The organism is Streptomyces sp. NPDC058985 (assembly GCF_042740985.1).
Taxonomy (GTDB): Bacteria; Actinomycetota; Actinomycetes; order Streptomycetales; family Streptomycetaceae; genus Streptomyces.
Genome location: NZ_JBHYJX010000024.1, coordinates 1 through 111921, shown reverse-complemented (window position 1 = coordinate 111921; position 111921 = coordinate 1). Strand labels below are relative to the sequence as shown.

Genomic DNA, 111921 nt, shown 5'->3' with positions numbered 1-111921 from the left:
CCTCGCTCAGCGCCTATTTCACCAAGAAGGACCACGTCGCGACGAGCCTGGACGGCCTTCCCGGGCTGCCGTTGCCGCTGCCCCCCTCTACCGTCTGACCCATGCGCCCCGGTGTCGTCGCCCTCCTCGTCTCCGCGTCCCTCCTCACGCTCGGTTCCGCGCCGCCCGGCGGGAGTGCCGCCCGGCCGCTGCCGGACCGGATGGCGGACACCGGCGGCGGCACCCAGCTGATCACCGCGGTCGCGCCGGGCACCGGCTCGACGACGGGCACGGTCACCTGGTGGGACCGCAGGGGCGCGGGGGACGGCCGGTGGGTGCGGGCCGGTTCCGCGCCCGCCCGCTTCGGGGCCGGGGGGCTGACCGACGGGGCGACGCGGGTGCAGGGCACGAACACCACCCCGACCGGGCTGTACGACCTGCCGTACGCCTTCGGCATCCGGGCGGCGCCGCGCGGGACGGCGTACCGGTACCGCCCGGTCCGTCAGGACTCCTGGTGGTGCCAGGACAACGCCTCGCGCGCCTACAACCGCTGGACCGAGCCGCGCCCCGCCGACTGCCGCGCCGCCGAGGCCGAGCACCTGGTCACCTACACGGCGCAGTACGCCCACGCCCTGGTGGTGGGCTTCAACTACCACCGCCCCGTGCGCGGCCGCGGCGCGGGCATCTTCCTGCACGTCAACGGGCGCGGGGCCACCGCCGGCTGCGTGTCGGTGCCGGCCGAGGCGATGCGGCGCATCCTGCGGTGGGCGGAGCCCGGCGAGCGCCCGCACCTCGCGATCGGCACCACCGGCGGCGCGACGGCGATCACGCGCTACTGACCGGCGACAGGAGTCCGGACCGGGCTGAACGCTCGGGCGGCGCGGCGCGTATCTGTGGGCCAAGGGTCAAGTCCCCACGGAGGAACCGTGACCACCACGCTCGCCGGCGGCCGTGCCGCCCGCCGTCAGACGATGCGGCGCATCCGTCCGCGCCGCTCCCCCGCCGTCCCCCTGCTGCTCGCCGTGTGGGCGGGCGCGGCGGGCGTGTTGTGGCTGTGGTGGCGCAACACGCCCGCCATCTCCGACCAGACCGGCATGATCCTCAACGCGGGCCGGATCACCGGCCTGCTCGCCGGGTACCTGATGGCGCTGGTGGTGCTCCAGATGGCGCGGGTGCCGGCGCTGGAGCGGCGGGTGGGCTCCGACCGGGTCGCCCGCTGGCACGCCATGACCGGCCGCTACACGCTCTGCCTGGTCCTCGCCCATGTCTTCCTGATCATGTGGGGCTACGCCGCGCAGGCAGGCAAGGGCCTCGGTGACATCGTCGCCCAGACGGTCGACTCCGTGACGCAGCTGCCCGACATGGGCAAGGCCGCCATCGGCACCGGACTGCTGGTCGTCATCGGGCTGATCTCGATCGGCCCGGTCCGCCGGCGGATCCCGTACGACCTCTGGTACCACGTGCACCTGCTGACGTACGCGGCCGTGTTCCTGACCTTCTGGCACCAGTTGAGCACCGGCAACGACTTCGCGGTCGAGCCGGTCGCCAAGACCGTCTGGTACGTGCTGTACGGGTCGGTGACGGCGCTCGTCCTGTGGTACCGCGTGCTGACGCCGCTCCGTCTCAACCTGCGGCACCGGATGCGGGTGGAGGCGGTGATCGAGGAGACGCCCGGCATCGTGTCGGTGCTGATCGGCGGCCGTCGGCTGCACCGGATGGGCGCGGAGGCCGGTCAGTTCTTCCGCTGGCGGTTCCTGGCGCCGGGGATGCGGTTCAGCTCCCACCCGTACTCCCTGTCGGCGGCGCCGCGCCCGGACATGCTGCGGATCACCGTGAAGGCGATCGGCGACCACAGCGCCCGGCTGCGCGAGCTGGAGCCCGGCACCCGGGTGTGGGCCGAGGGTCCGTACGGCGCGCTGACCGCCCAGCGCCGCAGCCGCGGCAAGGTGCTGCTGGTGGCGGGCGGGGTCGGGATCACGCCGATGCGGGCGCTGTTCGAGACGCTGCCCGGCGCGTCCGGCGACATCACGCTGCTCTACCGGGCCAACAGCACGCAGGAGCTGGCGCTGTGGGACGAGCTGGCCGGGATCGCCGAGGAGCGCGGCGCCCGGTTGATGTACGCGGTCAACAGCCCGGACGGGGAACGCCCGGACATCTCCGCGGAGACCCTGAGCCGCAAGATCCCGGAGGTCGAGCGCCACGACGTCTTCCTGTGCGGGCCCCCCGGTTTCGCCCAGTCGGTGTACGAGGCACTGCGCGGCGCGGGGGTTCCCGCCCGCCGTATCCACCACGAGTCGTTCGAGATGTGAGCGACGGACATCAGGAGTCCAGGACAGATGAGGAAAAGTCACCCCGTTCGGCGTGCCGTGCTCGCCGGCGCCGCGACCGTGTCCGGGATCGTGCTGCTGCTGTCGCTGAAACCGGCCTCGGACCCGGGCGCCGCCTCGGCGGCGGGCGGCGCCGCGCCGCCGGCGGCCGCGCAGTCGCCGCAGGGCGGCCGGGGCGCCGGGTCCGGCACGGTCACCGGAGACACGGCCGACACCCAGTACGGACCGGTGCAGGTCCGGCTCACGGTGAGCGGTGGGAAGATCACCGGGGCCGAGGCCGTGCAGGCGCCCAAGGGCGGGCAGAGCGACCAGGTCACCGCCGACGCGGTGCCCAAGCTCAACCAGGCCGCCGTCACCGCCGGCACCGCCGACATCGACGCCGTCTCCGGCGCCACCTACACCAGCGCCGGGTACAAGAAGTCCCTTCAGTCGGCGCTGGACAAGGCCGCGGCCGCCTCCGCGGGACAGGACTCGGGCGAGGGCTCGGGCTCGGGGCAGGGCTCCGGCGACGGGACGGGGCAGGGCTCCGGCGACGGCTCGGGCGAGGAGCAGGGCGGCGGTGGGCAGGGCACGCAGGTGCTCACCGGGGACGTCGCGCAGACCCAGTACGGGCCCGTCCAGGTGCGTGTCACCGTCAGCGGCGGGAGGATCACCGACGCCGAGACCCTCCAAGCGCCCAAGGGCGGGCAGAGCGACCGGGTCACCGCCGACGCGGTGCCCAAGCTCGACCAGGCCGCCGTCACCGCCGGCACCGCCGACATCGACGCCGTCTCCGGCGCCACCTACACCAGCGCCGGATACAAGCAGTCCCTGCAATCGGCACTGGACCGGGCCGGTGGCTGACGCCGTGGCCGGGTCCGCACAGGCTCCCGCCGCGGTGCGTCACGTGGAGGAGACGATGGGGACCGTCTTCTCCTTCGACGTCCGCGGCGGGGAACCCACGGCCGTACGGGCGGCGTTGGACGAGGCGGTCGCCGGGCTGCACCGGGCCGACGAGGTGTTCAGCACCTACCGCGACGACAGCGAGGTCTCCCGGCTGGCGCGGGACGAGGTGACCGTCGAGGCGTGCGCGCCCGAGGTCGCCGAGGTGCTGGAGCTGGCGGCCGAGGCGGAGCGGGTGAGCGACGGCTGGTTCAGCACGCGGTACCGGGGACGGCTCGATCCGACCGGGATCGTCAAGGGCTGGGCCGTGGAGCGCGCCGCCCGCCGGATCGCGGCGGCGGGCGCGACGGGGGTCAGCCTCAACGGCGGCGGGGACGTGCAGTTGCTCGGGTCGCCGGGGGCGCGGCGGCCCTGGCGGATCGGTGTGTCGGATCCGCTGCGGCCCGGCGGGCTCGCGGCCGTGGTCTCCGCGGCCGGGGCGGCCGAGCTGGCCGTGGCGACGTCCGGCAGCGCCGAGCGGGGCGCGCATGTCGTCGACCCGCGCACCGGGCGTTCGGCCGTCACCGACCTGGTCTCCGTGACCGTGGTGGCGCCGCGGCTGACCTGGGCGGACTGCTGGGCGACGGCGGCGTTCGCGATGGGGTCGCGGGAGGGGCTGCGGTGGCTGGAGTCGCTGCCCGGCGTCGAGGGGCTGCTGATCACGGCCGGGGACGAGGTGCGGTGTACTGGAGGACTGGCGGCCTGGCTGGGCTGAGCCCGGCCGACGGGTGACCGGCACGCCGCCGGGCAGGTGTCCGCACGCGCTGGAGGAGGCCGCATGGCAGGGGCGAGCGATGTCGAGGCCGTCGTGTTCGATGTGCTCGGCACGATGGTCGACGAACCGGGGGGACTGCGCGCGGCGTTGCGCGAGGCGGTGCCCGAGGCCGACGCGGCGTCGGTCGGCGACCTGCTCACGGTGTGGCAGGAGCACGTGGAGCATGAGATAGGACGCATCGGGGCGAAGGAGCGGCCGTACGCCGACTCCGGGGTCCTGGACCGCGAGGCGGCGGAGCGGGTCGCCGAACACGCCGGGCTCACCGACGTGGACGCCGTCGCGCGGCTGGCAGGCGCCGGCCGGCGCCTGGCGCCGTGGGACGACTCCGTCGCGGGGCTCGCGCGCCTGGCCGAACGGTTCCCGGTCCTGGGGCTCTCCAACGCGAGCCGCGCGTCGCTGCTCCGCCTCAACGCGTACGCGGGGCTGCGCTGGCACCAGGCCCTGTCGGCCGAGGACGCGGGGGCGTACAAACCCGCGCCGGAGGTCTACCGGCTCGCCCTCGGCGCGGCCGGCTGTCCGCCGGAGCGGGTGCTGATGGTCGCCGCCCACGCCTGGGACCTGCGCGGCGCCCAGGCCGTGGGCATGCGCACCGCCTACGTCCGGCGCCCGGTGGGAGACCCGCCGCGCGGCTCGGACGCCTTCGACTGGGCGGTGGACGGTCTGGCCGAGCTGGTCGCGGTGCTGACCCGGAGGTAGCCCTCGGGCACACCGGCCCCGCTCAGTGGCCGTTCTGCGCCAGCCGCAGCAGGTGGTCGGCGAGCGCCTGCCCGCCCGTCGGCTCCCGGCTGATCAGCATCAGCGTGTCGTCGCCGGCGATGGTGCCGAGGATGTCGTGCAGTTCGGCCTGGTCGATGGCCGAGGCGAGGAACTGCGCGGCACCCGGCGGGGTGCGCAGGACCACGAGGTTCGCCGAGGCCTCCGCGGAGATCAGCAGCTCCGCGGAGAGCCGCCGCATCCGCTCCTCCTTCGCCGACTCGCCGAGCGGCGCCCGCGGGGTGCGGAAACCGCCCTCGCTGGGCACCGCGTAGATGAGGTCGCCGTCGGTGTTGCGGATCTTCACCGCGTTCAGCTCGTCCAGGTCGCGGGAGAGCGTCGCCTGGGTGACGTTCAGCCCGTCGTCGGCGAGCAGCTTCGCGAGCTGGCTCTGCGAGCGCACCGCCTGCCGGTTGAGGATGTCCACGATCCGCCGGTGGCGTGCGGTGCGGGTCTGCGGCAGAGCGGGCCCCGCCGTCTGATCGTGCTCCTGCGCCTGGCTCATCGTCGTCTCATTCTCCGGATCGTCCGTCCCCGTGGGCCGCGTGGGCGGCCTGGTCAAGGATGCCGGGCAGCGCCCCGAGGAAGGCGTCCACCACGTCGTCGCCCAGGTTCAGCGCGGGCATCAGCCGTACGACGTCGGGGGCGGGCGCGTTCACCAGGATTCCGGCTTCCTGAGCCGCCTGCTGCACCTGGAGCGCGAGCGGCTCGGTGAGCACGATACCCAGGAGCAGTCCGGCGCCCCGGACGTGCCCGGCCAACGGGTGGCCGAGAGCCTCGACTCCGCCGCGGATCCTCTCGCCCTGCCGCTTCACGTTGTCCAGCAGACCCTCGTCCGCGATGGTGTCGAGGACGGCGAGTCCGGCGGCGCAGGCGACCGGATTGCCGCCGAAGGTCGTGCCGTGCTGGCCCGGCTGGAGGAGGTCGGCGGCGCGTCCGAAGGCGACCGTCGCGCCCAGCGGCAGCCCGCCGCCGAGGCCCTTGGCGAGGGTGACGACGTCCGGCAGGACGCCCTCGTGCGCCTGGTACTCGAACCAGTGGCCGGTGCGGCCGACGCCGGTCTGCACCTCGTCCAGGACCAGCAGCGCCCCGGTGGCGGCGGTGATGGCGCGGGCGGCCTTGAGATAGCCGGGCGGCGGGACGACGACGCCGTTCTCGCCCTGGATCGGCTCGATGACGACCAAGGCCGTCTCCTCGGTGACCGCCGCCGCCAGCGCCTGCGCGTCCCCGTAGGGCACGTGGGTGACGTCGCCGGGCAGCGGCCGGAACGGCTCCTGCTTGCCGGGCTGGCCGGTCAGCGCCAGGGCGCCCATGGTGCGGCCGTGGAAGCCGCCCTCGGTGGCGACCATGTGCGGCCGCCCGGTGAGCCGGCCGATCTTGAAGGCGCCCTCGTTGGCCTCGGCGCCGGAGTTGCAGAAGTAGACCCTGCCGTCCCGGCCGAAGCGCTGGAGCAGCCGTTCGGCGAGCGCGACCGGCGGTTCAGCGATGAACAGGTTGGAGACGTGGCCGAGGGAGGCGATCTGCCGGCTCACGGCCTCCACCACGGCGGGGTGCGCGTGGCCGAGCGCGTTGACCGCGATGCCGCCGACGAAGTCCAGGTACTCGGTGCCGTCGGCGTCCCACAGCCGGGAGCCCGCGCCGCGCACCAGGGGCAGGCGGGGCGTGCCGTAGTTGTTCATGAGCGTGCCCTGCCAGCGCTCGGTCAGCTCCGCGTTGCCCGCGGTGTCCCCGGTGTTGCTCACGACTCCCCCTGTTCGTCCGGCACGACCATCGTGCCGATGCCCTCGTCGGTGAAGATCTCCAGCAGGATCGAGTGCTGGACCCGGCCGTCGATGACGCGGGCGGTGGTGACGCCGTTGCGTACGGCGTGCAGGCAGCCCTCCATCTTCGGCACCATGCCGGAGGACAGGTCGGGCAGCAGTTTCTCCAGCTGGGTCGCGGTGAGGCGGCTGATCACCTCGTCGGAGTCCGGCCAGTCCTCGTAGAGGCCCTCGACGTCGGTGAGGACCATGAGAGTCTCGGCGCCGAGCGCCGCAGCGAGTGCCGCAGCCGCCGTATCAGCATTGACGTTGTAGACATGGTGGTCGTCCTGGGAGCGGGCGATCGAGGAGACGACCGGGATGCGGCCGTCGGCGAGCAGCGCCTCGATGGCGCCGGTGTCGATCTCGGTGATCTGTCCGACCCGCCCGATGTCGACGAGCTCGCCCTCGATCCGGGGCTGGTGCTTGGTGGCGGTGATGGTGTGGGCGTCCTCGCCGGTGAGGCCGACGGCGAGCGGTCCGTGCTGGTTGAGCAGGCCGACCAGTTCGCGCTGGACCTGTCCGGCCAGCACCATCCGTACGACGTCCATGGCGTCCTCGGTGGTGACGCGCAGGCCGGCCTTGAACTCGCTGACGATGCCGTGCCGGTCGAGCGCGGCGCTGATCTGCGGGCCGCCGCCGTGCACGACGACGGGCTTGAGGCCGGCGTGGCGCAGGAAGACGACGTCCTGGGCGAAGGCTGCCTTGAGGTCCTCGTCGACCATGGCGTTGCCGCCGAACTTGATGACGACGGTCTTGCCGTGGTGCCGGGTCAGCCAGGGCAGCGCCTCGATGAGGGTCTGGGCCTTGGGCAGCGCGGTGTGCTTGCGGGTGCTCATGAGGAGTACGCGCTGTTCTCGTGGACGTAGTCGGCGGTGAGGTCGTTGGTCCAGATGGTGGCCGTGGCGTCGCCGGCGGCGAGGTCGGCGACGATGTGGACCTCGCGGTAGCGCATGTCGACCAGCTCGCGGTCCTCGCCGACGCCTCCGTTCTTGCAGACCCGGACGCCGTTGATGGCGACGTTCAGCCGGTCGGGCTCGAAGGCGGCGGAGGTGGTGCCGATGGCGGAGAGCACGCGGCCCCAGTTGGGGTCCTCGCCGTGGATGGCGCACTTGAGGAGGTTGTTGCGGGCGATGGTGCGGCCGACCAGGACGGCGTCGTCCTCGGTCGCGGCGTTCACGACCTCGACCTTGATGTCCTTGCTGGCGCCCTCGGCGTCCCGGATGAGCTGCTGCCCGAGGTCGTCGCAGACGGTCCGCACGGCCTCGGCGAAGTCGTCGTGGGCCGGGGTGACGCCGGAGGCGCCCGAGGCCAGCAGCAGCACGGTGTCGTTGGTGGACATGCAGCCGTCGGAGTCGATGCGGTCGAAGGTGACGCGGGTGGCGGCGCGCAGCGCGGTGTCGAGCACGTCGGCGTCCAGGTCGGCGTCGGTGGTGAGAACGACGAGCATGGTGGCGAGGCCCGGCGCGAGCATCCCGGCGCCCTTGGCCATGCCGCCGACGGTCCAGCCGTCCTTGGTCACCACGGACGTCTTGTGCACGGTGTCGGTGGTCTTGATGGCGATGGCGGCCTTCTCGCCGCCGTGCTCGGACAGCTGCCCGGCGGCCGCCTCGACTCCCGGGAGCAGCTTGTCCATGGGCAGCAGTACGCCGATCAGTCCCGTCGAGCAGACGGCGACCTCGCCCGCGCCCGTCCCGAGCACCTCGGCGGCCTTCTCGGCGGTGGCGTGGGTGTCCTGGAAGCCCTTGGGGCCGGTACAGGCGTTGGCGCCACCGGAGTTGAGCACCACGGCCGAGACCTGGCCGCTCTTGAGCACCTGCTCGGACCAGAGGACCGGCGCGGCCTTGACGCGGTTGGAGGTGAAGACGCCCGCGGCGGCGCGGCGGGGCCCGGTGTTGACCACGAGGGCCAGGTCGGGGTTGCCGCTCTCCTTGATCCCGGCGGTGATACCGGCTGCCGTGAATCCCTTTGCTGCCGTCACGCTCACGGGGCGACTCCGATCGTCGTCAGTCCGGTGGTCTCGTCGAGACCCAGGGCGATGTTCATGCTCTGGACGGCACCGCCCGCGGTGCCCTTGGCCAGGTTGTCGATGGCCGCGATGGCGATGACGCGTCCCGCGGCGGCGTCGTACGCGACCTGGACCTGAACGGCGTTGGAACCGTAGACGGACGCGGTGGCGGGCCACTGTCCCTCGGGCAGCAGGTGCACGAAGGGCTCGTCGGCGAAGGCCTTCTCGTAGGCGGCGCGGACGGCTTCGGCGGTGACACCGGGCTTCGCCTTGGCGGTGCAGGTGGCGAGGATGCCGCGGGGCATCGGTGCGAGGGTCGGCGTGAAGGAGACGGTCACCGGCTCGCCGGCGACCGCGCCGAGGTTCTGGATCATCTCGGGGGTGTGCCGGTGCAGGCCCCCGACGCCGTACGGCGACATGGACCCCATGACCTCGCTGCCCAGCAGGTGCGGCTTGGCGGCCTTGCCCGCGCCGGACGTCCCCGAGGCGGCCACGATCACGGCCTCGGGCTCGGCGAGGCCGGCGGCGTAGGCCGGGAAGAGGGCCAGCGAGACGGCGGTCGGGTAGCAACCGGGCACCGCGACACGCTTGGACCCCTCCAGCGCGGCACGGGCACCCGGCAGTTCGGGGAGGCCGTAGGGCCAGGTGCCGGCGTGCGGGGAGTCGTAGAACCTCTCCCAGTCACCGGCGTCCTTCAGACGGAAGTCGGCGCCCATGTCCACGACCAGCACGTCCGGCCCGAGCTGCTCGGCGACGGCGGCGGACTGGCCGTGCGGCAGGGCGAGGAACACCACGTCGTGCCCGGCGAGCGCCTCGGGCGTGGTCGCCTCCAGGACCCGGTCGGCCAGCGGCAGCAGATGCGGCTGCAGCGCGCCGAGCCGCTGCCCCGCGTTGGAGTTGCCGGTCAGGGCGCCGATCTCGACCCCCGGGTGCGCGAGCAGCAGACGCAGCAGCTCACCGCCCGCATACCCACTCGCTCCGGCCACCGCCGCACGTACCGCCATGACGTCCTCCATCCTTGATGGCATGACTATACGTATCGCTGCACGTTTATGCAATCCAGGAAGCCGCGAGGCTGTCCGTCCCCGGCGGCCGCACCGCGCTCACCACGTCCTCCGGCAGCCCGGGCTCAGGCCGATCACTGTTCTCCAGCACGGTGCACATCATCCCGGACCGGACCGGAGGGAAAGGACTCGGCCGGCTTGTCGTCGGTGGCACCTGGCGACAAGTTGCCGGTACCCCGCGGCACTCACTGTTCGTTCGAGATATCAACCGTCGGTCAGCACTTCGAACGGCAAGATGGGGAGGTGACCGAAGTGCGTCAACGGGTCACGCAGCGACCAGTGGGCCGGGGCCGGAAAGCGAGTGGTAATGGGCGAGTTGTGGCCGGTGCCGGACGTGCTGGCGTATCTCGCGGGCCGGTGGCGCACCGAGCGGACGGTGCGGGACCTGGCGAGCGGCGCGGAGGGCCGCTTCGAGGGGACCACCGCGTTCGAGGCGCTGGCGGAGGGCGGGCTGCTGAGCCGGGAGTCCGGCACCTTCACCTGGCAGGGCGTGACCCGTCCCGCCGAGCGGACCCTGCGCTACGCGCCGGGGAGCGCTCCGGGCACCGCCGACGTGCGCTTCGCGGACGGCCGCCCCTTCCACGGCCTCGACCTGTCCTCGGGACGGCATGTGGCCGGCCATCCGTGCGCCGCCGACCTCTACCGCGGCGAGTTCACCGTCCAGGGCCCGGGCCGCTGGCGGACGGTGTGGCGGGTGGGCGGCCCGGCCAAGGACCTGCTGCTCACCACGGACTATCTTCGTGAAACGCCGGATGAGCGGCCCACTGCGGAGGCGTCCCCTCGAAGCGCAGACTCCAGCGGCCCGCCCGGCCCGTGAGCGTGGTCGCCGAGAGGGGCCGCACATCCAGGTTCCAGTACGTCGCCGGTGGCGCCCGCAGCGCGTAGACCAGCGCGGCCCGGATCACGGAGGGTTCGGCGACGGCGACGATGCGGTCGCCGTGCTCGCCCGGGCGGGTGTCGAGCCAGCCGCCGACCCGGCTGATGAAGACCAGCAGCGACTCCCCGCCGTGCGGGGCCGACCACGGGTCGGCGAGCCAGGCGTCCACCGCCGCGGGCTCGCGGGCCATGGCCTCGGCGAGGGTCAGTCCGCGCCAGCGGCCCATGTCGCACTCCCGCAGGGCGAGTTGGACCAGCGGCGCGCAGCCGAGAGCGTCCCCGGTGGCACGGCTGCGGGGCGTGGGCGAGCAGTAGCGCAGCTCGGCGGCCGCCAGCGGCAGGAGACCGCCCGCGGCACGGAGCACCTCGTCCCATCCGGCCTGGTCCAGCGGCCGGTCGTCGTCGAAGCGCTCGGCGAGCAGCGGTGAGCTGCGTGCGGAGGCGACGAACGTGACCCGGAGCGCCATGCCGTGATGGTGGAGGGCAGAGGTGACCAGGTCAAGGGGTGTTACTCGAAGCTACCCAGGATTCACGCCATTCACGACCCGAAGGTGAGCGCCATCCACTCGCCGGGCCGCGTCAGCCGCCCCACGTCTCCGTGCAGGCGGTGCGCAGCCGTCGTACGCCTTCGGCGATCTCGCCGGCGCCCGCCACCGCCGCGAAGCTCAGCCGGAGGTGGGCCGCGGGGGGTTCGGCGCTGAAGTAGGGGCGGCCCGGGGTGATCGCCACGCCCGCGCGCAGGGCGGCCGCGGTGAGCGCGACCTCGTCGGTGCCGTCGGGCAGGCGGAACCACAGGTGGTATCCGCCGGACGGGATGTGCGGCAGCGACACCTCGGGCAGGTGCAGCCGCAGCGCGGACGTCATCGCGTCGCGCCGGTCCTTCAGTTCGGCGGCGATCGCGCGCAGATGGCGCGGCCAGGCGGGTGACCCCACGAGTTCCAGCGCCGCCTCCTGGAGCGGCCGGGGCACGAAGAAGGTGTCGACGACCTGGATGGCCCGCAGCCGCTCCAGCACCGGCCCGCGCGCCGCCAGGGCGCTGACCCGGAAGCTGGGCGAGGTCGCCTTGGTCAGCGAGCAGACGTGGACCACGACGCCGTCCGGGTCGTCGGCGGCGAGCGGCTCGGGCAGCGGTCCGGCGTCCTCGTGCACCATCCGCCGTACGAAGTCGTCCTCCACCACGAAGGCGCCGGCCGCCCGCGCGATGCGCAGCACCTCACCGCGCCGCTCCGGGGCGAGCACGGCACCGGTCGGGTTCTGGAAGAGGGGCTGGCAGACCAGGACACGGGCGCCGGTGGCCCGGAAGGCGTCGGCGAGCAGGGAAGGACGGACACCGTCGGCATCCACGGGGACCGGCACCGGGCGCAGTCCGGCCGCCCGCGCGATGGCCAGCATGCCGGGGTACGTCGGGGACTCGACCAGCACCGGAGTGCCGGGCGGGGTGAGGGCGCGCAGGGCGGTGGTCAGCGCGGACTGTCCGCCCGCCGTGATCAGCACCTCGGCGGCCGTGATGGCTCCGCCGATCCCGCGCGCGAACCACTCCCGCAGCTCCGGCAGCCCCTCCATCGGCGGCCGCCCCCACGCACCGGGCCGCCGCCCGGCCCGCGCCAGGGCCGCTGCCATCGCGCGCTCGGGCTGGAGCGACGGATGCAGGTAGCCGCTGTTGAACTCCACGACGCCGGGCGGCGGTGCGGCCAGCGAGACCAGCACGCCCGAGGCGTCCACCGTGCGCGGTACCGGGTCGGCGGCGCCGTCCGCGCTGAGCGCGACCTCCTGCCAGGAGGTGTCCCCGGCGGGTGCGGCCGTGGGGCGCGGCCGGGCGCGGAAGGCGCCGGCGCCGGGCCGGGTGACCACCAGTCCCTCGGCCGCCAGTTGCGCCAGGGCCCGGGAGACGGTGACCGGGCTCACCCGGAACCGGTCGACGAGGGCCCTGCTCGACGGGAGCTTTCCGCCGGGTGAGTAGCGGTCCAGCTCTCCTCGCAACTCACTCACCAGTTCAGCGACACTGCTACGCTCTTGCATGAGAGCACAGAGTAGCGCTACCGCACCGTCCGGGATAGCAGTGGGCGGTTCGACCGCGAGCACCGGCGGCCGGTCCTCCGGCACGCTCCTGGCCGCGCTCGGCGTCCTCGCCTTCTCCCTCACCTTCCCGGCCACCGCGTGGGGCCTGGAGGGCTTCGGCCCCTGGTCCCTGATCGCGGTGCGCAGCATCCTGGCCGCGGTGATCGCCGGGGGCTGCCTGCTCGTCCTGCGCGTGGCCGTCCCCGAGCGGCGGCACTGGGCCGGTCTCGCGGTGGTCGGCGCCGGGGTGGTCCTGGGCTTTCCGCTCCTGACCACGCTCGCCCTCCAGACGTCGACGACCGCGCACGCCGCCGTCGTGGTCGGCCTGCTGCCGCTGACGACCGCGCTGTTCTCCGCCCTGCGCGTCGGCACCCGGCCCTCGCGCACCTTCTGGCTCGCCGCCCTGGCGGGTGCGGCGGCCGTGATCGCCTTCACGGTGCAGCAGAGCGGCGGGGCGCTGACCTCGGCCGACGCCTATCTCTTCGCGGCGCTGCTGGTGTGCGCGGCCGGCTACACCGAGGGCGGCCGGCTGGCCCGGGTGATGCCGGGCTGGCACGTGATCGGCTGGGCGCTGGTGCTGTGTCTGCCGCTGACGGTGCCGATGGCCGCGGTCGCCCTGTCGTTCGAGCCGGTGCACCTGACGGCGCACAGCGTGACCGGGCTGCTGTGGGTGGCGGCGGGCTCGCAGTTCCTCGGCCTGGTCGTCTGGTACCGGGGCATGGCGGCCATCGGGATCCCGAAGGCCAGCCAGTTGCAGCTGGCCCAGCCGCTGCTCACACTGGTGTGGTCGGTACTTCTCCTGGGCGAGCACCTGACGGTGGCCGCTCCGCTGACGGCCGCGGCGGTACTGGTGTGCATCGCGGTCACCCAGCGGGCCCGGGGCTGAGAGCGGCACACAGGCGAGGAGGCCCCACGCATGCACGCAATGAAGGGCGACCAGCTGGTGCAGCACGGCCGGGTGGTCGGCGAACACGACAAGGTCGGCGAGATCGTCGAGGTTCTGGGCGAGAAGGGCTCTCCCCCGTACCGGGTCCGGTTCGAGGACGGGCACGAGGGCGTGTGCTCGCCCGGCCCCGACACCGAGATCCGGCACCGGGAGATCCAGCTCTAGCCCGCGCGGATCCCGGGCAGCCGGCTCAGCGCGGGGCGGCGGCCGGCAGCGTGTAGTGGTCCGCCGCCACCCGCGCCATCGCGCCGCCCCGGTCCTCCGCCACGTCCTTGGCGGAGAAGAAGACGTGTCCGCGCACCTGCGGGTGGCGCGCGGCGAGCGCGAGGTGCCGGGACACCTCGGCCGGGTCCTGCCAGGCGGCGGGCTGTGCCGGGTCCCCGGCCTTGTACAGCGCCTCACCCACGTACAGCTTCGTCCGGCTGCCCTTGGCCACCTCGGCCCACCAGGGGAGCAGCTTCGCGTAGTCCGCACCGTTCTGGCCGATGCTCCAGTACAGCTGCGGCACGACGTAGTCGAGCCAGCCCTCGCGCACCCACTTGCGGGTGTCCGCGTACAGGTCGTCGTACGTCTGGACGCCCGCCCGGGTGTCCGAGCCGCGCTCGTCGGTGGCCGCGTTGCGCCACACCCCGAAGGGGCTCACCCCGAAGCGGGCGGACGGGCGGAGCTTCTTGACGCGTGCCGCGGTCTCGCGCACCAGCCGGTCGATGTTGTCCCGCCGCCAGTCGGCCCGGCTGCCGAAGCCGGCACCGAAGGTGCTGAAGGCCGCGCCGTCGTCGAAGCTCTCGCCGGTGACCGGATAGGGGTAGAAGTAGTCGTCGAAGTGGACGCCGTCCACGGCGTACTTCTCCACCGCGTCGAGCATCGCGTCCTGGACGAAGGCCCGGACCTCGGGCAGCCCGGGGTTGTAGTACAGCTTTCCGCCGTACGGCACCACCCACGCGGGGTGCTTGCGCGCGGGGTGGGCGGGGATCAGGTGGCTCGGGTCGTCGTGCAGGGCGACGCGGTACGGGTTGAACCAGGCGTGCAGCTCCAGGCCGCGGGCGTGGGCCTCGTCGACCGCCGTGCCCAGCGGGTCCCAGCCGGGGTCGCGGCCCTGGCTGCCGGACAGGTACTGCGACCACGGCTCGTACGGCGAGGGCCACAGCGCGTCGGCCGTCGGCCGCACCTGGAGGAACACCGTGTTCAGCCGGTGCCGGACCGCGTTGTCCAGGTGCTCGACCAGTTCGGCGCGCTGCTCCGCGGCGCCCAGGCCGGCGCGGGTGGGCCAGTCGCGGCCGGCCACCGTGGCGAGCCACATGCCCCGCATCCCGGCGGCGGCGCGGCGCACCGGCGGTTCCGGCGCGGAGACCGGCGCCGCCGACGCCGCGGGCGCCACGGTCAACGCCGACAACGCCGCCACCGCGAAGGCACGACGCGAGACACCGCCCATGGGGAGACCTCCTGAACGCTGTGGATCCGCACGCTCACGGATCGTGTACGGGGCCTCAGCATGCCCGACCCGGGAGACGGATCCGTGACCATTCGGGGGTAACGTGCTCGATCGGAGCAGGCGCCGGGGACCCCGGTGCGCCTGTTACCAGCCTTGAAGTCAGCGAAAGGGACGATGTGACCGGCATCTCGGGAGATATCGCACGCGTCGGCGTGGTGGGCTGCGGTCAGATGGGGGCGGGCATCGCCGAGGTGTGCGCCCGCTCCGGTCTGGAGGTGATGGTCGCCGAGACCACGGGCGAGGCTCTGGAGATCGGCCGCACCCGGCTGTACAACTCGCTGGCCAAGGCCGCCGAGCGCGGCAAGATCACCGAGGAGGAGCGGGACGCCACGCAGGCGCGGCTCAGCTTCACCACCGATCTCGGCGAGTTCGCCGACCGTGATCTGGTGATCGAGGCGGTCGTCGAGAACGAGCAGGTCAAGACCGAGATCTTCCAGGTGCTCGACCAGGTCGTGACCCGGCCGGACGCGATCCTGGCCTCCAACACCTCCTCGATCCCGCTGGTGAAGCTGGCGGTCGCCACCTCGCGGCCCGACCATGTCATCGGCATCCACTTCTTCAACCCGGCCCCGGTGCAGCAGCTGGTCGAGCTGATCCCGGCGCTCACCACCTCCGAGGGCACGCTGAGCCGGGCGCAGCTGTTCACCGAGAAGGTGCTCGGCAAGCACGCCATCCGCGCCCAGGACCGCTCCGGCTTCGTGGTGAACGCGCTGCTGATCCCGTACCTGCTCTCCGCGATCCGGATGTTCGAGTCGGGCATCGCGAGCCGCGAGGACATCGACAACGGCATGGAGATGGGCTGCGCCCACCCGATGGGCCCGCTGAAACTGGCGGACCTGATCGGCCTGGACACGGTCGCCTCGGTCGCGTACTCGATGTACGAGGAGTACAAGGAGCCGCTGTACGCCGCTCCCCCGCTGCTCCAGCGCATGGTCGACGCGGGCCGGCTCGGCCGCAAGAGCGGCTCGGGCTTCTACTCGTACGGCTGATTACTCCTACGGCTGATTACGCGCAGCTACGCGCACGGGCCCGGCACCTCAGGTGGTGCCGGGCCCGCGGCATTCACACGGCGTGTGCGCCCCGGGCACGCATATGCCGTCCGCACACTCTCCCCACGCGTCCACCAGGCGAGTTGACTCGACATGCACATGCAAGGGATGTGAGACGACTACGGAAAGGAGCGGTCCGTGACCGCCGATCCCGAGCACCCCGTCGTCCAGGGAGAACTCGCAGAGTTACGACGCCGGCTGGACGTGGCCTACGCCCGAGTCGAGGGCGGGCACGCCCTGCTCTCCCACCGCACCGAGGAGACCGCCAAGGAGCTGGCGGACCTCAGTACCCGGCTGACCGCGCTGGAGCACGCCCGCTGGCCTCTCCCCTCGGTGGCCGTCGTCACGGCCCTGGGCGCGCTGATCGTGGCGGTCTGGCAGGCCCTCGGACGCTAGCCGGCCCGGCGGCCGAGATCGGGCGGGGCGTCCTGCCCGAGCCTGAGGTGGTGCAGCAGGAGTAACGCGGCCGCCATGTTGGCGGCCGGGACCTCCCCGCGGGCGACCAGGTCGGGAACGAGCTTGAGCGGAATCCACTCCCGGCGGTCCGACTCGAAGTCGTCCACGGGGTGCCCGACGTACGCGCCCTCGTCGGCCCAGTAGACGTGGTGCCGGGCGTCGGTGAGCCCGTTGGACGGCTCCACGCTCATCAGGTGCCGCAGCGGTCCCGGCCGCCAGCCGGTCTCCTCCTCCAGTTCCCTCGCCGCCGCCACCGCGACGTCCTCGCCGTCCTCGACGACGCCGGCCGCCAGTTCCCAGCCCCAGCTGTCGGTGATGAAGCGGTGCCGCCACAGCAGGAGGACCTCGTTCGCCTCGTTCACGACCGTGGCCACAGCCACCGGGCGCATCCGTATGAGGAAGTGGTCGAGATGCCGACCGTCCGGTAGTTCGACATCGGCGAGATTGACGCTGAACCAGCGATTTGCGTACACATTTTGTTCGCTCTGTTTCGTCCACTGCACGGTTCTGCCACCTTTCTTGGAGTAGGTGGCAATATCGCAGCAGCAGCGTCCCGGCAGCAGGCGCACGGCGGCCGCTCACGGCGCAGTGGTGGGCGCAGTGTGCCCCGAGGGGCGGACGGATCACAGCGGTACGCGCAGTGCCCCGTCGATGAGTTCGGCGGCCTCGGTCGTGCCCGCGCAACCGCTGCGCACCAGGTGCTCGCGCACCGCGCGGAGTCGGTCGCGCAGGCGCTGGGACTCCATGCCCCGGGCCTGTTCGGCCATCTGCAAGGCGGTGGCCACCGCCTTGTCGGCGTTGCCCTGGCGCAGCTCGATGGTGCTGAGCATGGCGAGCCGGTGCACCCGGCCGCGGTCGTGCGCCGGGTTGTCGACGGCCGCGGCGGCGTGCTCCCCGGCCGCCGACAGTTCCCCGAGGCTCAACAGGGCCTCGGCGACCTGGACGTTGACCAGTCCGGGCTGGACATAGCCGGTCTCGTCGGGTTCGTAGCCGCGCCGGATGCGTTCGGCGGCCTGCTCGGCCCGGCGGATGCAGGACAGCGCGCCGCTGCCGTCGCCGAGGTGCGCGTACGCCTTCGCCTGCATCGCGTAGAGGTCGGAGGCGAGCGCCGGGGTGATGTGGCGGCCCGCGGCGCGCAGGGCGGCCTCGGCGAAGGCGACGGCCTGCCGGTGCTCCCGCATGAACAGCGCCTGGTTGACCAGCAGCGCGATGACGTAGGCACCGAGACCCTGGTCGCCGCTGGCCTTGGCGAGCCGCAGGGCCTGGTGGAAGTAGCGCTGCGCGAGTCCGTGCGCGTCGGAGTCGTACGCGCAGATCCCGGCGACCGCCACCAGGCCGCCGGTGGCCCGGTGCAGTTGGCGTCCGGTGGCGTCGGTGTAGCCGCCGCGCAGCAGCGGCGCGGCCTCGGAGTTGAGGAAGCCGACGATGCGGGCGCGGGTCGCCATGCCGCCGGCCTTGCGGTACATCTGCTCGTAGTGGGCCCGGGCGCAGCGCAGCATCTCCAGGTCGGCGGCGGTCACCCGGTGCCGCCCGCCGCGGGAGACGTCGACGTCCTCGGGCGGGTTCTCCCACTCCCAGACCGGCATCACCGCGGGCGTGCCGGTGAGCGCGGGGGCGCCGAGGATGTGCGGGCGCCGCTGCTGGTCGGAGCGCCACAGGGCGGTGGCGCGCTCCACGAACCCGGAGAGCGAGCCGGTGTGCGGGGCGGCCGGTTCGCCGGGCACCCCGAGGCCGATGTCGTCGAGCGTGACGGGGCGGTGCAGGCGGGAGGCGAGGACCTCGCAGATCAGGTCGGGCACCTGGCCGCGCGGGCGCTGGCCCTTCAACCACCGTGCGACGGCGGTGTGTTCGTACCTCAGCGCCAGCCCGCGGGCGCGTCCCGCCTGGTTGACGTGCGCGGCCAGTCCCGCGTGCGAGATCCCGGCCTCGTCCAGGATCGCGTCGAGCAGGGTGTTGGGCTGCATGGGTGCCCCCCGGTGCCGCGGTGACTCGGTGCCGACAGCGTAGTGTGCCGGGCTTCACACGGGGTGTGAACGGAGTACGCGCATCCACAGCGTGTGCGCACTGTCGCGGAGAGTTCCGGGCCGCTTGACTGAGGGACCTCGAAAGAGGCCGGCCGGGCCGCCGGCTCCCCCTCGTACAGTGCGGCGGCCCGTTTCCACGCCGTCCGCCCGGCTGCCTGCCCGACACTCCGTGGCGGGGCGGACGGCTCCGCCGGCCGTGCGGGGCGACTCGACGCCGTTCAGGGTGCGGGTGCGCTGTCGAGTGCGGGTGCGCTGTGGCTGGTCGCGCAGTTCCCCGCGCCCCTTGGCGGCGTTCAGGTTACGTCCCTGAAGGGGCGCGGGGAACTGCGCGAGCGACCACGACGTACCCGCGGCCGCCAACCGGCAGAAGCCCCCGCCCCTTGGGCGAACCCGAACCGCTAACTGCGCAGCACCGCTCCGACCCGCTCGCCCGCGAGGGCAACCGCCGCGTCCCGCGCGGCCGACGCCTCGTCGACGGTGAGCGTCCGGTCCCCCGCGCGGAAACGCAACGCGTACGCGAGGGACTTGCGCCCCTCACCCAGCTGCTCCGCGTTGTCGTAGACGTCGAACAGCCGGATGGACTCCAGCAGTTCACCGGCGCCGTCCCGCAGGGCGGCCTCGACCTCGGCCGCCGGGACGAACGCGTCGACGACCAGGGCGACGTCCTGCGTCGCCACCGGGAACGTGGAGATGCCCGGCGCCTGCGGGGTGTCGTTGCCCGCCCGCGCCACGACGTCGAGGTCCAGCTCCATCGCGCAGGTACGCGCGGGCAGACCGAGCGCCTTGAGCACCCGGGGGTGCAGCTCACCCGCGTGTCCGACGACCCGCTCCGTGCCGTCGACCGTGACGATCAGCTCGGCGCAGCGCCCGGGGTGCCACGGCCCGTACTGTCCCTTGCGGAGGATCAGCTCGGCGCCGGCCTCCCGGGCCACCAGGCGTGCCGCCTCGGCGGCGTCGGCCCAGTCGGCCGGACGGCCCTTGCCCCACCAGCCGGCCTGCTCCCGCGCGCCGGTCAGCACGACCGCGACGTGCCGCGGCTGGTCGGGCAGCGCGGCGTCCAGTGCGGCGAGGTCGTCGTCGCCGGGCCGCCGGTCGACCGGCAGGTTGGCGGCGACCCGCCGCTCGTCGCGCGGGTGGAAGACCAGGCCGGTCTCGAAGAGCGCCAGGTCGTGCGAGCCCCGGCCGTCGTTGCGGCGCAGGGCGCCGAGCAGGCCCGGCAGCAGCGTGGTCCGCAGCGCGGGCTCCTCGTCGCTGAGCGGGTTGACCAGCTTGACGACGCGGCGGGCCGGGTCGTCGGCGTCCAGCCCGAGCTGGTCGAAGACCTGCTCGCTGACGAACGGGTAGTTGAGCGCCTCGACGCAGCCCGCGCCGGCCAGCGCCCGGCCGACCCGGCGGTGCAGCCGCTGCCGGGAGGTCAGGCCACGGCCCGCGGAGGGCCTGGGCAGGGTGGAGGGCAGGTTCTCGTAGCCCTCCAGCCGGATGACCTCTTCGGCCAGGTCGTTCGGGTCGGTCAGGTCGGGCCGCCAGGACGGGACGGTGACGATCAGCTCGTCCTGCCCGTACACATCGCAGCCGACCTCCTGGAGGCGCCGTACGACGGTCTCGCGGCCGTAGGTGACGCCGGCGACCTGGTCGGGGTGGTCGGCGGGGACGCTGATGGTGTGCGGTGCGGAGGGGGCGCTGATCTCCGTGACGCCGGCCTCGGCGGTGCCGCCCGCGAGCAGCACCAGCAGGTCGACGGTGCGCTGCGCGGCAGCGGCGGCGGCCTGCGGGTCCACACCGCGCTCGAAGCGGCGGGAGGCCTCGGAGGACAGCTTGTGCCGGCGGGCGGTGCGCGCGATGGACACCTGGTCGAAGTGGGCGGCCTCGATGACCACGTCACTCGTCGCGTCGCCGCCGTTCTCCGCGGCGTCGTGGTCCGCGATCTCGGTGTTGGCGCCGCCCATGACGCCGGCGAGACCGATCGGGCCCCGGTCGTCGGTGATGACCAGGTCCTCGGCGTGCAGCTTCCGCTCGACGCCGTCGAGGGTGACGATCCTCTCGCCCTCCTCGGCCCGGCGCACGCCGATGGTGCCTTGGACGAGGCCCCGGTCGTAGGCGTGCAGGGGCTGGCCCAGCTCCATCATCACGTAGTTGGTGACGTCGACGGCCAGCGAGATCGGGCGCATGCCGACCTTCTGGAGGCGCCGCTGGAGCCAGATCGGGGAGCGCGCCTCGGCACTGAGTCCGGTCACCGTGCGGGCGGTGAAGCGGTCGCAGCCGGCGGGGTCGGCGATCTTGACGGGGTAGCCGTAGGCGTTGGGGCCCGGCACGTCGATGAGGGCCGGGTCGCGCAGCGGCAGGCCGTAGGCGACGGCGGCCTCGCGGGCCACGCCGCGGAGGGACAGGCAGTCGCCGCGGTTGGCGGTGACGGCGATGTCCAGCACCTCGTCGACCAGTTCCAGCAGCTCGATGGCGTCCTTGCCGACCTCGGTCTCGGGCGGCAGCACGATGATGCCGTGGCTGCCGTCGTCGCCCATGCCCAGCTCGTCGCCGGAGCAGATCATGCCGTGGGACGTCTTGCCGTAGGTCTTGCGGGCGGAGATCGAGAAGCCGCCGGGCAGGGTGGCGCCGGGGAGGACCACGACGACCTTGTCGCCGACGGCGAAGTTCCGGGCGCCGCAGACGATCTCCTGGGGCTCACCGGTGCCGTTGGCCTGTCCGACGTCGACGGTGCAGAAGCGGATCGGCTTCTTGAAGCCCTCCAGCTCCTCGATGGTCAGCACCTGGCCGACCACGAGCGGGCCCTTGAGGTCGGCGCCGAGGTGCTCGACGGTCTCGACCTCCAGACCGGCCGAAATCAGCTTGGCCTGCACGTCGCGGCCGGTCTCGGTGGCCGGCAGGTCGACGTACTCCCGCAGCCAGGAAAGCGGGACCCGCATCAGATCTCCATCCCGAACGGCCGGGTGAACCGGACGTCACCCTCGACCATGTCTCGCATGTCCTCGACGTTGTGGCGGAACATCAGCATCCGCTCGATGCCGAACCCGAAGGCGAAGCCGCTGTACTTCGCCGGGTCGATGCCGCAGGCGGTGAGCACCCGCGGGTTGACCATGCCGCAGCCGCCCAGCTCGATCCAGCCCTCGCTGGAGCAGGTGCGGCAGGGCCGGTCGGGGTTGCCGACGGACGCGCCCTTGCAGACGTAGCAGAGCATGTCCATCTCGGCGGACGGCTCGGTGAAGGGGAAGAAGTTCGGCCGCAGCCGGGTCTTCATCTCCGCGCCGAACAGCGACTGGACCATGTGGTCCAGGGTGCCCTTGAGGTCCGCCATGGTCAGGCCCTCGTCGATGGCGAGCAGCTCGACCTGGTGGAAGACGGGGGTGTGCGTGGCGTCCAGCTCGTCGGTGCGGTACACCCGGCCGGGGCAGATCACGTAGACCGGCAGCTCGCGGTCGAGCGCGGAGCGGATCTGCACGGGCGAGGTGTGGGTGCGCAGCACCACGCCGGACTCGGCGCCGCCGTCCGGCCCCTGCACGAAGAAGGTGTCGGCCTCGCCGCGGGCCGGGTGGTCCGGGCCGATGTTGAGGGCGTCGAAGTTGAACCACTCGGCCTCGGCCTCGGGGCCCTCGGCGACCTCGTAGCCCATGGCCACGAAGACGTCCTCGATGCGCTCGGAGAGCGTGGTGAGCGGGTGGCGGGCGCCGGCCGGCACGCGGTCGTGGGGCAGCGTGACGTCCACGGCCTCCTCGACGAGCACGCGCGCGTCGCGCTCGGCCTCCAGCTCCGCCTGGCGGGCGGCCAGCGCCTTGTTGACCGCGCCGCGGGCCATGCCGACGCGCTTGCCCGCGTCGGCCTTGGCCTGCGGGGGCAGGGCGCCGATCTCGCGGTTGGCGAGCGCCAGCGCAGAGGCCCCGCCGGTGTGGGCGACCTTGGCCTCCTGGAGCGCGTCGAGGGAGCTCGCTGCGGCGAAGGCGGCGAGCGCCTCGTCCCGCATGCGCTCGATCTCTTCCGGTTTCAACGCCTCGACCTCGACAGGGTCGTACGACTTATTCGGTGCCGACATCTCTTCCCGTGCTTCCGATTGGCTGGCTGGAACGCCCCGTCTACGGTCCGAGACGGGGCGGAGACGCTTCGTCGACGCTTCGTCTGCGGAACTGGACGCAAAGGTGCCAAAGACCGAGTCTAACGGGGCTGTGGAACGCGGATCACGCCCGTGGGGGTCGTCGGCCGTCTCAGATGCTGCTCAGGTGAGATACGCCGGTGCCGCCACGGGCAACGTAAATCGGAACTCGGCGCCGCCGCCGGGGGCGCGGCCGACCGTGATGGTGCCGCCGTGGGCCTCGACGATGCCCTTGACGATGTACAGCCCGAGGCCGGTGCCACCGCGCTTGCTGCCCCGCCAGAAGCGGGTGAAGACGCGGTTCATGGACTCCTCCGGGATGCCGGCCCCTTCGTCGCTCACCGTGACCGACGTGCCGGCGTCCTCCCCTTCGCGGGGGGACGCCGTGGGCGTGATGTCAATGGTGACGGTTCCCTCGCCGTGCCGCACCGCATTTTCCAGCAGGTTGCTCAGCACCTGGTCGACCTTGTCGGGGTCGGCCCACAGGTCGGGCAGCGGCCGACCGAGGCGGAGCAGGAAGCGGTCGGCCTCCTGGCCGGAGGCGACGTACGCCTGGATGTGCCGGCCGACGGCGGCGCCGATGTCGACGGGCTGGCGGCGGACCTCCAGCCGGCCCGAGTCGATCCGCGAGATGTCCAGCAGCTCGGCGATGAGCCGGGTGACCCGGTCCGCGTCGGCGTCGACGGTCTCCAGCATCAGCCGCTTCTGATCGTCGGTGAACCTCTCCCACTTGGCCAGCAGCGTCGCCGTGAAGCCCTTGACGGAGGTGAGGGGCGAGCGCAGTTCGTGGGCGACGGTGGCGATCAGCTCGGCGTGGCTGCGTTCGGTACGGCGCCGGGCCTCGGTGTCACGCAGGGTGACGACGATGCGGTGGACGGGGCCGAGCCGCTCGACGCGGACGTAGCGGGCGGAGACGAGGACTTCCCGGCCGCCGGGGAGCAGGAGGTTGCGCTCGGGCTGGCCGGCGCGGATGGCGAGGCCGCCGTAGGGGTCGGTGAGCTGCCACCAGCGGCGGCCCTCCAGGTCCTCCAGGGGCAGTGCCTTCTCCAGCGGCCGGCCGAGGGCTTCGGCGGCCGGGACGGCGGTGATGCGGGCGGCGGCGGCGTTGAAGCAGACGACGCGGCCACGCTCGTCGGCGACGACCAGGCCGTCGGGCAGCTCGTCCGGGTCCAGTCCGAGGCCGGCGAGATCACCGGGGGTGCGGGGCGCGGGCGGACGCGGCGCCCCCCGGGCTCCCGGCGCGCTGCTCGTGCCGACACTCATCCCCGTATCCCACCTCTCAGCCACGCGGGGGCCCTGGGCAGGTCACCCTACTAGGCGTTGGTGACGGAGCGGCACCCTCCGGCGGCGCGCTGTGCACGCGCCGACGCGTAGAGACATACGGCGGCGGCGGTCGCCAGGTTCAGGCTCTCGGCCTTCCCGTGGATCGGGACGCGCAGGACGGCGTCGGCGAGGCCGCGGGTCTCCTCGGGGAGCCCCCAGGCCTCGTTGCCGAACACCCAGGCGGTGGGGCCGCCCATGGTGCCGGCGTCCAGCTCGGCGTCGAGGTCCTGCTCCCCCGCGCCGTCGGCGGCGACCACCCGGACCCCGGCGTCCCGCAGCCCGGCCACGGCCCGCTCGACGGGGACGCCGACGGCGACCGGCAGGTGGAACAGGGAACCGACGGAGGCGCGTACGGCCTTGGGGTTGTACAGGTCGACGGAGGCGTCGGTGAGGACGACGGCCTCGGCGCCGGCGGCGTCGGCGCAGCGCAGCACCGTGCCCGCGTTGCCGGGGTCGCGGACGTGCGCGAGGACGGCGACGAGCCTGGGGCGGGCGGCGAGGATCTCGTCGAAGGGGGTGTCGATGAACCGGCAGACCCCGACCAGGCCCTGCGGGGTGACGGTGGTGGAGATGTCCTCGATCACCTGCTCGGCGGCGAGGTGCACGCGCACCCCGGCCTCGCGCGCGGCCCCGATGATGTCGGCGTACCGCTCGGCGGCCTCGACGGTGGCGAACAGCTCGACCAGCGTGTCCTCGTACCCGGCGGCCTCCCGCACGGCCTGCGGCCCCTCGGCCAGGAACAGCCGCTCCTTCCCCCGGAAGTTCCGCTTCCCCAGCCGCCGCGCGGCCAGGACACGGGGAGAACGGGGGGAGATCAGCTCGGGGCTGGCGGGTCGCATGCTCTTCCTAACGTTCACAGATATCTCGACGCGGGCTGCACGCGCCCTCCAGGGGCGCGGGGAACTGCGCGACCAGCCACGACGCACCCGCAGCAGACAACGAACCGGACAACGGCAATCGAAGGGACCCGCAGGCTGGAGCCTGCGGGTCCCTTCAACTACGGCTCAAGCCAGCGCAGCGTCACGCCGCCTTGGGCGCGTTCACGTCGCTCGGCAGCGCCTTCTGCGCCACCTCGACCAGCGCCGCGAAGGCACCGGCGTCGTTGACGGCCAGCTCGGCGAGGATCTTGCGGTCGACCTCGACGTTGGCGGCCTTCAGGCCCTGGATGAAGCGGTTGTACGTGATGCCGTTGGCGCGGGCAGCGGCGTTGATGCGCTGGATCCACAGCTGGCGGAAGTCACCCTTGCGCTTCTTGCGGTCGTTGTAGTTGTAGACCAGCGAGTGGGTGACCTGCTCCTTGGCCTTGCGGTACAGGCGCGAACGCTGACCGCGGTAGCCGGAGGCCTGCTCGAGGATCGCCCGGCGCTTCTTGTGGGCGTTGACTGCCCGCTTGACGCGTGCCACTTGTTAACTCCTTGTAGCGGGGCCGCGGTGATCCTCACGCGGCCCGGTATCGATGGGGTCCCGGTCCTGCCGTACGGCGCTCAGTGGCGCCCGTACGTCACTTGCCGAGAAGCTTCTTGATCTTCGCGGCGTCGCCCGGGGCCATCTCGGCGTTGCCGGTCAGGCGGCGCGTCACGCGGGACGACTTGTGCTCGAGCAGGTGGCGCTTGCCGGCGCGCTCACGGAGCACCTTGCCGGAGCCGGTGATCTTGAAGCGCTTGCTGGCACCGCTGTGCGACTTGTTCTTCGGCATAGCGCCGTTCTCTCCTCGTCGGTGGCGCTCCGGTGCCCGGTCGTGAAACCGGGCACGGTGGAGCGTCGCTTGTATCGGTTGGTCCTGGGGACTCGCGTCCCCCCGGGGTCACGCCTCGGCGGGTTCCTGGGCCGGAGCCTCGGCGCCCTCGGCGTCGGCCTCCGCGGCGTTCTGCGACTTACCGGGGTTGGCCTTCGCGTCCGCCTTGCGCGCTTCCTGCGCCTGACGGGCCTCGGCCATCGCCTCGGTCTTCTTCTTGTGCGGACCGAGAACCATGATCATGTTTCGGCCGTCCTGCTTCGGATTCGACTCCACGAAGCCGAGGTCCTGGACGTCCTCCGCGAGACGCTGCAGCAGTCGGTAGCCCAGCTCGGGGCGGGACTGCTCGCGGCCGCGGAACATGATCGTGATCTTGACCTTGTCGCCCTGCTTGAGGAACCGGACGACGTGACCCTTCTTGGTGTCATAGTCGTGCGGGTCGATCTTCGGCCGGAGCTTCATCTCCTTGATGACCGTGTGCGCCTGGTTCTTGCGCGCCTCACGGGCCTTCATGGCCGACTCGTACTTGAACTTCCCGTAGTCCATGAGCTTGCAGACAGGCGGACGGGCGTTCGCCGCGACCTCGACGAGGTCGAGGTCGTACTCCTGCGCAAGCTCCAGGGCCTTGGCAAGCGGAACAATCCCGACCTGCTCGCCGCTGGGACCGACAAGTCGCACCTCGGGAACGCGAATCCGGTCGTTGATGCGGGGCTCGGCGCTGATGGATCCTCCTCGGTAGCACCACGCGACGGTCTGGCAAACAGCCGCGTAACGTCTGTGTTCGATAGACCTAACCGCGCCGGCGCACAAAAAATGCCCCGGACGATCACAGGCGGGGCTCCTCGGACTACTACCGGAGCACCGCCGCGATGACCGCGGGGCGCGATTTCGGGCCGGTCGCCGCCGCTGGGACGGGACCGCCTGACCGGTGACCCGCCGTCCCGGAGGACGGCCAGGTGGGAGATCGGAGCCTCCACTTGTGGGCCGGATCCGCAGCCGTGGGCGTGCGTGTCCGACCGGTCGTTACACAAGGTTAGCAGCTCGGCGAGGGAAGGGCTAACCGAGACCGAGTGGGGGGTGGTCCGCCGCTGCGCCTATCGTGTGCGGCATGAGTGACACCCCGCCTGAGACGCCCGACTTCGACGCCATGACCCGCGACATCGCGGAGGTCCCCGCGGTCGAGGTGATCGTGACGGTCGCCGTCAACCTGATGAGCGCCGCCGCCGTGAAGCTGGGGCTGACCGAGGAGGGCGAGGCGCACAAGGACCTGGACGAGGCGCGCAAGCTGGTGCACGCGCTGGGCGGCCTGCTGGACGCGACGGCGACCGAGATCAGCTCCTTCCACGCGGCGCCGCTGCGGGACGGCCTGAAGTCGCTCCAACTGGCCTTCCGCGAGGCCTCGCTCGTCCCGGACGAGCCGGGTCAGGGTCCGGGCGAGAAGTACACGGGGCCCGTCTACCGCTGACCCCGCCCCTCCCGCACGTACAAGGGCTCGCCCGGCGGCGTCGCCCCGGCCGGCAGCAGTGCCAGGTCGAGGCCGCGCACCAGGCGGGCCCTCAGCGTCTCGTCGGCGGCCAGCCGTTCGGCGACGGCACGGGCCGCCTTCGCCGGGTCGTCCTCCCCCGGATCCAGGACCAGTGCCAGCGTGCCGTCGGCGCGGCCCCGTCCGAGATGCGCCCGGAGCACGGCCGGCTCCGCGGCCAGGACGGCGCGTACGGCACCGGTGACGGCCGGATCGGCGAGCGGGTCGGTCGTCGTGCGTCCCTCGGCCAGCGCCAGCAGCACCGCTCCGGTCAGCTCGAACGGGACCGGTCCGGCCAGATCGAGGACGACCGTGTCCGCCTTCTCGTGCGCGGCGGCCTGCAGCGCCTGGTGCACGGGTACGGCGACGGGGCGGGCCGCGGGATCCCAGCGGGCGAGCGACGCGGTGGACGTGAAGGCGGGCAGCGCGGTACGGCCGCCGGCCTTCAGCGTGGGCACCGCCATGTCACTGGTCTTCTCCCGGCGCAGCCCGCCCTCCCGTCGCCCACCACCACCCTTCCAAAGAGCTTCGCGCCCCTCTTGACTGTCCTCCTCCACCTCACCGAGGACGGCCACGACAGGCACCAGCAGCCGGGCACCCTTGAGCGCCTCCAGCACCGGCGCCAGAGCGGTCCGGTCCTCGGCCCAGGCGGCGAGCGCGGCATCGAGCCGGGGATCGGCGGAGCCGTCGTCGTCGGAGTAGCCGGAGTCGGGAATGTTCTTGTTCGCCACGGTCCCCGACCCTAGTTCAGGGTGTCCGCCGGCCGACGAGGGGGCGCGGCCGGGGACCGCAGGCCGAGCCACTGCTCGGCGTCCCAGGCCCGGAACCGCTCCACCTCGGCGAACCCCAGCCTTGCCGCGAGGCGCATGGAGCCCACGTTGGCGGTCTGGGTGGCCAGCGCCACCGGCTCGCCGGGAAGGACGCCGTCGAACCAGTCGAGGGCCGCCGCACACGACTCCTGGGCGTACCCGAGACCCCACGCCCGGGGCAGGAACAGGTATCCGAGGTCGGCCTTCCCCGACGCGGCCGGGCGATGGCGCTCCGACGCCCTCCGGAGCAGGATCTGGCCGATCATCGCCCCGTCGAGGTCGACGACGAAGCTCCCCGGCCACCGCTCGGGCACCGCGGGCAACTCGCGCTCCAGCTCATCACGCGGCCGGGGGCCTCCGAGATAGGTGTGCACCTCTGCCGAGGCCAGCAGTTCGACGAACACCGGACGGTCCCTGGCCTCGGGCGCACGGAGTACGAGCCGCTCGGTCCTGATGGGGGCGGGCGGCGGCCACGGGACGTCTCCGAGTCCGGTCATGCGGACAGCCAACCAGCGGGCCCGGTCGGTGATCAAGGCCGGCGTGGCGTCGTATCGTCGGCGGTGACGGTGCCGGTGTCGGTGCCGGTGACCGTGGGCGGGAGGGGTGGGCATGGAGCGGGACGCGTCGCTGGCCGGCCTCATGGCGTCGGTGCCTGTGGCGGACGGCGTCGAGGTCGCGGTGGCGGGGCTTGATCCGGAGACCGGGGTGGGGGCGGCCCACGGGGCGGGAGTCTTCGAGACGGCGAGCATCGTCAAGGTCGGCATTCTGGCGGCGCTGCTGCTCCGGGCGCGGGACGCGGGGCGCGCGCTGACCGTCGCGGAGCGGGCGCATGCCGTCGCGATGGTCGAGCGGAGTGACAACGACTCGGCCTCGGCGCTGTGGCGGGCGATCGGCGGGGCGCGGGGGCTGGACGCGGCGAACGAGCGGTTCGGGCTGACGGGGAGCGCGGGCGGCGAGGGGACGCTGTGGGGGCTGACCCGGACGACGGCCGTTGATCAGGTCGCGCTGCTGCGGCAGTTGTTCGTCGCGGAGGGTTCCCAGCTGAGCACGGACGCACGGGCGTACGTGACCGGGTTGATGGGGCGGATCACGGACGGTCAGCGGTGGGGGGTGTCGGCGGCGGCCGACGGTTCCGCGTGGGCGCTGAAGAACGGCTGGCTGCGGCGGAGCACCACCGGGTTGTGGGTGGTCAACAGCGTCGGGCGGGTCACCTCGGACGGTCACGACCGGCTGGTCGCGGTGGTGTCGCGGGGCAGCGCGACGCTGGCGGAGGGGATCGCGGTGGTCGAGGCGGCGGCCCGGGCCGCGGTGTCCGTCCTCGCCGAGGAGGGCGAGGGGAGTCGCCGGGCGGAGCGGACTCAGAAGTCGTCGTAGCGTTCGCGGCGGCCGCGCCACAGGACCACGGCGGCGACCACGAGGACGCCGCCCGCGCCGCCGGCCAGCGGGGCCGCCCAGGCTGAGGTGGAGTCGTCGGAGTCGGCGGTGTCGGGGCCTGAGCCGAAGTACTTGTCGCCGTAGGCCGCCGGGTTCAGGCCCTCCGGCTTCAGCCGTCCGGCCGCCTCGATCGCGGCGGCGGGGTCGACGAAGCCGAAGCCGCGGGAGTCGTCGCGGCCCTCGGCGGGGGCGTTGCGCGCGGTGTCCTCCAGCAGGGCCTTGACCTGGGCCGGGCCGAGGTCCGGATGGGCCGCCTTCACCAGGGCGGCGGCGCCGGAGACGAAGGCCGAGGCGGCGCTGGTGCCCCAGCCCTCGTAGTACCGGTGGTCGGGGTCGGCGATGATCACGTCGACGCCGGGCGCGCTGACCGTGGCGTACCAGCGGCGGGTGGAGAAGGAGGCGCGGGTGCCGTAGCGGTCGACGGCGGTGGCGGCGATGACGCCCGGATAAGCGGCCGGGTAGGAGACGTGGTCGCCCTTCTCGCCGCCGTTGCCGGCCGAGGCGACGACGATCACGCCCTTCTTCAGGGCGTACTGGATGGCCTCGTCCTCGGCGGGTTCGGGGTGCGCGGAGGCGGAGTCGTCGCCGAGGGAGAGGTTGATGATGTCGGCGCCGTTGTCCGCGGCCCAGCGGATGCCCTCGGCGAGGGCGTTGCCGCGGGTCTTGCGGGCCTTGGCACGGGAGGGGTCGCCGTCCTCCAGGATCACGCGCAGGGGCATGATCTTGGCCTCCGGGGCGATGCCCATGACACCCTCGGCGTTGCCGGCGCCGTGGCCGTGCCCGGCGATGATCCCGGCCATGGCGGTGCCGTGCCGGGCCCAGGCGCGGTCGCCCTCGCTCGCGCCGAAGCCGACCAGGTCCTTCCCGGTGATGACGTTGCCGGCCAGGTCGGGGTGGTCGGCCTCCACGCCCGTGTCCAGGACGGCGACGGTGACGCCCGCGCCCTTGGTGGTGCGCCAGGCGTCCTGGGTGTGCATGGCGTCCAGGGCCCACTGCTGGGCGCGGATGCCGTCGGCGTGGGCGGTGGGGGCGGGGACGAGCACGAGGGCGCCCGCCAGCAGGAGGCTCAGGGCGGCGCCTGCCCGGCGGGCGCGGCGGGTGTTCACCTGGGGTGCGTTCACGACGGGTGCTCCGTGGCCTGGCCCACGTTCTTGCGCAGGGCGCGTTCGACGCGGTCGGCGAGGCCCTTCGCCTCGTGGCCGAGGCCGGCCTGGGCGGGGGCGGACGTGGCGCCGGACTCCATGGCCTCCCCGGCGGGCTGGGGGTCGTCGACGGTGCGGGCGTCGGCCCAGCCGGAGACGGCGTAGACGACGACGGGGGCGTCGGTGAGGACGGAGACGGTCCAGGCGGCGCGCTGCGGGGCGCCGAACCCGGCGGCGACGGTGTCCTTCGCGGCGTACGGCAGCGGCATCAGGTCGTCGCGGCCGCCCAGGCCCTCCTTCTCGAACCGCTTCGCCAGTGAGGTCATGGCGGCGGCGTCGGCCTTGGTGAACAGCATGCCGACGGTGGTGACGTGGCTCCGGGTGGCGTCGGTGTACGTGGCGCGCAGCAGGCGCCGGCAGCCGACCGGGTCCAGCACCTTGGCGAGCAGCCGGTCGAAGGCGGCGGCGCACTCGCCGTCCGGGGCGACCGCGATCCGCGTCCAGGTGCGGTCGGCGCCGCCGGGGCCGGCGCCCTGGCCGCGCACGGTGGGCGGGAACAGCTGGTCGACCGGCACGCTGTGCCACAGGTCTCCGGCCTCGGTGAACGCGCTGCGCGCGCCCCCGTCCCCGGAGTCCCCGGCGAGCCAGCTGCCGGTGACCGCTCCGGTGAGGAGCCCCACGCCGAGCACGAGACAGACCGCGGCGGCGAGGGCCTGCGGCCGCAGCCGGCCGCCGAGCGGGCGGGGCCGGGCGAGCCCGTCGTACCCCTCGGGCCGCCCGAACGACACCCGGGGCCGCCCGTCGCCGGGCACCACCGGGGCGCTCCAGGAGAACGCGGGGTCGGGCCCGGAGTCGCGGCCCGCCACCGGCTCGGGCGGCACCGGCCGCAGCCGCCGGGTCGTCTCGGAGGGGGTCTCCTCGGGGACGCCGGTCCGCCGGGCCGCCGGCCGGGACGCCCCGGTTCCCCGGAGGTCCTCGCCCACACCGGCGCCGTGCGCCGTGGGCCCCACCGGGCGGCGAGGCGGGTCCTGGGCCGCGGGAACGTCACGCGGGGGCGAGCCCGGCGCGGCGCCCGGAGGGCGTGCGGCGGGCACGTCCGGGCGCGCGGTGGGCGCCGCCGAGCGCGTGCCGGGTGTTTCCGGGCGGGTGACGCCGGGAGCCGGGGCATCGCTGCCGACGGTGGGCGGGGCGTCGGGAAAGCGGGCGGAAGCGTGTGGTGCGGCGTCCCGCCCGACGGACGGCGGGGCATCCGGGAACCGCGCCGAAGCACGCGGCTCGGCGTCCCGCCCAACAGACGGCGGAGCATCCGGGAACCGCGCCGAAGCACGCGGCTCGGCGTCCCGCCCAACAGACGGCGGAGCATCCGGGAACCGCGCCGAAGAACGCGGCTCGGCGTCCCGCCCGACAGACGGCGGAGCATCCGGGAACCGGGCCGAAGCACGCGGTGGAGGTACGTCCTGTCCCTGTCCGCCGCGTGAGCGGTCGTCTGGGCGGAGGCGCGGGTACGGGGGCCGGGTCCTCGGGGGTGCCTCCGGGGACGACGAAGGCTCTCGGCCCGGGGTCTCGCCCCGCCCCGTGTCCCGGGACGGGGCCTGCGGGCGCTGCCCGGGGACGGGGTCCGACATGCCCGACGAACGCCGGCCGGCTCCCGCCGCGTCGGGGTCGTGCGACGCCGGCGCCTGGGCGGGGCGGGGCGGCGTGGTGGGGCGCGGGTGTGCCGCGGCGCCCGTGAGATCGGCGGTGCCGGAACCGGACGCGGTGACCGACGCGGCCGCGGCACCGCCCTCGACCGCTCCGGAAGCCGCCGGGGGCGACGCGGGGCGCGGGGGCGCGGCGGGACGGGAAGGAGCGCCGGGGTTCCGGGAGGCGTCGGCCGGAGCAGGCTCCGTCGCGGGACGCGGCGGGAACTGCGGCCGGGCCGGAGCGGCGGTGCCCGAGCCGGACGCGGTGGGCGACGGAGTCCAGGGGCGCCCCGCGGAGGCCTGGTCGTCGGGGCCCGGCGGTGGCGGGTGTTCCCCCGGTGGGGCGGTGGGGCGGGGCGGATGGGAGGCGCGGCGCGCTTCCGTGCTCATGCACCCCCCGTTTCTCGGGCCCGGGCCGTTCTCCGGCGCGGGCCGGTGATGTCTCCTGCCCCGGCCCGGCGCGGACCGATCCGTCCCGGGCACGCATACCCGCACGCGAGGACCGCCATCCCGGCGCGGGCCCGGGGGCCCGGCCGCCCGGGGTCGTTCGCCGTGCGTGCGCGTCACTCTACGGCGTGACCCCGCCCGGCGGGGAACCAGTCCGCACGCCCGTGGCATTGGCCCGGAACGTCCCCCTACCCTGCGGTAATCCTGTCTGGCAGGCTGCGGGCATGACTGCGCGCGCCGCCGACCGGGCCCGTTACGACCGGGCCACCTCCCATCTGGACGCCCCCGTGGCCATCGTGGACCTGGAGGCGTTCGACGCCAACGCGGACGACCTGGTCCGCCGGGCCGGCGGCAAGCCGGTCCGGGTGGCCAGCAAGTCCGTACGCTGCCGTGCCCTGCTGGAACGCGCCCTGGCCAGGGACGGTTTCGCCGGCCTCATGTCGTACACCCTGGCCGAGTCCCTGTGGCTGGCCCGCTCCGGCTTCGAGGACGTGCTGCTCGCCTACCCGTCGGCGGACCGCACCGGATACGCCGAGCTGACCGCCGACCCGAAGCTCGCCTCCGCGGTGACCGTGATGGTCGACGACCCGGCGCAGCTGGACCTCATCGACGGGGCCCGCGACGGCGGGCGCGAAGTCGTGCGGGTCTGCCTGGAGTTGGACACCTCGCTGCGGCTGCTCGGCGGCCGGGTACGGGTCGGCGCCCGCCGTTCCCCGCTGCACTCCCCCGCCGAGATGGCCGACCTGGCCCGGGCGGTGGCCCGCCGCAAGGGGTTCGAGGTCGTCGGTGTCATGGCGTACGAGGGTCATGTCGCCGGGGTCGGGGACGCGGTGGCCGGGCGCCCGCTGCGGTCGCGTGCGGTGCGGCTGATGCAGGCCGCCGCCCGCCGGGAACTCGCCGAGCGCCGCGCCGCCGTGGTGCGGGCCGTGCGGGCGGTGGTGCCGGGCCTGGAGTTCGTCAACGGCGGCGGCACGGGCAGCGTGCAGCACACGGCGGCCGAGGAGGCGGTCACGGAGATCGCCGCCGGGTCCGGCCTGTACGTGCCGCGCCTGTTCGACAACTACACCTCGTTCACCGGGCGTCCGGCGGCGCTGTTCGCGCTGCCCGTCGTACGGCGTCCCGGCGTCGGGGTCGTGACGGTGCTGGGCGGCGGCTATCCGGCCTCCGGCGCGGCCGGCGCCGACCGGCTGCCGGTGCCGTATCTGCCCGAGGGGCTGCGCTACGACCCCCAGGAGGGCCCCGGCGAGGTGCAGACGCCGCTGCTCGGCTCGCCCGCCGACGACCTGCTGATCGGCGGCAAGGTGTGGTTCCGGCACGCCAAGGCCGGTGAGCTGTGCGAGCGGTTCGACACGCTGCACCTGGTGGAGGGGGACGCGGTGACGGCGACGGTCCCGACGTACCGGGGCGAGGGGCACACCTTCCTCTAGGACCCGACGTGCCATCGCGCCGTCAGTCCGTCAGTCCGTCGGGCCGATACCGCTGCCCACGCCGCCGCCCGTGTCCGCGTCGCCGATGGGCCGGATGCCCTGGGTGATGGTGTCCATGTCGGCGAGCGGCGGCCCGTCCTCGCCCGCGTCGAAGACGTAGCGGACCAGGACCGGGGACTCGGTGCCGACGGTGGAGGGGAACACCAGCGACTGCACGTAGCCGCCGGGCCCCTTGGCCGTCTCCACCCGCCAGCGCACGTAGTAGCCCGCGCGTCCGGCGACCGCGACCTGCCCGGACGCCACCTCCTCGTGCGACTCGATGCCGCCGAACGGCTTGTTGCCGACCAGGTCGCGGTCGTACGCGTCGTCGGCGGCGTCCTCGATGTCCTGCCGGGCGAGGGTCTTCGGGGAGGACTCGGCGTTCGACGTGACGGTGCGGGAGACGACCATTCCGTGCCGGCACACGCCGCCGTCCGCCGGGCAGTCGTAGGTGCCGTCCGTGGTCATCATGACGTCGTCCTCGGCGACGTGCTCGGGCAGGACCCAGCCGTCGGGCAGCGGGAAGGTGACGCCGTTGAGCTGGTCCTCGACCACGGCGGGGTCGTCCGCGGAGGACCCGGAGGGGGTGGGCGACGGCTCCTCGGTCACCGGCGCGGGGTCGGTGGCGGTCGGTGTCACGGGCGGCGCCTGCGTATCGGGACCGTCTCCGTCGTCCTCGCCCAGGACGAACACACCGGTGACGATCGCGGCGACCAGCACGGCCGCGGCGCCGGTGAGGGCGACGGCCTTTCCCCGCCCGGTGCCGCCCTGCTGCCCCTGTCCACCGCCCGCGAACAGCGGCACGGTCGGCGGCTGGCCGGGCTGCGCCCGGGGCGCCGGGTGCTGGGCCGCGCCGTACCCGGTGGTCGCGGGTGCGCCGTATCCGGTGCTCGCGGATGCGCCGTACCCGGTGTCCCCGGGCGCCCCGTACCCGGTGGCTCCCGGTGCGCGCCGGTGCTCGGTCCAGGCGGTGCCGTCCCACCAGCGTTCCTGGTGGGCGGCCGACGGGTCGCGGTACCAGCCGGGCGGCGGCGTCATGCTCATTCCGGCACTGTAGGACGCCGCGCGCGGTGATCTACAGCGGTGTGACGTACGCCCCGGAGATCCCGCCGTCCACCAGGAAGTCGGTGGCGTTCACGAAGGAGGAGTCGTCGCTGGCCAGGAAGGCGACGGCGGCGGCGATCTCGTCGGCCTCGGCGAACCGCCCGACCGGAATGTGCACCAGGCGGCGGGCGGCCCGCTCGGGGTCCTTGGCGAACAGCTCCTGGAGGAGCGGGGTGTTGACCGGGCCCGGGCAGAGCGCGTTGACGCGGATGCCCTCCCGGGCGAACTGGACGCCCAGTTCGCGGGACATGGCGAGGACGCCGCCCTTGGACGCCGTGTACGAGATCTGGGAGGTGGCCGCGCCCATCCGCGCCACGAAGGACGCGGTGTTGATGATGGACCCCCGGCCCTGGCGCCGCATGTAGGGGATGGCGGCCTTGCAGCACAGGTAGACGGAGGTGAGATTGACCTCCTGGACGCGCTTCCACGCCTCCAGGCCGGTCTCCAGGATCGAGTCGTCGTCGGGCGGTGAGATGCCCGCGTTGTTGAACGCGACGTCGACGCTGCCGTAGGTGTCGTAGGCGGTACCGAACAGCGCCTCGACCTGCTCGGGGTCGGTGACGTCGACCATGACGAAGGTCCCGCCGACCTCCTCGGCCGCCGCCTTGCCCCGGGTCTCGTCGACGTCCCCGCAGACGACGTGCGCGCCCTCGGACGCCAGCCGGCGGACGGTCGCGAGGCCGATGCCGCTGCCGGCTCCGGTGACGACGGCGGTACGGCCGGCAAGCCTGCGGCAGACGATCTCTTCGCTCACTGTGCGGGGCCCTCCGTGCTCGACGAGGCGGTGCTGATGAAGACGTTCTTGGTCTCGGTGAACGCGGTCAGCGCGTCCGGGCCGAGTTCGCGCCCGAGCCCGGACTGCTTGAAGCCGCCGAACGGGGTCCAGTAGCGGACGCTGGCGTGGGAGTTGACGGACAGGTTCCCGGCGCGGACCGCGGCCGAGACGCGCAGGGCGCGGCCGACTTCCCGCGTCCACAGTGAGCCGGACAGGCCGTAGTCCGTGGCGTTGGCCAGGCGGACCGCGTCGGCCTCGTCCTCGAAGGGCAGCACGACGGCGACGGGCCCGAAGACCTCCTCGACGGCCACCCGGGCGTCCGGGCCGGCGCCGGTGAGGACCGTGGGCGGGAACCAGAAGCCGGGGCCGCCCTCGGGGGCCTTGCCGCGGATGCCGTCGATGCCGTCGGGGACGTAGGAGCGGACGCGGTCCAGTTGGGCGCGGGAGATCAGGGGGCCCATGTCGGTGCTCTCGTCGGCCGGGTCGCCGACCCTGACGGAGTCGATCGCCGGGGCCAGGAGGGCGAGGAAGCGGTCGTACACCGGGCGCTGGACGAGGATGCGGGTGCGGGCGCAGCAGTCCTGGCCGGAGTTGTCGAGGAAGGACATGGGGGTGGCGGCCGCGGCGGCCTCCACGTCGGCGTCGGCGAAGACGATGTTGGGGCTCTTGCCGCCGAGTTCGAGGGTGACGGGCTTGAGGAGCGCGGCTCCCCTGGCGGCCACCCGCCTGCCCACGGCCGTGGACCCGGTGAAGACGATCTTCGCCACGCCGGGGTGCTCCACCAGCGCGTCGCCCGCGACCGGCCCGTGTCCGGGCAGCACCTGGAACAGCCCCTCGGGCAGCCCCGCGTCCAGGGCGAGTTCGGCGAGCCGCAGCGCGGTCAGCGGGGTCGTCTCGGCGGGCTTGAGGAGGACGGCATTGCCCGCCGCGAGCGCCGGTGCCGTGCCCCAGGCGGCGATCGGCATCGGGAAGTTCCAGGGGGCGATGACGCCCACGACGCCGAGCGGTTCGAGGATCGTCACGTCCAGGCCGCCGGGCACCGGGATCTGGCGTCCGGTGAGCCGCTCCACTCCCCCGGCGGCGTAGTCGAGCAGGTCGCGGACGTTGCCGGCCTCCCAGCGGGCGTTGCCGATGGTGTGCCCGGCCTCGCGGACCTCCAGCCGGGCCAGCTCCTCCAGGTGCTCGTCGACCGTATCGGCGAAGCGGCGCAGCAGCCGGGCCCGGTCGCCGGGGGCGAGGGCGGCCCAGGCGGTCTGTGCCCGGGCGGCCCGTACGACGGCGGCGTCGACGTCGGCCGCGGAGGCGGCGGGGACGGTGGCGACGACCTCTTCGGTGGCGGGGTTCAGTACGCGGAGTTCGCCGGACGTGTCGTGCGACTCGGACAACGGTGCCTCACATGCGTTCGAAGGAGCGGCGCAGTTCCCAGTCCGTGACGGCGGCGTCGTGGGCGTCGGTCTCGACGCGCGCCATGTTGCGGTAGTGGTCGACGACCTCGTCGCCGAAGGCGGCCTTGGCGAGCGTGCTGTTCTCCCACAGCTCGGCGGCCTCGCGCAGGGTGGTGGGGACGTGGGCGTAGTCAGCGGTGTAGGCGTTGCCCGCGCAGGGTTCGGGCAGTTCAAGACGCTGTTCGAGGCCGTGCAGTCCGGCCGCCACCATGCCCGCCACCGCCAGGTACGGGTTGACGTCGCCGCCGGGCAGCCGGTTCTCGAAGCGCAGGGAGCGTCCGTGGCCGACGACGCGCAGGGCGCAGGTGCGGTTGTCGTGTCCCCAGGCGACCGCGGTGGGCGCGAAGGATCCGGGCTGGAAGCGCTTGTAGGAGTTGATGTGGGGGGCGTAGAGGAGGGAGAACTCGCGCAGGGCCACGAGTTGTCCGGCGAGGAAGTGCCGCATGACCCCGGACATGCCGCCCTCTTCGTCGCCGGCCATGACGGCGGCGCCGTCCTCGTCGGCGAGGGAGAGGTGGATGTGGCAGGAGTTGCCCTCGCGCTCGTTGTACTTGGCCATGAAGGTGAGGGACATGCCCTCCTGGGCGGCGATCTCCTTGGCGCCCGTCTTGTAGACCGCGTGCTGGTCGCAGGTGACCAGGGCGTCGTCGTAGCGGAAGACGATCTCGTGCTGGCCGGGGTTGCACTCGCCCTTGGCGGACTCGACGGTGAGCCCGGCGCCCGCCATCTCGTTGCGGATGCGGCGCAGCAGGGGTTCGACGCGGCCGGTGCCGAGCACCGAGTAGTCGATGTTGTACTGGTTGGCCGGGGTCAGGCCGCGGTAGTTCGCGTCCCAGGCCTGTTCGTAGGTGTCCCGGAAGACGATGAACTCCAGCTCGGTGCCGGCCCGCGCGGTCAGGCCGTGGCCGGCGAGGCGTTCGAGCTGGCGGCGCAGGATCTGGCGGGGCGCGGCGAGCACCGGCGTGCCGTCCTCCCAGGCGAGGTCGGCTACGGCCATCGCGGTGCCCTCGTTCCACGGCAGGCGGCGCAGGGTGGCCAGGTCGGCGTGCATGGCGAAGTCGCCGTAGCCGCGGTCCCAGGAGGACATCGCGTAGCCGTCCACGGTGTTCATGTCGGCGTCGACGGCGAGGAGGTAGTTGCAGCCCTCGGTGCCGTGTGCCAGGACCTCGTCGAGGAAGAAGCGGGCCGCGAACCGCTTGCCCTGGAGGCGGCCCTGCATGTCGGGGAAGGCCAGGACGACGGTGTCGATGTCACCGGCGGCGACGAGGGCGTGCAGTGCCTCGACCCCGAGCGGGGGTGTGCGGTCTGGCACGGGGAGAGCCTCCTTTGGCCGGGAGCCATAAGGTATTGCCGGGAACCATTGGTTGGGAAGGGGGCGCGGCCGCATGCCGGAGGAAACCGGGGGGAGCGTGACGGACCGGCTCGCACCGGTGTTGCGGCCGGTGCGGGCGGGCAACGGCTTCGAGGAGGCGCTGGAGCAGATCCTTCAGGTGGTCAGGCTGGGCCTGGTGTCCGGGGGTGAGCGGCTGCCGGCCGAGCGGGAGCTGGCGGAGCGGCTCGGGATCAGCCGGGTGACCCTGCGGGAGGTGCTGCGGGTGCTCCAGGACCAGGGCCTGGTGGAGGCCCGGCGCGGGCGGTACGGCGGCACCTTCGTGCTGCCGCGTGCGGACGCCGGCGGCGAGGACGAACTGCGGCGCCGGGTGGCCGGGGCCGACATCGAGGACGTGCTGCGCTTCCGTGAGGTGCTGGAGGTGGGTGCGGCCGGGCTGTGCGCGGTGCACGGGCTGACGGACGGTGAGGCGGCGCGACTGCGCGAGTCGCTGGCCGCGACGCGGGACGCACCGCTGGCGGCGTACCGGCGGCTGGACACGAGGCTGCACCTCACCCTGGCGGAGCTGTGCGGGTCGACGGCCCTCGCGGCGCAGTACGCGGCCGTCCGGGCCACCCTGAACGACCTGCTGGACTGCATCCCGCTGCTGGTGCGCAACCTGGAGCACTCGCAGCGGCAGCACACGGCGCTGGTGGAGGCCGTGCTCGACGGGGACGCGGACGCGGCCCGCGCGATCGCGCGGGAGCACTGCGCGGGGACGGCGGCGCTGCTGCGGGGGTTCCTGACGTGAGTGTGCCGCGCGGGCGGGTCCCACGCGGGCAAAGGTATGAGGACGGTCCATAGCGGGAGGCGGAGGGCTCGGATGGTGACGGACAGGCCGCTGATCGGCGTCAGCACCTACTTGGAGACCGGGGCGCGCTGGGGCGTGTGGGAACTGGAGGCGGCGCTGCTGCCCGCCGGGTATCCGCGGCTGGTGCAGCGGGCGGGCGGCCTGGCCGTGATGCTGCCGCCGGACGCGCCGGAGCACGCCGCGGCGACGCTCGCCCGCCTCGACGGGCTGGTGATCGCGGGCGGCCCGGACGTGGAGCCGGTCCGCTACGGCGCGGCCCCCGATCCGCGCACCGGCCCGCCCGCGCGCGCCCGGGACACGTGGGAGCTGGCCCTCATCGAGGCGGCCCTGGCCGCGCACGTCCCGCTGCTGGGCGTCTGCCGCGGCATGCAGCTCCTCAACGTCGCCCTGGGCGGCACCCTCGTCCAGCACATCGAGGGCCACGCCGAGGTGGTGGGCGCCTTCGGCGGTCACCCGGTCACGCCGGTACCGGGCACGCTGTACGCCGGTGTGGTCCCCGAGGAGAGCTTCGTCCCGACCTACCACCACCAGGCGGTGGACCGCCTCGGCACCGGCCTCGCCGCGTCGGCCCACGCGGCGGACGGCACGGTGGAGGCCCTGGAACTCCCGTCCGCGCCCGGCTGGGTCCTGGGCGTGCAGTGGCACCCGGAGATGGGCGAGGACGTACGGGTGATGCGGGCTCTGGTGGAGGCGGCGGCCCGGCCCTCCTGAGCACCGGGGGCGGACACACCGAGCCCCCTACACCCGCGTCAGCGACAGCAGTTGCCGGGCCGGACCCGTCGGCCGGTGCCCCGTGGGCCACACCGCCCGCAGGTCGCGGGCGAGGGTGACGTCCGCGAGGGGGACGCTCACCAGGCGGCGGGTGGTCAGTTCCTCGCCCACCGCGAGTTCGCTGAGGACGGAGGGGCCGGCGCCGCTCACCGCCGCCGCCTTCACGGCCGTGGTGGACGACAGCTCGATCAGGGGGCGGGCCAGGCCGCCCAGGGCCGCGTCCAGGACCTGCCGGGTGCCCGAGCCCTTCTCGCGCAGGATCAGCGGGGTCGCCGCCAGTTCCGAGGCCGCCAGCGGGCGCCGGCGGCGGGCCCAGGGGTGGCCCGGCGCGGTGACGACGATGAGGCGGTCGTGGGCGATGACCGCGGAGTCCAGGCCGGCGGGGACGCTGACGCCCTCCACGAACCCGAGGTCGGCCTCGTCGGCCAGCAGTCGTGCCGCCACCGTCGCCGAGTTCCCGGCGAGCAGGGAGACCGCCGTGTCGGGCAGCTGGGTGCGCAGGGCGACCAGCCAGCCCGGCAGCAGGTACTCGGCGATCGTCATGCTCGCCGCCACCCGCAGCCGCGAGTCCCGCCGGTCCCGCAGCGCCTGCGCGCCCGCGTCGAACGCCTCGGCGGCCTCGACGATCCGCCGCGCCCAGTCCGTGACCAGCACGCCCGCGTCGGTCAGCCGGGAGCCGCGGGGCGAACGGTCCACCAGCGCTACCCCCAGCTGCCGCTCCATCGACCGGACGCGGCTGCTGGCGGCCGGCTGCGTGATGCCCAGCTCGCGCGCGGCGCCGCCCAGGCTGCCCAGCCGGGCCACCGCCAGCAGCAGCTCCATCGCGCCGAGGTCCGGGACCCGGTGCGCCAGCGAACCCGGCACGCCCTGACCGCCCTGACCGGCCTGCTCACCCTCCGCACTGCTCCTGCTCATAACCCCAGCTTATGCCCTCATAGAGGCATGGTCCCTGGTCAGCGGCTCCGGCCGCGATGATCGTGGACGCATGGTCACCGTCGCCCAGCCCCACTCCCCCGCCGCGGCCCCCGCCCGGCGCGTCCCCGCCGTCCGCCATCTCGGGCCCAACTGGTACGCCTGCGTCATGGGCACCGCCATCGTAGGCGGCGCCGGAGCCGCGCTGCCGGGGCGCATACCCGGGCTGCGCCCCGTGTGCACCGCGTTCTGGGCCCTGTCCCTCGTCCTCCTCGCGGCGCTGCTCGTGGCCCGTTCCCTGCACTGGCACCACCACCGGGACCAGGCCCGCGCGCATCTGCTCGACCCGGCCGCGGCCCCGTTCTACGGCTGCCTGTCGATGGCCCTGCTGGCCGTCGGCGGCGGCGCCCTGACGGTCGGCCGGGACTGGATCGGCACCTCGGCCGCGGTCGCGTTGGACGCCGTGCTCTTCACCGCCGGTACGGTCGTCGGGCTCGCGGCGGCGGTCGCCGTGCCGTACCTGATGGCCGTACGGCACCGGGTGGAGCCGGGGCAGGCCAGCCCGGTGTGGCTGCTGCCGCTGGTCGCGCCCATGGTGTCGGCGGCCGTCGGTCCGCTGCTGGTCCCGCACCTCCCGCCGGGACAGCCCCGCGAGACGCTGCTGCTCGCCTGCGTCGCGCTGTTCGGCGTGAGCCTGCTCGCGACCCTGGTGACCCTGCCGGTGATCTTCGGCCGGCTGCTCACCGGAGGCCCGCTGCCGCTCGCGATCACCCCGTCGCTGTTCCTGGTCCTGGGCCCGCTCGGGCAGTCGACGACCGCCGTGGGCCAGTTCGCGGACGTGGCCCCGGGTGTCGTTCCGGCGCCGTACGCCGAGGGCTTCGGGGTGTTCGCCGTGCTCTACGGCGTGCCGGTGACGGGCTTCGCGCTGATGTGGCTGTGTCTGGCCACCGCGCACGTGGTGCGGGCGCGGCGCGAGGGCATGGGCTTCTCGATGACGTGGTGGTCGTTCACCTTCCCGGTGGGCACGTGTGTCACCGGCGCGCAGGCCCTGGCCCGGCACACCGGGCTCGTCGTCTACGACGGGCTCACGGTCGTCCTGTGCGCCGTGCTGGTCACGGCCTGGGCGGTCGCCGCCGTGCACACGACGCGCGGCCTGTTCAGCGGTGTGCTGCTCGCAGGGGAGCAGCCAGTGCCCGGGGCGCCTCGGCCAGTGACGGCCCGTACCACGTGAGGTACCGCCCGTCGACGAGGGCGCAGGACAGACCGGGGAACGCCTCCGGGCCGTCGTCGGCGGTGAAGCGGTACGGCTCGTCCGGCAGGACCACGACGTCCGGGCGGGCCGCCCGCAGGTCCTCGACGGGGATCTTCGGATACCGCTCGGGGTGGGACGCGTAGAGGTGGTCGACGCCCAGGCGGGAGAGCACGTCGCCGGCGAAGGTGTCGCGGCCCAGCACCATCCAGGGCCTGCGCCAGATCGGCACCACGGCGGTGCGGCGCTCCCCGGGCGGCGGGGACGGCAGCGCGGACCAGGCCGCCTCCGCCTCGTCGAGCCACCGGGGCCGGGAGGGGGCACCGCAGGCGGTCAGCACGCGGTCCAGCTCGGTCCACGCCTGCGGCACGGTGCGCACCTCGGTCACCAGCACCCCGACGCCCGCCTCGCGCAGGGCGTCCAGGTCGGGGGCGCGGTTCTCCTCCTCGTTGGCGATCACCAGGTCGGGGGCGAGGGCGACGATCCGGTCGGTCTTCGGGTTCTTGGTGCCGCCGACGCGTACGGCGTCGAGCCCGGCCGGGTGGGTGCACCAGTCGGTGGCACCGGCGAGGACACCGGGGAGGGTGCGGGCCACCGCCTCGGTCAGGGAGGGCACGAGGGAGACCACCCTCACCGGCGGGGCCCCTCCCGGACCGCCTCGATGTGCTCGGCGACGGCGACCACGACCAGCCGCGTGTCGGGCACCGTGGCCCGCCACCGGTGCCGCACGCCGCCCGTGAGGTACAGCGTGTCGCCCCGGCCCAGCCGGTAGGCGCGGCCCTCGGCCTCGATCTCCACGGCGCCTTCGGCGACGAACATCAACTGGTCGTTGCGGTACTGGAGTTCCCGGCCCACGTCATGGTCGCCGGTGAACTCGGAGGCGTGCATCTGGTGGTGCCCGCGCACCAGCGAGCGCACCTTGGGGGCCAGCTCGGGGTCGGGGTCCTCGTCGCGGACCACGTCGACGCTGCACGCGGGGTCGGCGGCGGCGAGCAGCTCCACGGCGGTGGTGCGCAGGGCGTCGGCCACCTTCTCCAGGGAGCTCTGGCTGGGCCGCGCCCGGTCGTTCTCGATCTGGCTGAGGAAGGGCACGGACAGGCCGCTGCGCTCGGACACCACGGCGAGCGTCAGGTCGAGGGAGCGGCGCCGGCGCCGCACGGCCGCGCCGACCCGGAGGTGCTGATCCTTGTGGTCGCCCATCGCTCCGGCTCCCTCCTTCACCCGTCGTCGTGCCGCCGCGGTGCCCGTTCCGGGTCGCCGTCCTCCTGATGAGTTCTCTGCACCCTACGCATGTTCGGCAAACCGTTTCATGCGGCCGTCACATCGATGTCACGGTGCGGTGGCCTGGACCTCACAGTTCTCGCCACGCACAGGCCGCTCCGTCCCACGTGCCGGACGTCCTACCGGTTCAAGGCGTGGACGGCCCCGCGTGTTCCCGCCAGCCCCTCCCGTCCCGGCGAGGCGATGCTCAGGCAGGGGGTTGGCGCTCCGTGGTTGTCCAAATCCTTACCGTGTCCCCGGCCGACACGACCCGAGGGGTGGACCCGGCAGCGCGCTGTTCAGGCGGCGCTGCCGGGCCCACCCCTCGGGGTGACCGGTGTGCGGTACTGCTACGGGGTCATCCGGCCCACCATGTCCGGGTGCTCCTTCAGCCAGGCCGCGACGGCTTCCTCCTCATGGCCCTGACCGCGGTCCTTGATCTCGGCCTCCAGCGTGCCCAGCTCGTCCTCGCTCATGTGGAAGTCCTTGATCCACTTGGTGAGCTGCGGGTACTGCTCGGGGAACTTCTTGCTGGAGATGGTGCGGATCGTGTTGCCCTCGCCGAAGGCCTTCTTCGGGTCCTTCAGCTTGGTCAGCTCGTAGTCGCTGTACGCCCAGTGCGGGGACCACAGGGTGACCGCGACCGGCTCCTTCTTGGCGTAGGCGCGCTTCAGCTCGGCCAGCATGGCCGGGGTGGAGCCGTCCACGATCTTGTACTCGTCCTCCAGGCCGTAGCCCGGCAGCACCTCGTCCTTGGCGAGCTGCATCTCACCGGTGCCGGGCTCGATGCCGATGATCTTCCCGTCGAAGAGGTCGGCCTTGCCCTTGAGGTCCGCGAGGGACTTGACGTCCTTCACGTACGAGGGGACGGCGATCTCCAGGGAGGTCGGCTCGTACCAGGTGCCGAGGTCGGTGAGGTTGTCCTTGTTCTTCTCCCAGTAGTTCTTCTGGGCGTACGGCAGCCAGGCGTCGAAGTTGAGGTCCAGGTCGCCGGAGGCCAGGCCGGTGTAGACCGGGCCGACGTCCATCTGCTTCAGGTTCATCTTGTAGCCGCGGCGCTCCAGGACGTTCTTCCACAGGTAGGTGACAGCGACGTCCTCCTCCCAGGGGAACCAGGCCACGTCCAGGGTCCGCTTCGCCTCGGCCGGGGTGGCGCCGGCGGCGCCCTCGACCGGGGCGAGCTTGTCGACGAGGTCCGGGTTGCTCTTCAGCCAGGTGCGGACGGCGTCCTGCTGCTTGCCCTTGCCGGCCTTGTTGATCTCGGCCTCCAGGCTGGTGAGCTGCTTCTCGTCCAGCTTGAAGTCCTTCATCCACTTGGCGGCGGTCGGGTCGTCGTCCGCGAAGCCCTTGCGGGAGAGCGTGTGCACGCCGTCGCCCTTGCCCCAGGCGCCCTTGGGGTCCTTGAGCTTCTTCAGGTCGAGGTCGTTGTACGCCCAGTGCGGGGACCAGAGCGTGACGACGATCGGTTCCTTCTTGCTCATCGCCCGCTTCAGCTCGGCCAGCATCGCCGGCGTGGAGCTGTCGACGACCTTGTACTCCTTGTCGAGGCCGTACTCCTTGGAGACCTTGTCCTTCAGCAGGGCCATCTCGCCGGCGCTGGACTCGATGCCGGTGATCTTGCCGTCGAAGAGGTCGGCCTTGCCCTTGAGGTCGGCCAGCGTGTTGATGTCCTTCATGTACGCCGGGACGGTCAGCTCCAGCGACGTGTTGTCGTACCAGGAGCCGAGGTCGTCGAGCCGGTCGCCGTACTTCTTCCAGTACTGGGCGTGGGTGGTCGGCAGCCAGGAGTTGGTGACGATGTCGATGCCGCCCTGCGCCAGCGAGGTGTAGAGCGGTCCGGCGTCGAACTGCTTGGCCTCGACCTCGTAGCCGCGCTGTTCGAGGATCTCCTTCCACAGGAACGTGGAGGCGACGCCCTCGTCCCACGGCACGTAGCCGAGGGTGACCTTCTTGCCCTGGCCGACGTTCTTGCCGCTCGCGACGTTCTCGGTGTCGCCGGAGCCGCCGAACACGCCCATGCCGCCGGCCACCAGGCCGAGGATCACGACGCCGATGACGGCGACCTGCGGGCGGGGACGGTAGGACCAGATCTTCAGGCCGCCCATGTTGCGGGCCTTGGCGGCGGCGCGGCGGCCGAGCGGCGACACCTGGGTGCCGAGCGCGCTGGTCATGCGGTCCAGGTAGATCGCGAGGATCACGATGGCCACGCCGGACTCGGAGCCGAGACCGACGTTCAGCTGGCCGATGGCCTCGTTGACGTCGCCGCCGAGGCCGCCGGTGCCGACCATGCCGGCGATCGCGGCCATGGACAGGCCGAGCATGATGACCTGGTTGACGCCCGCCATCACCGTCGGCAGGGCCAGCGGGAGCTGGACGCGCAGCAGGGTGTTGCGGGGGGTGGTGCCGAAGGCCTCGGCGGCCTCGACCAGTTCCTTGTCGACCTGGCGGATGCCCAGCTCGGTCATGCGCACGCCCGGGGCGAGCGCGAAGATCAGGGTGGCCACGATGCCGGCGGAGGCACCGGTGCCGAAGAACAGGATGGCCGGGATGAGGTAGATCATCGCGGGCAGCGTCTGCATGAAGTCCAGCACGGGCCGGACGAGACCGCTGACCCGGTCGGAACGGGCCGCCCAGATGCCGACGGGCACCGCCACCACGAGGGCGATGATCGTGGCGACGAGCACCAGCGACAGGGTGATCATCGCGTTCTCCCACAACTCCATGGAGTCGATGAACGCGAATCCCAGGAAGGTGAGCACACCGGCGAGCGTGCCGCGCAGCCAGAAGGCGATGACCGCGAAGATACCGGCGAGGAGCAGCGGTTCGGGCGCCTGGAGGACGGCGTTGATGCCGTCGTAGGTGCCGGTGAAGATGGTCTTCAGGAAGTCGAAGAGCCACGCGACGTGTTCGAGCAGCCAGTCGACGGTGCTGTTGACCCAGTCGCCGAGCGGGATCCTAGGCACGGGCCATCACCTTCTCCGGACCCTGGTCGCCCGGGCTGTCGCAGGTGCCGGGCTCGGCCTGCTCGTCCCCGATGAAGCCGACGAGGCGGCGGGTGGGGACGACGCCGACCAGCTCGCCGTCGCCGTCGACGACCGCGACGGGGTGCGGGGTGCGGGCGCTGATCGCGCACAGGTCGGTGAACGACGTCTCGGGCGTGGCCGTCTCGCAGTCGCAGTCGGCCTCGTCACCACGCACGTCGGTCTCCATCACGGCGGCCGTGGTCAGCACGCGGGAGCGGTCGACGTCCTGGGTGAAGGAGGCGACGTAGTCGTTGGCGGGACGTATCAGGATGTCCTGCGCGGTGCCTATCTGGACGATCCGGCCGTCGCGCATCACGGCGATGCGGTCGCCCAGGCGCATGGCCTCGTTGAGGTCGTGCGTGATGAAGACGATGGTCTTCTTCAGGGTCTTCTGGAGTTCCAGCAGCTGGTCCTGCATGTCACGGCGGATCAGCGGGTCCAGGGCGCTGAAGGACTCGTCCATCAGCAGCAGATCGGCGTCCGTGGCGAGCGCGCGGGCCAGGCCGACACGCTGCTGCATACCGCCGGACAGCTCGTCGGGCCAGGACTTCTCCCAGCCGGCCAGGCCGCACAGGGCGAGCGCCTCGTCGGCGCGGCGTTCGCGCTCGGCGCGGGGCACGCCCTGCACTTCGAGACCGTAGGCAGCGTTGTCACGGACGCTGCGGTGCGGGAAGAGCGCGAAGTGCTGGAAGACCATGCTGATGCTCTTGGAGCGGACGTCGCGCAGCTTGCGCTCGCCGATCTCGGTGAGGTCCTGACCGCCGAAGCGGACATGCCCGGCGGTCGGCTCCAGCAGACCGTTGAGCATGCGCAGCAGCGTGGACTTGCCGGATCCGGACAGTCCCATGACCACGAAGATCTCGCCGGGCTCCACGGTGAACGACGCGTCGATGACGGCGGCCGTGGTGCCGTCGGCGTGCAGTTCCTTCCGCACGTCCCCCTGGCGCAGTCGTTCGACTGCCTGATCCGGTTTCCTGCCGAAGACCTTGAACAGGCCCTCGGCTTCTAGTCTGGCTGACACGCTTACCTCTTGCATCGGGGGCAGGGACAGGGTGTGAAGCCTCGCTAACAGTTGAATGCATCAACCAGCTTCGACCCGGCTGCGCGCCTGCCCCGATGCTTATGCGCCAAACACATGAGTGACCCAGTTCACACGTCGTCCCTCGTTCGTCCACACGCTCTGCGGCATGATGCGAGGCGTGACCGGACGACTGATGCTTCTCGACACCGCCTCCCTCTACTTCCGCGCCTACTTCGGCGTGCCGGACTCGGTGCGGGCCCCCGACGGCACGCCGGTGAACGCCGTGCGCGGCCTGCTCGACTTCATCGACCGCCTGGTGAAGGACCACCGGCCCGACGACCTGGTCGCCTGCATGGACGCCGACTGGCGCCCGCACTGGCGGGTGGAGCTGATCCCCTCGTACAAGGCGCACCGCGTCGCCGAGGAGCGCCCCGCGGGCCCCGACGAGGAGGAGGTGCCCGACACGCTGTCACCGCAGGTGCCGGTCATCGAGGACGTCCTCGACGCGCTCGGCATCGCCCGCGTCGGCGCGGCCGGGTACGAGGCGGACGACGTCATCGGCACGTACACCGCGCGGGCGAAGGGCCCGGTGGACATCGTCACCGGCGACCGGGACCTCTACCAGCTCGTCGACGACGCCCGGGGCGTGCGCGTGCTGTACCCGGTCAAGGGCGTGGGCACCCTCAACCTCACCGACGAGGCGGCACTGCGCGAGAAGTACGGCGTCGACGGCCGCGGGTACGCCGATCTGGCGCTGCTGCGCGGCGACCCGAGCGACGGTCTGCCCGGTGTGGCCGGCATCGGCGAGAAGACGGCGGCCAAGCTGCTGGCCGAGTTCGGGGACCTGGCGGGCATCCGGGCCGCCGTGGACGACCCGAAGGCGAAGCTCACGCCCTCGCAGCGCAAGCGGCTCACCGAGGCCGGCCCGTATCTGGACGTCGCCCCGAAGGTCGTCCGGGTCGCCGACGACGTGCCGCTGCCGGACGTGGCCACCGCGCTGCCGCGCGGACCGCGCGACGCCGCGGCGCTGGACGCCCTCGCGACGCGCTGGGGCCTGGGCGGATCGCTGCACCGGCTGCTGACGACGCTCACCGCCTGAGCGTGCGGCGCCGGAAGACAATGCCTGCGCGGCGCGTCGGCTCCCGGACGAGGGGAAGTCGTACTCTGCGTGCGGAACGTCGCGGATCTCCCCTTCGTGACGCGAGAAGCGGGAAGGGGATGCTAACTTAGGTGAACCTAACCAAGTGATCCGCACGCAGTGAGCAGGGAGGCCGTCATGGCAGACCGTCCGGCACGCAAGCCGCGCAAGCCGCACACCGCACAGGTCGTCCGGACCGAGCGGCTGACCCCGCACATGCAGCGTGTGGTGCTCGGCGGCGAGGGGCTGGCCGAGATCTCCGCGGACACCTGTACCGACCACTACGTGAAGCTGCTGTTCGCCGCCGAGGGCGTGACCTATCCCGAGCCCTTCGACGTGGACCGGATCCGCGAGGAGTTCCCCCGCGACCAGTGGCCGGTGACCCGCACGTACACCGTGCGCCACTGGGACGCCGCGCACCTCGAGATGACGCTGGACTTCGTCATCCACGGCGACGAGGGGCTGGCCGGCCCCTGGGCCAAGCGCGTCCGGCCCGGCGAGACCGTCCACTTCATGGGCCCGGGCGGCGCCTACGCCCCCGACCCGACGGCCGACTGGCACCTGCTGGCCGGCGACGAGAGCGCGCTGCCGGCGATCGCCCGCTCCCTGGAGGCGCTGCCCGACGGCGCCCGCGCCTTCGCGTTCGTGGAGGTCGACGGGCCCCAGGAGGAGCAGAAGATCGACTCCGACGTGGAGGTCGTCTGGCTGCACCGCGGCACCCGTCCGGTGGGCCAGGCCCTGGTCGAGGCGGTGCGCGCGCTGGACCTCCCCGAGGGCCGCCCGCACATCTTCGTGCACGGCGAGGCGGCCTGCGTCAAGGAACTGCGCCGCTATCTGCGGATGGAGCGGGAGATCTCCCGCGAGGACCTGTCGATCTCCGGCTACTGGCGGCTCGGCCACAACGAGGACGGCTGGCAGGCCTCGAAGCGCGAGTGGAACGCCCGCATCGAGGCCGAACAGGAGGGCATGCCGGCGGCCTAGCCGGGCGCCCCACCCGCCCGCTCAGTCCCCGCGCACCGCGCATGCAGATGCATGTCGGGCCGGCCGCCGGACGCAGCAGGGCCCTGCGCTCGACGCGCTCCCCGGGCGAAGCCCGCCCTGAACGCGCCCCGCAGGCCCGCCAGGACCGGCCGCCCGGACGAAGTGACACCGGCGCGCAGGCCCTCCGCCCGCTCAGTCCCCCCGCACCCGCGCATGCAGATGCATGTCGTGCCAGCCGTCCGGATGCAGCAGGGCCCTGCGCTTGACGCCCTCCGGGGCGAAGCCCGCCTTGTGGGCCACCCGGCAGGACGGTTCGTTGGCGACCGCGTGGGAGAGTTCCAGGCGCTGGAAGCCGACCTCGTCCAGGGCCCAGGCGGCCAGTGCCCGGGCGGCGCGGGCGGCGACGCCCCGGCCGCGGGCGGCCGCGGTGGTCCAGTAGGCGACCTCGGCCAACCCGTCCCAGAACACCATCTGCCGCAGCGCGACCCGGCCGACCAGCAGACCTCCGGCCTCCTCGACGACGGCCCACTGGGCGTTCCGCTCCCGCTCCCAGCCCTGCCGCCAGTCGGCGATCCAGCCGCGCACCTCGTCCTCGGAGTCGGAGGTCCGGATGTGCCACTGGTGCATCAGCGGGTCCTGGAAGGCCGCGTGGACGGCGGGTGCGTCCTCGTCGCGCCACGGGCGCAGCAGCAGCCCGTCCCCCGTGGGGAGCGTGGGCTGCGGGGTGCCGGAGAGGGTGCCTGCGGCGAGGACCGGGTGTGTCAGGTAGGGCATGCCCGGCATCCTGCCAAGCGGCGGCACCGGCGGCCCAGCGTTTTTCCGGCGTCGCCGGCCGCCTCGTAGGCTGGCGGTGATGAGACGCCGCACCCCTCCCCCGCCCTCGCCCCTGCCGCAGCGCGACGGCATCGACGCGATGCGGGTGCGGCTGCCCGCGCACGGCCCGTGGTCCACGGTGCGCGAGCACCTGACGGAGCGGCTCTCCGGCGCGGGCGCCGGCGTCGTCGACGGCATGTTCGCCGCCGGACGGTTCGTCGCGGCGGACGGCCGGGCGGTGCCGGCGGACGCGCCGTACGAGCCGGGGATGTTCGTGTGGTTCCACCGCGAGACGCCCGCCGAGGTGCCGGTTCCCTTCCCGCTGGAGGTCGTGTACCGCGACGCGCACATCGTCGTCGCCGACAAACCCCACTTCCTGGCCACCACCCCGCGCGGCGGCCACGTCACCGAGACCGCGCTGGCCAGGCTGCGCCGGGAGCTGGACCTCCCCGCGCTCGGTGCCGCGCACCGCCTGGACCGGCTCACCGCGGGACTGGTCCTGTTCATCGTGCGCCCGGAGGAACGCGGCGCTTACCAGAGCCTGTTCGGCGAACGCCGGGTGCGCAAGGAGTACGAGGCCGTCGCCCCGTACGCCCCGGGGCTCGCCCTCCCCCGGACCGTGCGCAGCCGCATCCTCAAGGAACGCGGGATCCTGGCCGCCCACGAGATCGAGGGCGAGCCCAACGCCGTCACCCGCGTCGAACTGGCCGCGCAGCACCGGGCCCCGGGCGGGGGTCCGGAGCTGGGGCAGTACCGGCTGGTGCCCGGCACCGGCCAGACCCACCAGCTGCGGGTGCACATGAACAGCCTCGGCGTGCCGCTCCTCGGCGACCCCCTCTACCCGGAGGTGGCCGCCCCCGCGCCGACCGGCGACTTCCGGCGCCCGCTGCAACTGCTGGCGCGGGAGCTGGCGTTCACCGACCCGGTCACGGGGCGGGAGCACCGCTTCCGCAGCGGACGGTCCCTCGGGGCGTGGACGGCGTACGAGGAGTGGGCCGACTCTCAGTAGCCGCGCCACCAGAGCAGGAAGCGCTGCCAGGCACCGCGCGGCCGGGGCTGCTCGGGGAACGGCACCGGCTGGGGCGCCGCGGCGTTCGCGGGCACCGGCTGCGGCGGGTACGAGGGGACCGGCGGCCGCGTCCGCTCTTCCAGTTTCGGGATACCGACGTGCCAGTCGGGGCGCCGGGCGGGGGCGGGCGCGTGGCTCGGCTGCTGCATGATGTCCTGCTGCTCCTTGGGCTCGAACCGCACCGGCAGTTCCACCAGGTGCCGGGAGGCGATCGAGGACCGCCACCGCAGTTCGTCCTCGTCGCAGGCGAGCTGCACGTCGGGCAGCCGCATCAGCAGCGCGTCGATGCCCGCGTCGGCGATGGCGCGCCCGATGTCCTGCCCCGGGCACTCGTGCGGACCGCCGCCGAAGGCGAGGTGGGAGCGGTTGCCCATCATGCTCGCGTCGAGGTCGGGGCGGATGCGCGGGTCGACGTTGCCCGGCGCGATGCCCAGCAGCAGTCCGTCGCCGGCCCGGATGCGCTGCCCGCCCAGTTCCGTCTCCTGCTTGGCGAAGTAGGCGAACACCGTGCTGAACGGCGGCTCGTCCCACAGCGACTGCTCGACCGCCTCCGGCACCGTCATCTGCCCGCCACTGAGCTGGGCGCGGAAGCCGGGGTCGGTCAGCACCACGCGCAGCACGTTGCCGATGAGGTTGACGGTCGCCTCGTAGGCGGCCAGGAGCACCACCCGCAGGTGCTCCCTGACCTCGTCGTCGGTGAGCCCGGCGGGGTGGTTGACGAGGCGCCCGGCGATGTCGTCCCGCGGGTTGGCCCGGCGTGCCTCGGTGAGCCGTCCCAGCGCCTCCATGACGTAGGCGTGGCTGGCGATCGCCGTGTCGGTGCCCTTGAGGGTGTCGCGGGCCGCCTCCACCATCCGGTCGCTGTACTCGTCGGGCATGCCGAGGAGGTGGCACATCACGCCCATCGGCAGGTGCTCGGCGAACTGTCCGACGAGGTCGGCGCGGCCCTCCTCGCAGAACCGGTTGACGATGCGCTGGGTGTACCGCTTGATGTGCCGACGCAGCTCCCGGTAGTCGAGGTCGGACATGGCGCTGGTGACCGCCCCGCGCAGCCGCTTGTGCTCGTCGCCCTCGGCGTGCGAGCAGATGGGCTGCCAGGCGATGTGCGGCATCAGCGGGTGGTCGGGTTTGACCATGCCCTCGTTGAGCGGGTTCCAGATCCGGCTGTCGCGGCAGAACTGGGCGGGGGTGCTCACCATGTGCAGGTTCTCGGCGTGTCCGAGGACCACCCACACGGGTACGTCGTCGTGGAGCAGCGCGGGCGCCACCGGCCCGTGCCGCTCGCGCAGGTTCTCGTACAGCTCCTCCAGGTCGTCCGCCTCGTGCAGCCGGTGCAGTCCGCCCGGCCCGAGGCCGTGCGCGGGGCAGCCGGGGGGTGGGTCGAGGAGGGGGTCGCCCGTTCCGGTCGGTGAGTGGCGTTCAGGCGTCACAGTCTCGCTCCGCAGCAGAAGTGTGGGTCAAGGGGGTGGGTCGTCCGGGCGCGGTCAGGTGAGCGCGCCCTTCATGGCGAGGGAGTGCAGGAAGCGCATCAGGGTCATCAGGACGTCGCGGCTGGAGGCGCGGCGCCGTACGTCGCAGTCGAGGATGGGGATCTCCTCGGGCAGGTCGAGCGCGGTCCTCAGCTCCGCGACGGGGTAACGGGGCGCGTCGGGGAAGGTGTTGACGGCGACCACGAAGGGCACGCCGCGCTCCTCCAGGCGCCCCATGACGTCGAAGCTGACCTCCAGGCGGCGGGTGTCGACCAGGACGACCGCGCCGAGGGCGCCCTCGAACAGGCCGTTCCACAGGAACCAGAAGCGTTCCTGGCCGGGTGTGCCGAAGAGGTACAGCACCAGTTGGTCGGTGATGCTGATGCGGCCGAAGTCCATGGCGACCGTGGTGGCGGTCTTGGAGGCGGAGCCGTAGTTGTCGTCGACGCCGATGCCTGCCTGGGTCATCGTCTCCTCGGTGGTCAGCGGTCTGATCTCGCTGACCGAGCCGACCATCGTGGTCTTGCCGACGCCGAAGCCGCCCACGATGACGATCTTCACGGCCGCCTCGGCCGTTTGCGGCAGCCGGTCCTCGGTGCGTGGGCCGGGGACCGTGTCAGAGTTTTTGAAGTCCATGCATCACCGCTTCGAGGAGGTTCCGGTCGGCCACCTTCTGGCGGACGATCGAGGCGCGGGCCTGCACCAGTTCCGCCGCCAGCAGGTCGGTGAGCAGCACGGTCACCACACTGAAGGGCAGGCTCAGGTAGGCCGACAGCTCGGCTACGGACAGGGGGGCGGCACACAGCCGCAGCAGGGCGGCCTGTTCCGGGGTGGCGGAGACCGGGGGGTCCGCGCGGGCCACGATCAGGGTGACCAGGTCGATGTCGGCGCGCTCGCCGTTGCCCTCGCCGCCGATGACGAAGAGCCGCTCGGGGTTGCGGATCTCGCCCTCTTTGCCGGGCGGGGCGGGGCCGGGTGACCCGGCGGGCCCGTCCGGTCCGGGAGTTCGCCTCTGGCGTTGGGGAGGAGTCATACGGTCTGCCCGTTGCGCCGCGCGGGACTGGTGAGATGGGGGCCGATGCGCGCGACCAGGTCGGCCATGCTCAGGCCCATCCGGCCGGGTTCGCAGCGGACGTCGGAGAGCACGGCGAGGTAGGCGTTGGGGCCGGCGGCCATCAGGTAGAAGTAGCCGCCGTTCATCTCGATGAGCACCATCTTCATGTCGCCGTCGCTGGTGGGGATCTCCTGGCTGACGGCGCTCGCCAGGCTCTGCAGGCCCGCGCAGGCGGCGGCGACCCGGTCGGCGGCGTCGGGGTCCCCCGAGTAGCGGGCGATGCGCAGGCCGTCGGCGGAGAGCACGACGATCATCTCGATGCCCGGGACGCCGTCGTAGAGGTCCCGGAGCATCCAGTCGAACTTGCCTTGCTGCTCGATCACTTGAGGTTCCCCTCGTCGTCTGCCGGGGCGTGGGCCGGCTCGTCACTGCTGGACTGCTGGTGGGCCTGGGTGAGGCCCGGGTGCTGCTTGAGGCCCTCCCAGAAGGCGCCGATGAAGTGCCCCGGCGGGAGACCCTGGTCCTTGTGCTGCGCGGGCTCGGGCTCCGCGGGCGCCGGGATGCCGTTGCGGGCGCGTTCGGCGGCCAGGCGGGCCTCGCGCTCGGCGTCCTCGCGCTCCCAGACCGCCTGTTCGGCGAGGCGCTGGCTGAGCGGCATCTTGACCCGGCTGCGGCGCTGCGGCAGGCCGCCCGCCGTCCACTCGGTGACCTCGGGGACGTCGTCCTCCATGGAGACGCCGGCCGGGATGCGCGGGCTGGTGGGGCGGCGCTTCTTGGGCTTGCGCTGCGGTCCGGGCAGCGCGTCCGGGCCGGGGGTGGGGATCGAGGTCGCGCCGATGCCGTGGGCGAGACCGACGCCGGGCTCGGTGGTCATCATCTTGCTCGGCACGATGAGGATGGCGCGGACTCCGCCGTACGCGGAGGCGCGCAGCGAGACGTCCATGCCGAACTGCGTGCACAGCCGGCCGACGACGGACAGGCCCAGGCGCGGGTGATGGGCGAGGTCCTGCACGTCGGTGCCGCGCTTGGCCTGCTCCAGCAGGCCCTCGATGCGGGCGCGGGACTCCTCGCTGAGGCTGACGCCGGCGTCCTCGATCTCGATGCAGACACCGCTCTGCACCTCGGTCGCGGTGACGTGCACCTTGGACGCGGGCGGTGAGTAGCGGGTGGCGTTGTCGAGCAGCTCCGCCGCGGCGTGGATGACCGGTTCGACCGCGGTGCCCTTGATGTTGACCTTGGCGATGGAGGCCAGGTTGATCCGGCGGTACTCCAGGATCCGGGACATGGCGCCGCGCAGCACGCTGTAGAGGGCGACCGGCTCGGGCCACTGGCGTCCGGGCCGGCCGCCGCCGATCACGGAGATGGAGTCGGCGAGGCGGCCGATCAGCGAGGTGCCGTGGTCGATGCGCAGGAGGTCGTCGAAGACCTCGGGGTTGCGCCCGTGGTCCTCCTCCATCTCGCGCAGTTCCTTGTTCTGCTGGTGGACGATCGCCTGGACGCGGCGGGCGATGTCGACGAAGGAGCGCTCCGCGGACTCGCGCATGGAGTCCTGGTGGTCGACGATCTCGCAGACCATGTGGATCAGCCGGCGCTGGGGCTCGCCGAGTTCGGCGTAGGCGGGGTTCACCTCGCCGAGGCGGCGCATCACCTCCGAGGGCGTGTTCCCCCTGCGCATGAAGTGCAGCACGTCGGGCAGCACGACGCTGCCGAGCTCGACCATCTCCTCGTGGTGGCTCGCCGCCCGGTGTTCCAGATACGCGCTGTGACGGGCGTGCGCAGCGCGCTCGGCCCGCAGCGCACGGCCGCGGCGTACCGCTTCGGCCGCCGCGGAGACCACCAGCAGGGTGGCGACGGCACCGCACAGGCCGACGGCGAGCCGGGCCGGTTCCGTCACGAGGGCGACGGCGGCCCCGGTGGCCGCGGCCATCAGTATGGCCGGCAGCAACAGCGTTCGCGCGTAGGGAAGTTCACGGCGACCTGGAGGGGAATCAACACTCACCATGTAGGCCCTCTGAAAACGAATCGGCTGGGATGGGGGAGCCCCCGACGGGGTATGCCTGGGAGCTGTCGGGATCATCGACGCATAGGGAACAAGCGCGCGATTACACCTCAACTCGGTGCGCTGCGGGCGAGCTTAGTCCGAGCGGATCATCGCCGTGTCATATTCAGCAACCGCCTGAAACGGGCCTCGGGGCTGGAGTAAGGTCGGCACTTTTGCACGGCGGGGAATCATTCGAACACGATCCGTGAGCATGTTCGGATGTACGAAATTCACTCACCGTGATGGGGGAAAGGTGCCGGACTGCCCCGCGAACGCGCGCAGGCCCGGCGGTCTCCCGCCGGGCCTGCGTCGTGTGCCGTCCGTCCGGGCTAGCCCACGGACGAGTAGGCGACCACTCCGCGCAGCAGCTCCTCGACCGCCTTGCGCGCGTTCTTCGGGACCGTGGAGCCCTGGGCGGGTGCGGCGGCCGCGATCTGGCCGAGGACGTCGATGACCTGCTTGCACCAGCGCACGAAGTCGCCCGCCGGCATCTCCGCCTCACGGAGCACCTCGTCGAGGCCCTTGCCGGACGCCCACATGTACGCCGCCCAGGCGAAGCCGAGGTCGGGCTCGCGCTGGCCCACGCCCTCGGTCTGGCTGATCCGGAAGTCCTCCTCCAGGGCGTCGAGGCGGCCCCAGATGCGGACCGTCTCGCCGAGCGCGGCCTTGGCCTTGCCCGAGGGCACCTTCGGCGCCATCGCGTCGTCGGCGACCCGGGACTCGTAGACCAGCGCCGAGACGCAGGCGGCCAGTTCGGCCGGGGAGAGTCCTTCCCAGACGCCCTCGCGCAGGCATTCGCTGGCGAGCAGGTCCAGCTCACCGTAGAGCCGGGCGAGGCGCTTGCCGTGCTCGGTGACCTCGTCGCCACGCAGGTAGTCCAGCTCGGTCAGCAGCGCGACGATCCGGTCGAAGGTGCGGGCGATGGTGTTCGTCCGGCCCTCGATCCGGCGCTCCAGCTGCGAGGTGTCGCGCAGCAGCCGGTGGTAGCGCTCGGCCCAGCGGGCGTGGTCCTCGCGGTCGTCGCAGCCGTGGCAGGGGTGGGCGCGGATGGCCTTGCGCAGCCGGGCGATCTCCCGGTCGTCGGCGGCCTGGGAGCGCTTCTTGCGGGCCCGCTCCGGCGGGATGTGACCGGCCTTGGTACGCAGCGCGGAGGCGAGGTCGCGGCGGGACTGGGGCGAGCGCGCGTTGAAGGACTTCGGGATGCGCATCCGCTCCAGCGCCTCGACCGGCACCGGGAAGTCCATCGACGCCAGCCGCTTGACCTGCCGCTCGGCGGTCAGCACCAGCGGGCGGGGGCCGTCGTGGTGCTCGAAGCCGCGGTGGCCGTTGGACCGGCCGGCGGGCAGGCCCGGGTCCAGCACCAGGGCGAGGCCCGCGTACTTGCCCGTCGGCACGTGGATGACGTCGCCCGGCTTCAGCTTCTCCAGCGCCACGGCGGCCTCGGCGCGCCGCTGGTTGGCGCCCTGCCGGGCCAGCTCGGTCTCCCGGTCCTTCAGCTCGCGGCGCAGGCGCGCGTACTCCTCGAAGTCGCCGAGGTGGCAGGTCATGGAGGCCTGGTAGCCCTCCAGGCCCTCCTCGTTGCGCTGCACCTGCCGGGAGATGCCCACGACCGACTTGTCCGCCTGGAACTGCGCGAAGGAGGTCTCCAGCAGCTCCCGCGAGCGGTGCCGGCCGAACTGCTCGACCAGGTTGACGGCCATGTTGTACGACGGCCGGAAGCTGGAGCGCAGCGGGTAGGTGCGGGTGCCGGCCAGTCCCGCGAGGTGCTCGGGGTTCATGCCGCGCTGCCACAGCACCACGGCGTGGCCCTCGACGTCGATGCCGCGCCGGCCTGCGCGGCCGGTGAGCTGGGTGAACTCGCCGGGGGTGATGTCGGCGTGCTGTTCGCCGTTCCACTTGACGAGCTTCTCCAGCACCACCGAGCGGGCGGGCATGTTGATGCCGAGGGCGAGGGTCTCGGTGGCGAAGACGGCCTTCACCAGTCCGCGCACGAACAGCTCCTCGACGACCTCCTTGAACGTCGGCAGCATGCCCGCGTGGTGGGCGGCGACGCCGCGCTCCAGGCCTTCCAGCCACTCGTAGTACCCCAGGACGTGCAGGTCCTCGGTCGGGATGGAGGCGGTGCGCTCCTCCACGAGGGCGCGCACTCTGTCCCGCGCGTCCTCGTCGTTGAGCCGCAGGCCGGCGTAGAGGCACTGCTGGACGGCGGCCTCGCAGGCGGCGCGGCTGAAGATGAAGGTGATCGCCGGCAGCAGTCCCTCGGAGTCGAGCCGTTCGATGACCTCGGGGCGGCTGGGCGTCCACACCCGGGAGCGCTGCCGGCGCTCGCGCTCCCGGTCGGCCTCCTTCATGGCGCGGCCGCGCCTGCGGTCCTGGTAGGACGGGCGGCTCGCCTCCATGCGCGCCATGCGCGTGAGGTCCGGGTTGACGGCTCTCTTGCGGCCCTCGCCCTCCTCGAACAGGTCGTACATCCGGCGCCCGGCGAGCACGTGCTGGAACAGCGGCACGGGCCGGTGCTCGGAGACGATCACCTGGGTGTCGCCGCGGACGGTGTCGAGCCAGTCGCCGAACTCCTCCGCGTTGGACACGGTCGCCGACAGTGACACCAGGGTCACGGACTCGGGGAGGTGGATGATCACCTCCTCCCACACGGCGCCGCGGAAGCGGTCGGAGAGGTAGTGCACCTCGTCCATGACCACGTACCCGAGGCCGAGGAGGGTCTGGGAGCCCGCATACAGCATGTTCCGCAGGACCTCGGTGGTCATGACGACGACCGGGGCCTCAGAGTTCACGCTGTTGTCACCGGTGAGGAGGCCGACGCGGTCCGTGCCGTAGCGGCGGCACAGGTCGGCGTACTTCTGGTTCGACAGCGCCTTGATGGGTGTCGTGTAGAAGCACTTCTTGCCCTGCTGGAGGGCGAGGTGGACGGCGAACTCGCCGACGATCGTCTTGCCGGAACCCGTGGGCGCGGCCACCAGCACGCCCTTGCCCGCCTCGAGGGCCTGACAGGCCTCGATCTGGAAGGGGTCGAGGCCGAAGTCGTACATCTCGCGGAAGGAGGCGAGCGCGGTGGCCTGCTCGACAGCGCGCTGACGGGCTGCCGCGTACCGCTCGGCCGGTGAGAGATCCTCTGTCATCGTGCTTTCGAGCGTACCGGGCCGCACTGACAACAGGACGATCATTATCGGGAACGGCCCTGTGGGGGTTCCGTGGGGGCGGCGACGTCCGCCGTCACCGCCCCGGCGGCGCTAGGTCACGTCGTCGTAGCCGTTGACCCGGTCCCTCGTGGCCTGCTCGGGCAGGGCGCGGGCGGTGGTCACCGCCTCGACCTCGTCGATGCTCTCGGGGGTCAGGTCGAGGTCCGACGCCTCGTCGTCGTCGGGCTCCAGGGCGTCGCGGCGGAGCCTGCGGCGGTCGTTCACCAGGGAGACGCCGACGGCGCCGAAGTACAGGACCCAGATCGGCCCGGCCAGCATGACCATGGTCAGCGGGTCCGTGCTCGGCGTGGCGATGGCCGCGAACAGCGTGATGCCCATGATCATCCCGCGCCACCAGCCGAGCATCCGCCTGCCGGACAGCACTCCGGTGAAATTGAGCATCACGAGCAGCAGGGGCAGCTCGAAGGAGAGTCCGAAGACGATCACCATGCGGGTGACGAGGTCGAGCAGGTCGTCCAGCGGCAGCAGGTTGTCGACCTCGCTCGGCGTGAACTCGATCAGCACCTCCGCGGAGGTGGGCAGCACCGCGTAGGCGAAGTAGGCGCCGATGAGGAACAGCGGGGCGCCGGTGGCGACGAACGCGTAGGCGTACTTCTTCTCGCTGCGGTGCAGCCCCGGGGCGACGAACGCCCACAACTGGTAGAGCCAGACCGGCGAGGCCAGCACGATGCCCGCCGTCAGCGACACCTTCAGCGCCAGGGTGAACGGGCCGAGCAGACCGTTGATGGTGATCTGCGCGCACGGCTCCGAGCCGGCCGTCGACTCGGCCAGCTCCGCGAAGGACTTCTCACAGCCGATCGAATCGAGGATCGGCTCGGTGAGGACGTTGATGATCTCCTGGTAGAAGAAGGCCGCGGCGACGGTGACGACGACGATGGCCAACAGTGCCTTCGCGAGCCGGTTGCGGAGCTCACGAAGGTGCTCCGCCAGGGGCATCCGCCCCTCGGGGTCCCTCTCCTTGGTGCGGGCAGGCTTCAGCAACCCACGTTCCCATCTCGTGCGGCGGGCCGGAGGTCACCGGCCCTGCGTCAGCGCTTGGTCGTGTCCGTCGGCTCGTTGACCGGCCGGGAGCTGGTCACGTCGCCGGGGGCGGCCTGGATGGTGCGCTGCGCCGCGGACTGCTCGGGGTTCGGCGGGTCGGCGGGGGCGGACGCGTCGGTCTTGCCCTCGCTCTTCATCGCCTTGGCCTCGCTCTTGAGGATGCGCGCGGACTTGCCGAGGGAGCGCGCCATGTCCGGAAGCTTCTTCGCGCCGAACAGCAGGATGATGACGACGAGGATGAGAATGATCTCGGGGGCTCCGAGCCTTCCGAACATAAGTCTTTACCTTCTCACCGAGGCGGCTGGGTTGGGGTGCTGTCCGACCGGCCGGACATACGTCCGATCGATCGTCTTGTGCAGCGATCGTAACGCTCAGGGGTAAACGTGAGGCAATCCCCGTGCGTACTCCCGTCCGCGGCCGGGCCTCGTTTTCCGCGCCGCGACCAGCAGCGTACCTTCAGTGGCCTGTGGGGTGACAGGGCGAAGCGGTCCACAACGCGACTCGCGCGTGTCCGCCGGGCCGGTCACGGGGCCGCGTGGCGCGGTGCTCGCGTTCACAGGGCGTCCACGGAACGGGCGGCGCTCTCCGTGGCCCGCTCCAGATCGTCCGCGGCCCGGCCGATCCTGCGGGCCGAGTCCGTCACCTGCCTGGCCAGTCGCTGCGTCTCCACGAACACCTTCACGGCGAACACCGTGAGGACGGCGAGACCAAGGAAACCCAGGGCAACGGCGAACATCGGCCAGAACATGACGTCGAGACTAGACGGTGGAGTGCAGCCGCAGTGTCCTGACCCCGCCACCCGTGAGCAGTTCCACGACCCGCTCCCCGGCCGGCTTGCGGACCGCGGAGCCGCACTCGGGGCAGGTGAACGAGTAGAAGGTGGTGCGGCTGGAGGCGCCGATGGCCAGCCGCAGGGCGCTCGCGGCGAGTTCGAAGCGGCCCCGGCAGTCCGGGCAGCCCGCCTTGAACACGATCGGCGACACCCGTCTCATGCCCGCGAACGCGGACGCCGCCGACATGCCCGGCCCACCTGGTCCCAGGGGCTCGCTCACAGTCCTCGCTCCTGCCTGTCGTGCGGGCCCTCGACCGTCTCGACACCGGCCTGCGGACCGGCCGCCTCGATCCCGTCGTAGGCGGCCAGCGCCTCCCGGGCGGCGTGCCGGGCGCTGTCGGCCAGCTCGGGCGGGGAGACGATCCGGCCGTCGCGGCCCAGCCGCAGCGCCAGCCGCCGCAGCGAGGCCGGCTCGGGGGTGCGCAGCGTGATGCGCAGGCCGCCGTCGGGACGCTCCTCCGCGCTGTCGTGCGGGTAGTACTCGGCGACCCAGCGCCCGCCCGGGCCGACCTCGACGACGACCTCCGGGTCCTCCGCGGCCGGCTGCACCAGCCCCTCCGACAGGTCCCGCAGCTCCACCTCGGGCGGCGCCGACGGCTCGTCCAGGATGCGGATCTCGGCGACCCGGTCGAGGCGGAAGGTGCGCCGCGCCTCGGAGCGGCGGCACCACGCCTCCACGTAGGTGTGCCCGACGCTGACCAGCCGGATGGGGTCGATCTCGCGCTCGGTGACCTCGTCGCGGGCCGGTGAGTAGTAGCGGATCCACAGCCGGCGGCGCTCCGAGATCGCCCGGTCGACGTCGGCGAAGACGCCGCCCTCCGATTCGAAGGTGACGGACAGCCGCGAACTGGCGCCCGCGGCCTCGCCGGCCGAGGTCTCCACCTTGGCGGTCGCCCGCAGCAGCGCCTGCCGGTCGCTCTCCCGCAGGCCCGGAAGGGTCGCCACGGCACGCGCGGCGACCAGCAGCGCGGTGGCCTCGTCGGCGGCGAGCCGCAGCGGCTCCGCGGCGTCCGCGCCGAGCGCGGCCGGATTGTGCCACCAGATGCGCTCGCCGTCGGTGTCGATGTCGAGCAGGTCGCCGCCGCGGAAACTGGTGCCGCACATGGGCAGCACGTCGAGGTCGGAGACCAGCTCGTCCTCGGTGATGCCGAAGGCCCGCGCGACGTCCTCGATCCGCGCCCCGGGACGCTCCCTCAGATACGTCACCAGGGACAGCATCCGCCGGGTCTGGTCGATGGCGTTGACTGCCCTGACCGGTTTGCCTGCCACTGTGTTGTCCGCTCCCCCTCAGCCCTTGGCGACGGCACGCAGCCGGTCCACCACGTCCGCACGCAACTCCGCGGGCTCCAGCACCACCACGTCCGGCCCGAACTCGACCAGCCAGGCGTCCAGGCCGTGCCCGTACGGAATCTCCAACTCGTCCCAGCCGTCACCGAGTTCCCGTACGGCGGTGGCCTTCGCCCGAAGGGGGTAGCCCGCGCCCGTGCGCAGCCGGATCCGCGCCGAACGGTCGGCGGTCTCCCCCGCCCAGCTCGCGACCGTCTCGCGGACGGTGACGACATCGGGCACCTGCGCGGTAAAGCGCCCGCCGCGCGAGCGGACCCGGCCGGTGATCCGCGACAGCCGGAACACCCGCTCGGCCCCGCGGTCCCGGTCGAAGCCCGCCAGGTACCAGTGCCCGCGCCAGCACTCCAGCGCCCAGGGCTCCACGTGCCGGGGCTCGGGCTGGGCGGCGTTGGCCTTGCGGTAGTCGAAGCCGACGGGCCGGCGGTCGCGGCAGGCGAGCATCAGCGGCTCGAAGGCCGCCTCGTGCACCGGGATGCGCGGCTCCAGCGCGCTGTGCGGCTCGTAGGGGTCGACGTCCTCCGGCAGTCCCGCCGCGCGCAACTTCTGCAGGGCGCCGCTCGCGGCACCGGCGAGCCGGGCCTGCTGCCACACCTTCGCGGCGAGCCCCAGCGCGGCGGCCTCCTCGGCGTCCAGGGTGATGGGCGGCAGCCGGTTGCTGTCCCGGCGGGCCAGGTAGCCGATCTCGCCGTCGAGGCTCTCCACGGTCTCGATGACCAGTCCGAGTTCGCGCAGGTCGTCCTTGTCGCGCTCGAACATGCGGTTGAAGGAGTCGTCGGAGCCCGCTTCGAGGTAGGCCTCGACGGACTCACGCAGCTCACGCTTGCTGAGCGGCCGCCGTGTCCCGAGCAGACACAGCGCCAGGTTCATCAGCCGCTCGGCCTTGGCAATGGCCATCGACGCCCTTCTCCCTATGGTGCTTACGACGGATGACCGTACCGCCCCGGGGTGGCGCGGCAAAAGCCGAGGGCCCATGCCCGGACAGGCATGGACCCTTGATGACCGGCTCTGATCACCGTCCGTTCGGACGTCGATCAGACTCCGAGCAGATCGACCACGAAGATCAGCGTCGAGCCGGGCGGGATCGCCGGGGTCGGGCTCTGGTTGCCGTACGCCAGGTGCGCCGGGATCGTCAGCTGGCGGCGCCCGCCGACCTTCATGCCCTGCACGCCCTGGTCCCAGCCCTTGATGACCCGGCCGCCACCGAGCGGGAAGCGGAACGGCGCACCGCGGTTCCAGCTGGCGTCGAACTCCTCGCCCGTGCTGAAGGTCACGCCCACGTAGTGGACGGTCACGGTCTGACCGGCCTCAGCAACCGGGCCGTCGCCCTCCCAGATGTCCTTGATCTCGAGGTCCGCCGGCGGCTCGCCGCCCGGGAAGTCGACCTCGGGCTTGTCGATGCTCACGTGTTCAGCTCCTGCTTGTCTGCGGAAAGGCAACGGCCCAAGTCTTACATCTCCGGAGCGTCACATCTTCGCCAGGATGTCGACCGAGAAGACAAGCGTGGAGTCCTTCTCGATGCCGCTGCCCTCCGGCGGGCTGTCGCCGTACCCCAGGTCCGGCGGGATCACGATGAGGACGCGGCTGCCGACCTTCTTGCCGGTCAGACCCTGCGACCAGCCCTTGACGACCTGCTGCAGCGAGAACGACGTCAGCTGCTTCCTGCTGTACGTCGAGTCGAACTCCTTGCCGCCGTCCCACACCACGCCCTTGTACTGCACGAGGACGCTGTCCTGCGCGCCGACCTCGGCGCCGTCGCCCTCCAGGACGTACTCCGCCACGAGCTTCTTCGGCGCGCCGGCGTCGGGCACCTCGATGGAGGGAGCCTTGCCGTCGGTGTTGGTGCCGACCTTGGGCAGCGCCGCGTCGTCCTGCGGCACCTCCTCGCCCTTGGCCGAACTCCTGGCGTTGAACGTGTCCTGCAGATCGACCACGAACACCAGCGTGTCGGTGCCCTTGATACCCGCCTGCTCGTTGCCCTGCTCGCCGTACCCCCACTTGGGCGGCACGGAGAACTCGACGCGGCTGCCCGTCTTCTTGCCCGTGAGCGCGTACCGCCAGCCGTCGATGATGCTGCCCTGGGCGAGCTGGATGACGAGAGGGGTCCCCCGGTCGTAGGAGTTGTCGAAGACCTTCGCGCTCTGCCAGACCTGACCGAGGTAGTTCGCCGACACGAAGTCGCCCTCCGCGACGGCCTTGCCGCCGCCCGCGATGACCGTCTTCACCGCGAGGTCCTTGGACGGCTCCCCGCTGCCCTTGGCGACCGTCGGCTTCTCGTCGAACTTCGTCCCCGCCGTGATGGCCGGCAGCGGACCGTCGACGATCTTCGGCGGCGGCGGTGCCGACGTCGTGGCCGACGCCTCGGGCGACGGGCTGTCGGTCGCGTCGCTCGAAGAGCCGGAGTCGTCGTCACCGCATGCGGCGAGCGTGGCCAGTCCCACGGGGACGGCGATGAGGAGGGAACGTCGGCGCACGGTGGGGGCCTCGTATCGATGGGGGTCTGCGTGATGGCGTGCCCGCAACTCTACGGCGTGAGAAGGGCACCGTACGGATAACGTACGGTGCCCGTGTGGCGTTCCGCCCTTTCGCGCGGTGACGCCTTGCTCACCCGGCCCTGGTCACATGCCCGCGATCAGCTTCTCCACCCGGTCGTCCACCGAACGGAACGGGTCCTTGCACAACACGGTGCGCTGCGCCTGGTCGTTGAGCTTGAGGTGGACCCAGTCGACGGTGAAGTCCCGCCGCTGCTCCTGCGCCCGCCGGATGAAATCGCCGCGCAGCCGCGCCCGAGTGGTCTGCGGCGGTACCGACTTGCCCTCGAAGATCTTCAAGTCGTTGGCGACCCGGGCCGCCTGACCCTTCTTCTCCAGCAGGTAGTACAGGCCACGACGCCGGTGGATGTCGTGGTAGGCGAGGTCTATCTGCGCGACCCGCGGATGCGACATGGTCATGTTGTGCTTGGCCCGGTACCGCTCGATGAGCTTGTACTTCATGACCCAGTCGATCTCGGTGTCGATACGGTCGAGGTCCTCGGCCTCGATCGCGTCCAGCGTGCGCCCCCACAGCTCCAGCACCCGCTCCACGGTGCCCGTACGGATACCGCGGCGCTCGCAGAAGTCCACGGCCTTCTCGTAGTACTCCCGCTGCACCTCCAGCGCGGACGCCTCCCGGCCACTGGCCAGACGCACCTTGCGCCGCCCGGTGATGTCGTGGCTGACCTCGCGGATCGCCCGGATCGGGTTCTCCAGGGTCAGATCGCGCATCACCGTGCCCGCCTCGATCATGCGCAGCACCAGGTCGGTGGCGCCGACCTTGAGCAGCATCGTCGTCTCCGACATGTTCGAGTCGCCCACGATGACGTGCAGGCGCCGGTAGCGCTCGGCGTCGGCGTGCGGCTCGTCGCGGGTGTTGATGATGGGACGGGAGCGGGTGGTCGCCGAGGAGACGCCCTCCCAGATGTGCTCCGCCCGCTGACTGACGCAGTACACCGCACCGCGCGGCGTCTGCAGCACCTTGCCGGCACCGCACAGCAGCTGCCGGGTCACCAGGAACGGGATGAGGATGTCCGCGAGCCGCGAGAACTCCCCGTGCCGCGCCACCAGATAGTTCTCGTGGCAGCCGTAGGAGTTGCCGGCGGAGTCGGTGTTGTTCTTGAAGAGGTAGACGTCGCCCGCGATTCCCTCCTCGTGCAGGCGTCGTTCGGCGTCCACCAGGAGTCCCTCGAGAATGCGCTCGCCCGCCTTGTCGTGGGTGACGAGTTCGATCACGTTGTCACATTCGGGTGTCGCGTATTCCGGATGTGATCCCACGTCGAGATAGAGGCGGGCCCCGTTGCGCAGAAAGACATTGCTGCTGCGGCCCCATGACACGACACGGCGGAAGAGGTACCGCGCCACCTCGTCAGGCGACAGGCGGCGCTGTCCCCTGAACGTGCACGTGACGCCGTACTCGTTCTCCAGCCCGAAAATGCGGCGGTCCATGACTGAACATTACGCCTGATGACCCGAACTGAAACGGGGTTCGACGGCACGGTTTGGATCATTTTCCGATGAAGCCGCAACCACCGCTCCCCGCGCGGGAGCTGCGAGGACCCGCCCCGTGGCCACCAGCACGAGCAACGACACCGCCCCCGCCGCCCCGGGCACGGCGAAGCCCCACAGGGCCCCGCCGTGCTCCACCACGGGCCCCGTGAGCCCGGTGCCCACCGACGCCCCCACGGTGAAGGTCGTCACCAGCCACGAGAACGCCTCCGTCACCGTCCCGCGCGGGGCGTGCACATCGACGAGAACGAACGCACAAGCGATGCACGGCGCCAGGAAGACACCCGCGAGAACCGTGAGCAGCACCATCGCGACCACACCCGGCATCCACATCAGCGGCAGGTAACAGACCGCCAGCAGCGCCACCAGAAGGCGCAGTCGCCTGGCCGGCTCACCGACCCACCGCCTCGCCCCGTACACCGCCCCTCCGACCAGCGCACCGAGCCCCAGGGCCGCCATCAGCCACCCGTACACCGCGTCACCGCCGTGCCCGTCCGCGTACGGCACCGACGCCACGGTGATGGAACCCAGCGCCATCCCGATGAACAGGAACGCCCCCAGCAGCGCCAGCAGCCCGCCCGAACGCAGCGCGCCCAGCCAGTGCGCCTCCCGCGGCGCCGACCGCCACGCACGCGAGGGCGGCGACACCACCACCGACAGCGCACCCAGCACCCCCAGCCCGTTGAGCACCAGCAACGCGACCAGCGGCGACCACAACGACACGCACACCGTCACCAGCAACGGCCCGACCGTGAACATGACCTCCTGCGCCACGGCGTCCATCGCGTACGCCGTGTGCACCTGCTCCTCCTTGCCGAGCACACTGGGCCACAGCGCCCGCAACCCGCCCTCCAACGGCGGCGTGAACAACCCGGCCGCACCCACGGCCGCATACGCCAGCACGGCCGACCCGGTACCGGCGAAGGCGAACACACCCATCGCCAGCGCCGACAGCACGGCCGCCGGCAACTGCACCAGAGGCTGCCCGCGCAGGTCCACCAGCCGCCCCAGCACCGGCTGCCCCACCGCGTTCGCTACGCCGTACACGGCGGCCAGCGCCCCCGCGAGGCTGTACGAGCCGCCCTCCGCCCGCACGAACAGCACGATCGCGATCGCCGCCGTGGCGTTGGGCAGCCGCCCCACCAGCGTGCCGACCAGCAGCCGCACGGCGTGCCGCGCCCGGAGGATGTCCAGATACCCGGCAACCACGCGGCGCCCCCTTCTCCTGCTGCACTCACTGACGTGCTGACGTGTTACGTATAACTACTCCCGCCATACGTACCATGTCGCCAGTTCACGAGTCCAGACGAAAGCGCAGGCGAACGGTGGCACAAGGCAGCACCCGCCCCACGAGCCGGGACGTCGCCCAGGCAGCCGGAGTGTCCCAGGCCGCGGTCTCCCTGGTACTCGGCGACAAATGGCGCGGCCGCGTCTCCGAGCCGACCGCACAGCGGGTCCGCGACGCCGCCCACGAGCTGGGCTACCGCCCCAACCTCGCCGCGCGCAACCTCCGCCTCGGCCGCACCCGCACCGTCCTGCTGGTCGTCCCCGCGCTGACCACGGAGTTCTTCGCGGAGGTGTACACCGGCGCCGCACGCGTGGCCGCCGAACACGGCTTCGGCGTCGTGCTCTACCCCTCCCCCGAAGGCGTGGGCCCCGCCAGGGACCCCTTCGCCTCCGCCCAGGCCGCGCTGGACGGCGTCATCGCGTCCTCCATGGCCGCCGACGCCCTCTCGGCCATCCGGGGCGACCAACTGCCCCTCGTCATGCTCGACAGCGATCCCGAGGGCAGCCTCGGCGCCGCCACGGTCAACCTCGACATCGCCGACGGCATCCGCCAGGTCGCCGACCACCTGCTCACCCTGGGCCACCGCCGCTTCCTCCACCTCGCGGCCGACGTACCCTCCTGGACCTTCGAGGTACGCGCCCGGGAACTGGCGACCCGGCTGTCCGCCACGCCCGGCACCGACCTGCGCACGGCCCGCGCGCCCATCTCCATCGAAGGCGCCCGCACCGCCACGGAGACCGCGCTCAGAGCACCCGGACCCCGGCCCACGGCCCTCGTCTGCGACGACGACAAACTGGCCGCCGGCGCCTACAAAGCAGCCCGACGCGCCGGGCTGCGCGTCCCCGACGACCTCTCCGTCACCGGCCTGGACGACCTCGGCCTCGCCACCGCCATCGACCCCGAACTGACCACGGTCCGCCTCGACGCGGAAGCCTTCGGCGAACGGGGCATGCGGGCACTGCTGGCCGTACTGGAAGGGCAGGCCCCCGAGGAAGGGGACCTGCCCGTCAGCCTGGTCGTACGGGGCTCCACGGCACCACCGCGGTGAGCGGGGCGGGGCGGCGCGCAGCCGCCCCGCCTCCTCCTACTCGTCCGACTCGGCGTCGACGTCAGCGTCGTCCGCGTCGGGCGTACCGGCGTCATCGGCACCCGCGCTCGCACCGGAATCCAGCAGCCGCGACAACTGCCCGCCCACGATCCGCTTGAACTTCCGCTGCTGCGGCCGCGTACGGTCCAGCACCGCGACCTCCAGCCGCTCCGCCGGAATCTCCCGCTCACTGCCGTTGGTGTCACGGGACAGCGCCTGCACCGCCAGCTTCAGCGCCTCGGCCAGCGTCATGCCGTCCCGGTGCCGCTGGTCCAGGTACCCGCTGATCTGCTCCGCGTTGCCCCCGACCGCGACCGAGCCGTGCTCGTCCACGATCGAACCGTCGTGCGGCAGCCGATAGATCTGATCACTCTCCGGACTGTCACCGACCTCCGCGACGACCAGCTCCACCTCGTACGGCTTCTCGGCCTGACTGGAGAAGATCGTGCCCAGCGTCTGCGCGTACACGTTCGCCAGACCACGGGCGGTCACGTCGTCCCGGTCGTACGTGTACCCGCGCAGATCGGCATAGCGCACGCCGCCGATCCGCAGGTTCTCGTACTCGTTGTACTTACCGGCGGCCGCGAAGCCGATCCGGTCGTAGATCTCGCTGAACTTGTGCAACGCACGGGACGGGTTCTCACCGACGAACACGATGCCGTCGGCGAACTGCAGCACGACCAGGCTGCGGCCACGGGCGATGCCCTTACGGGCGTACTCCGCCCGGTCGGCCATGGCCTGCTGGGGTGAGACATAGAACGGCGTCGACACCGGTTATCCATCCCTTTCTGGAGACGTCACTGGACCACCTGACAACACGAACGCACCCGCTACAGCAGCGCGGCCCGCGGACCGTCCGGGTGCTCGAGCCGCCGCTCCAGCACCGCACGGGCCAGCTCCGAGCCCTCCTCATCGCTGAGCCGGCGGAAGCCGTCCTCGGTGATCACAGTGATGATCGGGTAGATCCGGCGGGCGACGTCGGGACCACCGGTCGCCGAGTCGTCGTCAGCCGCGTCGTACAGCGCCTGGACCACGAGCGTCGTGGCCTGCTCCTCGGTCAGATCCTCACGGAACAGCTTCTTCATCGCACCACGCGCGAAGATCGACCCCGACCCGGTGGTCGCGAAGTTCTGCTCCTCGGAGCGCCCGCCCGTGACGTCGTACGAGAAGATCCGGCCCGTACCCCGGTCCACGTCGTACCCGGCGAACAGCGGCACCACGGCCAGCCCCTGCATCGCCATGCCCAGGTTGGACCGGATCATCGTGGACAGACGGTTCGCCTTGCCCTCCAGGGACAGCTGCGCCCCCTCGACCTTCTCGAAGTGCTCCAGCTCCAGCTGGAACAGCTTCACCATCTCCACGGCCAGACCCGCCGTGCCGGCGATGCCCACCGCCGAGTACTCGTCGGCCGGGAAGACCTTCTCGATGTCCCGCTGGGCGATCATGTTGCCCATGGTGGCCCGCCGGTCACCGGCGAGGACGACGCCTCCCGGGAACGTGACGGCCACGATCGTGGTGCCGTGCGGCGCCTCGATCACGCCCTGCACCGGCGGCAGCTGCCGGTTGCCCGGGAGCATCTCCGGCTGGTGCGCACCGAGGAAGTCCATGAAGGAGGAGGACCCGGGCGTCAGGAAGGCAGCTGGTAGACGCCCGGTGCTACGAGTGTTGGCTTCCACGCGATTCCCTCCACGTAAGCGGCAGCCCGCCTTATGGCATCGGGCCGATCCTTGAACTGCCCCAAGGCTGCGTTGCAGCTGAAGCACAGTACGCCTCGGACCCTACCCGTCTTGTGGCAGTGATCCACATGTGCGGCCGGAGCCGCCAAACATATGCAGCAGACGCCGCCCTGGCCGGCGATCAACTGATCGCGCTCGGCTTCAGTGAGGCCGTACTTGCGCTTGAAGTAACTCGCCCGGAGGCGCTTCGCACGGCATGCACGGCAGTAACTCGCCCAACCGTCGGAGGTGGACTTGTTCCGCTCCCACTCGGAGTGAGGCTTCACCTCACTGCACTGCGGACATCGCTTGTGCCCTGGTGGGACAAAAACTTTCTCGCGCACCTTCTTGCCCTTGGCCTCCTGGCGCCGTCGGTAGTACTCAGCAGAGCACTCCCGGCAGTACGCCTGGAGACCGTCGGACACGGACTTGTTGCTGGCGAACGCCGCCCTCGGCAAGTGTTGCTTACACCTCGAGCAGCGCCTCAACGCCGACTTTCCGATCACGCCACAGCCCCCCGATTTCACCTTTGAATCAAAGGTGAAATCACTCTCCACCCTTCTGCACGAAGGACCTCACGAAATCCTCGGCATTTTCCTCGAGTACGTCGTCGATCTCGTCCAGGACGGAGTCCACGTCGTCGTTCAGCTTTTCCTGGCGTTCCTTGAGGTCCTCGGAGGCCTGCGCGTCCTGCGCCTGCTCCTCGACCTCCTCGGTGGACCGCGTGGCCTTCTGCTGCCCGCCGCCGGTGTCCTTGGTCGCCATAACCCTCACCCCGCTCGGTTCGCCCGACACAGTTGCTCGGTTCAAGATCAGACCCTACAAGCCGGGTCCGACATCGGCCCCGCAGTTGCTACAACGTGCGGGGGCCATCTCGATGGTTCCCGGACCCGGTGACTTTCCACCTCGTCCGGCGGTCTCCTTCTGGTGTACCCGCTGGGTGCCGTTACCCGCCGGCCAGCACCTTGACCAGGTCTTCCGCGGTGCGGCAGCGGTCCAGCAGCTCCTTGACGTGATTACGCGTTCCGCGAAGCGGTTCCAGGGTTGGCACCCGCTGGAGCGAGTCCCGGCCCGGCAGATCGAAGATCACCGAGTCCCAGGAGGCCGCCGCGACGTCGTCCGCGTACTGCTCCAGACAGCGGCCGCGGAAGTAGGCGCGGGTGTCCTCCGGCGGCTTCGTACGGGCCCGCTCGACCTCGTTCTCGTCCAGCAGCCGCTTGATCCGGCCGCGCTCCACCAGACGGTTGTACAGGCCCTTGTCGGGGCGTACGTCGGCGTACTGGAGGTCCACGAGGTGCAGCCGGGCGGCGTCCCAGTCCAGGTTGTCGCGGCGCCGGTAGCCCTCCATCAGCTCCCGCTTGGCGACCCAGTCCAGCTCGCCGGCGAGGCTCATGGGGTCGTTCTCCAGGCGGTTGAGGGTGTCCTCCCAGCGGCCGAGGACGTCCTTGGTCTGGTCGTCGGCGTCCGCGCCGTACCGCTCCTCGACGTACTTGCGGGCCAGTTCGTAGTACTCCATCTGGAGCTGGACCGCGGTCAGTGTGCGGCCGCTGCGCAGCGTGACCAGGCGTTTGAGCGTGGGGTCGTGGGAGACCTGGTGCAGGGTGCGGACGGGCTGGTCGACGGCCAGGTCGACGGCGATGAAGCCGTCCTCGATCATCGACAGCACCAGAGCCGTGGTGCCGAGTTTCAGGTAGGTCGAGATCTCGGACAGGTTGGCGTCGCCGATGATCACGTGGAGCCGCCGGTACTTCTCGGCGTCCGCGTGGGGTTCGTCGCGGGTGTTGATGATGGGCCGCTTGAGGGTGGTCTCCAGGCCCACCTCGACCTCGAAGTAGTCCGAGCGCTGGCTGAGCTGGAAGCCGTGCTCGTGCCCGTCCTGGCCGATGCCGACGCGGCCTGCTCCGGTGAAGACCTGGCGGGAGACGAAGAAGGGCGTCAGGTGGCGCACGATGTCGGAGAAGGCGGTCTCCCGCTTCATCAGGTAGTTCTCGTGCGTGCCGTAGGAGGCGCCCTTGTTGTCGGTGTTGTTCTTGTAGAGGTGGATCGGCTGGGCGCCGGGCAGCTGGGCGGCCCGGTCGGCGGCCTCGGCCATGATCCGTTCGCCGGCCTTGTCCCACAGCACGGCGTCCCGCGGGTTGGTGACCTCCGGAGCGCTGTATTCGGGGTGGGCGTGGTCGACGTAGAGCCGTGCTCCGTTGGTGAGGATGACGTTGGCCAGGCCGATGTCCTCATCGGTGAGCTGGCTGGAGTCGGCCGACTCGCGGGCGAGGTCGAAGCCTCGCGCGTCCCGCAGCGGGTTCTCCTCCTCGAAGTCCCAGCGGGCCCGGCGGGCCCGGTGCATCGCCGCCGCGTAGGCGTTGACGATCTGGGACGAGGTGAGCATGGCATTGGCGTTCGGGTGGCCGGGGACGGAGATCCCGTACTCCGTCTCGATGCCCATTACTCGCCGTACTGTCATGCGGCCCTCCTTGCCCGGCGGTGCCCTCGGTCGTGGGCACCGCTCAAGTACCGCTGGCGCTCCGATGCGTGTGCGGTGCCCGTCCCCGCACTGCGCGACTCGGCGGTATGGAAGAGCCTAGAACGCCTTTGCACTGGTGGGGAGATCATTTGCGGCATTGCCTTGCTCCAGTCGGGGCTCCGGAAAACAGTCGGCTGCGGGTACCCATTGTGGGGACCCGCAGCCGCCCCGCCTTTTACAGGTACTGACCGGTGTTTGCCACCGTGTCGATGGAGCGCCCGGTGTCCGCGCCCTGCTTTCCGGTGACGAGCGTACGGATGTACACGATCCGTTCGCCCTTCTTTCCGGAGATCCTGGCCCAGTCGTCCGGGTTGGTGGTGTTCGGCAGGTCCTCGTTCTCCTTGAACTCGTCCACGCAGGCCTGGAGGAGGTGGGAGACGCGGAGGCCCTTCTGGGTCTTCTCGAGGAAGTCCTTGATCGCCATTTTCTTGGCGCGGCCCACGATGTTCTCGATCATGGCGCCGGAATTGAAGTCCTTGAAGTAAAGGACTTCCTTGTCGCCGTTGGCGTAGGTGACCTCCAGGAAGCGGTTCTCCTCGGATTCGGCGTACATCTGTTCCACCGCCGTCTGGATCATGCTCTGGACGGTGGCACCCCTGTCCTTTCCGTGTTCGGAGAGGTCGTCGGAGTGGAGCGGGAGGCGCTCGGTGAGGTACTTGCCGAAGATGTCCTTGGCCGCCTCGGCGTCCGGACGCTCGATCTTGATCTTCACGTCGAGCCGGCCGGGCCGCAGGATGGCGGGGTCGATCATGTCCTCACGGTTGGAGGCGCCGATCACGACCACGTTCTGCAGGCCCTCCACACCGTCGATCTCGGCGAGCAGCTGGGGGACGATGGTGTTCTCCACGTCCGAGCTGACGCCGGAGCCGCGGGTGCGGAAGAGGGATTCCATCTCGTCGAAGAAGACGATGACGGGGGTGCCCTCGCTGGCCTTCTCGCGGGCTCGCTGGAAGACCAGGCGGATCTGCCGCTCGGTCTCGCCGACGTACTTGTTGAGCAGCTCGGGGCCCTTGATGTTGAGGAAGAAGCTCTTGCCGGCGGCTTGGCCGGTGACCTCGGCGACCTTTTTGGCCAGCGAGTTGGCGACGGCCTTGGCGATGAGCGTCTTGCCGCATCCGGGGGGTCCGTAGAGCAGGACTCCCTTGGGCGGTCGCAGCTCGTGCTCCCGGAACAGGTCGGGATAGAGATAGGGGAGCTCGACCGCGTCGCGGATGGCCTCGATCTGTCCGCCGAGGCCGCCGATCTGCTCGTAGCCGATGTCGGGGACTTCTTCGAGGACGAGTTCCTCGACCTCGCTCTTGGGCACGACCTCGTAGACGTAGCCGGAGCGTGGTTCGAGCAGGAGGGCGTCGCCGGGGCGGATGGTGAGTCCGCGCAGGGGTTCGGCGAGCCGCACCACCCTCTCCTCGTCGGTGTGCCCGAGCACGAGGGCTCGCTCGCCGTCCTCGAGGATCTCCTTGAGGGTGACGATGTCGCCGACACTCTCGTACTCCATGGCCTCGACCACGTTGAGTGCTTCGTTGAGCATCAGTTCCTGGCCGCGTCGGAGCTCGTCGAGCTCGACGCTCGGGCTGACGTTCACCCGGAGTTTGCGGCCGCCGGTGAAGATGTCGGCGGTGCCGTCCTCGTTGGCCTGCAGGAAGACTCCGAAGCCGGCCGGTGGCTGGGCCAGCCGGTCGACCTCCTCCTTGAGGGCCACGATCTGGTCGCGGGCCTCGCGGAGTGTGCCGGCGAGCCGCTCGTTCTGTGCGGAGACGCCGGCCAGGTTGGTCTGCAGTTCGACGATCCGCTCTTCGAGAATTCTCGTGTGCCGCGGAGATTCGGCGAGCTTGCGTCGCAGGACGGCGATCTCCTGCTCAAGATAGGCCACCTGCCCGGCCGGGTCCTCGGACCCGCGTCCCGGGCGGATGCCGCGGTTCATGTCGTCGTCGTGGGCTGCCACGGTCCTCACCTCCTCCATGGGGAGCTGGACGCTTCCAGACCCTACCTGGGTGGGTGTCGATTGAAACCCCTAGATCACAAAGACTGTCGGGGTGTGTCCGATCTTCACCCTTGCGCTCTCCCTCACGCCAGGGGAATACCCACCGGACGTGAATGGAACCCAGGCGGGGGTACGCTCGAAGCGTTCAACACCCGTCAGAGCTGGCCGGATTCCCGAGCGGCTCGGCGCAGGAGACGGCAGGAGAGATGAGCGTGCAGCAGGAGGCCGGAGTCGACGGCGAGGCTCTGGAGGTCTGGATCGACCAGGACCTGTGTACCGGCGACGGGATCTGTGCCCAGTACGCGCCCGAGGTGTTCGAGCTGGACATCGACGGTCTGGCCTACGTGAAGGGTGCGGACGACGAGCTGCTGCAGGCTCCTGGGGCGGCAACACCCGTGCCGTTGCCGCTTCTCACGGACGTGGTCGACTCCGCGAAGGAGTGTCCGGGCGAGTGCATCCACGTACGTCGGGTTTCGGACAGGGCCGAGGTCTACGGTCCGGACTCAGAGTGACCAAAATGTGACTCGTCGTCTACGGTGTGTGACCGATGTCTGTTGGGTCACACGGTGCGCGCCTGAGACGGCGCGTCGCTGACGAACGCGCCGTTCTCCCAGCGCCACTTCACGTCGTCGGTGACGTCGGGGCAGCAACTGGGCACGTCGGACGACGAGTAGCCGAGCAGGGTGGCCCGTACGGCTCCGTGGCCGTCCACCGTCAGCTCGGTGACGGTGTGGCGGTCCTTCGGGTCCACGAGGGTGGCCACGACCCGCGGCTTGCCTGCGTCGGCGCCGCGTGTGACGACGTACACCCCGTCGGGCGGGGTCCCCATGGGTGCGTCGCAGTGCACGGCCGCCACGGTCTCGGGCCGTCCGTCGCCGTCGAGGTCGCCGGTCGCCGTCTTCTGCACCACCGCCTTGACCGGGCCGCACTCCAGGGGGAAGGCGACGGCCGCCGGATCGGGGGGCGTGCCGTGGGCCGGCGCGGTTTTCGGTCCGGCGGCGGGCTGTGCCGCGGTGGCCGCGTCGGGCTGGAGGACCGAGGACAGGGCGACCACCGCGGCGACGGCCGTGGCGGTGGCGACCCAGTGGATCGGCCGGGTGTGCGTGTGGGACAGGTCCGGAACGGCGGGGTGCTGCACGAGGAGTGTCTCCTGTGAGGGCTGTGCCGGTGGGGGTGGCCAGCATCGTGCCACACGTCACAGTGCGGGGGAACGGCGGGGTGGGTACCTGGTCGGATTGCCGTGTTCGCGGCTCGCTTCCCCGGGGTGTCTGTCAACGCGAAGACGCCGTGGGGGGGGTTGGGGGGGGGGGGGGGGGGCACCCCCCCCGGGGCGTTGGTGGGTAGAAAGACGGGGGGGGGTGGGGGGCGGGGGCGCCCGGGGGCGGGGGGGGGGCGGGGGTCGAGCGCGGGGGGGGGTGCTCCCCCCCCGCGCGCGGGGGGGGGGGGGGGGGGGGGGCCCGCCCCCCCCCCCCCCACGGCGTACTTGCGTTGATCAAGGCACGGGCTGCTCTAGCGGCCGGCGCCTCCGTCGGCGTTGGGGCCGGCGTAGTCCTCGCCGTAGGCGCCCTTGGCGGGGCGGCGGCGGCGCATGGGGGGCTCGACGCCGTCGGCGAGGCGGCGGGCGGTGAGCAGGAAGCCGGTGTGGCCGATCATCCGGTGGTCCGGGCGGACGGCGAGGCCCTCGACGTGCCAGTTGCGGATCATCGTCTCCCAGGAGGTCGGCTCGTTGAAGGAGCCGATCTCGCGGATGGACTCGACGGTCCGGGCGAGCTGGGTGGTGGTCGCGACGTAGCAGCACAGGATGCCGCCGGGCACGAGGGCCTTGGAGACGGCCTCCAGGCACTCCCAGGGGGCGAGCATGTCGAGGATGACGCGGTCGACGTCGGTGTCGGACAGGTTGTCCTGGAGGTCGCCGACGGTGAGCTGCCAGGCGGGGTGCGGTTCCCCGAAGTAGCGCTCCACGTTCTGGCGGGCGATGTCGGCGAAGTCCTCGCGGCGCTCGTAGGAGTGCAGCATGCCCTGGTCGCCGATGGCGCGCAGGAGGAAGCTGCTCAGCGAGCCGGAGCCCACGCCGGCCTCGACGACGCGTGCGCCGGGGAAGATGTCGGCGAAGGCGAGGATCTGTCCCGCGTCCTTCGGGTAGACGACGGCTGCCCCGCGGGGCATGGACAGGACGTAGTCGGGGAGCAGGGGGCGCAGCGCGAGGTAGGCGACGTTCCCGGTGGTGCGGACAACGCTGCCCTCGGGAGCACCGATCAGTTCGTCGTGGGGGAAGGAACCCTTGTGGGTGTGGAAGTTCTTCCCGGCCTCGAGCGTGAACGTGTAGTGGCGGCCCTTGGGGTCGGTCAGCTGAACCTGGTCCCCGACCTTGAAGGGCCCGCGCCTGCGGGCGGCACCGGTCGGTTCGGACATGTGACCAGCCTACCGGTTTCCTGCCGGGGGCTTGACCAGCGCCGGGGCCGGTGGCTGCGTGCGGGCGGACGGCGCGGGCGGTGCGGGGTTGGCCGCGCGGTTTCCGGCGCCCCTTCGGACCGCGTTCAGCTGGGCCTTGCCATGGCCTTGACGAAGGCGCGCTCGACGTCGGCGGCGGAGAGGACGCCGTAGATCTCGCCGGTCTCCTCGATCACGAGGTACTCGCTGGCGGGGTTGGCGCGCAGGGCGTCCAGGAGTTCTTCGCCCGAGAGTTCGGCGGAGACGCGCATGCCGTCGGTGAGGTCCTGGGCGAGGGTGCTGACCGCGACCCAGGGGCGGCGGTGTTCGGGTACGCCGACGATGGCGGCCTCGCGGACCAGGGAGACGGGGCCGCCTTCGGTGTCGACGACGACCAGGGCGCGGGCTCCGGAGGCGTTGGCGCGGCGCAGGGCCTCGGAGAGGGGGGTGTCGGCGGGTACGGGGACGGCGCGCCGGGTGAGGGCGCGGGCGCGCAGTTCGGGGAGGTGTTCGCGCAGGCGGGCCATGCGCAGGCTGTTTCCGGCGCCGGTCCAGATGATGGCGGCGAGGATCGCGGCGAGCAGGGCGTCCATGACGGTGTCCATGCCGACGTTGTCCACGGCGTCGGAGCCGAGGGCGCCGGACTGGGTGAGCAGGGGCAGCCCGATCAGGACGGAGACGGCGAGGGCGCGGCCGACCCAGGCGGCGGCGACGGTGCCGTGCATGGGCTTGCCGGTGATCTTCCAGACGATGGCGCGGAGCATGCGGCCGCCGTCGAGGGGGAGGCCGGGCAGGAGGTTGAAGGCGGCCACGATCAGGTTGGAGATCATCAGGCCGGCCAGCAGGACGCCGGGGACGGTGCCGGGTTCCACGGGCAGCAGGGCGAGGTAGAAGACGCCGGCGAGGACCAGGGAGAGGAGTGGGCCGACGAAGGCCAGCACGAATTCGCGGCCGGGGGTCTCGGCCTCCTTCTCGATCTCGGAGACGCCGCCGAAGAACTGGAGCTGGATGCGGCGCACGGGGAGCTTGAAGCGGAGTGCGGCGACGGTGTGCGCCAGTTCGTGGACGAGGACGGAGGCGTAGAAGGCGACGGCGAAGAAGAGGGAGACCAGGTAGCGGGCGGCGCCCAGCTCGGGCAGCACGCGGTCGAGCTGGCCGCCGAAGACCCAGGTGATGAGGGCGGCGACGAGGAACCAGCTGGGTGCGACGTATACGGGCACGCCGAAGGGCCTGCCCATCAGGAGCCCTCCGCCGGGCTCGGGCCGGCGCTGCGGCGGCCGTCCGGGGCCGCTCTTGCCGCCGCCGTGGGGTTCGCCGCCGGCGTGGTGGGCGGGGGGACGGGGCGGGGAGTGCGGGGGCGGGGTGTGGTCCGGGTTCTGGCCCGGGTTCTGGTCGTCGTTGTTCTGGCCCGGGTCCTGGTTGTCGTCGGGGCCCTGGGGTGCCGGGCCCGGTGTCCCGGGTGTCGTGGGGGCCGCGGGGTCCGGATGTGCGCCGTCGGCGGCCGGGGCCGTGGGACCCGGCTGGGGCCGGGCCGACTCGTCGTTGCCGGACCGCGGGTGCCCGCTCCCGCCGCTCACGTCCACGGTGTCCCCTCGTTCGAAGCGTCTCCCGCCTGCCGGACGGGAGGGTCTCCTGTCGATGGTATGCGTCCGTCCCCGTCCGTTCCGCCCCGGCACCCCTGTGCTTCCCTTCCGTCACGGGGGTCACGGGCCATGGGCTGGGTCACTGTCGGTGGCGGGCCGTAAGGTCTGTGGGCATGGAGACGAGCATCGAGGATGTCGCAAAGGACGCGGGCGGACCCGCCCGACCGGCGACGACGGTGGCGGACGGCGCGGACGCGGCGGTGGGCGCGGAGGCCGTCGCCCCCGCCCCCGTGGCGATACGGCCCGCCTCGCTCTCGCCCTCCCGGGCCGGCGATTTCATGCAGTGCCCGTTGTTGTACCGGTTCCGGGTCATCGACCGGCTGCCGGAGAAGCCGAGCGAGGCGGCGACGAGGGGCACGCTGGTGCACGCGGTGCTGGAGCGGCTCTTCGACGCCCCGGCGGCCGAGCGCACCGCGCCGCGGGCCAAGGCGCTGGTTCCCGGTCAGTGGGACCGGCTGCGGGAGAGCAGGCCGGAGGTCGGCGAGCTGTTCGCGGACGATCCGGAGGGCGAGCGGCTGGCGCGGTGGCTCGGGGAGGCGGAGCGGCTCGTCGAGCGGTGGTTCACCTTGGAGGACCCGAGCCGGCTGGAGCCCGCCGAGCGGGAGCTGTTCGTGGAGGCGGAGCTGGACTCGGGGCTGCGGCTGCGCGGCATCATCGACCGGGTCGACGTGGCTCCCACGGGCGAGGTGCGGATCGTCGACTACAAGACGGGCAAGGCCCCCAGGCCGCAGTATGCCGAGGGCGCGCTGTTCCAGATGAAGTTCTACGCGCTGGTGGTGTGGCGGCTGAAGAAGGTCGTCCCGCGGCGCCTGCAGCTCGTCTATCTCGGCAGCGGCGACGTGCTCACCTACGATCCGGTCCTCGGCGACCTGGAGCGGGTGGAGCGCAAGCTGCTGGCGTTGTGGGAGGCGATCCGGCTGGCGACCGAGACGGGTGAGTGGCGTCCGCGTCCCACCAAGCTGTGCGGCTGGTGCGACCACCAGGCGCACTGCCCGGAATTCGGCGGTACTCCCCCGCCGTATCCGCTGCCGGTGAGGGCGGCCGAGTCCGGTGGCACCGAGCAGGGCAGAATGGGGCCGGGCTAGCCGAAGGAGACTTACGTGGCCATCCGCGTCCTACTGGTCGACGACCAGCCGCTGCTGCGCACGGGCTTCCGGATGATTCTGGAGGCGGAGCAGGACATCGCGGTCGTCGGCGAGGCCGGCGACGGCCTCCAGGCACTCGACCAGGTGCGGGCGCTGCAGCCCGATGTGGTGCTGATGGACATCCGCATGCCGCGGATGGACGGTGTGGAGGCGACCCGGCAGATCACCGGGCCCGAGCGGGACGGTCCGGCGAAGGTGCTGGTGCTGACCACCTTCGACCTCGACGAGTACGTGGTGGAGGCGTTGAAGGCGGGTGCCAGCGGGTTCCTGCTGAAGGACGCTCCGGCCAACGAGCTGGTGCAGGCGATCCGGGTGGTGGCGGGCGGCGAGGCGATGCTGGCGCCGAGCATCACCCGGCGGCTGCTCGACAAGTACGCCACGCATCTGCCCTCGGGCGACGAGCCGGTGCCGGACACGCTGCACACGCTGACGGACCGCGAGGTCGAGGTGCTGAAGCTGGTGGCCCGGGGTCTGTCCAACGCGGAGATCGCCGCCGACCTGTTCGTCAGCGAGACCACCGTGAAGACGCATGTGGGTCATGTGCTGACCAAGCTGGGCCTGCGGGACCGGGTGCAGGCGGCGGTGTACGCGTACGAGAGCGGCCTGGTCCGCCCCGGCGCGCAGTAGAGCGGCAGAGCAGCGCGAAGGGCGCCCTTCTCCGGTCGGAGGAGGGCGCCCTTCGCGTGGTCCGGCGGGGGTGTCAGTCGCTCACGCCCCGGCCCAGCTCCCACAGCTGGAGCGACGAGGAGGAGTTGAGCAGGTAGGCGGTGCCGGTGACGTCGTCGCCGGCTGCCACGTACTGCTTGCCCTGCCACAGCGGGATGACCGGGACGTCCTCGGCGGTGATGTCCTGGATCTCGGTGAGGGTGTCCACCGCGGAGAGGCGGTCGGCCTCACGCCGGGACTCGGGGATCAGATCGTTGATGATCTTCGGGTTCAGGTAGGGCGAGTTGAGCGTGTTGTCCTTGTCGAGGAACGGCGCGATGAAGCTGTCCGCGTCCGGGAAGTCGGGGAACCAGCCCATGCCGAAGACGTCGTACTTGAGGTCGCGCTCGGCGGGGCGGAAGACGTCCCAGGGCTTGCCCTCGATGTCGACGTCGAAGAGGCCGCTCTCGTTGAGCTGGCGCTGCAGTTCCTCGAACTCCGGCTTGGTCGCGGCGCCGTAGTGGTCGGTGGTGTAGTGCAGGGTCAGCTTGACGGGCGTGTCGATGCCGGCCGACTTCAGCGCCTGCTTCGCGGCGCCCGGGTCCGGGTCTCCGTACTTGTTGAAGAACGAGTTGGAGTGGCCGGTGATGCTGGCCGGGACCATCGAGTACAGCGGCTCGGCCTGCGAACCGTAGACCTTGGCGACGAGTTCGTCGCGGTTGATGAGCCGGGCCATGGCCTGCCGGATGGCCTTGTCCTTCACGCTGGGCGCGTCGACGTTGAAGCCCAGGTACCGGATCTCGAGGCCGGCGACCTCGATGAGCTTGACGTCGCTGTCGGAGCTGTTGGAGAGCTTGCGGATCTGCTCCGGCGTCATCGCACGCGTCATGACGTCGATGTCGCCCTTCTCCAGGGCGCTTCCCATGGCGTCGGCGTCGTCGAAGGACACCAGCTCCACCTTGTCGTTGTTCACCTTCAGACTCCCCTTGTAGTTGGGGTTCTTGGTGAACACGACCTTGTCGAGGACGCCGTCCTTGGACTCGCCCTTCATCTCGTACGGGCCGGACCCGCTGAGTTCGAAGCCCTCGCGCAGCTTGTCCTTCGGGTAGGACTCCTTGCTCACGATGCCGGCCACGGGCGTCGACAGCTTGTACGGGAAGGTCGCGTCGGCGGAGTTGAGGTGGAAGATGACCTCGCGGTCGCCCTGGGTCTCCACGGTGTCGACGGTCGACAGCAGCGCGGAGACGCCGCTGTCGGCCTTCAGGGACATCGCGCGGTCGATGGAGTACTTGACGTCCTCGGCGGTGATGGCGTCGCCGTTGGAGAACTGCAGGCCGTCGCGGAGGGTGCAGGCGTAGCGCTCGTTGCCGGTGTCGGTGAAGCCGCACTTCTCGGCGGCCTCGGGGACGGGTTCGCCGTCACCGCGCGGCTGGGTCATCAGCGTCTGCGAGGTGTGGCGCATGATGTTCCAGGCTCCGACGTCGTAGGCCCAGGCCGGGTCGAGGGGCGCCGTGACGTCCTTCGTGATGGTGAACCGGTCCGTGGTGCCGACGACTATCGCGTCGCCGCCGCCGCTGCCGCCGTCGGACCCGCCGCAGGCGGCGAGTACCGGCGCGAGCAGGCCGACGACGACCGGCAGCACCAAAGTCTTGCGGTTCATGCTCGAGTTTCTCCAGAGCTGTCGGTCCGTGTATCCGGAATGCAGGGGTGTCGCGGCGGATCACGGGGGTAGTGGCGGACGTTCTCGCGACGAGATTAGTCCGCGCCCGCACGGGGGCTCGCAGCCACCGGAGTTGGGGGCTCATCACGGAGCGAAACCGGGTGTGGACACACCGAAAACCCGACAGTGGAAGGATTAGTGCAGGCTTTCACCAATCAGGACACAAGGACTCCTCGACAACGTTCGCCTGGTCGAAAGCAGCACACCTACGCACGCCTGTCGACCCCTGACAACGTGGGGAACGTCACACTTCGAGGTCGGTGGCCGGTGCTGCAATTCGGCCATCGGGGAGGGTGGGAATATCCCCGGGAACGCCTAGAGCATTACCGCTCATCAGACCGCGCAGAAATGTCAGGTCGACCTCTTCCAGGGAGCCGACCACGGTGCGCCGTGCGCCCGGTGTGATGGGGGCGACCGAGGGCACGGCGACGACCTGGCAGCCGGCGGCCTCGGCGGCGGCGACTCCGGTCGCGGTGTCCTCGACGACGGCGCACCGCGCGGGGTCCACGCCGAGCCCGGCCGCGGCGGCCAGATAGGGGTCGGGGTGGGGCTTGGTGCGCGGCACCTCGTCACCGGCGACGGTGAGGGCGAAGTGCCGCGGGCCGAGCGAGGTCAGCACGCGGTCGATGATGCGCCGGTGCGACGCGGAGACCAGGGCCGTGGGGATCTCGTGCGCGGACAGTTCCGCGAGCAGCCGTGCGGCTCCCGGCATGAGCCGCAGGTCGCTGCCGATGCGCTGCTCGAAGCCGTCGTTGAGCAGGACGCTCAGTTCGGCGAGGGTGATGTCGGCGCCGGTGGCCTCGATCAGGAAGCCGGCGCTGCGGGTCATGGGACCGCCGACGACCACGTGGCGCCAGGAGTCGTCGAGGGTGTGGCCGAGGGAGGCGAAGACCTCGACCTCGACGTCCCACCAGAAGCCCTCGGTGTCCACCAGGGTGCCGTCCATGTCGAGGAGCACGGCCTGCAGGGCTGAGCCTTCGGCCGTACGGGTTCCGAGTGCGGGGACCGTGCTGGTCATCCACGTACCTCCTTGAGGGACGATCAGGCCGGTTCCCACGGGGGAACCGGCCTGCGGTGGACCGACCAGTGTACGTCGTGCGGGACCGGAACGCCTGGTGTGGCCTGTGGAGCGGCTCACACCGGGGTTCAGCGGGCGTTGAAGTACTTCGCCTCGGGATGGTGGATGACGATGGCGTCGGTGGACTGCTCGGGGTGGAGCTGGAACTCCTCCGACAGGTGGACGCCGATGCGCTCCGGCTGGAGCAGGTCGGCGATCTTGGCGCGGTCCTCGAGGTCCGGGCATGCGCCGTAGCCGAGGGAGAAGCGGGCGCCCCGGTACTTCAGGGCGAACATGTCCTCCATCTCGGCGGGGTCCTCCCCGGCGAAGCCCAGCTCGGAGCGCACGCGCGCGTGCCAGTACTCGGCGAGGGCCTCGGCGAGCTGTACGGACAGGCCGTGCAGTTCGAGGTAGTCGCGGTAGGCGTTGGCCTCGAACATGCGGGCCGTCTCCTCGCCGATGCGGGAGCCGACGGTGACGACCTGGAAGCCGACGACGTCGGTTTCGCCGGACTCCTCCGGGCGGAAGAAGTCGGCCAGGCACAGCCGTCGGCCGCGGCGCTGGCGCGGGAAGCTGAACCGGGTGCGCTCGTTGCCGTCGTCGTCGAGGACGATGAGGTCGTCGTCCTTGGAGACGCAGGGGAAGTAGCCGTAGACGACGGCCGCCTCCAGCAGGTTGTCCGTCTGGAGCCGGTCGAGGAGGCCGCGCAGCCGCGGCCGGCCCTCGGTCTCGACCAGTTCGTCGTACGAGGGCCCCTCGCCGGTGCGGGCCTGCTTGAGGCCCCACTGGCCCTTGAACAGGGCGCCCTCGTCGAGCCAGGAGGCGTACTCCTTGAGCTGGATGCCCTTGACGACGCGGGTACCGCGGAACGGCGGCTCGGGCACCGGGTTGTCGACGGCGACGTCGGAGCGGACGTGGCCCTCCTCGGGCCGCTCCTCGACCTGGACGGTGGCTGCCCGCACCCTGCGCTGCTTGAGATCGGGCAGCTTGGCGCCGGGCACTCCCCGCTTGATGCCGATCAGGGCGTCCATGAGGCGCAGGCCCTCGAAGGCGTCGCGGGCGTAGCGGACCTCGCCGTCGTAGATCTCGTGGAGGTCCTGTTCGACGTAGGCGCGGGTGAGGGCGGCGCCGCCCAGGATCACCGGGTAGTCGGCGGCCAGCTTGCGCTGGTTCAGCTCCTCCAGGTTCTCCTTCATGATCACCGTGGACTTCACCAGGAGCCCGGACATGCCGATCACGTCGGCCTTGTGCTCGTCGGCCGCCTCCAGGATCGCGGAGACCGGCTGCTTGATACCGAGGTTGACGACGTTGTAGCCGTTGTTGGACAGGATGATGTCGACGAGGTTCTTGCCGATGTCATGGACGTCACCACGGACCGTGGCCAGCACGATGGTGCCCTTGCCGTCGTCGTCCGTCTTCTCCATGTGCGGTTCCAGATGCGCCACCGCGGTCTTCATCACCTCGGCGGACTGCAGCACGAACGGCAGCTGCATCTGGCCGGAGCCGAACAGCTCACCGACCACCTTCATGCCGTCCAGCAGGGTCTCGTTCACGATCTCCAGCGCGGGACGCTCCTGGAGGGCCTCGTCCAGGTCGGCCTCCAGGCCGTTGCGCTCGCCGTCGATGATGCGCCGCTTGAGCCGCTCGTCAAGCGGCAGCGCCGCCAGCTCCTCGGCCTTGGACGCCTTGAGGGACTTGGCGGTGGCGCCCTCGAACAGCGCCATGAGCTTCTGCAGCGGGTCATAACCCTCACCGCGCCGGTCATAGATCAGGTCCAGCGCGGTGGTGACCTGCTCCTCGTCGAACCGGGCGATCGGCAGGATCTTCGAGGCGTGCACGATCGCCGAGTCCAGGCCCGCCTTGACACACTCGTCCAGGAACACCGAGTTCAGCAGGATGCGGGCGGCCGGGTTGAGACCGAAGGAGATGTTGGACAGGCCGAGCGTGGTCTGCACGTCCGGATGCCGCCGCTTCAGCTCCCGGATGCCCTCGATGGTGGCGATGCCGTCGCCCCGGGACTCCTCCTGGCCGGTGCAGATGGTGAAGGTCAGGCAGTCGACGAGGATGTCCGACTCGTGGATGCCCCAGTTCCCGGTCAGATCACCGATCAGCCGCTCGGCGATCTCGACCTTCTTCCCGGCGGTGCGGGCCTGGCCCTCCTCGTCGATGGTCAGCGCGATCAGCGCGGCGCCGTGCTCCCTCGCCAGCGCCGTGACCCGCGCGAAGCGGGAGTCGGGGCCGTCGCCGTCCTCGTAGTTCACCGAGTTGATCACCGCGCGGCCGCCGAGCTTCTCCAGCCCGGCCTGGACCACCTCGACCTCGGTGGAGTCCAGCACGACCGGCAGGGTCGACGCGGTCGCGAACCGCCCCGCCAGCTCCTCCATGTCGGCCACTCCGTCGCGGCCGACATAGTCCACGCACAGGTCGAGCATGTGCGCGCCCTCGCGGATCTGGTCCCGGGCCATCTCCACGCAGTCGTCCCAGCGGCCCTCCAGCATCGCCTCACGGAACTTCTTCGAGCCGTTGGCGTTGGTCCGCTCGCCGATCGCCAGGTACGAGGTGTCCTGCCGGAAGGGGACCGTCTGGTAGAGGGAGGCGGCACCCGGCTCCGGACGCGGATCGCGGGCGGCCGGCGTGGTGTCGCGGACCCGCTCGACGACCTGGCGCAGATGCTCCGGTGTGGTGCCGCAGCAGCCGCCGATCAGGGACAGGCCGTACTCGCGGACGAACGTCTCCTGCGCGTCCGCCAGCTCCGGCGCCGTCAGCGGGTAGTGCGCCCCGTCCTTGCCCAGGACCGGCAGACCGGCGTTGGGCATGCAGGACAGCGGGATGCGAGAGTGCCGGGCGAGGTAGCGCAGGTGCTCGCTCATCTCCGCCGGGCCGGTGGCACAGTTCAGGCCGATCATGTCGATGCCCAGCGGCTCCAGCGCCGTGAGCGCGGCGCCGATCTCCGAGCCGAGCAGCATGGTGCCGGTCGTCTCCACCGTCACCGACACGATCACCGGCAGGCCGAGGCCGAGGGCGTCCAGCGCGCGCCGGGCACCCAGCACCGACGCCTTGGTCTGCAGCAGGTCCTGCGTGGTCTCCACCAGCAGGGCGTCCGCGCCGCCCGCGACCAGGCCCTCCGCGTTGCGCTGGTAGGCGTCGCGCAGCACCGTGTACGGGGCATGGCCCAGGGTGGGCAGCTTCGTGCCCGGTCCCATCGAGCCCAGCACCCAGCGCTGCCGGCCGTCACGGGCCTGGAACGCGTCGGCCACCTCACGGGCCACCCGCGCCCCGGCCTCCGACAGCTCGTGGACACGCTCGGGGATGTCGTACTCGCCCAGCGCGGAATGGTTCGCGCCGAAGGTGTTCGTCTCCACGCAGTCCACGCCGGCGGCGAAGTACTCCTCGTGCACCGAACGCACGATGTCCGGCCGGGTCAGGTTCAGGACCTCGTTGCACCCCTCCAGCTGCTCGAAGTCGTCCATGGAGGGGTTCTGCGCCTGCAGCATGGTGCCCATCGCGCCGTCGGCCACCACCACACGGGTGGCGAGGGCCTCACGGAGGGCGGACACACGGGTCCGGGTGTCGGCGGGCGGGGTGGATGGCGACGAGGCCATGAAAGGGCTCCCTAGGATGCGACGGCTGTCGGCTTTGCGCTGCCCGGGCGCCGTCCGCTGGGGACGTCCCGGGGAAGGACGCACGACGCCAGGGTAGCCGGGACCCGGAACGGATGGTCGGGGCGCCCACGAGGCGGACGAGTGTGGCGGGGCGAAACGGCCGCCGAAAGGATGACGCGCGGTCCCCGGCGGCCTCCGGGGGACGGCCGTGACCGCGGGGACATGGCCGAAGTGCAACAGTTGCCCGCCGACGGTTAGCGGGAGGTCGGCATCGACCGGTAGTGTTCGGCATTGCCGAACGACGTCAGTGGCGCCGAGGTCGGCACTCGAAGGGGACGGAGGCAGTACGTCGATGGCACGGAACATCCAGTCGCTCGAACGGGCGGCCGCGATGCTGCGCCTGCTCGCGGGCGGTGAGCGGCGGCTCGGCCTGTCGGACATCGCCTCCTCGCTGGGTCTGGCCAAGGGCACCGCACACGGCATCCTGCGCACCCTCCAGCAGGAGGGTTTCGTCGAGCAGGACGACGCCTCCGGGCGCTACCAGCTGGGCGCGGAGCTGCTGCGCCTGGGCACGACGTACCTCGACGTGCACGAGCTGCGGGCCCGCGCCCTGGTGTGGACGGACGACCTGGCCCGCTCCAGCGGGGAGAGCGTCCACTTGGGCGTCCTGCACCAGCAGGGCGTCCTGATCGTGCACCACGTCTTCAGGCCCGACGACAGCCGGCAGGTCCTGGAGATCGGGGCCATGCAGCCGCTGCACTCCACGGCGCTGGGCAAGGTGCTGTCGGCGTACGACCCGGTCGCGCACAGCGAGGCGCTGGAGGCGGACCGCAAGGCGTTCACGGACCGGACGGTCTGCGAGCCGGAGGGGTTCGAGCACATCCTGGACATCACCCGCGCGCGCGGGTACGCGGCCGACGTCGAGGAGACCTGGGAGGGGATCGCCGCCATCGCCGCCCCCATCCACGACCGCAGGCGCATGCCGGTCGGCGCGGTCGGCATCACCGGCGCGGTGGAGCGGCTGCGCCGGGAGGGCGAGCTGCGGCCCGAGCTGGTCGCGGCGGTCCGGGACTGCGCCCGCGCGGTGTCGCGGGACCTGGGCGCCGGGCGCTTCTAGCCGCCGGGAAGGGATGCGAGGGCCGGGCGCCGCGGAGCGTCCCGGCCCTCAGTCATGTCCGCCCGAGGACCGATAGCCCGAGACGATCAATAACGATCGTGCTTTCGATAACAGGGCTCTTGACGCACCCGGGACACCGAGCCAGACTCGCGTCCATCGGTCGGCATTGTCGAACACCTACCGGCAATACGCGTTAGAGTGTGACAACGCCAAGGGCCGCCATCGCTCTCATACCGAGGGCGCCGGAACACCCGGAGGGACCCGGGGTTCGGCTTCCCCTGGACGAAGGACAAAGGAGTCGCGGGTGTCCAGCTCCGACATCTTCATCGGCGAGACCATAGGTACCGCCATACTCATCCTGCTCGGCGGCGGTGTCTGTGCCGCCGTGACGCTCAAGGCCTCCAAGGCGCGCAACGCCGGCTGGGTCGCCATCACCCTCGGGTGGGGTTTCGCCGTCATGACGGGGGCGTACATCTCGACGCCGCTCTCCGGCGCCCACCTCAACCCGGCCGTCACGGTCGGCATCGCGATCAAGGACGGTGACTGGAGCAACGTCCCGACCTACTTCGCGGGCCAGCTGCTCGGCGCCATGATCGGTGCGGTCCTGGTCTGGGTCGCCTACTACGGCCAGTTCCAGGCCCACCTCACCGACCGCGAGATCGTCGGCGGTCCGGGTGCGCAGGACACGACGGCCAAGGCCGTCGAGGCGCAGGAGAAGGGCGCGGGACCCGTCCTGGGCGTCTTCTCCACCGGCCCCGAGATCCGCAACGTGGTCCAGAACCTCGCCACCGAGATCATCGGCACCTTCGTCCTGCTGCTCGCCATCCTCACCCAGGGCCTCAACGGCGAGGGCAACGGCCTCGGCGTCCTGGGCGTCCTGATCACGGCGTTCGTGGTGGTCTCCATCGGCCTGTCGCTCGGCGGTCCGACGGGCTACGCGATCAACCCGGTCCGCGACCTCGGCCCGCGCATCGTGCACGCCCTGCTGCCCCTGCCCAACAAGGGCGGTTCCGACTGGTCCTACGCGTGGATCCCGGTCGTCGGTCCGCTGATCGGCGGCGCCATCGCCGGAGGTGTCTACAACCTCGCGTTCGCCTGAGCGGACCTACGCTCGGCCATCACCGGGCCGCAGCACACCCGCCGCACCGACCGGCCACCCACCACGGAACCAGGAGCACACAGTGACCGACGCCCACACCGCCGGACCCTTCATCGCGGCCATCGACCAGGGCACCACGTCGTCCCGCTGCATCGTCTTCGACCGCGACGGGCGCATCGTCTCCGTCGACCAGAAGGAGCACGAGCAGATCTTCCCGAAGCCGGGCTGGGTCGAGCACAACGCCACCGAGATCTGGACCAACGTCCAGGAGGTCGTCGCCGGCGCCGTCGAGAAGGCCGGCATCACCCGCGACGACATCAAGGCCATCGGCATCACCAACCAGCGCGAGACCACCCTCGTCTGGGACAAGAACACCGGTGAGCCCGTCCACAACGCCATCGTCTGGCAGGACACCCGCACCGACGCCCTGTGCAGGGAACTCGGCCGCAACGTCGGCCAGGACCGCTTCCGCCGCGAGACCGGCCTGCCGCTGGCCTCCTACTTCGCCGGCCCCAAGGCCCGCTGGCTGCTCGACAACGTCGACGGGGTGCGCGAGCGCGCCGAGGCGGGCGACCTGCTCTTCGGCACCATGGACACCTGGGTCATCTGGAACCTGACCGGCGGTGTGAACGGCGGCAAGCACGTCACCGACGTGACCAACGCCTCCCGCACCATGCTGATGAACCTGCACACCATGGCGTGGGACGAGAAGATCGCCGAGTCCATCGGCGTGCCGATGCAGATGCTCCCCGAGATCCGCTCCTCCGCCGAGGTCTACGGCGAGATCACCGGCGGCCGGCTCGGCGACCTGCTGGGCGGCATCCCGGTCGCCTCCGCGCTCGGCGACCAGCAGGCGGCCCTGTTCGGGCAGACCTGTTTCTCCGAGGGCGAGACCAAGTCGACGTACGGCACCGGCACCTTCATGGTGATGAACACCGGTGACAAGCTCATCAACTCCTACTCGGGCCTGCTGACCACCGTCGGCTACAAGATCGGCGAACAGGACACGGTCTACGCCCTGGAGGGCTCGATCGCCGTCACCGGTTCGCTGGTGCAGTGGATGCGCGACCAGATGGGCCTGATCTCCACCGCCGCCGAGATCGAGACCCTCGCCCTGACGGTCGAGGACAACGGCGGCGCCTACTTCGTCCCGGCCTTCTCCGGACTGTTCGCCCCGTACTGGCGTTCCGACGCCCGCGGTGTGATCGCCGGCCTCACCCGGTACGTCACCAAGGCGCACCTCGCGCGCGCCGTCCTGGAGGCCACCGCCTGGCAGACGCGGGAGATCGCGGACGCCATGACGAAGGACTCCGGCGTGGAGCTGACCGCCCTCAAGGTCGACGGCGGCATGACCTCCAACAACCTGCTGATGCAGACCCTCGCCGACTTCGTGGACGCCCCCGTGGTGCGCCCGATGGTCGCCGAGACCACCTGCCTCGGCGCCGCCTACGCCGCCGGCCTGGCCGTCGGCTTCTGGAACAGCACCGACGACCTGCGCGCCAACTGGCGGCGGGCCGCCGAGTGGACCCCCCGCATGGACGCGGAGACCCGCGACCGTGAGTACAAGAGCTGGCTCAAGGCCGTCGAGCGGACCATGGGCTGGATCGACGACGAAAGCTGACGAGGAGTAAGAACCGCAATGACCACTCAGTCCACCCTGCAGTCCGTGCCTGCCCTGGGTACGCACCCGGCATCCGGCTCGAACCCGAGCCGGGCCGAGACCCGGGAGCAGCTCTCCAAGGCGTCGTACGACCTTCTCGTGATCGGCGGCGGCATCCTGGGCATCTCCACCGCCTGGCACGCCGCGCAGTCCGGCCTCAGGGTGGCCGTGGTCGACGCCGGCGACTTCGCCGGCGCCACCTCCTCAGCCTCCTCCAAGCTGCTCCACGGCGGACTGCGCTACCTGCAGACCGGCGCGGTGAAGCTGGTGGCGGAGAACCACTTCGAGCGCCGTGCGGTCTCCCGCCAGGTGGCCCCCCACCTGGCGAACCCGCTCACGTTCTACCTCCCCGTGTACAAGGGCGGGCCGCACGGCGCGGCGAAGCTCGGGGCCGGCGTGTTCGCGTACTCGGCGCTGTCCGCCTTCGGTGACGGCGTCGGCCACCTGCTCTCCCCGGCCAAGGCCGCGCAGGACGTGCCGGAACTGCGCACCGACAATCTCAAGGCCGTGGCCGTGTACGGCGACGACCAGATGAACGACGCCCGCATGGCGCTGATGACCGTCCGCGCGGCGGTCGACTCCGGCGCGGTCGTCCTCAACCACGCCGAGGTCACCGGCCTGCGCTTCACCAGGGGCCGGGTGACCGGCGCGGAGCTGAAGGACCGGCTCACCGGCGACGAGTTCGGGATCGACGCCCGCCTGGTGCTCAACGCCACCGGTCCCTGGGTCGACCACCTGCGCCGCATGGAGGACCCGGCCGCGGCGCCCTCCATCCGCCTGTCCAAGGGCGCGCACCTGGTGCTCAAGCGCACCGCGCCCTGGAAGGCGGCGCTGGCCACCCCGATCGACAAGTACCGGATCACCTTCGCCCTCCCCTGGGAGGACATGCTGCTGCTCGGCACGACCGACGAGCAGTTCGAGGGCGACCCGGCGGACGTCGCGGTCAACGACAAGGACATAGCCCAGATCCTCGACGAGGCCGCGTTCTCCATCCGCGACCAGCAGCTCGACCGGGACCTGATCACGTACTCCTTCGCGGGCCTGCGGGTGCTTCCCGGCGGTCCGGGTGACACCGCCAAGGCCAAGCGCGAGACGGTCGTCACCGAGGGCCGGGGCGGCATGCTGTCCGTGGCCGGCGGCAAGTGGACCACCTTCCGCCACATCGGCCGCACGGTGATGAAGAAGCTGGAGGCGCTGCCGGGCCACCCGCTGGGCGAGGACTTCGAGCCCATCGCGTCGCTGCCGAAGAAGCTGCCGCTGCCCGGTGTCGCCAACCCGCGCGCGGTCGCCCACCGGCTGCTGGTGGACGGCCCGGCGCCCGGCCCGCGCATGGCGGCGGACACCGCGCGGCACCTGGCCACCCACTACGGTTCGCTGGCCTTCGACATCGCCCGGCTCGCGAACGAGAACCCCGAACTGGCCGAGCGGGTCCACCCGGACGCCCCGGAGATCTGGGCGCAGGTCGTGTGGGCCCGGGACAACGAGTGGGCCGAGACGGCGGACGACGTGCTGCGCCGCCGGACCACGCTGACCATCCGCGGCCTGGCCACCGACGACGTCCGCGCGAAGGTCCAGGGCCTGCTCGACGGGAAGTAGGCCGACGCTCTCCGGGCAGGCCAGGAGGGTGTCCGGCCCCCTCTCGCGGGGCAGTGATCCGTTCACTGCCCCGTGCAAGGGGGCTGCGGGCGGCCCCTCGCCACGCCGTAAGGTTGGGGGGTACGCGAGGGCACGTCGGAAGGAGGCGCTGGGTGATCGAGCTCGAGGGGGTTCCCGAGCTGGTCGACCCGGTCATGGTGGCCGCGTTCGAGGGCTGGAACGATGCCGGCGACGCCGCCTCCACCGCGGTCGCGCATCTCGACAGGGAATGGAAGGGCGAGGTCTTCGCGGCGCTGGACGCCGAGGACTACTACGACTTCCAGGTCAACCGTCCCACCGTCTTCATGGAGGACGGCGTCCGCAAGGTCACGTGGCCGACGACCAGGCTCTCGGTGGTGCGGATCGGCGGCGACAAGCCGCGCGACCTCGTCCTCGTCCGGGGCATCGAACCGTCCATGCGCTGGCGCTCGTTCTGCAACGAACTGCTCGGCTTCGCCCACGAGCTGGGCGTCGAGCTGGTGGTCGTCCTGGGCGCACTCCTGGGCGACACGCCGCACACCCGTCCGGTGCCGATCAGCGGGACCACGTCGGACGCCGACCTGGCCCGGCGCATGGACCTGGAGGAGACCAAGTACGAGGGGCCGACCGGCATCGTCGGCATCCTCCAGGAGGCGTGCGCCCACGCGGGCGTACCGGCCGTGTCGCTGTGGGCCGCGGTGCCGCACTACGTGTCGCAGCCGCCCAACCCGAAGGCGACGCTGGCCCTGCTGAACCGGCTGGAGGACCTGATCGGGGTACGCGTCCCGCTGGGCGAGCTGGCCGAGGACGCCCGCGCCTGGCAGACGGGGGTGGACCAGCTGGCCGCCGAGGACAGCGAGGTCGCCGAGTACGTGCAGTCGCTGGAGGAGGCCCGGGACACCGCGGAGCTGCCGGAGGCGTCGGGCGAGGCGATCGCCCGCGAGTTCGAGCGGTACCTGCGGCGCCGGGACGGCTCGGGGACGGGCGGTCCGGGCGGACACGCCACGGCGGACGGCGGCGACGGTCCGTCCGGCACGCCGTTTCTGCGGGACAACCCCAGCGGCCGGACCCGCCCGCCGCGGCCGCCCAAGGCGACCGGGGACGACGAGGAGTCGTCGGAGGACTGAGCGGTCGCCGGAGGGCCGGGCCGGCTCACTGATGGAGGACGGGGGCGCTTCCCGGCGGAAGCGCCCCCGTTCCGCGTCCGCGCGCGGGTGTGCGGCGGTGCGCCTGCCTACAGGGCCACGCCCATCAGGGCGTCCACCGCGCGGGAGACGACGCCGGGCGCGCCCTCGTCCGTGCCGCCGCTCTCCTGCTGACGGGCGGCCCAGCGGTCCACGGCGTCGAGTGCGGCCGGCGAGTCCAGGTCGTTCGCGAGCGCCTCGCGGATCTCCTCGACGAGCGCCTCGGCGGGCGGGCCGTCGGGCCGGGACACGGCGGCGCGCCAGCGGTCCAGCCGGGCGACGGCGTCCCGCAGCACCTGGTCGGTCCACTCCCAGTCGGCCCGGTAGTGGTGGGCGAGGAGCGACAGCCGGATGGCGGCGGGGTCGACTCCCTCGCGGCGCAGCGCCGACACGAACACGAGGTTGCCTTTGGACTTGGACATCTTCTCGCCGTCGAGGCCGACCATGCCGGCGTGGACGTACGCCTTGGCCATGGGGAACTCGCCGGTGAGCGCCTGGGCGTGCGAGGCGCCCATCTCGTGGTGCGGGAAGGCGAGGTCGGAGCCGCCGCCCTGGACGTCGAAGCCCATGCCGAGGTGGTCGAGGGCGATGGCCACGCACTCGATGTGCCAGCCGGGGCGCCCGCGGCCCAGGGACGCGCCGTCCCAGCTGGGCTCCCCTTCGCGGGCCGCCATCCACAGCATCGGGTCGAGCGGGTTCTTCTTGCCCGGCCGGTCCGGGTCGCCGCCCCGCTCCGCGGAGAGCAGCCGCATGGCGGCGGCGTCGAGGTGGGAGACGCCGCCGAAGTGGGGGTCGGCCTCGACGGAGAAGTAGGTGTCGCCCTCCAGTTCGTAGGCGGCGCCGGCGTCGCGCAGCCGCTCGACGAGCGGGACGATGCCGGGTATGGCCTCGACAGCACCTATGTAGTGCCGCGGCGGCAGCATCCGCAGTGCCGTCATGTCCTCGCGGAAGAGGGCGGTCTCCTTCTCGGCGAGGGCGGTCCAGTCGACGTCGTCGCGCACGGCACGCTCCAGGAGCGGATCGTCGACGTCGGTGACGTTCTGGACGTAGTGCACCTGTCGCTTGGTGTCGAGCCACACGCGCTGCACCAGGTCGAACGCGTTGTAGGTCGCCGCGTGCCCCATGTGGGTCGCGTCGTACGGCGTGATGCCGCAGACGTAGATGCGGGCGACGGGACCGGGGGCGAGGGTCACCAGGTCTCCGGTCGCGGTGTCGTGGATCCTCAGGTCGCGGCCCTGACCGGGCAGGACGGGGACCTCGGAAGCGGGCCAGGCATGCATGTCATGAGCGTAACCGGACGGATGTTCCGTACACGAACCGGACCGGTCCGGTTGGCCGGTAAGGCGCTCTTGCGCCGGACCGGCCCTCGTACTTCCACGACCCCGGGGTGCCTAGACCGGCGGCCAGGGGATGGCCGGCCACTCGCCGCCGGGTTCGGGGTGCTTCCCGGAGGCCAGCAGGGTGTCGACCCTCGCGCGCGTGGCGTCGAGTTCGGCGGGGGTGATGAGGTCACCGAGTCTGAGGGCCAGGGCGCCGCCGTCCTTCAGGGCCTCCCTGAGGGCGTCGAGCGCCGCGAGGGCCTCCCCGGTGAGCGGGTCGCCCGCCCAGCCCCACAGCAGGGTGCGCAGCTTGTTCTCGGCGTGGAAGGTGACGCCGTGGTCGATGCCGTACAGCCGCTCACCGTCGGCGGGCAGCAGGTGCCCGCCCTTGCGGTCGGCGTTGTTGATCACGGCGTCCAGTACGGCGAGCCTGCGCAGCCGCTCGTCGTCGGCGTGCACGAGCAGTGCGGTGCGGCCCTCGCCGACCTCGGCGAGGGCGATCCCCTTCCAGCCGGGGCCGGGGTCCTCCTCGTCCACCAGGGCGAGCAGTTCCGTCTCCGGCACCGCCTCGATCCACAGCTGGACCATGCCCTCGCCGTAGGGACCCTCGCGCAGCACGGTGGGCGGGACCAGGCCCCAGCCGGTGGCCTCGGACACTTCGTAGGCGGCGACCTCGCGCTGGGCGAGGGTGCCGTCGGGGAAGTCCCACAGGGGCCGCTCGCCGGCGACCGGCTTGTAGATGCAGGCCGCCTCGCGCCCCTCGTGCGTCACGGTGCAGTAGAGCGCCGCGTTGGACGCCTCACGGATGCGTCCGCGCACGGTCAGTTCGCCCAGCGCGAGCAACTCGGCCGCGGCCGCGTCGGTGGTCACGCTCCGCGGCGGTATCCGTTCTGGCGCGGACATACGTGTCCTTCCGGGTCGAGCGGGAGACTGCACAGGGGGCAGGGCGGGCGCCCGGCGTTGACGACGTCCAGGGCGCGCTTGGCGAAGGCCCTGGCCTGCGCGCCGGTGAGGCGGACCCGGAGCATCGGGGGGCCGTTCTCCTCGTCCTGGAGGAGCCGTTCCTCGGCCTCCGCCAGGTCCTCCTCGGACTCGGCCTCCAGCTCCACCAGGGCCTGCGCCTCGACGATCATGCGCTGGTCCTCGCCGTCCCAGGCCAGCGCCATGGTGCCGACCCGGAACTCCTCCTCCACGGGAGTGTCCAGCGGCGCGGTGTCGGACGGTTCGGTGGGGGCCACGGCGGGGACGACGGTGCTGCCGCCGCTGCGGCGTACGACCTCGTCCAGCAGCTCGTCCATGCGCTCGGCGAGGGCGGCGACCTGGGTCTTCTCCAGGGCCACGCTGGTCACCCGGGAGCCTGCGGTGGCCTGGAGGAAGAACGTACGGCGCCCGGGCAGCCCGACCGTACCGGCCACGAAACGTTCCGGTTGGTCGTAGAGGAACACCTGACGGGACACGTCCTGTCTCCATGGAAGTCGGGGAAGGCGGAAGATCGGGGGCACTGCCGTGACCGGTTCACCCTACTGCGGCGGACGATCACGGTGCGCCCGCACCACCCCCGACCGGGGCTTCGTCGTCCGGCGGCGTCTGCTGCGGGGCCAGGGAGGCGAAGTCGCCGGTGTCACCGAGGCGGACGAGGAAGGGCCGCAGGCGGGTGTAGCGGATCGCGGTGACGGAGCAGGGCTCGACGGAGATCCGCTGGAAGAGGTCGAGATGGAGGCCGAGCGCGTCCGCGACCAGTGACTTGATGATGTCGCCGTGCGAGCACATGAGGTAGACGGCGTCGGCGCCGTGGTCGCGCTCCACGCGCGCGTTCCACTCGCGTACCGCCTCGGCGGCGCGGGTCTGCATGGCGCGCATCGACTCCCCGCCGGGGAACGCCGCGGCGGACGGGTGGGACTGCACCACCTCCATGAGGGGTTCGTCCTTGAGTTCGGCGAGCTTGCGTCCGGACCAGTCGCCGTAGTGGCACTCGCCGATGCGTTCGTCGGTGTGCGCCCGCAGACCGGGCCGGGCGTCGAGCAGCGGCCGGATCGTCTCCTGGCAGCGCTGGAGCGGACTGGTGACGATCTCGGAGAGCGGCAGGCCGGCGATCCGCGCGGGCAGCGCGGCGGCCTGTGCGGCGCCGCGTTCGTCGAGGGCCACGCCGGGCGTCCACCCGGCGAGCAGCCCCTCGGTGTTGGCGGTGGAACGTCCGTGCCTAACCAGGATCAGCGTGGGCATGCGGCCAGGGTAGGCGTACGGCGCGGTGCAGGGGCGCCGGGGCGAGGGGAGAATGCGTTCGGTGATCGTCGACTGTGCCATCTACCGGGACGGGCACCGCACGGACGGGCCCGAGGACCTGTCCGACGCGCTCGGCGAGGCGCGGTCCGCGGGCGGCTTCGTCTGGATCGGGCTGCATGAGCCGACGGAGGCCGAGTTCGACCTGGTCAGCCAGGAGTTCGGGTTGCACCCACTGGCGGTGGAGGACGCGCTCAAGGCGCATCAGCGGCCCAAGCTGGAGGTGTACGACGACTCGCTCTTCGCCGTCCTGAAGCCGGTGGTGTACGAGCCGGACAGCGACACCGTCTCCAGCGGCGAACTGATGATCTTCCTCGGGGACGCGTTCGCGGTCGTGGTCCGGCACGGCGAGGGTTCCCCGCTGAAGGCCGTGCGGCAGCGTCTGGAGCACGAGCCCCAGCTGCTCGGCAAGGGGCCCACGGCGGTGCTGTACGCGATCGCGGACGCCACCGTGGACCACTACCTGGATGTGGCGGTCGAGCTCCAGAACGACCTGGAGGAGCTGGAGGCCGAGGTCTTCTCACCGGACGGCGGCGGCTCGCGGCACACGGCGTCCAGGATCTACACCTTCAAGCGGCAGATCCTGGAGTTCCGGCGGGCGACCGGCCCGCTGGCGCCGCCCCTGGCCCGGCTGGCCGGGACGGGCGCGTTCGGCACCGGGGTGCCGTTCGTGGACGACCGGGCGCGGCCGTTCTTCCGGGACGTGAGCGACCACCTCACGCGTGTGAACGAGTCGGTGGAGAACCTGGACCGGCTGGTCTCGGACATCCTGTCGGCACATCTGGCGCAGATGAGCGTCCGGCAGAACGACGACATGCGGAAGATCTCCGCGTGGGCCGCTATGGCCGCGGTGCCCACGATGATCGCGGGGATCTACGGCATGAACTTCGACCACATGCCGGAGCTGCACTGGGTCGGGGGCTACCCGGCGGTGATCGTGCTGATGGCCGTGCTGGAGGTACTGCTGTTCCGGCAGTTCAAGCGCCGGGGCTGGCTCTAGCGGTCAGGGGGGTCAGGCGGTCTCGGGGGCCGGGGTCGCGGGGCCGCCGAGCGCGTCGCGGCGGTCGGGGGTCCGCAGCCGCACCATGCGGCGCCAGCCGGCCAGCCGCTCGTAGGCGTACGTCGCGCGGATGCCGGCCGCGAGCAGCGCCGACCTGCCGCGGGACCAGCCCAGGACGCGTCCCATGCGGGCCATCACGGCGAGGCTGACGTCCCGGTGGACACGGATCTCGGCCAGCGCGCACTCGCGCAGGGTGCGCCGGATGTACGGGCCGTGCCCGTCGGCGGTGTAGCGCAGCAGTTCCTCGTGGGAGTAGGCGAGGTGGTTGTCCTCGTCCGCGGAGATCATGCGGACGGCCCGGCCCAGGTCCGGGTCGTCGCCGAAGTACTTGAGGAGCATCGCCATCTGCTCGGCCGCGCGCTGCTCGGTGACCCTGCTGTGCGCGAGGTAGGTGATGACGTCCCGCACGGTGAGGGGCTGGTCGGCCTTGAGCTTGTCGTGGGCGAGGCCGATGCCGTGCCGCTCCAGCAGCATGGTGTAGTCGGTCTCGGGGGGTACCGCCACGGGTTCGAGGCCGCGCTTCTTCAGCAGGGCGTTGAAGATCCGGCCGTGCTTGTCCTCGTCGGCCCCGTGCCGGGTGATCTTGGGGGCGAGGCCGCGCTCGCTCTCCGGCACCAGCGCGGCGATGCGCGCGTTCTCCCAGCCGCCCTGCGACTCACCGCTGGCGGCGATGGAGCAGAAGAGACGGAACGACTCGTCGTTGTCGAGGATCTCCTGGAACAGGCTCTTCGCCGAAAGCATCGGTGGCACCCTTCTGCCGCTGCAAGGTCCGCAGGTTCCGCACACTCCGCTAAACGAGTCAAGTGCGGAAGCGGGGACTCGGCAACAGGTGCGGCGGGCAGCTCCGCCGAAAGAAGGACCAGCGGGGTCACGGGGACGCGTAACCACCGGCGCGCAAGAGCGTTGTTCCCCGTGACGGCCGTGGCGGGGAAGACCCCCGAGCCCCCACCACGGCCGCTGAACTCGCCCGAGGGTCACGCCAGTCCGGCGCGCTCCAGGGCCTCGGTGCCGGCGCGGAGCGCGGCGAGGCGCTCGTCCAGGGTGAAGCCCGCGGGGGCGAGCGTCAGGGTGGTGACTCCGGCCGCCGCGTAGGCCTTCATCCGGTCCGCGATCCGGTCGACGGACCCGAGCAGGGTCGTCTGGTCGATCAGCTCGTGCGGCACGGCCGCGGCGGCGCCCTGCTTGTCGCCGGACAGGTACTTGTCCTGGATCTCGGCGGCCTCCCGCTCGTAGCCCATGCGCTGGGCGAGCTGGTTGTAGAAGTTCTGCTTGCGGCTGCCCATGCCGCCGACGTAGAGCGCGGTGTAGGGGCGGAAGGTGTCGGCGAGCGTGGTGACGTCCTTGTCCTCGCCGAGGGCGAGCGGCAGGGTCGGGCAGACGTCGAAGCCGTCGAGGGTGAGGCCGGCCTTCTCGCGCCCGGCGCGCAGGTGCTTGACGGCGGTCTCCTCCAGGTGGTCGGCGGAGGGGAAGATGAGCAGGGCGCCGTCGGCGATCTCGCCGGTCTGCTCCAGGTTCTTGGGGCCGATGGCGGCGATGTAGAGCGGGATGTGCTCGCGCTGCGGGTGCACGGTCAGCTTGATCGGCTTGCCGGGGCCGCCGGGCAGCGGCAGCGTCCAGTGCTGCCCCTCGTACGACAGCCGCTCGCGGGTCATCGCCCTGCGCACGATCTCCACGTACTCGCGGGTGCGGGCCAGGGGCTTGTCGAACTTGACGCCGTACCAGCCCTCGGAGACCTGCGGTCCGGAGACGCCGAGGCCGAGGCGGAAGCGGCCCTGGGAGAGTGAGTCCAGGGTGGCGGCGGTCATCGCGGTCATCGCGGGCTGGCGGGCCGGGATCTGGAAGATGGCCGAGCCCACGTCGATGCGCTCGGTCTGGGCGGCGACCCAGGTGAGCACGGTGGCCGCGTCGGAGCCGTAGGCCTCGGCGGCCCAGCAGACGGCGTATCCGAGCCGGTCGGCCTCCTTGGCCACGGCCAGGTTGTCCGCGTCCATTCCGGCACCCCAGTAGCCGAGGTTGATCCCGAGCTGCATGGCCGATTCCCCTTACCCATCAGTAACGTCGCTGGTGTCCCGACCTTAGCGCGCGGAAATCGGTTGTCCACAGGCCCCCACAGCGCAAGCCGTGGCCAGTAATGTCGCCGTTCATGGAGCAGAGGCATCTCGGCCGCACCGGCCTGCGCGTGTCCCGCATCGGTCTCGGCACCCTGACCTGGGGCCGGGGCACGGACGAGCACGACGCCGCGGACCTCTTGAAGACCTTCTGGGAAGCGGGCGGCACACTCGTCGACACGGCGGACGTGTACGGCGACGGGGAGTCGGAGTACCTGCTCGGCCGTCTCATGGAGGGCCTGGTGCCGCGCCGGGACCTGGTGATCTCGACGAAGGCGGGCAGCGTGCCCGATCCCGACCGCCGCTTCGACGGTTCGCGCGGCCATCTGCTCTCCGCGCTGGACGCCTCGCTCGCCCGGCTCGGCACCGACCATGTCGACGTGTGGCACCTGCACGCCTTCGACCCGCACACCCCGCTGGAGGAGACGCTGCATGCCCTGGACGTGGCGGTGAGCAGCGGCCGGGCCCGGTACGCGGGGGTCTCCAACTTCTGCGGCTGGCAGCTCGCCAAGGCCGCGACCTGGCAGCTGGCGGCGCCCGGTGTGAGGAACCGGGTGGCGAGCAGCCAGATGGAGTACTCACTGCTGCAGCGGGGCGTCGAGCGTGAGGTGCTGCCCGCCGCCCTGGACATGGGCGTCGGCCTGCTGCCCTCCTCGCCGCTGGGCCGGGGGGTCCTGACCGGCAAGTACCGCAAGGACGCCACGCCCCCGGACTCGCGGGGTGCCTCGGAGCAGCTGGCGCCGTTCGTCGCGCCCTACCTCGACGACACGGCCGGGCACATCGTGGACGCGGTGGCGACCGCGGCCGACGGGCTCGCGGTGACCCCGCTCCAGGTGGCGCTGGCCTGGATCCGCGACCGGCCGGGTGTGGTCGCGCCGATCATCGGACCGCGCAACGCGCAGCAGCTCACGGCGGCGTTGTCAGTGGAGGCCCTTAGTCTTCCTGACGAGATCTGCCGGGCGCTCGACGACGTGTCGGCGCCGGTGCACCGCTATCCCGATCACGACTGGAGCACGCTGTGAGCACGGAGCCCGAGCCCGCCTCCGAGGACACCGCAGAAACCGTGGAGCCCGGGGCGGGAACGCCGGGCGCCGCGGACTCCGCAGACACCGCCGGAGAGGGGGGCGACGCGGCCGCCCCGGCGGCGCAGGTGTCCGAGACCGAGGCCGAGCTGGCCGCTCAGCGGGTCGAGCGGGAGCGGATCGAGCGGCGGAAGGCGGAGAAGCAGGGGCCGATCGAGGCCGGGGGGAAGCTCAGCGGCACGGCGGCCGATCTGCTGGCCGCCGTGCGGGCCGTGGAGGGCGGCGAGAAGCCCGCGGCCACCGTTTTCGGCGACCCCGGGCCGGCCCGCCGCCCCGCCCCGGAGCCGGTGCGGCCGTCCCGGCCCGCGCCCGCCGAGCCGTCCGCCGCACCCGCGGGACCGCCGCCGGAGACCGTCGAGGCGGTCCGGCGCGTGCTGGCCGAGGGCGGCGCTCCGGAGGCGCTCGCCCCGCAGACCGCCGCGGTCCTCGGCGAGGGGGCGGAGGAGGCCCTGCGCGCGGACCCCTGGCAGCTGCTCCGGGTCGGCGGGGTGCGACCCGAGCAGGCCGACGGGTTCGCCCGCGCTCTGCTCGGCGCGGGGTGCGGCCCGGACGACGAGCGGCGCGGCCGTGCCGTCACCGTGTGGCTGCTGGAGCAGGCGGCGCTGGCCGGGCACACCGCCTTGGAGCTGGCGCGCCTCACCGCCACGTTGGCTCAGCGGGGCGTGCCGGATCCCGACGCGGCCGTGCAGAGCACGTTGGCCGAGGGCGAGGCGCTGGCCTTCCAGGACGTCCTGGACGGGGCCGGCGCCCGCCCGGAGCGTGCGGCCGGCGGCGCGGAGGGCTCGGGCGAGGAGGACGAGGGGAGCGACGATCGCCCGGTCCGCGTCCTGATCGGCCTGGAGCGGTACGCGCTCGCCGAGGAGAGCCTGGCCGACGGTCTCGCCCGGCTCGTCAACGCGGCACCGAAGCAGGACGGTTCGGCCGCGGACTGGGAGCGGGCCGCCGACTCGGCGCAGGGGTCGGCCGCCGAGCTGATCCGCGCCGTCGCGGGCCACGGGCTGGTCCTGCACACCGGCGGGGAGGCGTCCCTGGCCGAACCGGCGGCCCTGTTGCACGCCGCGCACGCCCTGGGGCTGCGCGCCTGGGCGGCCGCGCCGGGCCCGCTCGGCCGGGACCGCTTCGCCGCGCTGCTGGGCGCCGCGGCCGAGGAGGGTCCGGCGGTCGTCACCCTGGCCGGGTTGCTGGCCGGTGCCGAGGGGCCGGGGCGGGACGCCGACGGTGCGGTGGACCTGGATCTGCTGGTGGTCCTCGACGCACCGCAGCTGGACGTCGAGGCGGGCGCGCTGCTGGCGGAGTCACTGCCGGACGGGGCCCGGCTGGTGCTGGCCGGGGATCCGGCGGTGCTCGGCTCGGCGGGGCCCGGACGGATCTTCGCGGACCTGCTGGCGGCGGGGGTCTGCCCGCAGATCGCCTCGCGGCTCCCGGACCCGGGCCCGCTCGGCGAACTCGTCTCCGGCATCGGCATCGGCGAGCTGGGCCAGGTGGAGGCGCCCGGCAAGGAGGTCGTGATCGTGCCGGTGCGGGAGGCGGGCGAGGCCGTGCACCGCACCGTCCAGCTCGTCGCGGACTCGGTGCCGCGCGCGATCGGTGTACCCGCCGAGGAGACCCAGGTGATCACGCCGGGCCACGGCGGCGCGGCGGGCACCCGGGCGCTCAACGCGGCGCTGAAGGAACGGCTGAATCCCGGCCCCGGCCGCTTCGGCGGCTTCGACCCCGGCGACCGTGTCGCCTACTCCCCCGCGCCGGGCCGTACGCTGCCCGGCCACGTGGTGAAGGCCGACACCGACGGACTGCACCTGTCGTGCGGGGGCGAGGACGTGGTCGTCCCCAAGGACCGGGTCGAGGGATCCGTGCGGCACGGGTGGGCCCTCACCGCGCACCAGGCGGTGGGCGGCCGGTGGCCGGCGGTGGTGGTGGTCCTGCCCGGCGACGCCGCGCAGGCCCTCAGCCGCCCCTGGGTCTACACGGCCTTCGGCCGGGCCGCCCGGCACCTCTCCGTGGTGCACGGCGTCGAGCAGGCGCTGCCCCGCGCCGTGGCCGAGATCCCGGCCAAGCCCCGCACGACCCGGCTGCCGGTGCTGCTCGCGCCGCAGGTCCCGGCGGCCGGCTGATCCCGGGCGCCGGTCCCCGGAGCGCTCCCGGGGGCCGGCGATTCAGCGGCCCGCGGTCGGACGCGCCGGTTCGGTGTCCTCGTCCGGGCCGAGGTCGTCGTCCAGGTCCGTGTCGAGGTCCTCGTCCAGCTCCCCCGCACCCACGTCGCCGCTCTCGTCCTCGTCCGTGTCCGCCTCGTCGTCGTCATCGTCGTCATCGTCGAGACCGTCGTCGAACTCCTCGTCGAAGACCGCGCTGACGTCGAACCGGCAGACGACCAGTTGCGGGTCGGCCTGGTCGAACGGGGCCTCCAGCCACTCGCCGGGGTCGGCGGTCTCGTCCGCGGCCGTCACCCAGAGCGTGGAGTCGCCCTCCTCCAGTCCGAACTCCTTGTGCCGGGAGGCGATCTCGTCCGGCTCGAACTCGCCGAACAGCAGGCCCAGCGCCCCGTGGACCGTGCCGGAGGCCTCCGCGCCCACGCCCTCCTCGTCCGCCGCCTCGACCCGCCGGGCCTGAGCCATCAGACGCTGCGGCTCGGCCACCGAGTAGTCGCGGCGGATCAGCACGCTGAGCGCGCTGGGCTCCTCGGGGCCCGTGTACGGCGGCATCGAGTCCTCGGCGCCGGGGATCTCGAAGGGAGTGACCTCGTCGTACCGGTCGTAGAGCAGTTCGTCGTACGCCTCCGCGGCCGCGGCCAGCTGGTTGAACGCGTCGTAGACGGCCGGGTCGTCCTCCCCCGACCGGCGTTCGACCGCGGCCAGGTGGCGGTCGAGCGCGGTCTTGACCGCCTCGGCGGCGGCGCGTACCTCGGCAGCGGTGGGCTGCGCAGCATCAGACATAGTGCAGACGCTATCCGTACCGGGCCCCAGCCCGCACAATAGATTCGATGCCGGAATACGAATTTGTCGATGTGTACGTTCCGCGCGGGGTCACCCGCGGGGAGACGACTCGCCTGCTGACGGAACATGCCGAGTACGGACACTGGGAGTTGTACCGCCTGACCCTGTTGCGCGACGGCAGCCGCAAGGTACGGCTGCGGCGGCGGATCATCCGCCAGGTACGCGCCACCTGGTGAGCCGCGGAGCGGGCCCCGCCGACGCGGGGCCCGCTCCGGGTACCGCACCGCTCGGGTCACGCCGAGGCGCGTGCCTTGCGGTAGAGCACCGTGCCCGCGAGCAGCGCTCCCGCGCCCACCGGCAGGGTGAGGCCCAGCGGCAGGCCGCTGCCGGTCTCGGCGAGGCTGGCGTCGCCGTGCGGCTGTGCGGCGTCCCGGGTACCGGAACCGTCCTCGTCCTGGGAGCCGCCCGGGGTCCCGCCGTCCGGACCGTCGGGGCCTTCCGAACCCGGCGGGTCGTCCGGGGTGTCCGGGTTCCCGGGGTCGCCCGGGTCACCCGGGTCACCCGGGTCACCGGGATTGCCGGGATCACCAGGGTCGCCGGGGTCACCCGGGTTCCCGGGGTCCCCCGGATTGCCGGGATCACCCGGGTCACCGGGGTCACCGGGGTCACCAGGATTACCGGGGTCTCCCGGGTCGCCGGGGGGCGTCTCGTGGTCGCCGCCGCCGCCGTTGCCGCAGTCGTTGCCGGTGGCCGGGTTGAGGACCCCGACGACGTCGACGCTGTTGCCGCACACGTTCACCGGAACGTGCACCGGCACCTCGACGTGGTTGCCGGACGCGACGCCCGGTGAGTCCGTGGCGTGGCCGCCGGCCTGCGAGCCGCCGTGCGAGCCGCCGTGCGAGCCGTCCCGGCCGCCGGAGTCGCCGTATCCGCCCGAGCCCCCGGAGGCGCCGCCGCCCCGGTTGGCGCACGAGTTGCCCATCGCCGGATTGAGGAGGCCGACGACGTCGACCGTGTTGCCGCACAGGTTGACCGGCACGTGCACCGGCGCCTGCACGGTGTTGCCGGACAGTACGCCGGGCGAACCCGAACTCGAGCCGTGCGCCCCCGAGTCGGCGTGGGCGGTGCCGCCCACGGCGGCGATCACACCGGTGGCCGCCGCCATCGTCATCAGGCCCTTGCGGGTGACCTGTCGCATTTCCTGGATCCCTGCCTTGCCCTAGTCCCGTGGTGTCGGTGATGCCGGGAATTCCGGCGTGCCTTGCCGTCACTCCCCCGCCTCGCAGGTCGATCCGAAAGGCCGTCGGCCCCGGAGCGCATGGCGTGCGCTCCGGGGCCGACGGACTCAGACCCTCATGGGGCGAGGCGCAACGTCACTTGTTGACGCAGGCGTTGCCGAAGGCGGGGTTCAGCAGACCGATCACGGAAATCGTGTTGCCGCAGACGTTCACCGGGACGTGCACGGGAACCTGGACCACGTTGCCGGAAAGGACACCGGGCGAGTGCACGGCGGCACCCTGCGCACCGGAGTCGGCGACGGCCATGCCCGCGCTCGCGAGAACCAGACCACCGGTGGCAGCCGCGGCGGCGACGACCTTCTTGAGCATTGTTCCTCCTAGTTGGAAAACGCGATCCCAGCTTGCTGATCGCATCACCTGTAACGAGGAGGAAGTAATGAGGCTACGAGCTTATGAGCGCATTCACTCGTCCCGGTCGACGTCCGCACGCGCGGCCGAATACCGGCACGTGCGGAGCCCGTCGACCCGAGGGGCGCGGTTCAGGAGGCGTCGATGAAGCGGTCGAGCACCCGCACGCCGAACTGGAGTCCCTCCACCGGCACCCGCTCGTCCACCCCGTGGAACATGCCCGCGAAGTCCAGCTCCGGCGGCAGCTTGAGCGGTGCGAAGCCGAACCCCCGGATGCCCAGGTCGTCGAAGGACTTCGCGTCCGTGCCGCCGGAGAGCATGTAGGGGATCGCCTTCGCGGCCGGGTCCTCGGCCACCAGCGCGGACTGCATCGCCTCGACGAGCGCTCCGTCGAAGGTCGTCTCGACGGCCTTGTCGGCGTGCACGTCCTCGCGCAGCACCTTCGGTCCGAGGATCCGGTCGAGGTCGGCGAGGAACTCCTCCTCGTGCCCGGGCAGGAACCGCCCGTCGACGTGTGCGGTGGCCGCGCCCGGAATGACGTTGACCTTGTAGCCGGCGCCCAGCTGCGTGGGGTTGGCGGTGTTGCGCAGGGTCGCGCCGATGAGCTTGGCGATGCCGCCGAGCTTGGCGAGCGTGGCCTCCATGTCGTCCGCGTCGAGTTCGACGCCCATCGCGTCGCCCAGTTCGTCGAGGAACGCCCGGGTCGTCTTGGTCACGCGGATCGGGAACTGGTGCCGTCCGAGGCGCGCGACGGCCTCCGACAGCTCGGTGATCGCGTTGTCGCGGTGGATCATCGACCCGTGGCCGGCGGTACCGGCCACGGTCAGCTTCATCCAGTGCATGCCCTTCTCGGCCGTCTGGATCAGGTAGAGGCGGCGCTGCTCGCTCACGGTGAAGGAGAAGCCGCCCACCTCACTGATCGCCTCGGTGACGCCCTCGAAGAGGTCGGGGTGGTGGTCGACGAGGTGCCGGGCGCCGTAGGTGCCGCCGGCCTCCTCGTCGGCGAGGAAGGCCAGCACGATGTCGCGCGGCGGCTTGCGCCCGCTGCGCAGCCGGTCGCGGACGACCGCGAGGGTCATCGCGTCCATGTCCTTCATGTCGACGGCGCCGCGGCCCCACACGCAGCCGTCGGCGACCTCGCCGGAGAAGGGGTGGTGGGTCCAGTCGTCCGCGTTGGCCGGGACGACGTCGGTGTGGCCGTGGATGAGCAGCGCGGGCCGGGACGGGTCCTCGCCCTCGATCCGGGCCACGGTGGAGGCTCGTCCGGGGTGGGATTCGAAGATCCGCGGTTCGAGTCCCACCTCCGCGAGCTTCTCCGCGACGTACTCGGCGGCCTTGCGCTCGCCCGGCCCCGAGTGGTCGCCGTAGTTGCTGGTGTCGATCCGGATCAGCTCGCGGCAGAGGTCGACGACCTCGTCCTCGCCGGTGACGCTCCTGGCCGTGCCCGAGTCGCTCACGTGGTTCCTCCCGCTGTCACTGCTGGTGGGTCCCTGCTGGTGGGTCGCTCTCATCCTCTCTCTCCGGACGCCCGTGCCCAAGAAGGGGGTGATCGGCCACCCCGGAAAGCCTGGTAATGTTTACGTCGTCGCCGCGGGCAGCGCCCCGCGCGGCAGACACCTTGTCCGGGTGGCGGAATGGCAGACGCGCTAGCTTGAGGTGCTAGTGCCCTTTATCGGGCGTGGGGGTTCAAGTCCCCCCTCGGACACCAGCTGAAACCCCTGCTGAGCAGGGGTTTTCTGCTTTTCCCCTACAGTGGTCGCCATGACCACCCCTTCCTGCCCCTGCGGGCGGTCCGAGACGTACGAGAAGTGCTGCGGGCGTTTCCACGCCGGGGCCGCCGCCCCGACCGCCGAGGCCCTGATGCGCTCGCGCTACAGCGCCTTCGTGAAGGGCGACTCCGGGTACCTGCTGCGGACCTGGCATCCGAGGACCCGGCCCGCGCGCCTCGACCTGGACCCGGGGACGCGGTGGACGGGCCTGGAGATCCTGGACTCGACGGGCGGGTCCGCCTTCCACACCACCGGGAGGGTCACCTTCCGCGCCTCCCAGCGCGGCGGCTCGCTGCACGAGCGGAGCCGCTTCGAGCGGGTGGACGGGGCATGGGTGTACGTGGACGGGGAGTTCCTCGACTGACGCCCGTCCGGCACTCAGGGTGCCAGGATGTCCAGTTCCCGCAGCGCGCCGACGGTGATCTCCCGGGTCAGCCGCTCGGCGCGCTCGGCGTCCCGGGCCCGTACCGCCTCGGCGACCTGGACGTGCAGGGTGACGGCGGCCGGGTCGGGGTCCTCGAACATCACGTCGTGGTGGGTGCGGCCGGCCAGGACCTCGGCGACGACACCGCCGAGGCGGGCGAACATCTCGTTGCCCGAGGCGGTGAGGATGACGCGGTGGAAGGCCACGTCGTGGAAGAGGTACTCCTCCAGCCGGTGCCCGCTCGAGTTGGCGACCATGCCGAGCGCGCACTCGGTCAGCTCGGCGCACTGCTCCGGTGTGGCGAGCCGTGCCGTCAGGCCGGCCGCGACCGGCTCGACCGCCGACCTCAGCACGGTCAGTGAGCGCAGCTGCCGGGGGCGTTCGGCACCGGCCAGGCGCCAGCGGATGACCTGCGGGTCGTAGACGTTCCACTCGCACTCGGGCAGGACGGTGACGCCCACGCGGCGGCGCGACTCGACGAGGTGCATGGACTCCAGGACCCGGACGGCCTCGCGCATCACGGAGCGCGAGACCTCGAAGCGCTGCGCGAGTTCGTCCGTGCGCAGAACGCTGCCCGCGGGGTATTCGCCCGCTGTGATCGCGGGACCGAGGGTGTCCAGTACGCGGCCGTGCAGCCCCCGGCCCGGTGTGCTCATGCACTCAGCGTACGGGGCGCGTCACGGGAACAAAAAGTCAGACTTATATGTCACAGGCTCTTGAATTAGTCGTACCTAATGGGTTTCAGTTACGTCGACATCACGTGTCGACGAAGACAGCAGACAGCGAGAGTGCGATGCAGCGACTGCACACCCCCCATGTCGTCGTGGTCATGGGCGTAGCGGGCACCGGGAAGACCACCATCGGCCCCCTGCTCGCGGCCCGGCTCGGCGTCCCCTACGCCGAGGGCGACGACTTCCACCCGCCGGCCAACATCGCCAAGATGACGGCCGGCACCCCTCTGACGGACGAGGACCGCTGGCCGTGGCTGGACGCCATCGGCGACTGGGCCCACGGTCGTGCGGGGCTCGGCGGGGTGGTGAGCAGTTCGGCGCTCAAGCGGTCGTACCGCGACCGGCTGCGAGCCGCCGCTCCCGGTGTCGTCTTCGTCCATCTCACGGGCAGCCGTGAGCTGATCGAGGACCGGATGGCGCACCGGCAGGGCCACTTCATGCCGACGGCCCTGCTCGACTCCCAGTTCGCCACCCTGCAGCCGCTCCAGTCGGACGAGGCCGGGGTCGCGGTGGACGTCGCCGGTACGCCCGAGGAGATCGCCGAACGCGCGGCGAGCGCCTTGGGCGACCTGCCCGAGCCGGTCCAGTAACCCCCCGCACCGTCCCCCGAACCCCCATCACCGCAAGGAACCCACCGTGACCAGACTCAGCGTCGAGATGCTGGCAGCGGACACCGTCGAGCCGATCACCTCGGCCGGCCACGCCCAGCTGGGCATCGCCGTGCTCCTCGGCATCGCCGTCATCGTGCTGCTCATCACCAAGTTCAAGCTGCATGCCTTCCTGTCGCTGACCATCGGGTCACTGGCGCTCGGCGCGTTCGCCGGTGCGCCGCTGGACAAGGTCATCACCAGCTTCACCGCCGGGCTCGGCTCCACCGTCGCGGGCGTCGGCGTGCTGATCGCCCTCGGCGCGATCCTCGGCAAGATGCTCGCCGACTCCGGTGGCGCCGACCAGATCGTGGACACCATCCTCGCCAGGGCGACGCCTCGCTCGATGCCGTGGACGATGGTGCTGATCGCCTCGGTCATCGGACTGCCGCTCTTCTTCGAGGTCGGCATCGTGCTGCTGATCCCGGTCGTGCTGATGGTCGCCAAGCGCGGCAACTACTCGCTGATGCGGATCGGCATCCCGGCCCTCGCCGGTCTCTCCGTGATGCACGGCCTGGTCCCGCCGCACCCCGGCCCGCTGGTCGCGATCGACGCGCTCGGCGCCAACCTCGGCGTGACCCTCGCGCTGGGCGTGCTGATCGCCGTCCCGACGGTGATCATCGCGGGTCCGGTGTTCTCCAAGTACGCCGCCCGCTGGGTGGACGTGCCCGCTCCCGACCGGATGATCCCGACGCGCGCCTCCGAGGACCTGGAGAAGCGCCCGGGCTTCGGCGCGACGCTGGCCACGATCCTGCTGCCGGTCGTGCTGATGCTGCTCAAGGCGCTCGTCGACATCATCGTCGACGACCCGGAGAACCTGGTGCAGCGCACCTTCGACGTCATCGGCAATCCGCTGATCGCCCTGCTGGTCTCCGTGATCGTCGGTATCTTCACGCTGCTGCGGCCCGCCGGGTTCGGCAAGGACCGGCTGTCGGGCCTGGTCGAGAAGGGCCTGGCGCCCATCGCCGGCATCCTGCTCATCGTCGGCGCCGGCGGCGGCTTCAAGCAGACGCTGATCGACTCCGGCGTGGGCCAGATGATCCTGGAGATCTCCAAGGACTGGTCGATCCCGGCGCTGCTGCTGGCCTGGCTGATCGCGGTGGCGATCCGGCTGGCGACCGGTTCGGCGACGGTGGCGACGGTCTCGGCGGCCGGTCTGGTCGCGCCGCTCGCGGCCGACATGTCGACCACGCACGCCGCCCTGCTGGTCCTCGCCATCGGCGCAGGTTCGCTCTTCTTCAGCCACGTCAACGACGCCGGCTTCTGGCTGGTGAAGGAGTACTTCGGGCTGAGCGTCGGCCAGACCATCAAGACCTGGTCCGTCATGGAGACGATCATCTCGGTCGTGGCCGGCGGCACGGTCCTGCTGCTCTCGCTGATCCTGTAGCGGTACGGCGACTCGGGCCCACCCGCTCCTCGACACGGCGTCACCGGTGTCGAGGGGCGGGTGGGCC

The 111921-nt window shown here is 72.0% G+C and carries 105 protein-coding genes, 1 tRNA gene and 1 pseudogene (1 of these 107 only partly in view); 37 read left to right on the top strand and 70 right to left on the bottom strand.

Going from position 1 to position 111921, the window contains the following annotated elements; all coding sequences use genetic code 11:
- The 6 genes from ACFW01_RS21910 to ACFW01_RS21885 form a co-directional block, all read left to right on the top strand.
- On the top strand, positions 1 to 98 hold the 3' end of the coding sequence (locus ACFW01_RS21910; RefSeq protein ID WP_234958343.1) for a pyridoxamine 5'-phosphate oxidase family protein. 490 nt of this gene lie to the left of the window's left edge; 98 of the gene's 588 nt are visible here — the last part of the coding sequence; the start codon falls outside the window, past its left edge; it ends in the stop codon at positions 96 to 98.
- Positions 99 to 101: 3 nt separating this feature from the next.
- Entirely contained in the window at positions 102 to 818 is a 717-nt protein-coding gene (locus ACFW01_RS21905; protein WP_234958344.1) for a L,D-transpeptidase family protein, read from the top strand.
- 87 nt (positions 819 to 905) lie between these two features.
- Positions 906 to 2288, top strand: coding sequence for a ferredoxin reductase family protein (locus tag ACFW01_RS21900; protein WP_234958345.1), 1383 nt, complete (start codon positions 906 to 908; stop codon positions 2286 to 2288).
- Positions 2289 to 2315: 27 nt separating this feature from the next.
- Positions 2316 to 3149 carry an FMN-binding protein gene (locus ACFW01_RS21895; protein ID WP_234958346.1) on the top strand — a complete coding sequence of 278 codons (834 nt, stop codon included), beginning with the start codon at positions 2316 to 2318 and terminating at the stop codon, positions 3147 to 3149.
- Positions 3150 to 3204: 55 nt separating this feature from the next.
- Entirely contained in the window at positions 3205 to 3942 is a 738-nt protein-coding gene (locus ACFW01_RS21890) for an FAD:protein FMN transferase (RefSeq protein WP_234958410.1), read from the top strand.
- A gap of 63 nt (positions 3943 to 4005) precedes the next feature.
- Complete coding sequence (locus tag ACFW01_RS21885; protein WP_234958347.1) at positions 4006 to 4698, top strand: haloacid dehalogenase type II; 693 nt, start codon at positions 4006 to 4008, stop codon at positions 4696 to 4698.
- 22 nt (positions 4699 to 4720) lie between these two features.
- Here the strand turns inward: ACFW01_RS21885 and ACFW01_RS21880 are convergent, their stop codons facing one another.
- The 5 genes from ACFW01_RS21880 to argC are packed head-to-tail and all read right to left on the bottom strand — an operon-like array spanning position 4721 to position 9566.
- On the bottom strand, positions 4721 to 5260 hold the full coding sequence (locus ACFW01_RS21880) for an arginine repressor (protein WP_234958348.1): 540 nt from the start codon (positions 5258 to 5260) through the stop codon (positions 4721 to 4723).
- Positions 5261 to 5267: 7 nt separating this feature from the next.
- Positions 5268 to 6497, bottom strand: a complete 1230-nt coding sequence (locus tag ACFW01_RS21875; RefSeq protein ID WP_384505728.1) for an acetylornithine transaminase — start codon at positions 6495 to 6497, stop codon at positions 5268 to 5270.
- Positions 6494 to 7393 (bottom strand): acetylglutamate kinase, encoded by a 900-nt coding sequence (argB, locus tag ACFW01_RS21870; RefSeq protein WP_384505725.1) that lies wholly within the window; start codon positions 7391 to 7393, stop codon positions 6494 to 6496. The genes ACFW01_RS21875 and argB overlap by 4 nt, the downstream gene beginning before the upstream one ends.
- Positions 7390 to 8541 (bottom strand): bifunctional glutamate N-acetyltransferase/amino-acid acetyltransferase ArgJ, encoded by a 1152-nt coding sequence (gene argJ / locus ACFW01_RS21865; protein WP_384505722.1) that lies wholly within the window; start codon positions 8539 to 8541, stop codon positions 7390 to 7392. Before argJ ends, argB begins: the two co-directional genes overlap by 4 nt.
- Positions 8538 to 9566, bottom strand: coding sequence for an N-acetyl-gamma-glutamyl-phosphate reductase (gene argC / locus ACFW01_RS21860; protein ID WP_161326064.1), 1029 nt, complete (start codon positions 9564 to 9566; stop codon positions 8538 to 8540). Before argC ends, argJ begins: the two co-directional genes overlap by 4 nt.
- A 367-nt stretch (positions 9567 to 9933) precedes the next feature.
- On the opposite strand from argC, the gene ACFW01_RS21855 reads away from it, so the two are divergent.
- On the top strand, positions 9934 to 10443 hold the full coding sequence (locus tag ACFW01_RS21855) for a DUF6314 family protein (RefSeq protein WP_234958351.1): 510 nt from the start codon (positions 9934 to 9936) through the stop codon (positions 10441 to 10443).
- Here ACFW01_RS21855 and ACFW01_RS21850 read toward each other — a convergent pair.
- Both ACFW01_RS21850 and ACFW01_RS21845 read right to left on the bottom strand, forming a co-directional pair.
- Entirely contained in the window at positions 10349 to 10969 is a 621-nt protein-coding gene (locus tag ACFW01_RS21850; RefSeq protein WP_234958352.1) for a histidine phosphatase family protein, read from the bottom strand. The two genes, ACFW01_RS21855 and ACFW01_RS21850, sit on opposite strands and share 95 nt — an antisense overlap.
- 112 nt (positions 10970 to 11081) lie before the next feature.
- On the bottom strand, positions 11082 to 12521 hold the full coding sequence (locus ACFW01_RS21845; RefSeq protein ID WP_234958353.1) for a PLP-dependent aminotransferase family protein: 1440 nt from the start codon (positions 12519 to 12521) through the stop codon (positions 11082 to 11084).
- Here ACFW01_RS21845 and ACFW01_RS21840 point away from each other — a divergent pair.
- Both ACFW01_RS21840 and ACFW01_RS21835 read left to right on the top strand, forming a co-directional pair.
- Positions 12520 to 13446 carry a DMT family transporter gene (locus ACFW01_RS21840; RefSeq protein WP_234958354.1) on the top strand — a complete coding sequence of 309 codons (927 nt, stop codon included), beginning with the start codon at positions 12520 to 12522 and terminating at the stop codon, positions 13444 to 13446. The genes ACFW01_RS21845 and ACFW01_RS21840 overlap by 2 nt on opposite strands.
- Before the next feature lie 30 nt (positions 13447 to 13476).
- The gene (locus ACFW01_RS21835) at positions 13477 to 13671 is read left to right on the top strand and encodes a DUF1918 domain-containing protein (RefSeq protein WP_122617272.1); all 195 of its coding nucleotides are present in this window, start codon (positions 13477 to 13479) and stop codon (positions 13669 to 13671) included.
- Between the two features lie 25 nt (positions 13672 to 13696).
- On the opposite strand, the gene ACFW01_RS21830 is transcribed toward ACFW01_RS21835, so the two are convergent.
- Complete coding sequence (locus ACFW01_RS21830; protein WP_234958355.1) at positions 13697 to 14938, bottom strand: family 10 glycosylhydrolase; 1242 nt, start codon at positions 14936 to 14938, stop codon at positions 13697 to 13699.
- A 176-nt stretch (positions 14939 to 15114) separates the two neighbouring features.
- Here ACFW01_RS21830 and ACFW01_RS21825 point away from each other — a divergent pair, with 176 nt between their 5' ends.
- Both ACFW01_RS21825 and ACFW01_RS21820 read left to right on the top strand, forming a co-directional pair.
- The gene (locus ACFW01_RS21825; RefSeq protein ID WP_122617274.1) at positions 15115 to 15987 is read left to right on the top strand and encodes a 3-hydroxybutyryl-CoA dehydrogenase; all 873 of its coding nucleotides are present in this window, start codon (positions 15115 to 15117) and stop codon (positions 15985 to 15987) included.
- A 198-nt stretch (positions 15988 to 16185) separates the two neighbouring features.
- A complete protein-coding gene (locus ACFW01_RS21820) occupies positions 16186 to 16443 on the top strand; it encodes a hypothetical protein (RefSeq protein ID WP_114528873.1) in 258 nt (85 codons plus the stop codon).
- Here ACFW01_RS21820 and ACFW01_RS21815 read toward each other — a convergent pair.
- From ACFW01_RS21815 to infC, 9 genes are all read right to left on the bottom strand, one after another.
- Complete coding sequence (locus ACFW01_RS21815) at positions 16440 to 17006, bottom strand: NUDIX hydrolase (protein ID WP_234958356.1); 567 nt, start codon at positions 17004 to 17006, stop codon at positions 16440 to 16442. The two genes, ACFW01_RS21820 and ACFW01_RS21815, sit on opposite strands and share 4 nt — an antisense overlap.
- A gap of 120 nt (positions 17007 to 17126) precedes the next feature.
- Positions 17127 to 18467, bottom strand: coding sequence for a transcriptional regulator (locus ACFW01_RS21810; RefSeq protein ID WP_234958357.1), 1341 nt, complete (start codon positions 18465 to 18467; stop codon positions 17127 to 17129).
- Between the two features lie 458 nt (positions 18468 to 18925).
- Complete coding sequence (gene pheT, locus ACFW01_RS21805; protein WP_384505713.1) at positions 18926 to 21448, bottom strand: phenylalanine--tRNA ligase subunit beta; 2523 nt, start codon at positions 21446 to 21448, stop codon at positions 18926 to 18928.
- Positions 21448 to 22569: a phenylalanine--tRNA ligase subunit alpha gene (gene pheS / locus ACFW01_RS21800; RefSeq protein WP_384505710.1), complete on the bottom strand. Its 1122-nt coding sequence runs from the start codon at positions 22567 to 22569 to the stop codon at positions 21448 to 21450. Before pheS ends, pheT begins: the two co-directional genes overlap by 1 nt.
- Positions 22570 to 22749: 180 nt before the next feature.
- Entirely contained in the window at positions 22750 to 23889 is a 1140-nt protein-coding gene (locus tag ACFW01_RS21795; RefSeq protein WP_384505707.1) for an ATP-binding protein, read from the bottom strand.
- A gap of 50 nt (positions 23890 to 23939) precedes the next feature.
- Positions 23940 to 24788: an RNA methyltransferase gene (locus tag ACFW01_RS21790; RefSeq protein ID WP_234958361.1), complete on the bottom strand. Its 849-nt coding sequence runs from the start codon at positions 24786 to 24788 to the stop codon at positions 23940 to 23942.
- Positions 24789 to 24969: 181 nt separating this feature from the next.
- Entirely contained in the window at positions 24970 to 25353 is a 384-nt protein-coding gene (rplT, locus tag ACFW01_RS21785; protein WP_004002577.1) for a 50S ribosomal protein L20, read from the bottom strand.
- A gap of 97 nt (positions 25354 to 25450) precedes the next feature.
- Positions 25451 to 25645 carry a 50S ribosomal protein L35 gene (gene rpmI / locus ACFW01_RS21780; RefSeq protein WP_003977225.1) on the bottom strand — a complete coding sequence of 65 codons (195 nt, stop codon included), beginning with the start codon at positions 25643 to 25645 and terminating at the stop codon, positions 25451 to 25453.
- 108 nt (positions 25646 to 25753) lie between these two features.
- Positions 25754 to 26407 (bottom strand): translation initiation factor IF-3, encoded by a 654-nt coding sequence (gene infC / locus ACFW01_RS21775; protein ID WP_125493105.1) that lies wholly within the window; start codon positions 26405 to 26407, stop codon positions 25754 to 25756.
- A gap of 385 nt (positions 26408 to 26792) precedes the next feature.
- On the opposite strand from infC, the gene ACFW01_RS21770 reads away from it, so the two are divergent.
- Positions 26793 to 27149 carry a DUF1844 domain-containing protein gene (locus ACFW01_RS21770; RefSeq protein WP_234958362.1) on the top strand — a complete coding sequence of 119 codons (357 nt, stop codon included), beginning with the start codon at positions 26793 to 26795 and terminating at the stop codon, positions 27147 to 27149.
- On the opposite strand, the gene ACFW01_RS21765 is transcribed toward ACFW01_RS21770, so the two are convergent.
- Together ACFW01_RS21765 and ACFW01_RS21760 are read right to left on the bottom strand one after the other, a co-directional pair.
- A complete protein-coding gene (locus ACFW01_RS21765) occupies positions 27140 to 27937 on the bottom strand; it encodes an SseB family protein (protein WP_384505700.1) in 798 nt (265 codons plus the stop codon). The two genes, ACFW01_RS21770 and ACFW01_RS21765, sit on opposite strands and share 10 nt — an antisense overlap.
- Before the next feature lie 11 nt (positions 27938 to 27948).
- On the bottom strand, positions 27949 to 28512 hold the full coding sequence (locus ACFW01_RS21760; RefSeq protein WP_384505697.1) for a GNAT family N-acetyltransferase: 564 nt from the start codon (positions 28510 to 28512) through the stop codon (positions 27949 to 27951).
- Positions 28513 to 28624: 112 nt separating this feature from the next.
- Here ACFW01_RS21760 and ACFW01_RS21755 point away from each other — a divergent pair, with 112 nt between their 5' ends.
- Positions 28625 to 29389 (top strand): serine hydrolase, encoded by a 765-nt coding sequence (locus ACFW01_RS21755; RefSeq protein ID WP_384505694.1) that lies wholly within the window; start codon positions 28625 to 28627, stop codon positions 29387 to 29389.
- Here ACFW01_RS21755 and mycP read toward each other — a convergent pair.
- Complete coding sequence (gene mycP / locus ACFW01_RS21750; RefSeq protein WP_384505691.1) at positions 29374 to 30570, bottom strand: type VII secretion-associated serine protease mycosin; 1197 nt, start codon at positions 30568 to 30570, stop codon at positions 29374 to 29376. The genes ACFW01_RS21755 and mycP overlap by 16 nt on opposite strands.
- Positions 30567 to 31574, bottom strand: a complete 1008-nt coding sequence (locus tag ACFW01_RS21745; protein WP_384505689.1) for a hypothetical protein — start codon at positions 31572 to 31574, stop codon at positions 30567 to 30569. Before ACFW01_RS21745 ends, mycP begins: the two co-directional genes overlap by 4 nt.
- 1370 nt (positions 31575 to 32944) lie before the next feature.
- Here ACFW01_RS21745 and ACFW01_RS21740 point away from each other — a divergent pair.
- A complete protein-coding gene (locus ACFW01_RS21740) occupies positions 32945 to 34147 on the top strand; it encodes an amino acid deaminase/aldolase (RefSeq protein ID WP_384505686.1) in 1203 nt (400 codons plus the stop codon).
- A gap of 30 nt (positions 34148 to 34177) precedes the next feature.
- On the opposite strand, the gene ACFW01_RS21735 is transcribed toward ACFW01_RS21740, so the two are convergent.
- From ACFW01_RS21735 to ACFW01_RS21720, 4 genes are read right to left on the bottom strand one after another with little or no spacing between them, the layout of a single operon-like run.
- Entirely contained in the window at positions 34178 to 35224 is a 1047-nt protein-coding gene (locus ACFW01_RS21735) for a DUF2510 domain-containing protein (protein ID WP_384505742.1), read from the bottom strand.
- Positions 35225 to 35261: 37 nt separating this feature from the next.
- Positions 35262 to 36044 (bottom strand): 3-oxoacyl-ACP reductase, encoded by a 783-nt coding sequence (locus ACFW01_RS21730; protein WP_384505683.1) that lies wholly within the window; start codon positions 36042 to 36044, stop codon positions 35262 to 35264.
- Complete coding sequence (locus ACFW01_RS21725) at positions 36041 to 37450, bottom strand: aldehyde dehydrogenase family protein (protein ID WP_384505680.1); 1410 nt, start codon at positions 37448 to 37450, stop codon at positions 36041 to 36043. Before ACFW01_RS21725 ends, ACFW01_RS21730 begins: the two co-directional genes overlap by 4 nt.
- Before the next feature lie 7 nt (positions 37451 to 37457).
- A complete protein-coding gene (locus tag ACFW01_RS21720; RefSeq protein WP_384505677.1) occupies positions 37458 to 38822 on the bottom strand; it encodes a glutamine synthetase family protein in 1365 nt (454 codons plus the stop codon).
- Positions 38823 to 38895: 73 nt separating this feature from the next.
- On the opposite strand from ACFW01_RS21720, the gene ACFW01_RS21715 reads away from it, so the two are divergent.
- Both ACFW01_RS21715 and ACFW01_RS21710 read left to right on the top strand, forming a co-directional pair.
- Positions 38896 to 39630, top strand: a complete 735-nt coding sequence (locus ACFW01_RS21715) for a FadR/GntR family transcriptional regulator (RefSeq protein ID WP_384505674.1) — start codon at positions 38896 to 38898, stop codon at positions 39628 to 39630.
- 75 nt (positions 39631 to 39705) lie between these two features.
- Entirely contained in the window at positions 39706 to 40401 is a 696-nt protein-coding gene (locus ACFW01_RS21710) for a gamma-glutamyl-gamma-aminobutyrate hydrolase family protein (RefSeq protein ID WP_234958414.1), read from the top strand.
- Between the two features lie 27 nt (positions 40402 to 40428).
- On the opposite strand, the gene ACFW01_RS21705 is transcribed toward ACFW01_RS21710, so the two are convergent.
- Entirely contained in the window at positions 40429 to 41376 is a 948-nt protein-coding gene (locus ACFW01_RS21705; protein ID WP_234958372.1) for a LysR family transcriptional regulator, read from the bottom strand.
- Between the two features lie 70 nt (positions 41377 to 41446).
- On the opposite strand from ACFW01_RS21705, the gene ACFW01_RS21700 reads away from it, so the two are divergent.
- A complete protein-coding gene (locus ACFW01_RS21700) occupies positions 41447 to 42604 on the top strand; it encodes a TDT family transporter (protein ID WP_234958373.1) in 1158 nt (385 codons plus the stop codon).
- Here ACFW01_RS21700 and ACFW01_RS21695 read toward each other — a convergent pair.
- The 4 genes from ACFW01_RS21695 to ACFW01_RS21680 all read right to left on the bottom strand — a co-directional run bounded on the left by ACFW01_RS21695 (position 42531) and on the right by ACFW01_RS21680 (position 47926).
- Positions 42531 to 43256, bottom strand: coding sequence for a helical backbone metal receptor (locus ACFW01_RS21695; protein WP_234958374.1), 726 nt, complete (start codon positions 43254 to 43256; stop codon positions 42531 to 42533). The genes ACFW01_RS21700 and ACFW01_RS21695 overlap by 74 nt on opposite strands.
- Positions 43253 to 43822: a helix-turn-helix domain-containing protein gene (locus ACFW01_RS21690; RefSeq protein ID WP_064727011.1), complete on the bottom strand. Its 570-nt coding sequence runs from the start codon at positions 43820 to 43822 to the stop codon at positions 43253 to 43255. The genes ACFW01_RS21695 and ACFW01_RS21690 overlap by 4 nt, the downstream gene beginning before the upstream one ends.
- A 410-nt stretch (positions 43823 to 44232) precedes the next feature.
- Positions 44233 to 46845, bottom strand: coding sequence for an ABC transporter permease/substrate binding protein (locus ACFW01_RS21685; RefSeq protein ID WP_234958375.1), 2613 nt, complete (start codon positions 46843 to 46845; stop codon positions 44233 to 44235).
- Complete coding sequence (locus ACFW01_RS21680; RefSeq protein ID WP_234958376.1) at positions 46838 to 47926, bottom strand: glycine betaine/L-proline ABC transporter ATP-binding protein; 1089 nt, start codon at positions 47924 to 47926, stop codon at positions 46838 to 46840. The genes ACFW01_RS21685 and ACFW01_RS21680 overlap by 8 nt, the downstream gene beginning before the upstream one ends.
- Before the next feature lie 193 nt (positions 47927 to 48119).
- On the opposite strand from ACFW01_RS21680, the gene ACFW01_RS21675 reads away from it, so the two are divergent.
- Both ACFW01_RS21675 and ACFW01_RS21670 read left to right on the top strand, forming a co-directional pair.
- Positions 48120 to 49025 carry a 5'-3' exonuclease gene (locus ACFW01_RS21675; RefSeq protein WP_234958415.1) on the top strand — a complete coding sequence of 302 codons (906 nt, stop codon included), beginning with the start codon at positions 48120 to 48122 and terminating at the stop codon, positions 49023 to 49025.
- Positions 49026 to 49202: 177 nt separating this feature from the next.
- A complete protein-coding gene (locus ACFW01_RS21670) occupies positions 49203 to 50045 on the top strand; it encodes a siderophore-interacting protein (RefSeq protein WP_384505667.1) in 843 nt (280 codons plus the stop codon).
- Positions 50046 to 50237: 192 nt separating this feature from the next.
- Here the strand turns inward: ACFW01_RS21670 and ACFW01_RS21665 are convergent, their stop codons facing one another.
- Positions 50238 to 50819 (bottom strand): GNAT family N-acetyltransferase, encoded by a 582-nt coding sequence (locus ACFW01_RS21665; RefSeq protein WP_384505664.1) that lies wholly within the window; start codon positions 50817 to 50819, stop codon positions 50238 to 50240.
- A 79-nt stretch (positions 50820 to 50898) separates the two neighbouring features.
- Between ACFW01_RS21665 and ACFW01_RS21660 the strand changes: the two genes are divergently transcribed.
- Positions 50899 to 51867, top strand: a complete 969-nt coding sequence (locus ACFW01_RS21660; protein WP_384505661.1) for an RluA family pseudouridine synthase — start codon at positions 50899 to 50901, stop codon at positions 51865 to 51867.
- Here ACFW01_RS21660 and ACFW01_RS21655 read toward each other — a convergent pair.
- The 16 genes from ACFW01_RS21655 to ACFW01_RS21580 form a co-directional block, all read right to left on the bottom strand.
- Complete coding sequence (locus tag ACFW01_RS21655) at positions 51861 to 53357, bottom strand: cytochrome P450 (RefSeq protein ID WP_234958380.1); 1497 nt, start codon at positions 53355 to 53357, stop codon at positions 51861 to 51863. The genes ACFW01_RS21660 and ACFW01_RS21655 overlap by 7 nt on opposite strands.
- A 54-nt stretch (positions 53358 to 53411) precedes the next feature.
- Positions 53412 to 54032, bottom strand: coding sequence for an ATP/GTP-binding protein (locus tag ACFW01_RS21650; RefSeq protein WP_234958381.1), 621 nt, complete (start codon positions 54030 to 54032; stop codon positions 53412 to 53414).
- Positions 54013 to 54429, bottom strand: a complete 417-nt coding sequence (locus ACFW01_RS21645; protein WP_234958382.1) for a DUF742 domain-containing protein — start codon at positions 54427 to 54429, stop codon at positions 54013 to 54015. Before ACFW01_RS21645 ends, ACFW01_RS21650 begins: the two co-directional genes overlap by 20 nt.
- A complete protein-coding gene (locus ACFW01_RS21640; RefSeq protein WP_167308645.1) occupies positions 54426 to 54803 on the bottom strand; it encodes a roadblock/LC7 domain-containing protein in 378 nt (125 codons plus the stop codon). Before ACFW01_RS21640 ends, ACFW01_RS21645 begins: the two co-directional genes overlap by 4 nt.
- Before the next feature lie 26 nt (positions 54804 to 54829).
- Positions 54830 to 56452: an ATP-binding protein gene (locus tag ACFW01_RS21635; RefSeq protein ID WP_234958383.1), complete on the bottom strand. Its 1623-nt coding sequence runs from the start codon at positions 56450 to 56452 to the stop codon at positions 54830 to 54832.
- A gap of 368 nt (positions 56453 to 56820) precedes the next feature.
- On the bottom strand, positions 56821 to 59673 hold the full coding sequence (locus ACFW01_RS21630; RefSeq protein ID WP_384505655.1) for a DEAD/DEAH box helicase: 2853 nt from the start codon (positions 59671 to 59673) through the stop codon (positions 56821 to 56823).
- A gap of 66 nt (positions 59674 to 59739) precedes the next feature.
- The gene (gene tatC, locus ACFW01_RS21625; protein ID WP_234958385.1) at positions 59740 to 60690 is read right to left on the bottom strand and encodes a twin-arginine translocase subunit TatC; all 951 of its coding nucleotides are present in this window, start codon (positions 60688 to 60690) and stop codon (positions 59740 to 59742) included.
- Positions 60691 to 60737: 47 nt separating this feature from the next.
- Positions 60738 to 61025 (bottom strand): Sec-independent protein translocase subunit TatA, encoded by a 288-nt coding sequence (gene tatA, locus ACFW01_RS21620; RefSeq protein ID WP_064727025.1) that lies wholly within the window; start codon positions 61023 to 61025, stop codon positions 60738 to 60740.
- Positions 61026 to 61303: 278 nt separating this feature from the next.
- Complete coding sequence (locus ACFW01_RS21615; protein WP_122617307.1) at positions 61304 to 61498, bottom strand: hypothetical protein; 195 nt, start codon at positions 61496 to 61498, stop codon at positions 61304 to 61306.
- A gap of 10 nt (positions 61499 to 61508) precedes the next feature.
- The gene (locus ACFW01_RS21610) at positions 61509 to 61769 is read right to left on the bottom strand and encodes a hypothetical protein (RefSeq protein WP_161328323.1); all 261 of its coding nucleotides are present in this window, start codon (positions 61767 to 61769) and stop codon (positions 61509 to 61511) included.
- Positions 61770 to 61798: 29 nt separating this feature from the next.
- Positions 61799 to 62851 (bottom strand): WYL domain-containing protein, encoded by a 1053-nt coding sequence (locus ACFW01_RS21605; protein ID WP_234958386.1) that lies wholly within the window; start codon positions 62849 to 62851, stop codon positions 61799 to 61801.
- An 18-nt stretch (positions 62852 to 62869) separates the two neighbouring features.
- Positions 62870 to 63823: a WYL domain-containing protein gene (locus tag ACFW01_RS21600; protein WP_234958387.1), complete on the bottom strand. Its 954-nt coding sequence runs from the start codon at positions 63821 to 63823 to the stop codon at positions 62870 to 62872.
- A 137-nt stretch (positions 63824 to 63960) separates the two neighbouring features.
- Positions 63961 to 64332 (bottom strand): FKBP-type peptidyl-prolyl cis-trans isomerase, encoded by a 372-nt coding sequence (locus ACFW01_RS21595; RefSeq protein ID WP_059299658.1) that lies wholly within the window; start codon positions 64330 to 64332, stop codon positions 63961 to 63963.
- A gap of 60 nt (positions 64333 to 64392) precedes the next feature.
- On the bottom strand, positions 64393 to 65400 hold the full coding sequence (locus ACFW01_RS21590; RefSeq protein ID WP_384505648.1) for an FKBP-type peptidyl-prolyl cis-trans isomerase: 1008 nt from the start codon (positions 65398 to 65400) through the stop codon (positions 64393 to 64395).
- A 144-nt stretch (positions 65401 to 65544) separates the two neighbouring features.
- Entirely contained in the window at positions 65545 to 66906 is a 1362-nt protein-coding gene (gene pafA / locus ACFW01_RS21585; protein WP_064727032.1) for a Pup--protein ligase, read from the bottom strand.
- 9 nt (positions 66907 to 66915) lie between these two features.
- A complete protein-coding gene (locus ACFW01_RS21580; RefSeq protein ID WP_234958389.1) occupies positions 66916 to 68175 on the bottom strand; it encodes an MFS transporter in 1260 nt (419 codons plus the stop codon).
- Positions 68176 to 68291: 116 nt separating this feature from the next.
- Here ACFW01_RS21580 and ACFW01_RS21575 point away from each other — a divergent pair, with 116 nt between their 5' ends.
- Entirely contained in the window at positions 68292 to 69302 is a 1011-nt protein-coding gene (locus ACFW01_RS21575; protein ID WP_384505644.1) for a LacI family DNA-binding transcriptional regulator, read from the top strand.
- Positions 69303 to 69338: 36 nt separating this feature from the next.
- On the opposite strand, the gene prcA is transcribed toward ACFW01_RS21575, so the two are convergent.
- The 6 genes from prcA to arc all read right to left on the bottom strand — a co-directional run bounded on the left by prcA (position 69339) and on the right by arc (position 75516).
- The gene (prcA, locus tag ACFW01_RS21570) at positions 69339 to 70112 is read right to left on the bottom strand and encodes a proteasome subunit alpha (RefSeq protein ID WP_384505641.1); all 774 of its coding nucleotides are present in this window, start codon (positions 70110 to 70112) and stop codon (positions 69339 to 69341) included.
- A gap of 59 nt (positions 70113 to 70171) precedes the next feature.
- On the bottom strand, positions 70172 to 71017 hold the full coding sequence (gene prcB, locus ACFW01_RS21565) for a proteasome subunit beta (protein WP_384505638.1): 846 nt from the start codon (positions 71015 to 71017) through the stop codon (positions 70172 to 70174).
- Positions 70969 to 71562, bottom strand: a complete 594-nt coding sequence (locus ACFW01_RS21560) for an endonuclease VII domain-containing protein (protein WP_384505634.1) — start codon at positions 71560 to 71562, stop codon at positions 70969 to 70971. Before ACFW01_RS21560 ends, prcB begins: the two co-directional genes overlap by 49 nt.
- 40 nt (positions 71563 to 71602) lie before the next feature.
- Positions 71603 to 71821 carry a ubiquitin-like protein Pup gene (locus ACFW01_RS21555; RefSeq protein ID WP_043374843.1) on the bottom strand — a complete coding sequence of 73 codons (219 nt, stop codon included), beginning with the start codon at positions 71819 to 71821 and terminating at the stop codon, positions 71603 to 71605.
- Between the two features lie 181 nt (positions 71822 to 72002).
- A complete protein-coding gene (dop, locus tag ACFW01_RS21550) occupies positions 72003 to 73514 on the bottom strand; it encodes a depupylase/deamidase Dop (RefSeq protein WP_384505630.1) in 1512 nt (503 codons plus the stop codon).
- 235 nt (positions 73515 to 73749) lie between these two features.
- Positions 73750 to 75516: a proteasome ATPase gene (arc, locus tag ACFW01_RS21545; RefSeq protein ID WP_234958394.1), complete on the bottom strand. Its 1767-nt coding sequence runs from the start codon at positions 75514 to 75516 to the stop codon at positions 73750 to 73752.
- Positions 75517 to 75761: 245 nt separating this feature from the next.
- Between arc and ACFW01_RS21540 the strand changes: the two genes are divergently transcribed.
- Positions 75762 to 76067 (top strand): ferredoxin, encoded by a 306-nt coding sequence (locus tag ACFW01_RS21540; RefSeq protein WP_122617317.1) that lies wholly within the window; start codon positions 75762 to 75764, stop codon positions 76065 to 76067.
- 47 nt (positions 76068 to 76114) lie between these two features.
- Here ACFW01_RS21540 and ACFW01_RS21535 read toward each other — a convergent pair whose 3' ends face one another.
- The 3 genes from ACFW01_RS21535 to ACFW01_RS21525 all read right to left on the bottom strand — a co-directional run bounded on the left by ACFW01_RS21535 (position 76115) and on the right by ACFW01_RS21525 (position 79568).
- Entirely contained in the window at positions 76115 to 76693 is a 579-nt protein-coding gene (locus ACFW01_RS21535; RefSeq protein WP_384505625.1) for a hypothetical protein, read from the bottom strand.
- 371 nt (positions 76694 to 77064) lie between these two features.
- The gene (locus ACFW01_RS21530) at positions 77065 to 77967 is read right to left on the bottom strand and encodes a tRNA (adenine-N1)-methyltransferase (RefSeq protein ID WP_122617319.1); all 903 of its coding nucleotides are present in this window, start codon (positions 77965 to 77967) and stop codon (positions 77065 to 77067) included.
- Positions 77968 to 78092: 125 nt separating this feature from the next.
- On the bottom strand, positions 78093 to 79568 hold the full coding sequence (locus ACFW01_RS21525) for a site-2 protease family protein (protein WP_234958396.1): 1476 nt from the start codon (positions 79566 to 79568) through the stop codon (positions 78093 to 78095).
- Between the two features lie 173 nt (positions 79569 to 79741).
- Here ACFW01_RS21525 and ACFW01_RS21520 point away from each other — a divergent pair, with 173 nt between their 5' ends.
- The gene (locus ACFW01_RS21520) at positions 79742 to 80713 is read left to right on the top strand and encodes a RecB family exonuclease (protein WP_234958397.1); all 972 of its coding nucleotides are present in this window, start codon (positions 79742 to 79744) and stop codon (positions 80711 to 80713) included.
- A gap of 15 nt (positions 80714 to 80728) precedes the next feature.
- Positions 80729 to 81400, top strand: coding sequence for a response regulator transcription factor (locus ACFW01_RS21515; protein WP_064727043.1), 672 nt, complete (start codon positions 80729 to 80731; stop codon positions 81398 to 81400).
- 73 nt (positions 81401 to 81473) lie between these two features.
- On the opposite strand, the gene ACFW01_RS21510 is transcribed toward ACFW01_RS21515, so the two are convergent.
- The 3 genes and pseudogenes from ACFW01_RS21510 to metH form a co-directional block, all read right to left on the bottom strand.
- Positions 81474 to 83078 carry an ABC transporter substrate-binding protein gene (locus ACFW01_RS21510; protein ID WP_234958398.1) on the bottom strand — a complete coding sequence of 535 codons (1605 nt, stop codon included), beginning with the start codon at positions 83076 to 83078 and terminating at the stop codon, positions 81474 to 81476.
- Between the two features lie 388 nt (positions 83079 to 83466).
- Positions 83467 to 84156 (bottom strand): annotated as a pseudogene (locus ACFW01_RS21505) (HAD family hydrolase); the annotation flags it as partial.
- 128 nt (positions 84157 to 84284) lie between these two features.
- Entirely contained in the window at positions 84285 to 87797 is a 3513-nt protein-coding gene (gene metH / locus ACFW01_RS21500; RefSeq protein WP_384505619.1) for a methionine synthase, read from the bottom strand.
- Positions 87798 to 88149: 352 nt separating this feature from the next.
- On the opposite strand from metH, the gene ACFW01_RS21495 reads away from it, so the two are divergent.
- The 5 genes from ACFW01_RS21495 to parJ all read left to right on the top strand — a co-directional run bounded on the left by ACFW01_RS21495 (position 88150) and on the right by parJ (position 94414).
- Complete coding sequence (locus ACFW01_RS21495; RefSeq protein WP_234960845.1) at positions 88150 to 88914, top strand: IclR family transcriptional regulator; 765 nt, start codon at positions 88150 to 88152, stop codon at positions 88912 to 88914.
- A gap of 304 nt (positions 88915 to 89218) precedes the next feature.
- The gene (locus ACFW01_RS21490; protein ID WP_234960844.1) at positions 89219 to 90013 is read left to right on the top strand and encodes an MIP/aquaporin family protein; all 795 of its coding nucleotides are present in this window, start codon (positions 89219 to 89221) and stop codon (positions 90011 to 90013) included.
- 82 nt (positions 90014 to 90095) lie between these two features.
- A complete protein-coding gene (glpK, locus tag ACFW01_RS21485; RefSeq protein WP_234960843.1) occupies positions 90096 to 91634 on the top strand; it encodes a glycerol kinase GlpK in 1539 nt (512 codons plus the stop codon).
- An 18-nt stretch (positions 91635 to 91652) separates the two neighbouring features.
- Positions 91653 to 93269, top strand: coding sequence for a glycerol-3-phosphate dehydrogenase/oxidase (locus tag ACFW01_RS21480; RefSeq protein ID WP_234960842.1), 1617 nt, complete (start codon positions 91653 to 91655; stop codon positions 93267 to 93269).
- 152 nt (positions 93270 to 93421) lie between these two features.
- Positions 93422 to 94414 carry a filament polymerization regulator ParJ gene (gene parJ / locus ACFW01_RS21475; RefSeq protein ID WP_234960841.1) on the top strand — a complete coding sequence of 331 codons (993 nt, stop codon included), beginning with the start codon at positions 93422 to 93424 and terminating at the stop codon, positions 94412 to 94414.
- 107 nt (positions 94415 to 94521) lie between these two features.
- Here the strand turns inward: parJ and mshC are convergent, their stop codons facing one another.
- The 4 genes from mshC to ACFW01_RS21455 form a co-directional block, all read right to left on the bottom strand.
- Positions 94522 to 95751: a cysteine--1-D-myo-inosityl 2-amino-2-deoxy-alpha-D-glucopyranoside ligase gene (gene mshC, locus ACFW01_RS21470; RefSeq protein ID WP_234960840.1), complete on the bottom strand. Its 1230-nt coding sequence runs from the start codon at positions 95749 to 95751 to the stop codon at positions 94522 to 94524.
- A 111-nt stretch (positions 95752 to 95862) separates the two neighbouring features.
- Positions 95863 to 96693, bottom strand: coding sequence for an SCO1664 family protein (locus ACFW01_RS21465; protein ID WP_234960839.1), 831 nt, complete (start codon positions 96691 to 96693; stop codon positions 95863 to 95865).
- Complete coding sequence (locus ACFW01_RS21460; protein WP_122617332.1) at positions 96657 to 97247, bottom strand: DUF3090 domain-containing protein; 591 nt, start codon at positions 97245 to 97247, stop codon at positions 96657 to 96659. The genes ACFW01_RS21465 and ACFW01_RS21460 overlap by 37 nt, the downstream gene beginning before the upstream one ends.
- Positions 97248 to 97326: 79 nt before the next feature.
- A complete protein-coding gene (locus ACFW01_RS21455; protein WP_234960838.1) occupies positions 97327 to 98013 on the bottom strand; it encodes a histidine phosphatase family protein in 687 nt (228 codons plus the stop codon).
- A gap of 61 nt (positions 98014 to 98074) precedes the next feature.
- Here ACFW01_RS21455 and corA point away from each other — a divergent pair, with 61 nt between their 5' ends.
- Positions 98075 to 99070, top strand: coding sequence for a magnesium/cobalt transporter CorA (corA, locus tag ACFW01_RS21450; RefSeq protein WP_234960837.1), 996 nt, complete (start codon positions 98075 to 98077; stop codon positions 99068 to 99070).
- A gap of 12 nt (positions 99071 to 99082) precedes the next feature.
- On the opposite strand, the gene ACFW01_RS21445 is transcribed toward corA, so the two are convergent.
- Positions 99083 to 99871, bottom strand: coding sequence for a ferritin-like domain-containing protein (locus ACFW01_RS21445; protein WP_234960836.1), 789 nt, complete (start codon positions 99869 to 99871; stop codon positions 99083 to 99085).
- 233 nt (positions 99872 to 100104) lie between these two features.
- Positions 100105 to 101160, bottom strand: coding sequence for an LLM class F420-dependent oxidoreductase (locus tag ACFW01_RS21440; RefSeq protein WP_234960835.1), 1056 nt, complete (start codon positions 101158 to 101160; stop codon positions 100105 to 100107).
- Positions 101161 to 101273: 113 nt separating this feature from the next.
- Between ACFW01_RS21440 and ACFW01_RS21435 the strand changes: the two genes are divergently transcribed.
- Positions 101274 to 102260, top strand: coding sequence for an aldo/keto reductase (locus tag ACFW01_RS21435; protein WP_161331589.1), 987 nt, complete (start codon positions 101274 to 101276; stop codon positions 102258 to 102260).
- The gene (locus ACFW01_RS21430) at positions 102257 to 104431 is read left to right on the top strand and encodes a helix-hairpin-helix domain-containing protein (RefSeq protein ID WP_234960834.1); all 2175 of its coding nucleotides are present in this window, start codon (positions 102257 to 102259) and stop codon (positions 104429 to 104431) included. The genes ACFW01_RS21435 and ACFW01_RS21430 overlap by 4 nt, the downstream gene beginning before the upstream one ends.
- 42 nt (positions 104432 to 104473) lie before the next feature.
- On the opposite strand, the gene ACFW01_RS21425 is transcribed toward ACFW01_RS21430, so the two are convergent.
- Positions 104474 to 105250, bottom strand: a complete 777-nt coding sequence (locus ACFW01_RS21425) for a hypothetical protein (protein WP_234960833.1) — start codon at positions 105248 to 105250, stop codon at positions 104474 to 104476.
- A 47-nt stretch (positions 105251 to 105297) separates the two neighbouring features.
- On the opposite strand from ACFW01_RS21425, the gene ACFW01_RS21420 reads away from it, so the two are divergent.
- Positions 105298 to 105486 carry a DUF5703 family protein gene (locus ACFW01_RS21420; protein ID WP_234960832.1) on the top strand — a complete coding sequence of 63 codons (189 nt, stop codon included), beginning with the start codon at positions 105298 to 105300 and terminating at the stop codon, positions 105484 to 105486.
- A gap of 56 nt (positions 105487 to 105542) precedes the next feature.
- Here the strand turns inward: ACFW01_RS21420 and ACFW01_RS21415 are convergent, their stop codons facing one another.
- The 3 genes from ACFW01_RS21415 to ACFW01_RS21405 all read right to left on the bottom strand — a co-directional run bounded on the left by ACFW01_RS21415 (position 105543) and on the right by ACFW01_RS21405 (position 108353).
- Entirely contained in the window at positions 105543 to 106448 is a 906-nt protein-coding gene (locus ACFW01_RS21415) for a chaplin (RefSeq protein ID WP_234960831.1), read from the bottom strand.
- Positions 106449 to 106623: 175 nt separating this feature from the next.
- Positions 106624 to 106857, bottom strand: a complete 234-nt coding sequence (gene chpH / locus ACFW01_RS21410) for a chaplin ChpH (RefSeq protein ID WP_234960830.1) — start codon at positions 106855 to 106857, stop codon at positions 106624 to 106626.
- A gap of 170 nt (positions 106858 to 107027) precedes the next feature.
- Positions 107028 to 108353: a M20/M25/M40 family metallo-hydrolase gene (locus ACFW01_RS21405; protein ID WP_234960855.1), complete on the bottom strand. Its 1326-nt coding sequence runs from the start codon at positions 108351 to 108353 to the stop codon at positions 107028 to 107030.
- 163 nt (positions 108354 to 108516) lie between these two features.
- Between ACFW01_RS21405 and ACFW01_RS21400 the strand changes: the two genes are divergently transcribed.
- Positions 108517 to 108604: transfer RNA gene (locus ACFW01_RS21400), tRNA-Leu, on the top strand.
- Positions 108605 to 108657: 53 nt separating this feature from the next.
- Positions 108658 to 109029, top strand: a complete 372-nt coding sequence (locus ACFW01_RS21395) for a YchJ family protein (protein ID WP_384505604.1) — start codon at positions 108658 to 108660, stop codon at positions 109027 to 109029.
- A 14-nt stretch (positions 109030 to 109043) separates the two neighbouring features.
- On the opposite strand, the gene ACFW01_RS21390 is transcribed toward ACFW01_RS21395, so the two are convergent.
- The gene (locus ACFW01_RS21390; RefSeq protein WP_384505601.1) at positions 109044 to 109745 is read right to left on the bottom strand and encodes a FadR/GntR family transcriptional regulator; all 702 of its coding nucleotides are present in this window, start codon (positions 109743 to 109745) and stop codon (positions 109044 to 109046) included.
- A gap of 137 nt (positions 109746 to 109882) precedes the next feature.
- Here ACFW01_RS21390 and ACFW01_RS21385 point away from each other — a divergent pair, with 137 nt between their 5' ends.
- Both ACFW01_RS21385 and ACFW01_RS21380 read left to right on the top strand, forming a co-directional pair.
- Positions 109883 to 110410, top strand: a complete 528-nt coding sequence (locus tag ACFW01_RS21385) for a gluconokinase (protein WP_234960827.1) — start codon at positions 109883 to 109885, stop codon at positions 110408 to 110410.
- A 46-nt stretch (positions 110411 to 110456) separates the two neighbouring features.
- Positions 110457 to 111854, top strand: coding sequence for a GntP family permease (locus ACFW01_RS21380; protein ID WP_384505598.1), 1398 nt, complete (start codon positions 110457 to 110459; stop codon positions 111852 to 111854).
- Positions 111855 to 111921 lie beyond the last annotated feature (67 nt).

Excerpts from the sequence above, each read along its gene's own strand:
- ACFW01_RS21905 (WP_234958344.1), top strand. The coding sequence starts at position 102 with ATGCGCCCCGGTGTCGTCGCCCTCCTCGTCTCCGCGTCCCTCCTCACG.
- ACFW01_RS21895 (WP_234958346.1), top strand. The coding sequence starts at position 2,316 with ATGAGGAAAAGTCACCCCGTTCGGCGTGCCGTGCTCGCCGGCGCCGCG.
- ACFW01_RS21890 (WP_234958410.1), top strand. The coding sequence starts at position 3,205 with ATGGGGACCGTCTTCTCCTTCGACGTCCGCGGCGGGGAACCCACGGCC.
- ACFW01_RS21885 (WP_234958347.1), top strand. The coding sequence starts at position 4,006 with ATGGCAGGGGCGAGCGATGTCGAGGCCGTCGTGTTCGATGTGCTCGGC.
- ACFW01_RS21880 (WP_234958348.1), bottom strand. The coding sequence starts at position 5,260 with ATGAGCCAGGCGCAGGAGCACGATCAGACGGCGGGGCCCGCTCTGCCG.
- argB (WP_384505725.1), bottom strand. The coding sequence starts at position 7,393 with ATGAGCACCCGCAAGCACACCGCGCTGCCCAAGGCCCAGACCCTCATC.
- argC (WP_161326064.1), bottom strand. The coding sequence starts at position 9,566 with ATGGCGGTACGTGCGGCGGTGGCCGGAGCGAGTGGGTATGCGGGCGGT.
- ACFW01_RS21855 (WP_234958351.1), top strand. The coding sequence starts at position 9,934 with ATGGGCGAGTTGTGGCCGGTGCCGGACGTGCTGGCGTATCTCGCGGGC.
- ACFW01_RS21850 (WP_234958352.1), bottom strand. The coding sequence starts at position 10,969 with ATGGCGCTCCGGGTCACGTTCGTCGCCTCCGCACGCAGCTCACCGCTG.
- ACFW01_RS21840 (WP_234958354.1), top strand. The coding sequence starts at position 12,520 with ATGAGAGCACAGAGTAGCGCTACCGCACCGTCCGGGATAGCAGTGGGC.
- ACFW01_RS21845 (WP_234958353.1), bottom strand. The coding sequence starts at position 12,521 with ATGCAAGAGCGTAGCAGTGTCGCTGAACTGGTGAGTGAGTTGCGAGGA.
- ACFW01_RS21835 (WP_122617272.1), top strand. The coding sequence starts at position 13,477 with ATGCACGCAATGAAGGGCGACCAGCTGGTGCAGCACGGCCGGGTGGTC.
- ACFW01_RS21830 (WP_234958355.1), bottom strand. The coding sequence starts at position 14,938 with ATGGGCGGTGTCTCGCGTCGTGCCTTCGCGGTGGCGGCGTTGTCGGCG.
- ACFW01_RS21810 (WP_234958357.1), bottom strand. The coding sequence starts at position 18,467 with ATGCAGCCCAACACCCTGCTCGACGCGATCCTGGACGAGGCCGGGATC.
- pheT (WP_384505713.1), bottom strand. The coding sequence starts at position 21,448 with ATGCGGGTCCCGCTTTCCTGGCTGCGGGAGTACGTCGACCTGCCGGCC.
- pheS (WP_384505710.1), bottom strand. The coding sequence starts at position 22,569 with ATGTCGGCACCGAATAAGTCGTACGACCCTGTCGAGGTCGAGGCGTTG.
- ACFW01_RS21795 (WP_384505707.1), bottom strand. The coding sequence starts at position 23,889 with ATGAGTGTCGGCACGAGCAGCGCGCCGGGAGCCCGGGGGGCGCCGCGT.
- ACFW01_RS21790 (WP_234958361.1), bottom strand. The coding sequence starts at position 24,788 with ATGCGACCCGCCAGCCCCGAGCTGATCTCCCCCCGTTCTCCCCGTGTC.
- rpmI (WP_003977225.1), bottom strand. The coding sequence starts at position 25,645 with ATGCCGAAGAACAAGTCGCACAGCGGTGCCAGCAAGCGCTTCAAGATC.
- ACFW01_RS21770 (WP_234958362.1), top strand. The coding sequence starts at position 26,793 with ATGAGTGACACCCCGCCTGAGACGCCCGACTTCGACGCCATGACCCGC.
- ACFW01_RS21760 (WP_384505697.1), bottom strand. The coding sequence starts at position 28,512 with ATGACCGGACTCGGAGACGTCCCGTGGCCGCCGCCCGCCCCCATCAGG.
- ACFW01_RS21755 (WP_384505694.1), top strand. The coding sequence starts at position 28,625 with ATGGAGCGGGACGCGTCGCTGGCCGGCCTCATGGCGTCGGTGCCTGTG.
- ACFW01_RS21740 (WP_384505686.1), top strand. The coding sequence starts at position 32,945 with ATGACTGCGCGCGCCGCCGACCGGGCCCGTTACGACCGGGCCACCTCC.
- ACFW01_RS21735 (WP_384505742.1), bottom strand. The coding sequence starts at position 35,224 with ATGACGCCGCCGCCCGGCTGGTACCGCGACCCGTCGGCCGCCCACCAG.
- ACFW01_RS21715 (WP_384505674.1), top strand. The coding sequence starts at position 38,896 with ATGCCGGAGGAAACCGGGGGGAGCGTGACGGACCGGCTCGCACCGGTG.
- ACFW01_RS21705 (WP_234958372.1), bottom strand. The coding sequence starts at position 41,376 with ATGAGCAGGAGCAGTGCGGAGGGTGAGCAGGCCGGTCAGGGCGGTCAG.
- ACFW01_RS21700 (WP_234958373.1), top strand. The coding sequence starts at position 41,447 with ATGGTCACCGTCGCCCAGCCCCACTCCCCCGCCGCGGCCCCCGCCCGG.
- ACFW01_RS21690 (WP_064727011.1), bottom strand. The coding sequence starts at position 43,822 with ATGGGCGACCACAAGGATCAGCACCTCCGGGTCGGCGCGGCCGTGCGG.
- ACFW01_RS21675 (WP_234958415.1), top strand. The coding sequence starts at position 48,120 with ATGCTTCTCGACACCGCCTCCCTCTACTTCCGCGCCTACTTCGGCGTG.
- ACFW01_RS21670 (WP_384505667.1), top strand. The coding sequence starts at position 49,203 with ATGGCAGACCGTCCGGCACGCAAGCCGCGCAAGCCGCACACCGCACAG.
- ACFW01_RS21665 (WP_384505664.1), bottom strand. The coding sequence starts at position 50,819 with ATGCCCTACCTGACACACCCGGTCCTCGCCGCAGGCACCCTCTCCGGC.
- ACFW01_RS21660 (WP_384505661.1), top strand. The coding sequence starts at position 50,899 with ATGAGACGCCGCACCCCTCCCCCGCCCTCGCCCCTGCCGCAGCGCGAC.
- ACFW01_RS21650 (WP_234958381.1), bottom strand. The coding sequence starts at position 54,032 with ATGGACTTCAAAAACTCTGACACGGTCCCCGGCCCACGCACCGAGGAC.
- ACFW01_RS21645 (WP_234958382.1), bottom strand. The coding sequence starts at position 54,429 with ATGACTCCTCCCCAACGCCAGAGGCGAACTCCCGGACCGGACGGGCCC.
- ACFW01_RS21640 (WP_167308645.1), bottom strand. The coding sequence starts at position 54,803 with ATGCTCCGGGACCTCTACGACGGCGTCCCGGGCATCGAGATGATCGTC.
- ACFW01_RS21635 (WP_234958383.1), bottom strand. The coding sequence starts at position 56,452 with ATGGTGAGTGTTGATTCCCCTCCAGGTCGCCGTGAACTTCCCTACGCG.
- ACFW01_RS21630 (WP_384505655.1), bottom strand. The coding sequence starts at position 59,673 with ATGATCGTCCTGTTGTCAGTGCGGCCCGGTACGCTCGAAAGCACGATG.
- tatA (WP_064727025.1), bottom strand. The coding sequence starts at position 61,025 with ATGTTCGGAAGGCTCGGAGCCCCCGAGATCATTCTCATCCTCGTCGTC.
- ACFW01_RS21615 (WP_122617307.1), bottom strand. The coding sequence starts at position 61,498 with ATGTTCTGGCCGATGTTCGCCGTTGCCCTGGGTTTCCTTGGTCTCGCC.
- ACFW01_RS21610 (WP_161328323.1), bottom strand. The coding sequence starts at position 61,769 with ATGTCGGCGGCGTCCGCGTTCGCGGGCATGAGACGGGTGTCGCCGATC.
- ACFW01_RS21600 (WP_234958387.1), bottom strand. The coding sequence starts at position 63,823 with ATGGCCATTGCCAAGGCCGAGCGGCTGATGAACCTGGCGCTGTGTCTG.
- pafA (WP_064727032.1), bottom strand. The coding sequence starts at position 66,906 with ATGGACCGCCGCATTTTCGGGCTGGAGAACGAGTACGGCGTCACGTGC.
- ACFW01_RS21555 (WP_043374843.1), bottom strand. The coding sequence starts at position 71,821 with ATGGCGACCAAGGACACCGGCGGCGGGCAGCAGAAGGCCACGCGGTCC.
- dop (WP_384505630.1), bottom strand. The coding sequence starts at position 73,514 with ATGACAGTACGGCGAGTAATGGGCATCGAGACGGAGTACGGGATCTCC.
- ACFW01_RS21540 (WP_122617317.1), top strand. The coding sequence starts at position 75,762 with ATGAGCGTGCAGCAGGAGGCCGGAGTCGACGGCGAGGCTCTGGAGGTC.
- ACFW01_RS21530 (WP_122617319.1), bottom strand. The coding sequence starts at position 77,967 with ATGTCCGAACCGACCGGTGCCGCCCGCAGGCGCGGGCCCTTCAAGGTC.
- ACFW01_RS21520 (WP_234958397.1), top strand. The coding sequence starts at position 79,742 with ATGGAGACGAGCATCGAGGATGTCGCAAAGGACGCGGGCGGACCCGCC.
- ACFW01_RS21510 (WP_234958398.1), bottom strand. The coding sequence starts at position 83,078 with ATGAACCGCAAGACTTTGGTGCTGCCGGTCGTCGTCGGCCTGCTCGCG.
- metH (WP_384505619.1), bottom strand. The coding sequence starts at position 87,797 with ATGGCCTCGTCGCCATCCACCCCGCCCGCCGACACCCGGACCCGTGTG.
- ACFW01_RS21495 (WP_234960845.1), top strand. The coding sequence starts at position 88,150 with ATGGCACGGAACATCCAGTCGCTCGAACGGGCGGCCGCGATGCTGCGC.
- ACFW01_RS21480 (WP_234960842.1), top strand. The coding sequence starts at position 91,653 with ATGACCACTCAGTCCACCCTGCAGTCCGTGCCTGCCCTGGGTACGCAC.
- mshC (WP_234960840.1), bottom strand. The coding sequence starts at position 95,751 with ATGCATGCCTGGCCCGCTTCCGAGGTCCCCGTCCTGCCCGGTCAGGGC.
- ACFW01_RS21465 (WP_234960839.1), bottom strand. The coding sequence starts at position 96,693 with ATGTCCGCGCCAGAACGGATACCGCCGCGGAGCGTGACCACCGACGCG.
- ACFW01_RS21455 (WP_234960838.1), bottom strand. The coding sequence starts at position 98,013 with ATGCCCACGCTGATCCTGGTTAGGCACGGACGTTCCACCGCCAACACC.
- ACFW01_RS21445 (WP_234960836.1), bottom strand. The coding sequence starts at position 99,871 with ATGCTTTCGGCGAAGAGCCTGTTCCAGGAGATCCTCGACAACGACGAG.
- ACFW01_RS21440 (WP_234960835.1), bottom strand. The coding sequence starts at position 101,160 with ATGCAGCTCGGGATCAACCTCGGCTACTGGGGTGCCGGAATGGACGCG.
- ACFW01_RS21435 (WP_161331589.1), top strand. The coding sequence starts at position 101,274 with ATGGAGCAGAGGCATCTCGGCCGCACCGGCCTGCGCGTGTCCCGCATC.
- ACFW01_RS21425 (WP_234960833.1), bottom strand. The coding sequence starts at position 105,250 with ATGTCTGATGCTGCGCAGCCCACCGCTGCCGAGGTACGCGCCGCCGCC.
- ACFW01_RS21420 (WP_234960832.1), top strand. The coding sequence starts at position 105,298 with ATGCCGGAATACGAATTTGTCGATGTGTACGTTCCGCGCGGGGTCACC.
- ACFW01_RS21415 (WP_234960831.1), bottom strand. The coding sequence starts at position 106,448 with ATGCGACAGGTCACCCGCAAGGGCCTGATGACGATGGCGGCGGCCACC.
- chpH (WP_234960830.1), bottom strand. The coding sequence starts at position 106,857 with ATGCTCAAGAAGGTCGTCGCCGCCGCGGCTGCCACCGGTGGTCTGGTT.
- ACFW01_RS21395 (WP_384505604.1), top strand. The coding sequence starts at position 108,658 with ATGACCACCCCTTCCTGCCCCTGCGGGCGGTCCGAGACGTACGAGAAG.
- ACFW01_RS21390 (WP_384505601.1), bottom strand. The coding sequence starts at position 109,745 with ATGAGCACACCGGGCCGGGGGCTGCACGGCCGCGTACTGGACACCCTC.
- ACFW01_RS21385 (WP_234960827.1), top strand. The coding sequence starts at position 109,883 with ATGCAGCGACTGCACACCCCCCATGTCGTCGTGGTCATGGGCGTAGCG.